The 106,098-nt window shown below is 40.0% G+C and carries 107 protein-coding genes and 1 tRNA gene (1 of these 108 cut by a window edge); 39 read left to right on the top strand and 69 right to left on the bottom strand.

What is annotated here, in order from left to right; translation table 11 throughout:
• The 11 genes from A9Y75_RS26880 to rplC form a co-directional block, all read right to left on the bottom strand.
• The coding region (locus A9Y75_RS26880; RefSeq protein ID WP_177176263.1) for an uL14 family ribosomal protein at positions 1 to 109 on the bottom strand (109 nt) is incomplete at its 3' end.
• 41 nt (positions 110 to 150) lie between these two features.
• A complete protein-coding gene (gene rpsQ, locus A9Y75_RS21630) occupies positions 151 to 402 on the bottom strand; it encodes a 30S ribosomal protein S17 (RefSeq protein ID WP_071191593.1) in 252 nt (83 codons plus the stop codon).
• Between the two features lie 6 nt (positions 403 to 408).
• On the bottom strand, positions 409 to 636 hold the full coding sequence (gene rpmC, locus A9Y75_RS21625) for a 50S ribosomal protein L29 (RefSeq protein ID WP_016952999.1): 228 nt from the start codon (positions 634 to 636) through the stop codon (positions 409 to 411).
• Positions 637 to 639: 3 nt separating this feature from the next.
• Positions 640 to 1,065: a 50S ribosomal protein L16 gene (rplP, locus tag A9Y75_RS21620; RefSeq protein ID WP_071191592.1), complete on the bottom strand. Its 426-nt coding sequence runs from the start codon at positions 1,063 to 1,065 to the stop codon at positions 640 to 642.
• Between the two features lie 96 nt (positions 1,066 to 1,161).
• On the bottom strand, positions 1,162 to 1,929 hold the full coding sequence (gene rpsC / locus A9Y75_RS21615) for a 30S ribosomal protein S3 (RefSeq protein WP_071191591.1): 768 nt from the start codon (positions 1,927 to 1,929) through the stop codon (positions 1,162 to 1,164).
• A gap of 51 nt (positions 1,930 to 1,980) precedes the next feature.
• A complete protein-coding gene (gene rplV, locus A9Y75_RS21610; protein WP_016952996.1) occupies positions 1,981 to 2,340 on the bottom strand; it encodes a 50S ribosomal protein L22 in 360 nt (119 codons plus the stop codon).
• Between the two features lie 95 nt (positions 2,341 to 2,435).
• Complete coding sequence (gene rpsS, locus A9Y75_RS21605; RefSeq protein ID WP_016952995.1) at positions 2,436 to 2,714, bottom strand: 30S ribosomal protein S19; 279 nt, start codon at positions 2,712 to 2,714, stop codon at positions 2,436 to 2,438.
• Between the two features lie 142 nt (positions 2,715 to 2,856).
• The gene (gene rplB, locus A9Y75_RS21600) at positions 2,857 to 3,720 is read right to left on the bottom strand and encodes a 50S ribosomal protein L2 (RefSeq protein ID WP_071191590.1); all 864 of its coding nucleotides are present in this window, start codon (positions 3,718 to 3,720) and stop codon (positions 2,857 to 2,859) included.
• A 135-nt stretch (positions 3,721 to 3,855) separates the two neighbouring features.
• Positions 3,856 to 4,170 (bottom strand): 50S ribosomal protein L23, encoded by a 315-nt coding sequence (locus A9Y75_RS21595; RefSeq protein ID WP_071191589.1) that lies wholly within the window; start codon positions 4,168 to 4,170, stop codon positions 3,856 to 3,858.
• A complete protein-coding gene (gene rplD, locus A9Y75_RS21590; RefSeq protein ID WP_071191588.1) occupies positions 4,163 to 4,795 on the bottom strand; it encodes a 50S ribosomal protein L4 in 633 nt (210 codons plus the stop codon). Before rplD ends, A9Y75_RS21595 begins: the two co-directional genes overlap by 8 nt.
• Positions 4,796 to 4,858: 63 nt before the next feature.
• The gene (gene rplC / locus A9Y75_RS21585) at positions 4,859 to 5,497 is read right to left on the bottom strand and encodes a 50S ribosomal protein L3 (protein WP_071191587.1); all 639 of its coding nucleotides are present in this window, start codon (positions 5,495 to 5,497) and stop codon (positions 4,859 to 4,861) included.
• A gap of 868 nt (positions 5,498 to 6,365) precedes the next feature.
• Here rplC and A9Y75_RS21580 point away from each other — a divergent pair.
• Entirely contained in the window at positions 6,366 to 6,842 is a 477-nt protein-coding gene (locus A9Y75_RS21580) for an NAD(P)H-quinone oxidoreductase subunit N (protein ID WP_071191586.1), read from the top strand.
• Between the two features lie 52 nt (positions 6,843 to 6,894).
• Here A9Y75_RS21580 and A9Y75_RS21575 read toward each other — a convergent pair whose 3' ends face one another.
• Positions 6,895 to 7,353: a hypothetical protein gene (locus tag A9Y75_RS21575; RefSeq protein WP_071191585.1), complete on the bottom strand. Its 459-nt coding sequence runs from the start codon at positions 7,351 to 7,353 to the stop codon at positions 6,895 to 6,897.
• A 153-nt stretch (positions 7,354 to 7,506) separates the two neighbouring features.
• Between A9Y75_RS21575 and A9Y75_RS21570 the strand changes: the two genes are divergently transcribed.
• Positions 7,507 to 8,046 carry a DUF3172 domain-containing protein gene (locus tag A9Y75_RS21570; RefSeq protein ID WP_071191584.1) on the top strand — a complete coding sequence of 180 codons (540 nt, stop codon included), beginning with the start codon at positions 7,507 to 7,509 and terminating at the stop codon, positions 8,044 to 8,046.
• Between the two features lie 43 nt (positions 8,047 to 8,089).
• Here A9Y75_RS21570 and A9Y75_RS21565 read toward each other — a convergent pair whose 3' ends face one another.
• The 3 genes from A9Y75_RS21565 to A9Y75_RS21555 all read right to left on the bottom strand — a co-directional run bounded on the left by A9Y75_RS21565 (position 8,090) and on the right by A9Y75_RS21555 (position 11,650).
• The gene (locus tag A9Y75_RS21565) at positions 8,090 to 8,779 is read right to left on the bottom strand and encodes an AMIN domain-containing protein (RefSeq protein WP_236721491.1); all 690 of its coding nucleotides are present in this window, start codon (positions 8,777 to 8,779) and stop codon (positions 8,090 to 8,092) included.
• A gap of 90 nt (positions 8,780 to 8,869) precedes the next feature.
• On the bottom strand, positions 8,870 to 9,379 hold the full coding sequence (locus A9Y75_RS21560; protein ID WP_071191657.1) for a hypothetical protein: 510 nt from the start codon (positions 9,377 to 9,379) through the stop codon (positions 8,870 to 8,872).
• Positions 9,380 to 9,433: 54 nt separating this feature from the next.
• The gene (locus A9Y75_RS21555; protein WP_071191582.1) at positions 9,434 to 11,650 is read right to left on the bottom strand and encodes a cation:proton antiporter; all 2,217 of its coding nucleotides are present in this window, start codon (positions 11,648 to 11,650) and stop codon (positions 9,434 to 9,436) included.
• 730 nt (positions 11,651 to 12,380) lie between these two features.
• On the opposite strand from A9Y75_RS21555, the gene A9Y75_RS21550 reads away from it, so the two are divergent.
• Entirely contained in the window at positions 12,381 to 14,075 is a 1,695-nt protein-coding gene (locus A9Y75_RS21550; RefSeq protein WP_071191581.1) for an ABC-F family ATP-binding cassette domain-containing protein, read from the top strand.
• A gap of 205 nt (positions 14,076 to 14,280) precedes the next feature.
• On the opposite strand, the gene A9Y75_RS21545 is transcribed toward A9Y75_RS21550, so the two are convergent.
• Together A9Y75_RS21545 and A9Y75_RS21540 are read right to left on the bottom strand one after the other, a co-directional pair.
• Positions 14,281 to 14,598 carry a DNA-binding transcriptional regulator gene (locus tag A9Y75_RS21545; protein ID WP_071191580.1) on the bottom strand — a complete coding sequence of 106 codons (318 nt, stop codon included), beginning with the start codon at positions 14,596 to 14,598 and terminating at the stop codon, positions 14,281 to 14,283.
• Positions 14,570 to 14,965 carry a type II toxin-antitoxin system RelE/ParE family toxin gene (locus tag A9Y75_RS21540; RefSeq protein WP_071191579.1) on the bottom strand — a complete coding sequence of 132 codons (396 nt, stop codon included), beginning with the start codon at positions 14,963 to 14,965 and terminating at the stop codon, positions 14,570 to 14,572. The genes A9Y75_RS21545 and A9Y75_RS21540 overlap by 29 nt, the downstream gene beginning before the upstream one ends.
• 149 nt (positions 14,966 to 15,114) lie before the next feature.
• Between A9Y75_RS21540 and A9Y75_RS21535 the strand changes: the two genes are divergently transcribed.
• The 5 genes from A9Y75_RS21535 (at position 15,115) to A9Y75_RS21515 (ending at position 19,997) form a co-directional block, all read left to right on the top strand.
• On the top strand, positions 15,115 to 16,245 hold the full coding sequence (locus A9Y75_RS21535) for an ATP-binding protein (protein ID WP_071191578.1): 1,131 nt from the start codon (positions 15,115 to 15,117) through the stop codon (positions 16,243 to 16,245).
• Positions 16,242 to 16,979, top strand: a complete 738-nt coding sequence (locus A9Y75_RS21530; protein ID WP_071191577.1) for a hypothetical protein — start codon at positions 16,242 to 16,244, stop codon at positions 16,977 to 16,979. The genes A9Y75_RS21535 and A9Y75_RS21530 overlap by 4 nt, the downstream gene beginning before the upstream one ends.
• 109 nt (positions 16,980 to 17,088) lie before the next feature.
• Positions 17,089 to 18,687, top strand: a complete 1,599-nt coding sequence (gene gpmI / locus A9Y75_RS21525; RefSeq protein WP_071191656.1) for a 2,3-bisphosphoglycerate-independent phosphoglycerate mutase — start codon at positions 17,089 to 17,091, stop codon at positions 18,685 to 18,687.
• A 275-nt stretch (positions 18,688 to 18,962) separates the two neighbouring features.
• The gene (secG, locus tag A9Y75_RS21520; RefSeq protein ID WP_016952978.1) at positions 18,963 to 19,196 is read left to right on the top strand and encodes a preprotein translocase subunit SecG; all 234 of its coding nucleotides are present in this window, start codon (positions 18,963 to 18,965) and stop codon (positions 19,194 to 19,196) included.
• Between the two features lie 6 nt (positions 19,197 to 19,202).
• Entirely contained in the window at positions 19,203 to 19,997 is a 795-nt protein-coding gene (locus A9Y75_RS21515) for a peptidase (protein WP_071191576.1), read from the top strand.
• A 449-nt stretch (positions 19,998 to 20,446) separates the two neighbouring features.
• On the opposite strand, the gene A9Y75_RS28775 is transcribed toward A9Y75_RS21515, so the two are convergent.
• From A9Y75_RS28775 to A9Y75_RS21485, 7 genes are all read right to left on the bottom strand, one after another.
• Positions 20,447 to 20,596 (bottom strand): hypothetical protein, encoded by a 150-nt coding sequence (locus tag A9Y75_RS28775; RefSeq protein ID WP_177176262.1) that lies wholly within the window; start codon positions 20,594 to 20,596, stop codon positions 20,447 to 20,449.
• Between the two features lie 187 nt (positions 20,597 to 20,783).
• Positions 20,784 to 21,752, bottom strand: coding sequence for an orange carotenoid protein N-terminal domain-containing protein (locus A9Y75_RS21510; protein WP_071191575.1), 969 nt, complete (start codon positions 21,750 to 21,752; stop codon positions 20,784 to 20,786).
• 597 nt (positions 21,753 to 22,349) lie between these two features.
• Positions 22,350 to 23,504 (bottom strand): glycosyltransferase family 4 protein, encoded by a 1,155-nt coding sequence (locus tag A9Y75_RS21505; RefSeq protein WP_071191655.1) that lies wholly within the window; start codon positions 23,502 to 23,504, stop codon positions 22,350 to 22,352.
• A gap of 462 nt (positions 23,505 to 23,966) precedes the next feature.
• Complete coding sequence (locus tag A9Y75_RS21500) at positions 23,967 to 25,637, bottom strand: MFS transporter (RefSeq protein WP_071191574.1); 1,671 nt, start codon at positions 25,635 to 25,637, stop codon at positions 23,967 to 23,969.
• A complete protein-coding gene (gene recO, locus A9Y75_RS21495) occupies positions 25,621 to 26,526 on the bottom strand; it encodes a DNA repair protein RecO (RefSeq protein ID WP_071191573.1) in 906 nt (301 codons plus the stop codon). The genes A9Y75_RS21500 and recO overlap by 17 nt, the downstream gene beginning before the upstream one ends.
• Before the next feature lie 84 nt (positions 26,527 to 26,610).
• Complete coding sequence (deoC, locus tag A9Y75_RS21490) at positions 26,611 to 27,297, bottom strand: deoxyribose-phosphate aldolase (protein ID WP_071191572.1); 687 nt, start codon at positions 27,295 to 27,297, stop codon at positions 26,611 to 26,613.
• 268 nt (positions 27,298 to 27,565) lie between these two features.
• The gene (locus A9Y75_RS21485) at positions 27,566 to 28,696 is read right to left on the bottom strand and encodes a DNA cytosine methyltransferase (protein ID WP_071191571.1); all 1,131 of its coding nucleotides are present in this window, start codon (positions 28,694 to 28,696) and stop codon (positions 27,566 to 27,568) included.
• A 45-nt stretch (positions 28,697 to 28,741) separates the two neighbouring features.
• On the opposite strand from A9Y75_RS21485, the gene A9Y75_RS21480 reads away from it, so the two are divergent.
• The 4 genes from A9Y75_RS21480 to A9Y75_RS21465 all read left to right on the top strand — a co-directional run bounded on the left by A9Y75_RS21480 (position 28,742) and on the right by A9Y75_RS21465 (position 30,555).
• Positions 28,742 to 29,272, top strand: coding sequence for a hypothetical protein (locus A9Y75_RS21480; protein WP_071191570.1), 531 nt, complete (start codon positions 28,742 to 28,744; stop codon positions 29,270 to 29,272).
• A gap of 56 nt (positions 29,273 to 29,328) precedes the next feature.
• A complete protein-coding gene (locus tag A9Y75_RS29855) occupies positions 29,329 to 29,580 on the top strand; it encodes a hypothetical protein (protein WP_071191569.1) in 252 nt (83 codons plus the stop codon).
• A gap of 161 nt (positions 29,581 to 29,741) precedes the next feature.
• Complete coding sequence (locus tag A9Y75_RS21470) at positions 29,742 to 30,065, top strand: hypothetical protein (RefSeq protein WP_071191568.1); 324 nt, start codon at positions 29,742 to 29,744, stop codon at positions 30,063 to 30,065.
• A 133-nt stretch (positions 30,066 to 30,198) separates the two neighbouring features.
• Complete coding sequence (locus A9Y75_RS21465; protein WP_071191654.1) at positions 30,199 to 30,555, top strand: hypothetical protein; 357 nt, start codon at positions 30,199 to 30,201, stop codon at positions 30,553 to 30,555.
• A 28-nt stretch (positions 30,556 to 30,583) separates the two neighbouring features.
• On the opposite strand, the gene A9Y75_RS28770 is transcribed toward A9Y75_RS21465, so the two are convergent.
• A complete protein-coding gene (locus A9Y75_RS28770; protein WP_177176257.1) occupies positions 30,584 to 30,754 on the bottom strand; it encodes a hypothetical protein in 171 nt (56 codons plus the stop codon).
• A 24-nt stretch (positions 30,755 to 30,778) separates the two neighbouring features.
• Here A9Y75_RS28770 and A9Y75_RS21460 point away from each other — a divergent pair, with 24 nt between their 5' ends.
• Positions 30,779 to 31,285 carry a hypothetical protein gene (locus A9Y75_RS21460; RefSeq protein ID WP_071191567.1) on the top strand — a complete coding sequence of 169 codons (507 nt, stop codon included), beginning with the start codon at positions 30,779 to 30,781 and terminating at the stop codon, positions 31,283 to 31,285.
• Positions 31,286 to 31,501: 216 nt separating this feature from the next.
• Here the strand turns inward: A9Y75_RS21460 and A9Y75_RS21455 are convergent, their stop codons facing one another.
• Both A9Y75_RS21455 and A9Y75_RS21450 read right to left on the bottom strand, forming a co-directional pair.
• Positions 31,502 to 31,708, bottom strand: coding sequence for a hypothetical protein (locus tag A9Y75_RS21455; protein ID WP_071191566.1), 207 nt, complete (start codon positions 31,706 to 31,708; stop codon positions 31,502 to 31,504).
• Between the two features lie 179 nt (positions 31,709 to 31,887).
• A complete protein-coding gene (locus A9Y75_RS21450) occupies positions 31,888 to 33,249 on the bottom strand; it encodes a DUF697 domain-containing protein (protein ID WP_236721493.1) in 1,362 nt (453 codons plus the stop codon).
• A gap of 209 nt (positions 33,250 to 33,458) precedes the next feature.
• Here A9Y75_RS21450 and A9Y75_RS21445 point away from each other — a divergent pair, with 209 nt between their 5' ends.
• The gene (locus A9Y75_RS21445) at positions 33,459 to 33,971 is read left to right on the top strand and encodes a DUF29 family protein (protein WP_071191565.1); all 513 of its coding nucleotides are present in this window, start codon (positions 33,459 to 33,461) and stop codon (positions 33,969 to 33,971) included.
• Positions 33,972 to 34,162: 191 nt separating this feature from the next.
• Here A9Y75_RS21445 and A9Y75_RS21440 read toward each other — a convergent pair.
• From A9Y75_RS21440 to A9Y75_RS21410, 7 genes are all read right to left on the bottom strand, one after another.
• A tRNA-Met gene (locus tag A9Y75_RS21440) sits at positions 34,163 to 34,239 on the bottom strand.
• A 53-nt stretch (positions 34,240 to 34,292) separates the two neighbouring features.
• The gene (locus A9Y75_RS21435) at positions 34,293 to 35,246 is read right to left on the bottom strand and encodes an asparaginase (RefSeq protein WP_071191564.1); all 954 of its coding nucleotides are present in this window, start codon (positions 35,244 to 35,246) and stop codon (positions 34,293 to 34,295) included.
• A gap of 124 nt (positions 35,247 to 35,370) precedes the next feature.
• A complete protein-coding gene (locus tag A9Y75_RS21430) occupies positions 35,371 to 35,871 on the bottom strand; it encodes a CGLD27 family protein (protein ID WP_071191563.1) in 501 nt (166 codons plus the stop codon).
• On the bottom strand, positions 35,868 to 36,329 hold the full coding sequence (gene rsfS, locus A9Y75_RS21425; protein WP_071191562.1) for a ribosome silencing factor: 462 nt from the start codon (positions 36,327 to 36,329) through the stop codon (positions 35,868 to 35,870). Before rsfS ends, A9Y75_RS21430 begins: the two co-directional genes overlap by 4 nt.
• A 376-nt stretch (positions 36,330 to 36,705) precedes the next feature.
• Positions 36,706 to 37,977: a glycosyltransferase family 4 protein gene (locus tag A9Y75_RS21420; RefSeq protein WP_071191561.1), complete on the bottom strand. Its 1,272-nt coding sequence runs from the start codon at positions 37,975 to 37,977 to the stop codon at positions 36,706 to 36,708.
• A 467-nt stretch (positions 37,978 to 38,444) separates the two neighbouring features.
• Positions 38,445 to 38,951, bottom strand: a complete 507-nt coding sequence (locus A9Y75_RS21415; protein ID WP_177176261.1) for a molecular chaperone DnaK — start codon at positions 38,949 to 38,951, stop codon at positions 38,445 to 38,447.
• Positions 38,952 to 39,226: 275 nt separating this feature from the next.
• A complete protein-coding gene (locus tag A9Y75_RS21410; protein ID WP_071191559.1) occupies positions 39,227 to 40,276 on the bottom strand; it encodes an anti-sigma factor antagonist in 1,050 nt (349 codons plus the stop codon).
• 199 nt (positions 40,277 to 40,475) lie between these two features.
• Here A9Y75_RS21410 and A9Y75_RS21405 point away from each other — a divergent pair, with 199 nt between their 5' ends.
• Positions 40,476 to 41,273, top strand: coding sequence for a 7-carboxy-7-deazaguanine synthase QueE (locus A9Y75_RS21405; RefSeq protein ID WP_071191652.1), 798 nt, complete (start codon positions 40,476 to 40,478; stop codon positions 41,271 to 41,273).
• 276 nt (positions 41,274 to 41,549) lie between these two features.
• On the opposite strand, the gene A9Y75_RS21400 is transcribed toward A9Y75_RS21405, so the two are convergent.
• From A9Y75_RS21400 to A9Y75_RS21380, 5 genes are all read right to left on the bottom strand, one after another.
• The gene (locus A9Y75_RS21400) at positions 41,550 to 42,014 is read right to left on the bottom strand and encodes a hypothetical protein (RefSeq protein WP_201788432.1); all 465 of its coding nucleotides are present in this window, start codon (positions 42,012 to 42,014) and stop codon (positions 41,550 to 41,552) included.
• A 21-nt stretch (positions 42,015 to 42,035) separates the two neighbouring features.
• On the bottom strand, positions 42,036 to 42,680 hold the full coding sequence (locus tag A9Y75_RS21395) for a DUF3318 domain-containing protein (protein WP_071191558.1): 645 nt from the start codon (positions 42,678 to 42,680) through the stop codon (positions 42,036 to 42,038).
• Between the two features lie 77 nt (positions 42,681 to 42,757).
• Positions 42,758 to 43,315 (bottom strand): hypothetical protein, encoded by a 558-nt coding sequence (locus tag A9Y75_RS21390; RefSeq protein ID WP_071191557.1) that lies wholly within the window; start codon positions 43,313 to 43,315, stop codon positions 42,758 to 42,760.
• Positions 43,316 to 43,880: 565 nt separating this feature from the next.
• Positions 43,881 to 44,312: an HNH endonuclease signature motif containing protein gene (locus A9Y75_RS21385; protein WP_071191556.1), complete on the bottom strand. Its 432-nt coding sequence runs from the start codon at positions 44,310 to 44,312 to the stop codon at positions 43,881 to 43,883.
• 5 nt (positions 44,313 to 44,317) lie between these two features.
• A complete protein-coding gene (locus A9Y75_RS21380) occupies positions 44,318 to 44,680 on the bottom strand; it encodes a hypothetical protein (RefSeq protein ID WP_071191555.1) in 363 nt (120 codons plus the stop codon).
• A gap of 116 nt (positions 44,681 to 44,796) precedes the next feature.
• Here A9Y75_RS21380 and A9Y75_RS21375 point away from each other — a divergent pair, with 116 nt between their 5' ends.
• A complete protein-coding gene (locus tag A9Y75_RS21375) occupies positions 44,797 to 45,213 on the top strand; it encodes a XisH family protein (RefSeq protein WP_071191554.1) in 417 nt (138 codons plus the stop codon).
• Positions 45,201 to 45,533 (top strand): XisI protein, encoded by a 333-nt coding sequence (locus A9Y75_RS21370; protein WP_071191553.1) that lies wholly within the window; start codon positions 45,201 to 45,203, stop codon positions 45,531 to 45,533. Before A9Y75_RS21375 ends, A9Y75_RS21370 begins: the two co-directional genes overlap by 13 nt.
• Here A9Y75_RS21370 and A9Y75_RS21365 read toward each other — a convergent pair.
• From A9Y75_RS21365 to A9Y75_RS21355, 3 genes are read right to left on the bottom strand one after another with little or no spacing between them, the layout of a single operon-like run.
• Entirely contained in the window at positions 45,526 to 45,999 is a 474-nt protein-coding gene (locus tag A9Y75_RS21365; protein ID WP_071191552.1) for a DUF29 domain-containing protein, read from the bottom strand. The two genes, A9Y75_RS21370 and A9Y75_RS21365, sit on opposite strands and share 8 nt — an antisense overlap.
• 20 nt (positions 46,000 to 46,019) lie before the next feature.
• Complete coding sequence (locus A9Y75_RS21360) at positions 46,020 to 46,268, bottom strand: hypothetical protein (RefSeq protein ID WP_027400717.1); 249 nt, start codon at positions 46,266 to 46,268, stop codon at positions 46,020 to 46,022.
• Positions 46,237 to 46,569, bottom strand: a complete 333-nt coding sequence (locus A9Y75_RS21355) for a hypothetical protein (RefSeq protein WP_071191551.1) — start codon at positions 46,567 to 46,569, stop codon at positions 46,237 to 46,239. Before A9Y75_RS21355 ends, A9Y75_RS21360 begins: the two co-directional genes overlap by 32 nt.
• Positions 46,570 to 46,815: 246 nt before the next feature.
• Between A9Y75_RS21355 and A9Y75_RS21350 the strand changes: the two genes are divergently transcribed.
• Entirely contained in the window at positions 46,816 to 47,424 is a 609-nt protein-coding gene (locus A9Y75_RS21350) for a COP23 domain-containing protein (protein ID WP_071191550.1), read from the top strand.
• 66 nt (positions 47,425 to 47,490) lie between these two features.
• On the opposite strand, the gene A9Y75_RS21345 is transcribed toward A9Y75_RS21350, so the two are convergent.
• The 6 genes from A9Y75_RS21345 to A9Y75_RS21315 form a co-directional block, all read right to left on the bottom strand.
• Entirely contained in the window at positions 47,491 to 49,383 is a 1,893-nt protein-coding gene (locus tag A9Y75_RS21345) for a tetratricopeptide repeat protein (protein WP_071191549.1), read from the bottom strand.
• Positions 49,384 to 49,731: 348 nt separating this feature from the next.
• The gene (locus tag A9Y75_RS21340; protein ID WP_071191548.1) at positions 49,732 to 51,135 is read right to left on the bottom strand and encodes a ferredoxin:protochlorophyllide reductase (ATP-dependent) subunit N; all 1,404 of its coding nucleotides are present in this window, start codon (positions 51,133 to 51,135) and stop codon (positions 49,732 to 49,734) included.
• A 109-nt stretch (positions 51,136 to 51,244) separates the two neighbouring features.
• Positions 51,245 to 52,039 (bottom strand): DUF5331 domain-containing protein, encoded by a 795-nt coding sequence (locus tag A9Y75_RS21335; RefSeq protein WP_071191547.1) that lies wholly within the window; start codon positions 52,037 to 52,039, stop codon positions 51,245 to 51,247.
• Positions 52,040 to 52,069: 30 nt separating this feature from the next.
• Positions 52,070 to 52,936 carry a ferredoxin:protochlorophyllide reductase (ATP-dependent) iron-sulfur ATP-binding protein gene (gene bchL, locus A9Y75_RS21330; protein WP_071191546.1) on the bottom strand — a complete coding sequence of 289 codons (867 nt, stop codon included), beginning with the start codon at positions 52,934 to 52,936 and terminating at the stop codon, positions 52,070 to 52,072.
• Between the two features lie 602 nt (positions 52,937 to 53,538).
• Positions 53,539 to 53,787 (bottom strand): TIGR02450 family Trp-rich protein, encoded by a 249-nt coding sequence (locus tag A9Y75_RS21320; RefSeq protein ID WP_071191651.1) that lies wholly within the window; start codon positions 53,785 to 53,787, stop codon positions 53,539 to 53,541.
• Positions 53,788 to 54,447: 660 nt separating this feature from the next.
• Positions 54,448 to 54,822: a hypothetical protein gene (locus A9Y75_RS21315; protein ID WP_071191544.1), complete on the bottom strand. Its 375-nt coding sequence runs from the start codon at positions 54,820 to 54,822 to the stop codon at positions 54,448 to 54,450.
• Between the two features lie 557 nt (positions 54,823 to 55,379).
• On the opposite strand from A9Y75_RS21315, the gene clpB reads away from it, so the two are divergent.
• The 3 genes from clpB to A9Y75_RS29850 all read left to right on the top strand — a co-directional run bounded on the left by clpB (position 55,380) and on the right by A9Y75_RS29850 (position 64,170).
• Positions 55,380 to 57,998: an ATP-dependent chaperone ClpB gene (gene clpB, locus A9Y75_RS21310; RefSeq protein ID WP_071191543.1), complete on the top strand. Its 2,619-nt coding sequence runs from the start codon at positions 55,380 to 55,382 to the stop codon at positions 57,996 to 57,998.
• A 290-nt stretch (positions 57,999 to 58,288) separates the two neighbouring features.
• The gene (locus tag A9Y75_RS21305; protein WP_071191542.1) at positions 58,289 to 58,525 is read left to right on the top strand and encodes a Nif11-like leader peptide family natural product precursor; all 237 of its coding nucleotides are present in this window, start codon (positions 58,289 to 58,291) and stop codon (positions 58,523 to 58,525) included.
• Positions 58,526 to 58,938: 413 nt separating this feature from the next.
• Positions 58,939 to 64,170, top strand: a complete 5,232-nt coding sequence (locus A9Y75_RS29850) for a choice-of-anchor I family protein (RefSeq protein WP_143046471.1) — start codon at positions 58,939 to 58,941, stop codon at positions 64,168 to 64,170.
• 53 nt (positions 64,171 to 64,223) lie between these two features.
• On the opposite strand, the gene A9Y75_RS21295 is transcribed toward A9Y75_RS29850, so the two are convergent.
• On the bottom strand, positions 64,224 to 64,799 hold the full coding sequence (locus A9Y75_RS21295) for a DUF924 family protein (protein WP_071191541.1): 576 nt from the start codon (positions 64,797 to 64,799) through the stop codon (positions 64,224 to 64,226).
• Positions 64,800 to 64,804: 5 nt separating this feature from the next.
• A complete protein-coding gene (locus tag A9Y75_RS21290; protein ID WP_071191540.1) occupies positions 64,805 to 65,362 on the bottom strand; it encodes an SRPBCC family protein in 558 nt (185 codons plus the stop codon).
• A gap of 591 nt (positions 65,363 to 65,953) precedes the next feature.
• Between A9Y75_RS21290 and A9Y75_RS21285 the strand changes: the two genes are divergently transcribed.
• The 3 genes from A9Y75_RS21285 (at position 65,954) to lpxD (ending at position 68,629) form a co-directional block, all read left to right on the top strand.
• A complete protein-coding gene (locus A9Y75_RS21285; RefSeq protein ID WP_071191539.1) occupies positions 65,954 to 66,148 on the top strand; it encodes a hypothetical protein in 195 nt (64 codons plus the stop codon).
• A 96-nt stretch (positions 66,149 to 66,244) separates the two neighbouring features.
• Positions 66,245 to 67,477 (top strand): NAD(P)/FAD-dependent oxidoreductase, encoded by a 1,233-nt coding sequence (locus tag A9Y75_RS21280; RefSeq protein ID WP_071191649.1) that lies wholly within the window; start codon positions 66,245 to 66,247, stop codon positions 67,475 to 67,477.
• Positions 67,478 to 67,582: 105 nt separating this feature from the next.
• Positions 67,583 to 68,629, top strand: coding sequence for a UDP-3-O-(3-hydroxymyristoyl)glucosamine N-acyltransferase (gene lpxD, locus A9Y75_RS21275; protein ID WP_071191538.1), 1,047 nt, complete (start codon positions 67,583 to 67,585; stop codon positions 68,627 to 68,629).
• Between the two features lie 58 nt (positions 68,630 to 68,687).
• Here lpxD and A9Y75_RS21270 read toward each other — a convergent pair whose 3' ends face one another.
• Positions 68,688 to 71,996 carry an N-6 DNA methylase gene (locus tag A9Y75_RS21270; RefSeq protein WP_236721490.1) on the bottom strand — a complete coding sequence of 1,103 codons (3,309 nt, stop codon included), beginning with the start codon at positions 71,994 to 71,996 and terminating at the stop codon, positions 68,688 to 68,690.
• A 58-nt stretch (positions 71,997 to 72,054) separates the two neighbouring features.
• Positions 72,055 to 72,960: a CoB--CoM heterodisulfide reductase iron-sulfur subunit B family protein gene (locus tag A9Y75_RS21265; protein WP_071191537.1), complete on the bottom strand. Its 906-nt coding sequence runs from the start codon at positions 72,958 to 72,960 to the stop codon at positions 72,055 to 72,057.
• A gap of 512 nt (positions 72,961 to 73,472) precedes the next feature.
• On the opposite strand from A9Y75_RS21265, the gene acpP reads away from it, so the two are divergent.
• The 3 genes from acpP to tkt all read left to right on the top strand — a co-directional run bounded on the left by acpP (position 73,473) and on the right by tkt (position 77,596).
• Positions 73,473 to 73,724, top strand: a complete 252-nt coding sequence (gene acpP, locus A9Y75_RS21260) for an acyl carrier protein (RefSeq protein WP_071191536.1) — start codon at positions 73,473 to 73,475, stop codon at positions 73,722 to 73,724.
• Between the two features lie 263 nt (positions 73,725 to 73,987).
• Entirely contained in the window at positions 73,988 to 75,238 is a 1,251-nt protein-coding gene (fabF, locus tag A9Y75_RS21255; protein ID WP_071191535.1) for a beta-ketoacyl-ACP synthase II, read from the top strand.
• A 345-nt stretch (positions 75,239 to 75,583) separates the two neighbouring features.
• Entirely contained in the window at positions 75,584 to 77,596 is a 2,013-nt protein-coding gene (gene tkt / locus A9Y75_RS21250; RefSeq protein ID WP_071191534.1) for a transketolase, read from the top strand.
• 281 nt (positions 77,597 to 77,877) lie between these two features.
• Here tkt and A9Y75_RS21245 read toward each other — a convergent pair whose 3' ends face one another.
• Positions 77,878 to 78,678, bottom strand: a complete 801-nt coding sequence (locus A9Y75_RS21245; RefSeq protein ID WP_071191533.1) for an ion transporter — start codon at positions 78,676 to 78,678, stop codon at positions 77,878 to 77,880.
• Positions 78,679 to 78,770: 92 nt separating this feature from the next.
• Between A9Y75_RS21245 and A9Y75_RS21240 the strand changes: the two genes are divergently transcribed.
• Positions 78,771 to 79,196, top strand: coding sequence for a nucleoside deaminase (locus A9Y75_RS21240; RefSeq protein WP_071191532.1), 426 nt, complete (start codon positions 78,771 to 78,773; stop codon positions 79,194 to 79,196).
• Positions 79,197 to 79,301: 105 nt separating this feature from the next.
• On the opposite strand, the gene A9Y75_RS21235 is transcribed toward A9Y75_RS21240, so the two are convergent.
• The 6 genes from A9Y75_RS21235 to A9Y75_RS21210 form a co-directional block, all read right to left on the bottom strand.
• Positions 79,302 to 79,856 carry a protoglobin domain-containing protein gene (locus A9Y75_RS21235; RefSeq protein ID WP_071191531.1) on the bottom strand — a complete coding sequence of 185 codons (555 nt, stop codon included), beginning with the start codon at positions 79,854 to 79,856 and terminating at the stop codon, positions 79,302 to 79,304.
• A gap of 288 nt (positions 79,857 to 80,144) precedes the next feature.
• On the bottom strand, positions 80,145 to 81,053 hold the full coding sequence (locus tag A9Y75_RS21230; RefSeq protein WP_071191530.1) for a DUF4388 domain-containing protein: 909 nt from the start codon (positions 81,051 to 81,053) through the stop codon (positions 80,145 to 80,147).
• A gap of 130 nt (positions 81,054 to 81,183) precedes the next feature.
• Positions 81,184 to 81,723, bottom strand: a complete 540-nt coding sequence (locus tag A9Y75_RS21225; protein WP_071191529.1) for an ATP/GTP-binding protein — start codon at positions 81,721 to 81,723, stop codon at positions 81,184 to 81,186.
• 229 nt (positions 81,724 to 81,952) lie between these two features.
• Positions 81,953 to 82,324, bottom strand: a complete 372-nt coding sequence (locus A9Y75_RS21220) for a roadblock/LC7 domain-containing protein (RefSeq protein WP_071191528.1) — start codon at positions 82,322 to 82,324, stop codon at positions 81,953 to 81,955.
• 577 nt (positions 82,325 to 82,901) lie between these two features.
• The gene (locus tag A9Y75_RS21215; RefSeq protein WP_071191527.1) at positions 82,902 to 83,564 is read right to left on the bottom strand and encodes a response regulator transcription factor; all 663 of its coding nucleotides are present in this window, start codon (positions 83,562 to 83,564) and stop codon (positions 82,902 to 82,904) included.
• A gap of 5 nt (positions 83,565 to 83,569) precedes the next feature.
• On the bottom strand, positions 83,570 to 84,769 hold the full coding sequence (locus A9Y75_RS21210; protein ID WP_071191647.1) for a sensor histidine kinase: 1,200 nt from the start codon (positions 84,767 to 84,769) through the stop codon (positions 83,570 to 83,572).
• A gap of 283 nt (positions 84,770 to 85,052) precedes the next feature.
• Between A9Y75_RS21210 and A9Y75_RS21205 the strand changes: the two genes are divergently transcribed.
• Positions 85,053 to 85,532, top strand: a complete 480-nt coding sequence (locus tag A9Y75_RS21205; RefSeq protein WP_071191526.1) for a P pilus assembly/Cpx signaling pathway, periplasmic inhibitor/zinc-resistance associated protein — start codon at positions 85,053 to 85,055, stop codon at positions 85,530 to 85,532.
• A 77-nt stretch (positions 85,533 to 85,609) separates the two neighbouring features.
• On the opposite strand, the gene A9Y75_RS21200 is transcribed toward A9Y75_RS21205, so the two are convergent.
• Entirely contained in the window at positions 85,610 to 88,429 is a 2,820-nt protein-coding gene (locus A9Y75_RS21200) for an ATP-binding protein (protein ID WP_071191525.1), read from the bottom strand.
• Between the two features lie 54 nt (positions 88,430 to 88,483).
• Between A9Y75_RS21200 and tmk the strand changes: the two genes are divergently transcribed.
• Together tmk and holB are read left to right on the top strand one after the other, a co-directional pair.
• The gene (tmk, locus tag A9Y75_RS21195) at positions 88,484 to 89,110 is read left to right on the top strand and encodes a dTMP kinase (RefSeq protein WP_071191524.1); all 627 of its coding nucleotides are present in this window, start codon (positions 88,484 to 88,486) and stop codon (positions 89,108 to 89,110) included.
• A 3-nt stretch (positions 89,111 to 89,113) separates the two neighbouring features.
• A complete protein-coding gene (gene holB / locus A9Y75_RS21190; protein ID WP_071191523.1) occupies positions 89,114 to 90,082 on the top strand; it encodes a DNA polymerase III subunit delta' in 969 nt (322 codons plus the stop codon).
• A gap of 325 nt (positions 90,083 to 90,407) precedes the next feature.
• Here holB and A9Y75_RS21185 read toward each other — a convergent pair whose 3' ends face one another.
• From A9Y75_RS21185 to A9Y75_RS21175, 3 genes are all read right to left on the bottom strand, one after another.
• The gene (locus tag A9Y75_RS21185) at positions 90,408 to 91,388 is read right to left on the bottom strand and encodes an ATP-binding cassette domain-containing protein (RefSeq protein ID WP_071191522.1); all 981 of its coding nucleotides are present in this window, start codon (positions 91,386 to 91,388) and stop codon (positions 90,408 to 90,410) included.
• A 6-nt stretch (positions 91,389 to 91,394) separates the two neighbouring features.
• Complete coding sequence (locus tag A9Y75_RS21180) at positions 91,395 to 93,038, bottom strand: AarF/ABC1/UbiB kinase family protein (protein WP_071191521.1); 1,644 nt, start codon at positions 93,036 to 93,038, stop codon at positions 91,395 to 91,397.
• A 281-nt stretch (positions 93,039 to 93,319) separates the two neighbouring features.
• Positions 93,320 to 94,384 carry a mannose-1-phosphate guanylyltransferase gene (locus A9Y75_RS21175; protein ID WP_071191520.1) on the bottom strand — a complete coding sequence of 355 codons (1,065 nt, stop codon included), beginning with the start codon at positions 94,382 to 94,384 and terminating at the stop codon, positions 93,320 to 93,322.
• A 224-nt stretch (positions 94,385 to 94,608) separates the two neighbouring features.
• On the opposite strand from A9Y75_RS21175, the gene A9Y75_RS21170 reads away from it, so the two are divergent.
• From A9Y75_RS21170 to murJ, 4 genes are all read left to right on the top strand, one after another.
• On the top strand, positions 94,609 to 96,102 hold the full coding sequence (locus A9Y75_RS21170; RefSeq protein WP_071191519.1) for an LCP family protein: 1,494 nt from the start codon (positions 94,609 to 94,611) through the stop codon (positions 96,100 to 96,102).
• 24 nt (positions 96,103 to 96,126) lie between these two features.
• Complete coding sequence (locus A9Y75_RS21165; protein WP_236721489.1) at positions 96,127 to 96,477, top strand: hypothetical protein; 351 nt, start codon at positions 96,127 to 96,129, stop codon at positions 96,475 to 96,477.
• Positions 96,478 to 96,484: 7 nt separating this feature from the next.
• Positions 96,485 to 96,991, top strand: a complete 507-nt coding sequence (locus tag A9Y75_RS21160; protein ID WP_071191646.1) for a pentapeptide repeat-containing protein — start codon at positions 96,485 to 96,487, stop codon at positions 96,989 to 96,991.
• Between the two features lie 123 nt (positions 96,992 to 97,114).
• A complete protein-coding gene (murJ, locus tag A9Y75_RS21155; RefSeq protein ID WP_071191517.1) occupies positions 97,115 to 98,719 on the top strand; it encodes a murein biosynthesis integral membrane protein MurJ in 1,605 nt (534 codons plus the stop codon).
• Between the two features lie 49 nt (positions 98,720 to 98,768).
• Here the strand turns inward: murJ and A9Y75_RS21150 are convergent, their stop codons facing one another.
• The 4 genes from A9Y75_RS21150 to A9Y75_RS21135 all read right to left on the bottom strand — a co-directional run bounded on the left by A9Y75_RS21150 (position 98,769) and on the right by A9Y75_RS21135 (position 100,688).
• On the bottom strand, positions 98,769 to 99,497 hold the full coding sequence (locus A9Y75_RS21150; protein ID WP_071191516.1) for a TIGR02391 family protein: 729 nt from the start codon (positions 99,495 to 99,497) through the stop codon (positions 98,769 to 98,771).
• A 71-nt stretch (positions 99,498 to 99,568) separates the two neighbouring features.
• Positions 99,569 to 100,135, bottom strand: coding sequence for a hypothetical protein (locus A9Y75_RS21145; RefSeq protein WP_143046470.1), 567 nt, complete (start codon positions 100,133 to 100,135; stop codon positions 99,569 to 99,571).
• Positions 100,081 to 100,431, bottom strand: a complete 351-nt coding sequence (locus A9Y75_RS21140) for a hypothetical protein (RefSeq protein WP_071191514.1) — start codon at positions 100,429 to 100,431, stop codon at positions 100,081 to 100,083. Before A9Y75_RS21140 ends, A9Y75_RS21145 begins: the two co-directional genes overlap by 55 nt.
• A gap of 44 nt (positions 100,432 to 100,475) precedes the next feature.
• A complete protein-coding gene (locus tag A9Y75_RS21135; RefSeq protein ID WP_071191513.1) occupies positions 100,476 to 100,688 on the bottom strand; it encodes an antitoxin in 213 nt (70 codons plus the stop codon).
• 158 nt (positions 100,689 to 100,846) lie between these two features.
• On the opposite strand from A9Y75_RS21135, the gene A9Y75_RS21130 reads away from it, so the two are divergent.
• The 3 genes from A9Y75_RS21130 (at position 100,847) to A9Y75_RS21120 (ending at position 104,556) form a co-directional block, all read left to right on the top strand.
• On the top strand, positions 100,847 to 101,431 hold the full coding sequence (locus A9Y75_RS21130; protein WP_071191512.1) for a Uma2 family endonuclease: 585 nt from the start codon (positions 100,847 to 100,849) through the stop codon (positions 101,429 to 101,431).
• 294 nt (positions 101,432 to 101,725) lie between these two features.
• Positions 101,726 to 102,955 (top strand): damage-control phosphatase ARMT1 family protein, encoded by a 1,230-nt coding sequence (locus A9Y75_RS21125; RefSeq protein ID WP_071191511.1) that lies wholly within the window; start codon positions 101,726 to 101,728, stop codon positions 102,953 to 102,955.
• A gap of 32 nt (positions 102,956 to 102,987) precedes the next feature.
• Complete coding sequence (locus A9Y75_RS21120; protein WP_071191510.1) at positions 102,988 to 104,556, top strand: metallophosphoesterase; 1,569 nt, start codon at positions 102,988 to 102,990, stop codon at positions 104,554 to 104,556.
• A 337-nt stretch (positions 104,557 to 104,893) separates the two neighbouring features.
• Here A9Y75_RS21120 and A9Y75_RS21115 read toward each other — a convergent pair whose 3' ends face one another.
• Together A9Y75_RS21115 and A9Y75_RS21110 are read right to left on the bottom strand one after the other, a co-directional pair.
• Positions 104,894 to 105,175 carry a hypothetical protein gene (locus A9Y75_RS21115; protein ID WP_071191509.1) on the bottom strand — a complete coding sequence of 94 codons (282 nt, stop codon included), beginning with the start codon at positions 105,173 to 105,175 and terminating at the stop codon, positions 104,894 to 104,896.
• Between the two features lie 8 nt (positions 105,176 to 105,183).
• Positions 105,184 to 105,630 carry a VOC family protein gene (locus A9Y75_RS21110; RefSeq protein WP_071191508.1) on the bottom strand — a complete coding sequence of 149 codons (447 nt, stop codon included), beginning with the start codon at positions 105,628 to 105,630 and terminating at the stop codon, positions 105,184 to 105,186.
• Positions 105,631 to 105,701: 71 nt separating this feature from the next.
• On the opposite strand from A9Y75_RS21110, the gene A9Y75_RS21105 reads away from it, so the two are divergent.
• On the top strand, positions 105,702 to 106,098 hold the 5' portion of the coding sequence (locus tag A9Y75_RS21105) for a DUF4385 domain-containing protein (protein WP_071191507.1). The gene runs 74 nt beyond the window's last position; 397 of the gene's 471 nt are visible here — the first part of the coding sequence; its start codon is at positions 105,702 to 105,704; its stop codon lies off the right edge, out of view.

Below are 106,098 nucleotides of genomic sequence, written 5' to 3'. Positions count from 1 at the left end.
CCCCCACGCCACCGTAACGGCGGTTACCTGCACCTAATACGCGGATGCACATTAGCTTTTTGGCACCGCTATTATCTGCGACATTCAGGTAGGTTTGGGGTTGAATCACAATCGGTCTCCCTTAGGAAGTTTGTGGCTTTGGAACAACTATTAAGTTGTAGATTTAGTGTTGAGGATTTCTGTGATTTGCCAGCGTTTGGTTTTACTCAGAGGTCTAGTTTCCCGAATGCGGACGCGATCGCCCACTTTGCAGTTATTTTCCTCATCGTGGACTTTATATCTCTGAGTTTTAACTACAATCTTGCCGTACTTGGGATGAGGAGCGCGGTTTTCTACAGCCACTACTACCGTTTTTTGCATTTTGTCGCTCACTACCAAGCCAACTCGTTCTTTGACTGCCATAATCTCCTACTTTTCTTCTTTAGTCGGCTGACTTGCTGCCCGTTGGCGTTCTCCCTCTACTGTTAGTAATTGGGACAAGCGATGGCGAGCGTGTCTGAACTGGTGAGGTTTCTCTAGCTGTCTAGTAGCTTTTTGCAAGCGCAACTGAAACAGTTGTCTTTTAACAGCGATAATTTCCTCAGCCAGCTTTTCGTCACTCAATTCTCTAGCTTCTGAAACTTTGGGAAGAGGCATAACCTACTCCTGCTCCTGTGGTTGAGAGCGAACAATAAACTTAGTTTTAATTGGTAGCTTAGTATCAGCTAATCGCATAGCTTCACGAGCTATTTCTTCGGTAACACCAGCGATTTCAAATAAAATCCGTCCTGGCTTGACTACGGCTACCCAAAACTCTGGGTTACCCTTACCAGAACCCATCCGGGTTTCAGCGGGACGCATGGTTACAGGTTTATCCGGGAAAATCCGAATCCATATCTTTCCACCCCGACGGATATAACGGGTCATGGCTCGACGAGAAGCTTCGATTTGCCGGGAGGTAATCCAAGCTGGTTCTTGAGCTTGGAGGGCAAAATCACCAAAGTTGAGGGTGCTGCCACGGCTGGCTAGACCCTCCATTCTTCCGCGTTGTTGTTTGCGGAATTTAGTTCTTCTAGGGCTTAACATGATTTGTCAGTTGTCGGTTGTCGGTTGTCGGTTGTCAGTTGTCAGTCGTCAGTCGTCAGCTTTTTTTACCACTGACTATTGACTACTGACCATTGACTATCCTTCATTTGAGCGGTCTTCAAATTGCTGGCGACGACGTTGTTGTTGACGGCGACGAGGATCGCGATCACGGTCTCGGTCGCGTGTTGCTGGTGGGGGTGGAATTTCTTCCTGTCCAGGAATAATTTCTCCCTTAAACACCCAAACTTTGATGCCCAAAATGCCGTAAACCGTTTGCGCTGTGCAGTAAGAGTAGTCAATATCAGCCCGTAAGGTATGTAAAGGTACTCTACCTTCCCGTGTCCACTCTGTCCGGGCAATTTCCGCACCGTTAAGCCGACCACTGACTTGAATTTTAATCCCTAGTACACCAGCCCTTTGAGCGCGCTGAATAGATTGACGTACTACCCGACGGAAGGAAACGCGGCGTTCCAATTGTTGAGCAATGTATTCAGCAATCAAGTAGGCATCAGCATCAACTCGTTGAACTTCAACTACGTTAATGCGAATTTGGCGGTTGCTACCCAACAGTTCTTGGAGTCCGGTACGCAATGATTCTATACCTTGTCCACCGCGACCTACAACTACACCTGGTCTAGCTGTACGCACTTCTAGGTCGATTTGGTCAGCTTTGCGCTCAATCCGTACTTCGGAAATTCCGGCGTTGTTTTGAGCGTATCTACCCAGTTTTTGTTCTATGTACTTACGGAGTTTGTGGTCTTCTTGTAATAGTTCTGGATAACGGTCAGGAACGGCAAACCAACGGGATTGATGTTCTTGAGTAATACCCAGACGAAAACCGACTGGATGAATTTTCTGTCCCACAAATGCTTCCTCTAAAATTTCTTACTGTACGCAATTGCTTGTGTCTATTGCTTATTTAGCAGCGGTGCCTGCGCCCACAGCTACAGTAATATGACAGGTTGGTTTGCGAATTTGGTAAGCTCGACCCTGCGCTCTGGGTTGAAACCGTTTCAGCACTGGGCCTTGGTCGGCATATGCCTGAGTAATCACTAGTTCGGCTCTATCTAGCCCTTCATTATGTTCAGCATTAGCGGCAGCACTTCTGAGTACCTTCAATACTGGATCACAAGCTCGATAGGGCATGAATTCTAGGATAATTAGGGCTTCTCGATATGACCGCCCCCGGATTTGGTCGAGTACTCGACGGACTTTGTAGGCAGAAATGCGGATATAACGAGCGATCGCTTTAACTTCTGTAGTATCAGTTGCCATAATTTTCTCCATCTTTATCAATTAAAAATTTAAATTTAAAAATTAAAAATGAACAACTTCAATTTTTTAATTTTTAATTCTGAATTTTTAATTGATTATCTGCCTGATTTTTTGTCACTTTTACCATGACCTCTGTAGGTACGTGTTGGGGCAAATTCTCCCAACTTATGACCCACCATCTGTTCATTTACAAACACTGGAACGTGTTGTCTGCCGTTGTGAACAGCTATTGTATGGCCTACCATCATAGGTAAAATTGTCGAGGCTCTTGACCAAGTTTTGATCACTTGCTTTTCATTTTTTGCGTTCAGCTTTTCCAGCTTACTGAGCAAATGATCGGCAACGAAAGGACCTTTTTTTAGAGAACGACCCATAGTTAGATTTTGGATTTTGGATTTTGGATTTTGAATTTCTAATTTTGGATTTTGGATAATTAAGGTGTCTGATCAGGCTTCAAAAACTTTGAATGCTTAAAAACAGACCCCATCTAAAATCCAAAATTTAAAACCTAAAATTCTAGGACTGACGACCGCCACGTCCACGTTTAGAAGATTTACGACGACGACGTACAATTAGTTTTGTACTCGCTTTCTTGCGATTACGTGTCTTTGCACCCAAAGTAGGTTTACCCCAAGGTGTCACAGGACCCGATCTACCGATGGGCGCTCTACCTTCACCACCACCATGTGGGTGGTCTACCGGGTTCATGACGCTACCTCTGACCTTGGGACGACGACCTTTCCAGCGATTTCGTCCGGCTTTACCAGCACTGAGGTTTCTCGCGTCGGTATTACCTACTTGTCCAATGGTGGCGTAGCATTCACGGCGAATCAGGCGCACTTCACCGGAAGGTAACTTAAGAGTGACATAATTGCCCTCTTTTGCCGCAACTTCGGCTTTTGCACCAGCAGCACGCACGATTTGACCACCTTTACCTGGAGTCATTTCGACGTTGTGAACTGTAGTACCTAAAGGAATCCTAGACAGAGGTAAGGCATTACCATCTTCAAACGGAGCGTCAGCGCCAGCAATAATTGTTGCGCCAACTTTCAATCCATTAGGATGTAAAATATACCGTTTTTCGCCATCTGCGTACAACACCAGAGCGATGCGCGCATTGCGATTTGGATCGTATTCAATTGCTGTAACTGTAGCAGCAATATCCCGTTTATCTCTCTTAAAGTCGATAATCCGGTAAAGTTGTTTGTGGCCGCCACCCCGACGACGGCTGGTTATCCGCCCTTGATTGTTCCGTCCTTTGGGACGGTGTACTGACTCAGTTAGTGATTTTTCTGGCTCAGTTTTGGTAATCTCCGCGAAGTCGGAGACTATAACTTGGCGAGTACTGGGGGTATAAGGGCGATAAGAACGAGTACCCATAAGTGATTTTTGATTTCGGATTTTCGATTTTGGATTCAGAATTTTTTGAATTTCGATTTCCGATTTTTAATTGTTTCGTGGCAATTATTTATTAACTAGCCCAATCTAAAATCTAAAATCTAAAATCTAAAATTCTTATACTTCTGGGAATAGAACTTGTCTAATCTTTTCTTCATCCCCAGGTGCGACGGTGACAATAGCTTTCTTGTATTGAGGCTTGTAACCGATAAATTTACCAACACGACGCTGTTTGCGTGGTGGTAATGCGGTATTGACTTTTACAACTTTGACTTGAAATAAGTCTTCAATTGCCGCTTTAATTTCTGGCTTGCTTGATTTTGGAGTTACTTCAAAAGTGTATTTATTTTGCTCCATCAGGATGGTCGCTTTTTCGGTAAGAATAGGGCGACGCACTAAGTCAGCAAGGTTACGGGGGTCAAAGTTAGGCACTGTAGACCTCCTGAATTTTTTCTAAAGCTGATGGTGTAACTACAACTTTGTCAGCGTGCAGTAAATCGTAAACATTTAATTGATCAGCGGCAATTAGCTTTAAATTTTCTATATTGCGGGCTGATAAAAGCACGTTTTCTGCTATTTCCGACAAAATCAATAATGATTTTTGTTCGGGTGCTGCTCCCCAACGAGCTAGTGCTGTCACCAATTCTTTGGTTTTCGGACGTTGTAGCTCGTTGCTAAATTCTTCTACAACTATTAAATCTTCGGCACGGCTGACGAAGGCTGTCCGCAGTGCTAAACGCCGTTCTTTGCGGTTCAATTTCAGGTTAAAATCTCTGGGTTTTGGTCCAAAGATCACACCACCACCACGCCACAGTGGTGAACGAATAGAACCTGCACGAGCGCGACCTGTGCCTTTCTGCCGCCAGGGTTTGCGACCACCACCTCTAACTTCGGAACGAGTTTTGGTACTGGCATTTCCTTGGCGAGAATTAGTCATTTGTCTGACTAATGCGCGGTGTACTATGTGAGCCGCTGTTTCTTCTTTGGCAACTCGCAAGTCGAAAGTTGTTTGGCCAACTTCCTCTCCTTGCCAATTTTTAACTACACTCTCAACCATCTTTATGTCCTTTGTCAGTTGTCAGTTGTCAGTTGTATTTAGCTAATGACTTATGACTAATGACTATTTACTACCAACTATCTTTGCGGGGACAACATTCACTAAGGCACCTGGCTTACCAGGAATAGCTCCCTTAATGAGAATTAAGTTGCGTTCTGCATCTACTCGCACTACGGTCAGTTTGCGAATTGTGACACGAGTACCTCCTAAACGCCCTGCCATCCGTTTACCGGGATAAACGCGACCAGGAGTTGTACCAGCACCGATGGAACCAGGCGCTCTGTGGTTTTTGGAACCATGGGACATGGGACCGCGACCGAAGTTGTTCCGTTTCTGGTTGCCCGCAAAACCGCGACCAATACTTGTACCGACTACATCTACAATTTGACCAGCACTAAAAATATCTGCTTTGATTTCTTGACCTAAAGCATAATCACCAGAGTTATCAATGCGATACTCGTTCAAGTGACGCAATGCTGGAGCAGATGATTTAGCCAAATGACCTAACAGTGGTCTATTCAATGCCTTTGGTTTGACTTCGCCATAACCAACTTGAACAGCGAAGTAACCGTCGGTCTGTTTTGTTTTAACTTGTGTAACAGTGCATGGCCCAGCTTGGATTACGGTGACAGGAATAGCTCTTCCTGCATCGTCAAATATTTGGGTCATGCCCAGCTTGGTGCCGAGAATACCTACAGACACAGTAACTGGTTCTCCTTTCTAGTTGCTGACCTTGGAATCGGATTTGCTTTAGACACAGTTCATCAGCGTCATTGGTGGACTAGCCTACCAAATTTACACTGTTGTTAAGCAGTGAAAATTCTTGATGACGCACAAAATATTGTCTCTACTGCTTGGTGAATCCTTTTGTTTTCACTCTCTTGGTCACCAGAACAGCCATAATTACCTTCTGATTAGGAAGGGATTACCTCTGGAATCAATGCAAGACGTTATTGCTTTGCGCTATGTGCAGCAATGCTTTCGTCCAAGCAATTGCTCTGGCACTCTACCGTTGTAGTAGGACTTAAGCGGTTGATTTCCACCCAGTATCCGTTCCCTGAGACTTTCTATAATGCCATAAAACAAACATTACGGATCAGGTTCTACTTCTATAACTACCTTAAACTATTGTTTGAGGTTTTGCCTGTTTTTTAAGGGGCTACGGGAGTGAACTTGGGAGGGAGCTTTGATTTGGCTTTGGGTTTAAAGCCATGACCTTCTTCAGTTTGACCTAAAAGCTTTTCTAGTTTAGCAGTCTCTTACGCATTTCAACCAGATTATCCTTTAGGAAATTAATTCATCAAATTTTGATGATTATGTTGGTTGGCAAGACTCAAGAAGATGCTATCTACTTTTACTGTTTGGTCACAATCTAAAATAATAAATCATTAATTTGTTTTTGTCTAGTAATTTTTAGGTGCTTGGGGTTAAATTTTGGGAAGATGGGGAAAATTAAAAAATTCCCGCTGCTCTATGCCCATTTTTGCTTAAATTCTGCAACTTAATCTAACTTAATCTACCACTAGAGAGTAAATAATAGAGATATCTGAGTGGGATAAAACGAAAATCTATGGCACTACTTACCACTGGCAACGGTTTAATCCGCGATTTGGAAAAATTCGGCGCTTTGGGTGTATATGTTCCTTTGGAAGGGGGATATGAAGGTCGGTATCGCCGTCGATTGCGGGCGGCGGGCTATATCAACCTCCACATGAGTGCGAGGGGACTGGGGGACGTTGCAGCCTATCTAACGAGAGTTCATGGAGTCAGACCTCCTCATTTGGGTAAAAAAAGCACTGGTAGCGGTGCAGCAGTGGGTGAAGTATATTATCTACCACCGATAATTAGCTATCAGTTAGAACAGCTTCCACCTAAATCTAAAGGTCTATTGCTGTGGATTATTGAGGGACATATTCTTTCTGACCAGGAAGTGGAGTATTTGGCTAATTTGCCCAAGTTAGAACCAAGAGTTAAGGTGGTGATTGAACGGGGTGGCGATCGCTATTTCCGTTGGACACCGTTAGAAAAAACTCTGTTAGCTAGTTAGTTAGTAAGGCGGGGAAACCCCGCCCATACAGCATGAGCATTTTCTTACTGCTTCAAAAACTGATAGTGTAGATTAAATCAAATTCTCGATAGATAACCAGACGGCAGGATTGAGCAGGGTTTTCTAGGAGTTCGTAATCTAAACCACCTGTAATTTGCGTTACTGGTCGCCTCAACGGTTTTTCAAACTGATACCACTCACGGTTACTCCACTCAAAGATTGTCGCGTCTACGGAATTTTGTAATTCTGATGCCAAAAGTAAGAGTTCTAATTTATCTTTGGCGCTACCAGTAATAAAGCATTTCAGACAAACTGACTGAGTAATTAGAGGTCTGGGTTCGTTGGCGGCGATGGTGTTGCATTTTCTGAATTCAATATCATAAGGCTCCAAGTGCAGATTTTCTAGTTGCTGCCAGGATTGTTCTATCTCATTGAGGCGATTGTCTAGATACGGTAGCAGTCCTAGCTTGGCATCAGTCAACAGTTGGCGAATATTAGAAGGCTGGGTCATTACTGAGTTTTTTCTCCACTATCCAGTCAGATTATCGTTATGTTGACTAGGTGAGGGATAAACTTTGGAAAACTTTGTTTAGGGATGTCAAACTGAAGTAGGGAGAGAATCAACCACTCCCTGCCGAATTGGCGTGAAGGTGATCAAGCAAAAATGAGACGTAAATCTACTGGTAGATCAGCTACTACTCCTAAACCCTCTATTTTCCAATCCCCGACATTTAACTTCGCCACCATTGCCATTTTGGGAGGTGTGCTGATTTTGGGAATTGGGATTGGGATTGCGTTTAGTTCTACAAGCACGTTGAGTCCATCAAATGTGGCTTCCCGTGAATTTATTGATACTAAAGCTCCAAATCCTGATCTTTGTGTACAGTTTGGAGCCAGTGCGATGGTAATGGATGCCCGACTGTTTGTAACTCTCAACCCTTTTAATGTCTATGTTGCTCAACCGAATATGCGTCCTGGCTGTGTTCTGAGACAAAATAACTGGGCAATTTTAGAAAATAAAAAACTTGTTACTTCAGATCAGGTAAGAGAATGTAAAAATCGCCTGAATACCTTTGGCTTTACAGGGGACTTAAACAGTGATAAGCCTGATATCCGGTGTATATATCAAAATGAAAATGCTCAAAACTTCTTCTTATCTCAACCAGGAGCCGTTGCACCATCTCAGGATACGGAAAGATTCTAAAAAGTAGAAGATAAGTCTTGGTGTACATAGTTCATCAAGACTATTAATTAGAAGGTAGCGGTTGACCAAACTCAATTACAGGAATATTGAGAATTTGATCGGAATAGTTTTCTGAATTAGGAATATTGAGTACAGAATTAGGAACTGTAATGCTATGAGAATTTTCTAAATAATCAGCAGCATTAGCTGGAAGAATAATCAAATTGGATAGTTGAGAAGGGTCTTGAGAATTGAGAGGGGGTACAGTCACAAAGGGTTGTTGGAAGTTATTGGTTGTCAGGGGTAGGTTAGTAGATGGTGGTGGTAGGGTAATTAAAGGGGCTGGGGATAGCTGATTACCAGGTGAAGGTGAGGAAATTGGTTGTGTTATGGTGCTATTATGGGAAATAACGGGGCGTAATACCCAGCGAGTGGGTTTTTTTGGGGAAATGGGCTGAAGTTGTACTTGATTGGCATCGACAAAACTTCCTGGTTCTAAATCGATGACGATGCGGGTAATGTTAGGGCTAAATTGGGAAACTCGAATTCGCTGAATTGTTCCAGGATAGTTTTTTTGGGTGTCAACCTTGCCTAACTGGGTATTAGGCAAATCTACAACTAAACGTGGTGGTTGGGGAAGGTAGAAATACTCAGGTTTTGTAGCTGCGGAAAGGGTAATTTCTAGTTGCTGTGTTTTGGGGTTAAAAAGCCATTTATTGAGTTTGGCAAATGTTGCGGCGATACTGATACCCATTTCCAGGGTAATGGTCGCAAATAGGCTCGCTCCTATTATCTGCTGGTATGAGGGAAAAAAGTTCCTAGTTGTGAGTTTAATTTTCATGTTTTAATGGCTATTTGATTTGGGAGTTTCTTTTTGGTCTGTTTGGGCTAAAGCTGTAAATTCTAAAGTTGTGGGAATGTTGTTGATTTTTAGTTGACCGGGAATATGATCGTTTTTGAGTTTTGACATTTGGATTGTGATAGCTTGATCTGGACTGTTTTGAGAAGAAGGAAGTTGACAAAAATTTGAGGTGTCAATTTTTCCCGATAAATGCAATTTTTGATTTTGTAATTTGCCTGAGAGCGGAAACTGTTTTTTGGTATCTGCGTTGGCGTTAGGTGGTAGTAAAGAGGCATTGAGATAAATACCAGATTGTTGAATATTTAAGATCAAAGAGTTGCCCTTTTCGCAGTTTGGTAGGTTTTTGGCTAGGGTGAGACGATAACGGCTGTTAATGAGACTCGTAGCGCTGAGATTATTTTCACCATAAGCGGTGACAGTTTTGAATAATACAAGAACTGAAGCGATCGCTATTCCAGAAATCGCTAAAGATTTAAAGTTGAAGTTGTTCATCATTGATAATTGGTGATTGGAGAGAATTAATTACCTACTGCCTACTGCTTTCAATTACGAATTATGAATTATTTCTTGGGTGTTAACTTCCGGGAGTAGGGAAGTGAGATGAGAGGTAACTTGACTGTAGCGACGGGTGATGAGTAGTGAAGAACGGCATTTTATTGCGAGTTCATCTGTGTATCGTCCTAGAGTTTGTCTTTCAATACCCCAAGCGCGACTGGTACCAGCAATGGTTAAATCAACATTTTCAGAGGCTGATACTACGGCTGGCATGGGTTCTGGGGCGGTGACGGTTTTGATTTCAATGCGATCGCTTACACTAGTTGGTAATTGCCTAATCATCGCCTGTAGTTCATAACTTAATTCATCTTGGGCGTAATTTCCTGATAAAACTTGTAAAATCTGCAACATACAAGTATCACGATGAATAAGCAGCCGCAGAGCGAGTATGAGGGCTAAATCATCATGGATATTTGCGGAGTAGGGAACTAGTAAACTTTCTAAGCGTTCACTTCCTCTGTCTACAAATACGGCGACATCTACTGGTGCGGTGGTAAGAATTTGTCCAACTCTTCCACCTAAACGATTATTACTAAAAGCTGGACGATGCCATCCTACCAGAATTAAATCTGCTTGTTCGATTTGAGCAATCTGGGCTGTTTCTCTAGCGACATTGCTGGATATGCGAACGATGGGATGTATATAGGAGCGTATTGTTAGCGGTTCTAAGGTATTGATCAATTCTTCTAGCTGGTGGTGACGCTCGGCAATTAATCGGTTAGCCTCAGTGGGGGTACTCTCAAAACCGTAGTCTTCTTCTAATTCAATCAGACTGAGAGGATTGATAATAGCGGGCTGTCGATGGTTGAGAGTGATATCTAGGTTAGGCTGCGCCAACGCTACTGCTAACTGTAGTAAACCTTTTTGTGTATTAGGGTTAGCTACTGGTACTAAGATTCGGTAGGGTTTAACGTAAGATTCGCTACTATCTATAATATCTATTTCTGTTTCTTCTTCTATTTCTGGCTCTACTACATCTAATTTGATTAAGCGTTTTGGATATGTCCATTCCAGTAATGGTGAAGTCATAAATGTTGTCACCAAAGCCATAACTACCAGCATGGTAAACAGCAATGGTGTAATTACGCCCAACTCTAAACCTATGTTTAATACGATTAATTCTGTTAAACCACGAGTATTCATTAACCAACCGAGGGCTGACGCTTCCCGTTTGTTAATGCCACTGAGGCGAGCAGCTATATAAGTACCAATATACTTGCCTGCGATCGCTACTCCTAAAACTAATGCACACAGCAGCCATAACTCAGGACGGTTGAGTAAACCAATTTGCGTCCGTAAACCACTGTAGGCGAAAAATATCGGTAGCAGAAAAATTAAGACGAAATCTTCAGTTTTTACGGCTAATTCTCTCACTAATTCGGCATTTTTGGGCATGACTGCGCCTAATAGAAATGCGCCAAAAATGAGGTGAATGCCAATAAATTCGGTAATGAGGGCAGAAGCCACTACTCCCATATAAATTACAGCCAGAACAAATTGGCTCAAACGTCCAGCGCGTTGATAATGAGTAACTAGACGTTTGAGAAACCAACGCCCAACTGTGAACATAAAACCTATGTAGAGTAGGCTTTCAATAATAGTGAGAACAGCTTTTTGATCGATGCTACCATTGCGAGCGACTGCGATCGCTACTGCCAAAATACACCATGCTGTCACATCATCGACTGCGGCACAAGTTAAAGCTAATGTCCCTAAACGTGTTCCCTGTAAATTGTTCTCAGTGATAATTCGCGCTAATACAGGAAAAGCTGTAATTGACATCGCCGCCCCTAAAAATAATGTAAAGGCGGTGAAGGAAACAGTCCCACTGGAAACTAGAGGATAAAGCAGCAAAGATAAAATCGTTGCCAGAGAAAAAGGAACGATAATGCTGATATTGGAAATCAGAACAGCTGCTTGTAAGTTACCGCTGAGATATTTGGGATTTAGCTCCAAACCAATCAAAAACATGAAAAATATCAGTCCTACCTGAGATAAAACATTCAGGAAAGGAATCGTTGCGGGTGGAAAAACACTAGTTGCTACATCAGGAGCAATCAAACCGAATAAAGATGGACCGAGCATAATCCCGGCAACAATCTCACCAATTACCAATGGTTGCTTAATTGATCGAAATGCCAAGCCTACTAGCCGTGACATTCCAATGACAATTAACACCTCAACCAGGACTAGAATAACTGTATGCATAGTTTCCTCTCAACAGACTATCCGGGTTCCCTAAGATAATTCTTTAAACCGTGACAAAATGTCAACCTTGATCAACATCCTTTGGGTGTATTTCCAGACATTTTTTATGTTAATTATTGTTAATAATCCCGGTAAAAGAGTAAAAAATTCTACTAATTTATTGCATATATAAACGAAAAATGACTTATACCTAAGCTATGCCAAGATAAACTAGTGTATGAGTCTTAAATTGCAATTTTTGTCTTAATAATCCTTAAATTTTACTCAAAAAAGTAAACTTTTAAATTTGAACAATTTTATACCAAATTAAGATGAAGCTGCATAGAAGATTATCTTAATAAGAATTAACCGCAGATAGGCGCAGTTCAAAATTAAAAAGTAGAAATTAAAAACAGTAGATATCAGCAGCGTTAGATTTGAGAGCAGAACAAGTCAGACAAGTGGCATAGAATTGCTGCTAAATAGCTATTCAGCAATACTTACAGTAGATTGCAGGAAGTACAAAAGTTAAACCAAAAATTCAGGAGTCAGTATGGGTAAGCCACGCAAGCTATGGGCTGACGCTCACTCCGAAGCCTGAATTCTTCTGTATATCTAAATTACAGCCAAATTTTCTCCCTGATGCTCTAAAATTTCTGCTGTAAATTTGTAGTTAAATTTTGTTAAGATTATAGACGGCGTTAGCTCTTCCTCCCAATTACCTATCCCCTAGCTGAGAGACACTTACTTCATGCTGCGATTAGAACATATAAGTAAAATTTATCCTACAGGCGAAGTTCTTAAAGATATCAACTGGGAAGTCAAACCAGGCGATCGCATTGGCTTAGTCGGTGTTAACGGTGCGGGAAAATCCACACAACTGAAAATCATCTCTGGGGAAATGGAACCCACCGCTGGTGAAATCATTCGTCCTAACAGCTTACATATAGCTTATCTCAACCAAGAGTTTGAGGTAGACCCCACCCGTACTGTCAGAGAAGAATTTTGGACGGTGTTCAAAGAAGCCAACGAAGTACAAATGGCTTTAACACACATCCCGCAAGAAATGGAAACAGCGAATCCAGAGGAATTGGATGAACTAATCCACAAATTAGATCGCTTACAGCGGCAATTTGAAGCGTTAGATGGCTACAACTTAGATGCTCGCATTGGCAAGATTTTACCAGAAATGGGATTTCAGGTAGAGGATAGCGATCGCTTAGTAAGTGCTTTTTCCGGTGGTTGGCAAATGCGGATGAGTTTGGGTAAAATCCTTTTACAAAAACCAGACTTATTACTACTGGATGAACCGACAAACCATCTGGACTTAGAAACCATTGAGTGGTTAGAAAATTACCTCAGAGGACTAATTACCCCAATGGTGATAGTGTCCCATGACCGGGAGTTTCTTGACCGCCTCTGTAACCAAATTGTCGAAACTGAACGCGGTGTTTCTAGTACATACCTCGGTAATTACTCCTCATACCTGCAACAAAAAGCTGAAAATCAATCAGCACAACTAAGTGCCTTTGAACGTCAGCAGAAAGAAATAGAAAAACAGCAAACCTTTGTAGACCGATTCCGCGCTAGTGCAACCCGCAGTACCCAAGCAAAAAGCCGGGAAAAACAACTAGATAAAATTGAACGCATCGAAGCACCGATAGCTGGTGTGAGAACTCTACATTTCCGTTTTCCTCCTGCACCTCGCAGCGGTCGGGAAGTGGTAGAAATTAAAGATTTAACCCATATTTATGGGGATAAAATTTTATTTTTGGCGGCAAATCTCTTAATTGAAAGAGGAGATAGAATTGCCTTTCTCGGTCCTAACGGTGCTGGTAAATCCACCCTGTTGAAAATTATTATGGGTGCAGAACCACCCACAGAAGGAATAGTAAAATTAGGCGATCACAACGTTATTCCTGGTTACTTTGAACAAAACCAAGCCGAAGCCTTAGACTTGAATAAAACCGTCATGGAAACTATCCATGATGAAGTTCCCGACTGGACAAATGAAGAAGTCCGCACGTTGCTGGGAAAATTTTTATTTACTGGTGATACCGTATTTAAGAAAGTTGCAGCTTTAAGTGGGGGAGAAAAAGCTCGGTTAGCATTGGCAAAAATGCTTTTATGTCCAGCAAATTTACTCATTCTGGATGAGCCGACAAACCACTTAGATATTCCAGCTAAGGAAATGTTGGAAGAATCTTTGCAAAACTATGATGGGACAGCGATTGTAGTTTCCCATGACCGTTATTTTATCTCTCAGGTAGCTAACAAAATTGTGGAAATTCGTGATGGTGAATTCCGGGTTTATTTGGGAGATTACCATTACTATCTCAACAAAATTGCTGAGGAGAAAGAACAAGCTAAGTTAGCAGCCATAGAAGCAGAAAAAGCTGCTAAAAAAGCCGCTAAAGCAGCTAAGGCTGGTGCAAAGCAGAAGTAGGTAATATCGGCAAATGGGTATGGGTGACTGATTGTGATTCTGGCTTTCTGTCACCTATTTTTTAACTAGCAACTTAACTTACACTAGATAATCAAAAAATAGTTTCTAAAACTTTTCCTGAATTAGATTTAACAGTAAAGCAAATATTGAATTTGTAAGGTTAAAAGTTGGATCAATTTCTTACTTATTTGGCAATCAGGTTAGATTAATAAATTAAACTTTCCAAACCTTTTTCACGAACTAAATGCAGTAATTTAAGAGCCGCACCTGTAGGTCGTTTTTGCCCAATTTCCCATTTTTGAACAGTTGATGAACTGATGTTTAAAATAGCAGCAAACACAGATTGGCTTACATTGAATGATTCACGAAGTTGCTTAATTTGTTGAGGTTCTAGCGGTTCAATTCGAGGTAAACACAAGCTATCAAATTCGCGTAACGTAACTTGACTCATTACACCAGCCTTGTATAGTCCTATAGCAGTTTCGTGAACAGCCTCAAGAATTGTTGACTTCTTCTTCCTCATTACAGATTACCTCTATTAATTCATCTTTCAATTTGGCTGTTTCAATAGCCTCTGCTGTTAAAGACAGCAGTTCTGATGACAGTTTTTTCAAGGCTTCTTTTTCATCCAGATCAATATTGCTACGCTCGTTTTTTGGAAACCCAAACACAAAAAACCAGCTATCTTCTTTGTTAGTAGCAACCAATGTACGGAAACCACCCCTCTTTCCTTTTCCAGAACGGGCAATGCGTTTTTTAAATAGTCCACCTCCTAGATCCGCTTCGTAAAGACCTGCTGTCATTTCTGCAACAGCATTACAGAGACTAGAATCATTTAACTTCTGATCTTTTGCCCAACGGTTAAACCATCGGGTTTTGTAGATTGCCATATTAGTTCTCTTTAACTAAAGTATAGCACTTAGTGCTATGATAGGCAATTATTAAAAATGTGTCTGAAAGTGCCTATAATATATATGATGTTATAATCAATCCTCAGTCACCATAAAAACAACCCAAGAGCTAATTTACTTGCAAACAGATGTTATCTAAACTAAGAGTTCAACACTACAAAAGCCTTTTTGATACAGAAGTGGATTTAGAACCATTGACTGTATTCATTGGTCCTAATGGTTCTGGTAAATCGAATATTTGTGAAGCTCTAGCTGTATTATCGGATTTTATGCAAAGGCTGGTAGTTAATACAGATCATAAGAGAATTATCCGTCGTTTTTCAGAGTCTTTAGAAATTGTACTTAGGAATGAGCAGAGTATTGAATCTAAATTCTGGCATGGAAAACCAGACTTTTTTAGATTTCAGATCAGTACCCTTACGTCAGCAGAAAATTCTTTTAAAAAATCTGAAATTATTGTTGAATTAGGAGTTTATTTTGATTATTCCGAGCAAGCTGTTGAATTAAAAAATATTGAAAATACTAATACTATAGTAGATAAATATACAAGCCCATTAAGAGAATTTTTAGTTTCTAATAAATTTCTAGATTCTCCTCTATATAATGCCCTGAGAAAAGTTAACATTTACGATTTTGCTCCAATTGCTATCTCTATTACAAGTCCATTAAATGGCAATATGGATAAGACTGGTCAAGGAATTGCCTATGCTTTACTTGATATTTTGCTGGCGAACCGTGAAGGTTTTGATGAATTACAGGAGCGTTTAACAAAGCTTGTTCCTAATATAAAAAAAATTGTATTACCTCGCGGGGAAAATCAAACTTTTTCACTGGAATTAGTTGATAGATATTCAGAACATCATATCCCTGCATCTGATATATCAGACGGTACATTGAGAATTTTGGCTTTTCTAACTGCACTGTATCAAGAAAACACTCCTAGTATTATTTGCTTTGAAGAAATAGAAAATGGAGTTCATCCTTGGCTACTGCACAAAATGATGGAGTTACTAAAAATTGTTTCCACTGAAGGAATAGCTGGTAAGCCTGTTCAGGTTTTAATTACAACCCATTCCCCTGTGTTGTTAAATTATGTTGAACCCCATCAAGTCCGTGCCGTTGAATTAGATAAAGAAGGTAAAACTCAAGTTCACAAATTACCTATAGATTCTGTTCGGTTTCAAAAAGCTTTAGAAGCTTATGATGGGGCATTAGGTGAACTGTGGTTTACGAATGTGTTTGGAGGAAATCCAGCATGAATCGTCGGATTCGTATTGGACTAATTGCTGAAGGGGAGGCAGAACTGGGGGCAAGTATTCCTTATATTAAACCAGAAGATGGTGGCAAAATAATCGCAAGAGAAAATGAAGGCGCACTGCATACTTTAATTAGACGAGAATTAGAAAATCCTGGATTTCCTGATTGTGATTTCATCCAAAGGCATCCATCATTTAAAGAAAAACAAAAATTTACTTTACGAACTGGACACTCTATTTTAGATCCACAATATCTAGCCCAAATTGTTATTTTATGGAAGCCAGAAGAGGTAGATATGATCCTCATTGTGGTTGATGCAGATGATAAACTAGATCAAAGAAAAATTGACTTAGAACAGGCTGTAAATAAAATTCGTGATAATCATTTAGATATTAACGAAAAACCAATTAGTGATCGCTCTGCCGGAGGTTTAGCAATTAGAAATCTCGAAACGTGGTTACTTGCTGATACCCAAACTGTTGCGACTATTTTAGGTGTAGAATTGCCGCCTCTGGAAAATTTAGAAGATTTAGACAATACAAAAGATATTTTGGAGAATGCAATTGCCAAATCAACGTATTTGTCTGAAGATACTAGCAATCAGCGATCGCTAGAAATTCGCTGGAACTTAGGTAAACAGATTGATTTAGCAATAATCAAAACTGTCTGTCCAAATGGATATGCTGCTTTTACACAATCTTTACTGGTAGCGACAAAAGCAGTTATGATTCGATGAAACATGATAACCAGCGCAATATCAGAAATTAATCAGCAGAATTTAACCTCCAGAGGTGGTTAGCAATGGTATCATTCGGATATTACAAAAAGTAAAGGGCAATTTTACTATGACCAAAGCACCTGTTGCTCCTGTGGTGCTAGTCATTTTAGACGGATGGGGCTACTGTGAGGAAAAGCGAGGAAACGCAATAGCTGCTGCTAAAACTCCAATCATGGACAGTTTATGGGCAGTTTATCCCCACACAACCATCCGCACATCAGGAAAAGCTGTAGGGTTGCCAGAAGGTCAAATGGGCAACTCGGAAGTTGGTCATTTGAATATTGGCGCTGGGCGAGTCGTGCCTCAAGAACTGGTACGCATCTCTGATGCAGTAGAAGATGGTTCCATAGCATTAAACCCAGCAATTGTCAAGATTTGCCAGGAAGTTCGCTCATCTAATGGCAAGTTGCATTTAGTAGGGCTTTGTTCTGATGGAGGGGTACATTCTCATCTAACCCATCTATTTGGACTAGTTGACTTAGCCAAAGAACAGCAACTTTCACAAGTTTGTATCCACGCCATTACCGATGGACGTGACACCCCTCCCAAGGAGGGCATCAAAGCAATTACACAGCTGCAAGACTACATAGATCAGGCTGGAATTGGGCAAATAGTAACTGTTAGTGGTCGCTATTATGCAATGGATCGTGACCACCGTTGGGATCGAGTTGAACGCGCCTACCATGTGATGACACAAGATAGCGCTGGTAATGGACTCACGGCGGTAGAAGTATTACAAGCATCTTACGCCGAAGGCATAACCGACGAGTTTGTGCTTCCAGTTAGGATTGCCCCTGGCGCAGTAGAACCGGGAGATGGGGTCATATTTTTCAACTTCCGCCCTGATCGCGCTAGACAACTGACACAAGCCTTTGTCAGTTCCAAATTTAGTGGGTTTGAAAGACAGCAAATTAAGCCGCTGTCCTTTGTGACTTTTACCCAGTACGATCCTGAATTACCAGTATCTGTGGCTTTTGCTCCCCAGAATCTGAGTAATATTTTAGGGGAAGTCATTGCTAATCATGGCTTAAAACAGTTTCGGACTGCGGAAACTGAAAAATATGCTCACGTCACCTATTTCTTTAATGGGGGATTAGAGGAACCTTGTGATGGAGAAGACCGGGAATTAGTCAGTAGTCCGATGGTGGCAACTTATGACTCAGAACCGGCAATGTCAGCGCAAGCAGTGACAGATGTAGCGATCGCAGCGGTAAAAAAGGGCATCTACTCCCTAATGGTAATGAACTATGCCAATCCAGACATGGTAGGGCATACTGGACAAATACCAGCTACAGTTACAGCTATTGAAACAGTTGATCGCTGTTTAGGTCGTCTCCTGGACACCATTGGTAAATTTGGCGGCACAGCAATCATTACTGCTGACCACGGCAATGCTGAGTATATGCTAGATGATGAGGGTAATCCTTGGACGGCTCACACCACTAACCCAGTTCCCTTAATCTTGGTAGAAGGCGAAAAAGTCAAAATACCTGGATATGGTACAAATGTGGAATTGAGAAATGATGGCAAGTTAGCCGACATTGCCCCCACTATTCTGGATATTTTACAGCTTCCCCAACCAACAGAAATGACCGGGCGATCGCTTCTTAAAGCAGCAGAATACGACTTGAAACCTACTCGCACTCCTGCACAAATAGGGTTGTAAAATATCCAGGAATTCAGAAGTAGGTCTTTAAGTAGGGGTTTAGCAATGCGCTTTACCCCTACACCCTTATCTCGTTCCTGGTCTCCGACTCTTAATGCTATCATAGAGGCTCTGACTCTACTGTCACACCGAGGCAGAGCCTTCTAGAATGCATTCTCATACAGAGTATGGAAACGAGAACAGTCTTTAAGGTTTAGCAATGCGCTTTACTCCTACAGGATTGATAAATCAAGAACTCATCCATTTTCAAACTTGTTATAAACGACATTTCTAATATGGCAATTACTAACATCGTGCAAGGTATTTGGGCATTTTCCGCTTTAGGATTAATAATCCTCGTGTTGCTGCATAGCCCTAAAGGTGATGGTATTGGTGCAATTGGTGGACAAGCTCAATTGTTCAGCAGTACCAAAAGTGCAGAAAATACATTAAATCGTATTACTTGGGCATTAGTAGTAATTTTTCTGGGTTTAACAGTGGTTTTAAGTGCCAATTGGCTGCCTAAATAAGTAAAAATGGGGAAAATAACCCAAAACCTCATATCTAAAACCCGAACAAACTTAGTTTTGCAACGGTCACTAGCAGTCCTGAGTTTAGCGATAATTACAGGACTGCTAATTATTTGTACTAACTTTCAAACTAGCGCTGTTGTGAACTCTAAATTTAGAAACGTTGCCTACAACATTTCTACAAGTTACAGTTTAGGGGAAAAGTTTATACAAAAAGTCCATCCTTTACCGTCAACCCTCGCAAGTTGGGAAAACAAGACGAACAGTGGGGATTATTTTGACAAAATTACACCTACAGAAGTTGGTTATTTAATTTGGTCAAGTTTTCCAGTAAGGGTGAAGATAGAAATACCAACAGGAATTAATGAACAACAGGCGCAACTATGGGTTAATAATGTTCTGCAATCTGTTCAAGAGTGGAGTGTTTATTTACCTTTGGAGGTAGTTGAGAAAGCAGAAATTGCTGATATTAAAATTTTCAGAAAAGCGCCACCTTTACAACTTGAACCTAATAGTAAAATTCCCCGTGCGCGTTCTGCTTTAACTAGCTACGAGACATACACTAATAATAATATTTTATTACACCGTTTTACTATCTTGTTGAGTCCTAGTCAAACTGGCGAATATGCGAAAGCTGCTGCACGTCATGAAATCGGCCATGCTTTGGGAATTTGGGGTCATAGTCCCCTGCAAACCGATGTTTTGTATTTTTCCCAAGTTCGCAAACCGCCTTCTATTTCGGCGCGAGATGTGAATACTTTAAAGCGTATTTATGAACAGCCTACAAGTTTGGGATGGTGAGTAATATCATGTCCGGTTGTTCGCGTAGCGTCTCGTCAGAGATATACTTATCATTTAGACTGACGCGGAGACAGAGAGACACGGGGACGCGGAGAATTTTTTTGATAAGTGATTAGGCGGACATGATATAAACAATTCAAATTTCAATACAGTTGTGGCGGGTGAATTTCGTCTGTTGTTAACTATATCTTCCTTAGTGCAGGCTGAAATCACTGTCTATTTTAATTGTATTAAACAGCTTGTGTAATCTGCTTTTTTAATGTTTAGGTTTTCTGTTTTAGGTTTTAAGTCTGCCCGGTTGTACTAGTACACTGCGGCGAAAATCTAGCTACTATTTTAAATAAGTGAAAAGCTGATGAAACAAACTTTTTTAATGTTTAAGTTTTAATTTTTAATTCCGACCTGCGGTACTACTACACTGCGCCTCTGCTTTCTATAGTAATTTTAATTTATGTAGTTTGTATATACTTATCTAGTTTCTCTAAAATTTCTACCAAATCTTCTAAAGTCAGAATTTCCTGGGATTCTTCACTGGCATGATTTGTATCGATAGAAGATTGTGTTGATTTTTTGTGGAAATATGAGCTAATGGAGAACATTTTTTTCTGTTTGGCTGGTTGATACTCTTAAATTTAAATGTAAATTGTGGAAAACTTGTGGAGATATTGACTTTTTTTTGAAACTCCCCGCTTTCTCATAGACGGGGATTATTCTTGAATTTCGTCGTTATTCGGCTATCTATCCCCTTCTTGCTGACGCTGAGGAAGGGGAATTATGGCGAATCTATTAAACCCGACGCAGATTTAATAGTTCTTGAGGAGAAGCCAACATATCGATCGCTACAAAGAAAATTTTACCTTGGGGATTGATTAAAAACCGCCAAGCAATATTCATGCCTACAGTCACACCGAACCAAGGAGTTTGGACTACACCAGTGATTTTCAGTTGCTTGGAACCATCTGGTTGAACTTCACAAATACCTTGTTGGGGCATCATATTCAGTCCTTGAGCTTCTTCTCGCATATATTTGGAGATCGCTTCTGGACCTACAATCGGCTTTTGGAATGGAGGTTGTAGCGCACCGTCAGTAGTGAATAGGGCAACAGCCGCATCAAAGTTATCTGCATTCATGGCTTCTATGTAGCCCAATACAGCAGGTTCTGTAATCCCCTCAATCTTGACAGAGGAAATCACTGGAGTTGTACGTTGGAATGCTGGTTCTGCTACGTCTTTGGGGTAACTGCTAGGGCCTAGTTCAGAAGTATCGAATCCCATGTTGACTACGGTATTCCGCAGTACAGTGATTTGTTGACCCTGATCAAGTTTCTGAGTAGCTTCTAGCACTACTTTCACACCAGGAGACATCTGATAACCCGCTGGGATAGGAGTGACAAGACCGCTTTTCATCAATTCTCCTAACTCATACCAGAAAGCGAGTTTGGTATTGACACTGAAGAACCCATAGGAACGGCTGATTGGAGTATCAGCACGACTGGCAAGATCCCGCATCACTTTTGTTTGATCTTCAGAAGACATCAGCTTAATTTGGGTTAGCAGACTTTCTGCTAGTTGCAAGCGTGCTGCTCCAGGTGCTGCGGGAGTAATGGTTTTACCCATTTCAGTGTATGCATACCACAAATAGGCTAGTTGATCATCAACGTTGAGTTGATCGAATAGTGCGATAGTTGCTGGAATCTGACTAGGAACTTGAGTGTTAGAAAAAATACTTTGAGCGGACTGAAGAGTCAAAGCCATGAGAGAAATCTCCAATTATTATTTGTTAATTAGCTGCTTTGAAATTTGCTAAGAAGGAGCTTTAAGTTGACATTTTTTTGGTAAAAAACCTCATCAACTCTCCTTATTGCAAGACTTCTATTACTACAAATGAGGTGAGACTAACCCAAAGTTCTGGCGGCAACTAAGTCAGTAGACATAGAGACCGCAGTTAGTATGGGGACTGTCTTACAGGTAAATCTTTAGTTGAATAACAAAGGTATTAGTTTACCTTTGGTGATCAATAACAAAACTGTATTGGTGCAGTTTTTTTCTTAGAGGTTTATCTTCTATGTAAAGAACTGTAACTTTATTCTTAAATATTGTAAATATCTTGATATTACGAATTGACATAAATACTCACATATGGAATGGAGATTTGGTGTACTGTCTTCAGCAAATCTCCAACGATAAATATTCCTGTCTACTGAACGGACTTAGCTCGATTTTGAATTTTGAATTGTTATAGCAACCGCCAAGGTGGTTAGGACGTGAACTAATGATAAAACCTAGATACAAACAGACTTTTAACTCTGTCACCTGTCACCTGTTAACTGTCACCTGCTATGAGACTTTTTCCTAAGCACCCCGACTGAGGGAGACAGGTCGCTGTGCTAACATTTCTGCATAAAGTTCTTCTAGGTGAGTGATATTATTATTGAGGGTATAGCGTTCTAATACTCGCCTTGCAGCTTTTTGCCCCAACAGTGTTGTTAACTCTGGGTGGTCTTGGAACAGTGGCAAAATGGTTCTGAGTTGCGATCGCACTGTTTTCGTACTAATAACTACACCAGCACCTTTTTCTAATACTTCCCCATCTGCACCCACATCTGTAGCTATACAAGCCAAACCACAAGCCATTGCTTCTAACAAAGATAAAGACAAACCCTCTACCAAAGAAGGCAAAATAAATACATCTGCTCCTCGTAAAATTTCTATGCGGCGTTCTTCATTGGCGATAAATCCTAACCAGATGATACCGTATTCCGCGCCATAAAACGGTTCTAAAGATGCTCTCAATGGACCATCACCCACCATCAGTAACTTGCTATGAACTCCCATCTTGGATTGCCTCCAAGCCCGCAGGAGGGATTCTACATTTTTTTCTGGGGCAATGCGTCCTTGATAAACAAACAAACGCTCGGCACCAAATTCTGCTTTAACTTGAGAAACACCAGGACAATACTTAGTGGTATCAACACCATTGGGAATTACCGCTATTTTGTGTTCTCCCACACCCATACTTGATAATAATTCACGCTGAATTTGGGAAAAAACAATTACCCGATCATAATTATCTAAAAACGGTGCGTAGAGTTGATAAGCCAAAAATTGTGTCCCAGATATTAGTTTTGCACCCTTACCTGCAAATGGTGTGTGAAAAGTAGCAACTAAGGGCAAATTTAATTCTTGACAAATTTCTGGCAAAACGAAGTCCAGAGTTGATAGAGTTAATGAAGCATGAACTATATCTGGTTTTATTTCCCGCAGAGAGTCTTTCAATACTTTAGTTGCATTGAAAGCGGGAATTGTATAAACTTGGGATTTATAAATAAACGGTAAAGAAACTTCTTTTAAATTCGGCCATTTATCTAGTTCTGATTCTTCTTGAGCAAAGTGAAGAAAACTTACTTTGTGTCCCCGGTCTAGTGAAATTAATGCATTTGTAATTTCTCGACTGTAGGTGACATTGCCACAAAAGGGCGTTTTTTTTCCAATCCAGGCTATGTGCATTCTTTGGTTAGGTGTAAAGTCAAGCGGTTTTAGGTTTGGGTTTAAGTTTGGGTTTAAGTTTAATGTATGTGGTTTCTTATAATTAGCTGTTTTTATCACGTTATACTTGCTGAATTTTCAGCCATGATGAGCATATCATATACTAGTTAAATAGAGCCTATATTTAAGTCAATTAAACTAGTACATAACGGCGTAAATTAACCAACCATTAAAAATTCTCAAAAAGCTTGTGTCGTCTGCTTTTTTAATTTTTAATTATTAATTTTTAATTCCGAGAAAGCGGTACTAGTGTAGTTGTGGCTTTGTATATGCTGATTCTAAGTTACTAATTAACTTACTTGATCACAACTTAATCAACATCATGTCTATTTCACAGCAAGTATTTCATTGATTTTAGCTGGCTTAAGTTTAGCACGAAACCCAATTGTTTTATTAAGTTGTTGATGATCTCAAACCTGATAGCTAATCACGGGAATTATACCAGGTTAATATACCTCCAAAGAAGACGATTGTAGCTAATCCCAAAAAGACCGCCTTTAAGCCAATAAAGGTTTCGGCTACACCAGCTAACGCCAACGGTAGGGTGAGGGCAATATTAATCACATTATTCTGCAAACCAAAGACTTTACCGCGCATTTCTGGGGGTGTTTCTGTCTGGATAGCGGTTTGCATGGGAATACCTACCAATGAGCCAAAGACACCAACAAGGGCAATTAACAGTATTGCTGCCCATAGCTGGCTTGTGAAGACTGAAAGACCAACCAAAGATGCGGCCACGCCTAGACAACCCCAGAGACTGAGTTGCCTATAGGAGAAACGTTGACCAAATTGACCGAGAATCGTCGCCCCGGCTGCGATTCCCACCCCAGCAGATGCCAGTAAAAAGCCGAATTGGGCGGCTTTCATGTTGGGAATAATTTCTGCCATGCGAACGGCCAGGACAGTGAGGGCTGCAAAGACAGAGAATAAGATGATCAGTTGTAATAAAGCATTACGAACCCGATGATTTTCTTTGAGGTAAAGTAAACCGTCGCGCAAGTCAGAGAAAACATGAGGGAATTCGGTTTCTGGGGGGTGGGGTTGTTCATTGGTCTTGAGTAGGAATAAAATAATTCCTGCGATCGCATAACTGCCACCAACAACAATTTCTTTACCCAGTCCACCACTACCCCCAACTTGTAACCACAATCCATCAGCTATTGCTAACAGCGGTTCCCCGACAGCAAAACCCACGATTACCGATGCCATCATCGTAGTTGTGTACAGCGAATTAGCCGACAGCAAATTCTGCTCTTCCACCACCAAGGGAATTGCAGCTTGTTCTGCTGGTGCAAAAAACTGGGTTAGGGTAGAAACTAAAAAAGTAACCGCCAAAATGATCAAAAAACCCACCGGCAAAACTCCTACAGGTTGCCAATCTTGAGTTAACCATAGTAGGAACGGAATTGATAAAACCAGGATACCGCGCCAAATATTCGTTGCTACCAACACAACTTTTTTTGACCAGCGGTCTACAAACACCCCAGCCACAGAACCAAACAGCACCGCTGGAATGGTAAAAACCATCATTAACGCCGACACCCAACCACTAATGCTTTGATCACTCTGTTGAAACTGAGTGTTAATCAAAGCAATCATTAGTACTAGATATACTTTATCAGCCAGTTGACAGAAAACCTGACCACCCCAAAGAGCCAGGAAATTTGGGTTTTTTAATACAGGTAAAAACCCTTTTTTTTCTACATTTTCTGATGGTGATTTTCCATCTGAACCAGACCCGTTTAATTGTGATGTTTCTGGTTCGCTCGCTACTTGTAAATTTTCCTGATTAGCATTACCTTTACCATTAGTTTCAGGAGTAGTTACTGATACTTCCGAACTTGTTTCTGATTGTTTAGGAATATCAGTTAAGGGCATTTCTGATCTGCAATTTTGATGCTGAGAAACATCTTTGGGGGACATTTCTTGGCTATTAACTTGGCTATTAACTTGGCTATTAGTGTGACTAACCTGAAGTTGGGAAACAGAATTGAGGTCATTGGGTGTTGTACTGTCTGATACCCTATTCTTGTTTTTAGCTTGGCTGGGTGACAGAGGCAGGATTTTTCTATCCAAATCAGACGATTGCATCATGGTTGGTGGCAAAATAGGAATCGATCAAGGTGGCAGAGCGAATAGGGCGACCAAAGTGATATTGGGCATACTGGCGCAAAATTTGCTCAACAGATAACCAGCCAGCATCTGTGGCTGCATCTATTTGTATTATCTCTGGTTGCGACAGATGTTGGAGCATGAACAGTTCTTTCGCATTCAGACGACCAGAAATCACTGGTAGGTCTTGGTGATGCACAACCGTTTCATAGTCAGGATTGGGGAGATTGGTTACTGCTGATTGGGGACTGGCTAAATTTCTTCTTTCTTTTTCCCTTTCTTTTCGTAAACCTTCCCAAGCCTGTAAACAAACCGTTCCCCCCGCAGGAACACTAAATCCTACTTTCCAATTAGGGTTTGTCAAGTCGGGGATGAGGGGAAGCTGGGTTAAGCAACAAACTTGGACTTGCGGCGTTAATCCTGCTAAAGATAAAAGATGAAATATTCCTTGAGATAGATGTGCAATTACATCTAATCCTTCTGTTTTAGGTAAACTTTCCAACCGCTGAAGATGTTCATTGAATAATTCATAAAGTTCTTCTTGCGGTTGTTCGCTTAAAGCCTGACACAAGACTATTTCAGCTAAATATTGACTAGCAGCTAATTTTCCTAAGTTTTTAGTTAGACCTGGATAGGTTTTTATAGTTTGCGCTTGAGTAATTGTATCTAAATTTCGCCCTTGGGAAATCAGTAATTCATTGACAATAAACATCCCACTTCTACCACCCAAGCTGGAGTTATGTTTCCGCGCCCCAGGAGCAACCGCCCGAATCAAACCGAATTCTTGGGTCAAAATTGTGACTATTTTATCCGACTCGCCGAGCGCCTGAGTTTTGAGATTAATGCCAGTTGCTTTATAAGTTCTACTCATTACTCATTATTTACTTAGTCATTAGTCATTAGTTAGCGGCAAAATAAATGACAACTTACAAAAACAACTTACAAAAACAAATGACTACTCACTCTTTTCTTTTTCCACGTGATTGCGCTGACGGAGCAAATCAATACCACGAGATGTGCCTAATCTTGTCGCACCAGCCATGATTAAATCTAGGGCTTCGTTGTGGGTGCGAATACCCCCTGATGCTTTAATTCCCACCCGTTCCCGTGCTATTTCTTTCAACATCTGCACATCCGCCACCGTTGCTCCGCCATTCCAACCTGTACTAGTTTTTAAGAAAGCCGCACCGGCTTCCATAGCTATTTCCGCAGCTATTCTTTTCTCCGGGTCTGTGAGTAGGCTAGTTTCTAAAATTACCTTGACACATTGCCCGGCTACTTCACAAATTGTAGCAATTTCCCGGTGAACTTCCTCAGTTTTTCCAGCTTTTAACCAGCCTAAATTAATCATCAAATCTAACTCCTCAGCGCCATTTTCCAACGCTTCTTGAGCTTCGTAAAATTTGACGGCTGAAGTTGTTGAACCAGTAGGAAAGCCAATCACCGTACAGACTTTGGGGTTTTTGTTGTGGAGAAGTTCAACTGCTTGCTTGACATAACAAGGTTGTATGCAAACCGTCGCAAAGTTAAATCTGTATGCTTCATCACACCACTGCGCCACTTGTTCCGGGGTAGCAGTTGGTAACAGGAGGGAGTGATCGATAAATGGCGCAATATCAATGTTTGGATAGTCTGCTGCCATCGTTTGTTCTGCCTGTGATAGATTATTAAAGTTTATGTTTATGAAAAACTAAAACATTTCTTATATATTAAACCACATATATTACGAGTTTATCCTGAAAACAGGCAGTTATACCGTTTCATTTTAAGGTTGATACAAATGGACAGACGCGGGGACGGGGAGACGGGGAGATTCATTTGTAGCTTTAATTAAGTGAATTGATATTAACTTAGTTTGGTATGTAGGATTTTCAAGTGTTTATGAATTTATGAAGGTATTAACTTTGACTTCAAATTATTTGAGTACCAGTTGCTAAAAAGTCAAGAATATTTTGAGCTAATGCTTGTGCTGCTAAGTATGGCACACCATTACCAACTGTTTTAAACATATTCGTAAGTGACATATTTTCTGGAAGTGAAAAATTAGCGGGTAAAGATTGAATAGCTAAAGCTTCCGCAACAGAAATACGTCTAATTTTGTAAGGATGCAAATGTACTTCATTATTCCCATAACAAGCTGTGGGAGAATAACGCCATCGGTGGAGACGTTTAAATGACTTTTTAGAATCATCTCCCTCATCAATAGTAGCAAATTTAATTATACCTGCTCTTGGTTGAAAATAATGTTTTGCGTTGGGATGGTTTAAGACATCATTTTTTATAAACCAATATTCAACGGTTAATTCTTGAGGAATATTTTCAGGACAAGGAATTATAGAATCTTCTTGAAATGCTTGGCTTTTATTCCAAGGATATGCAAATACTTTATTTTGAGGATATAAAATATATTTTTCCCAAGGAAATGTAAAATCAGATTTTATTTCCATATCCTTGAGAAAATTATTTCTAAATCCAATTAAAATAATTCTATCTCTATCTTGAGGTACACCATATTCAATAGAATTAATCAACCGTTCTGTTAATATATAACCTGATTGTTGTAATTTTATTTTCAAAGATTCATAAAATAAACGGTGTTTTGTTGTTCTCCACAAACCTTTAACATTTTCAAATAAAAAGAAATCAGGTAAGTTTTGACAAATCAATTCAATATAAGCAGATGAGAGTTTACCATTATCGCCTAAATGTCCTTTGTTTTTTCCACCAATAGAAAAATCAGGACAAGGTGGACCACCGATAAAACCAATTATATTATTCGATTTGCGGGAATCTTTGATTAATTCATTTAATTGTTGTGCTGGTTTTCCTTCTATTAATTTGCTTACGTCTGCGGCTTCACCTTGATGATATCCATATTCAGGTTGTGGGAGGTTGAGAATTTCCCGTGAATAGCGATATGCGGACATGAATGGGGGGAATATTTCGTTGACGTATGTGATTTTGTAGCCTGTAGTTTCAAAGCCTAAATCGAGGAATCCTGAACCGGAGAAAAAGGAGAAGATGGAAATAGTGTCATTCATTGATAAAATGCAATGATACAGTTTTTGCTGAATTAATTAAATATTATGTCTTCATCTGATTGGGAAAAGTTCTTATCTGAAGGAAAAAAAGCAGTTGAAATAGTTCGTAAAGGGTTGATAAATCGCGGTATCAATGCTGGTGAATCAAGAATAACAGAATTTGGTACTGATGAAGATATTCCAGTATATAGTAGTGATAATCAGCGTCAACTATTTTGGATATCAGTCAAAAGTGTTTCCGGGTTAGTGGAAAATCCGCGTATCTTACCTATTGGTTATAAAGGCTGGATGTGTGGAGAAGTAGAAAGCAAGCAATGGGTTAATCCACCATCTGTCATTATTTGGTATTGTCTAGCTAATGGAATGGCCTGGGGTGCTATTCCCTCAAGACGACTAAGTACCCGTTGGTTTATTTTTCCTGACCGTTGGGGAAGGATAGTAGACAAGCGCAAAACAAGTCAGTTAGGTTATACAGTATACCTTTATCCAAGCTGGCTGGTACTACCCGATGAAATACTAAGCAAAGAAGAAATTATTACTTATATTCAGAGGTTAACTCAACAAGGAGTTGGATAGAATTATAATAGTATTTATACAACTGCCTTGAAAAATCGGATTAGAGGAATATAACCATGTACGAAGAATTTATAGATTTTGAGGGGATTTTCAATCTTGCATTTAAGCACACTGAAGAATTGATTGATCTGGGATTTGATATTAGTGATCCTGCTGGTGTGACAGAACTAGAATGGATAGCAAATAAATATCCAGAACTCACAGAACGCTGCAATAAAGCTTTGCTAGAACTCATTGAGAAGCAAGCTAAGGCCACTCATGTATTTGTTGGTGTTGGATATTCTGAGAGTAATTTACATAGTTTTTGATTAAATTCATAGAGTGAAGCTTAGTGTGCTGCTTGGTTAATATACTAACTTGTACGGTTATTCAGATCATTAATTTAGTGTTTTCCTTACTTGCTTTATCTAAGTAATAATCCTTACTATAAATAAAGTTGCCACAGACTGTTTAACAACGGATAATTTCCATGGATATTAAAAAAACATCAGTACATTTTCTGTTAACTAATGATTCTGAAAACTGGTTATCTAACAATGAAGATGATCTAGATACAGCCAACCTTCCAATACTTTCTTTAGACCATCCCTGTCAGATACCAAACATAGGAGATTCTCTAACAATTTTTGATCAAGTAAATGAACAAGTTATTGAAGCTATAGTTACGAGTATAGAGCATAGTTATATAATAGATAAATTTAGTGAACAAGGTAGTTCCAGTATCGGGGTAATTCATCGTATTTTTGTATGTATTAAACAACTTGAAGAGGAAAAAGAAATCAATACCAAATAGTGATATAGCAATCCTAAATAAGTTGTAATAAAATTCACTTTCCGGCTAATGCCTTCCCCCTGAAGGCATCGGGGGGACTAAAAAGGGATAGAAACAATTTCAAAATTTCATGAATATAACAGGATCAAACATCATGTGGGAAGTTTTTGGAGTATCTGTATTTGGAAGAGTAATTGATTACATTGCTGATGATATACTTTATGAAGCTGAAAAAGCTATTAATATTTCAAAATTTGCACAGAAAGCTATAGAAATTTTAGATACTGTGCCTAGTATATCTCCGTGTCACGATAGAGATTTTAAATGGGCTAGACCTATATTTGTTCTTAAAGACGGTACGGTAGTTAAAACTTGTAAAAACATAATTGGACTTAACCATATTTTTTTAGCTGATAATTATGGACATTTAATTTATGGTGGTTTTGTAAATTGGAATCATTCAGGTGATCTAAAAAATGCAATAAATCAAATTAAAAGGGAACTAAGATAAGTTACACAGTCTGCCAGCGAATAAATTCCTAATCAATTATTTCATCATATTGATTATAATCATCTTCCGGTAATTCTTTAATATCCACAAACATATCTGCCAAAGTTTTTTCATCTAGCCATTGATGACGTTCTTTTGTATAGTCTCCTTTGCCAGGAATGAAATATTGAATAAATCGAAATTTAATAATCTGAATCATAACTATAAAATGTTCAAAAAATAAATGTTCAACTTACAACGAATATTCACCGGATTTGTATTAACACTGTTCCAGATAATATATCGGATAACTCATTTATTTGTCGAGATTAAATATTCTTTCCGCAAACGTGCAGCATTGACAAAATATCAAGAAATTCTCGATTGGGTTAAAACTCAAAATATACCCTTAGACACCAGCGAAGCCTTAAAACTACCTGATCATTTTTTAGGTATTACTCATGATGACTTAGTTCAAGTCCTCCATACATCAGAGGATAGATACTATGTAGCAATCATGATTAATTATAGCTCAGGTATAACAGGTACGACACATAGAGTTAAAGGTATATTTGCTTGTGATGTACCTTTAAAACCCAGATATTTGACTAAAATTCCTAATGTTTGTCACCGTATCAATATTTTAGGAGAATATCAAAAACCATACAAAGCCGCCTGGGCTTTTACAAACCTTGAAGTTGACAAGCAATATAATGATTGTCTATTTGCAGTTCATCGTCAATTAAACTAATTATTTTATAACTTTATAATAGCTTTTATTAGCCTACAGAGGTACAAAATTATCTGCGTTTATCTGCGTTTATTCTCTTATATCTGCGGTTAATTCTTTATTCCTGTACCTCACTGAGATGAGAATCAGAATAATAGATATTTGCGCGAATTCATCCAAAAATATATTATTACTTGATAGGTATCTCTAAAGACAACCTATCGAGTATTGTCTTCATTAATTGCCTTTTTCAGCAAGTGCTTCTAAATGAAAAGCAAGATTATTAAGTGCGAACTGAATTTCTGTACTGTGAGGAATACTTCTCCATCTTGGAGTTGTAGCATGATCCAGCGCGGTTGTATCTAAGTATCGCGCAAAAACGATCAGTTTTTCTGAATCTGTTACAGCTGTAGCCAAATTTTCCAAAAATTCTTGAGGTGTCATAGCTTCGCAAATAGTGTAAACATCTGAGAAAATCACAGATGTTATGAGAATAACTGCTACACGACCATCAATCTGTTCAAAATTGCCTTAAATTTGTCCAATTTGAAAAATAAAACCCGCTTTTTATTTAGGAATAACTCCACTGAAAGCGGGTTTCAAATTTATGATTTGGTGCGAAATTATCCGACAACTTCAACTGGCTTCGCTTCCGGTAACAACCGCTTCACCCCTTGCTTCACAAAAGCTTCCAAAACAGCCATTTTTTGATTCTGCTGGAATACTGTTTGTAAAACTTGGCGCAATTTTTCCAGGTTTAAACCATTTCCTGTTTCTAATGCTATTTCTTGCTGTTCAAAATACTCAACTAAACTTAACCCAGCAACTCTAGTTAAATAAGCAGCACTCACTCCTTCAACTAGTCCCCCAGCAACGAAGGTGATAGCATTAGTTTTGAGAATACCAGTAACAGCCCTTGTAGAAAGTTCCACTAAACCTAACTTCAACATTAAACTTCCCATAGTTCCCGCTACTTGTTGCGCTTGTTCTAAGGAAATTTTTTGTTGATAAATATTACCCAAATCCATTACCATTTGGGCGTTAATCGCCGCAGTTGCTAATATATCTAAAGCGGGAATTGGGTTAGCAAAAGCAGCAGCAGCGGCAATCCACTGATTTTGTTCTATGATGGGTGTAGAGCGATCGCGCCGTACCCCATTTAAACAATCTTTCGCCTCAGCTTTCAATAACAGCACTTTCCGTAGAGTAGTCGTACAAACTAGCTGCTTTCCTTGCTGTCCTAAAATTTCCCCTAACTGCTGCGTTAACTGTTGAATGTCTGGTGCTGGTTGTTCCATCCATTCTTGCACAGAACCATCAGCTTCATGTTTCCGCACTTTCACAGAAACGGGAGAAGCCGCAGTTGCGACTACATTACCTGACATTCGCTGTTTTAAAGATTGCAAAACTGTAGCACGTTCATCTACTTGATACTGGTCTTGTTTATTAAAAACCAGCAATGTTGGCTGTTTTGCAGCTTTTAGTTGTTGTAAAACTTGAAATTCTGAGTCTGTCAAATCACCATTTGTCAGGAACAAAACAAAATCTGATTTTTGCAGTTCTGACAAAATAGCTACATTTGAATTTTCACCCAGTTCTGCAAACAAAGGTGCTGTTTCCGAAAAATGTAGAGACGTTGTATCTAACGTCTTGAGAATTTGAATAACTGTACTTTTACCTACAGACTTACCACCAGTGACAGCAACTTGAATTTCTCGTCTGTCTAACTCTAAGGGTAATTTAGCAAGTTGTTCGCGTAGGCTTTCTAAAGCTGGATGGTTGACTGCTTCTTGTGCAAGTTGGTTGATAACAGCCTCTGTTTGAGAAATTGCACTTTCTACAGATGCCCTATCTACAACCATATCATTTAGCTGTTCACCGGGGCGATTTTTCTGCAATAACCACAAACCCCCACCGACAGCTAAAGCACTCAGGAGTCCGAATTCTCCCACCTGTACTATTGAATCATGCCAAGTGTCTAACATCCACAGGGAGAAGGACAATCCTAGTCCTCCCACCAATATTGGTTTATGTAACTTCACAATTCTGATTCTCCGCGCTTGGATAGCTTTATCTTCAGAATAGATCAAAACCTGCTTTTGGGAGTGCCACAAGTAAACAGATTTAACTATAAAATACAATTATGCACTAGTTGAATAAATATTCACTTATTTATAGCTTGAGGTTAATACAGATGACACAGGAATTAATCGACCTCAGAAATAGCATTACAGAAGGACGTTACACAGATGCTTTAGCAATTGTGGATGAATTAGAGGGAATGAGTAAACAAGCAATTATCCGTAATATTCAGGCTTTTTTGAAGATTCTGCTGATGCATTTAATTAAAAATCAAATTGAGCAAAGATTAACAAATTCTTGGATTGCTTCTATTCGTAATTCATTGATAGAAATCAAAAAACTCAATCTGAAAGATAATAAAAAATCTCATTATATCAATCAAGATGAATGGCAAATTTACCTAGAAGATGAAGTTACACTAGCAATAGCAGATGCTAGTTTAGAGGTTTTGAATGGTACTTTAAAAAGACAGCAACTTTCGCAAATGTTAAATAAACCCCAATTAATATTAAATGCAACTGAGTTATTAGCAATGACATATAATTATCCAAATAGAGAATTACCAGACATTATAGATAATTATCTTGTTCAATTACCAGGGGGAGAAGATTGGAACAATGGCTAGAATTATTAAAAAATGCCAATTTAGTAAAATTAAAGGTAAATAAATATGAATACAAAATTGGTTGTAAAGCATGAAGAATAGCTGCTTGTTCTGCTATGTCTCCTCTCAGCTTTGTGTCCATTTGCAAAATAAAATCAGCATAAAACAAAACCCCGCAATCAATTAAGATTACAGGGTTTTGTGTTCCAAGTTGGTGGCGGGAAGTGGATTTGAACCACTGACCTTCGGGTTATGAGCCCGACGAGCTACCAGGCTGCTCTATCCCGCTTTGCTTTTGTCTCTCGACTTATTTAATATAACTCGAAGTCAAAAGTTTGTCAACTATAAAAACGATAATTCTCCAATTACTTCCAAACGCTTGTATTTTCCCAGGTTCATAAACTTCTCAGATAGGCTCTGGGCAACGCTGGGAGTAATCCAGCCCAGTTGTTGCAGCAGGTGAATGGCTACGGCATATTTTGCCCGTTTGGCTCCATCCATGACTTTTATTGCCAATCCCATGCCTTCACCAAGTCGGCCGATGCACTGTACACCTTCTGCTCCAGCTTTGCTGACAAGTTCGCTGGGAGCTAGGCGCATCAGTTCGGTATCGAATTCTCCTTCTCCAGCTACCATGTTGGGATGATGATTCATGGCGCGGACAATGCGTTCCATATCCAAACTACTGCTGGAGGCAAGCACAGCATATAAAGATGCCATTTGACTGAGTTGCATCAAATATGTGGGTGCGCCACAGTCATCATGGGCGGTGAGAAATTCTTCTGCTGGCATTCTTAGCAATTCTGCCACTTTGGTGATAATTAACTGCTGGACTGGGTGCTTACGATCCAAGTAGCTAGTTAAAGGCCAATGACGTTGCTGACAAACAGCTAACATTCCCGCGTGTTTACCAGAGCAGTTATATTCTAAAGGACTGTTTTTACCTTGAGGAATTGGACATTGGAGCGTAGTGGGGTCAAGGTCAGCCCGCCACATAATGTTAAATACCTGCCGTACCTGTTCTATGCTGCCTTTGTGGGAACTGGTGATAATTGCTAAGTCGCGATCGCTGAGTTCATAGCGTTCCAGTGTGCCTGTGGTGGTGACAGCCAGCGCCTGAAATGGTTTGAGGGCAGAACGGACAAAGGCGGCCGTTTCAGCATTGCCAGCGACAGAAAGAGTCCGTCCCCGTTCATCGCTGACAACAGCCTGGACTATATGCCGAGATTCGATAATACCTTCCCGCAGCAACCGGACTTCCAGTGCTGTGGATTGAGTTCGTTTTCCCATTGTCATGGGTTTATATTTATAATTTGTGAATTATTCAGTGGTCAGTTGTTAGTTGTTAATCGTCAGTCGTCAGTCGTCAGTCGTCAGTCGTCAGTTGTGTAACACTAATGACCAATGACTAATGACTAATTTACGAAAAATGCCAAACCATAGTACCAATAAGATACATGAGAGCCAAGCCAGCAAAAGTAATTTGTAGGCGTTGGAGGATGGGTTTAATCTCGTAGGAGACAATCAAGCGATCGCGGGAGATGACTTCTTGGGGTTTTGTCCAGGTTTGTCCGTCATACCAGCCTGATTCTTCATAGAAGACTGTAGGACTGTAAAGGCGATCGCGTACATAGTACCAGCCTAAATACAACCGCACCAATACCAACACTACCCCTAAACTGGCGGCGGCGGCTCCACAGAGGAGAAAATGAACAATATACTTATGTGGAGGAAAGCTGGCCGCAGCTACTGGCCCTGCTACTAGCCACGACCAACCCCAAATCCAAAAAATTTTTGTCAGATACCCGCCCCTGCTTAAGATGCTATCTCGAAATAGCCAGGAGTTTTTTAGCTCTTCGTATTCATTGAGCGGTTGTTGCTCTGTAGGAACGGGGCAATTAGAAACCGAGGATCTCATCATCTTGGCTTACCCTCACCGTCATCGGAGTTTGGTAGCGAAATCCGTTCTGCATGAATCCAGAACGCTTCTAAATTATAAAACTCTCGTTCTTTGGGCATCATGATGTGAACGATCACATCACCATAATCTTGTAGAACCCAACTTCCCTCAGCTTTTCCTTCTGTCCTTAAGGGACGGCGTTGTAGGTCGCTTTCGACTTTGGCCTCAATTGCTTGAGCGATCGCTCTTACTTGTACTCTAGAATAGCCAGTCATCATCACAAAATAATCTGACAGGTAAGAGACTTCTACTACTTTGAGCAATAAAATCTCTCCTGCTTTGCGTTCCGAGCCTGCTTCGGCGATGGTTCTGGCTAGTTTTCCACTCACCTCTTCTGTTTCAGCTATTGAACTGCTTACCGTATTCTTTGTCAGAGGGACAGATTGTAATGGGAAATTTCCTTGGAAATAATCAGTCATTCAACCTCAGGTGCTTTTTCCTTTTATAAGAACTTGTTTGATTTGCTTATTGTTGATCAGCAAACTAACTGCTAATTTATGATTACGTTTTTTTGAATACTAACAAAAAAATAGGTGTTTATGGGGGATGTTTGACAATTAGCCCCTCTGAGCGTCATATTTTACGTCGGTGGGGAAACTTACGCATCAATGCACCAGTAACGCTTATTTGCACTAGGCTATATCAATAAAGAGACGCTCCAGATGGGGAGATGGGGAGATGGGGAGACGCGGGGACGCAAGGAAAATTAAGAATTCCCTGTTCCCTGTTCCCTGTTCCCTGTTCCCTGTTCCCTGCCCCCTGCCCCCTGCCCCCTGTTTACGAATTACGAATTAGTTAAACCTCTTGTTTTCTCACGGCTTTGGGGCCAATTGCTTTACCGTCTGCGGTTAAAGAGTAACACAACGACTCATACTGATTTAAGGCTTGCTCAAAGGAATAATTTTCCACAGCATATTTACGACTGTTATCGCCTAGTTTTTTCAACTTTTCTTGGTTTTGGTAGAGGTCTAAAATTGCCATCGCTAAGGCTTGGGGATCTTCTGGAGGAACGATAACTCCACCACCACTTTGTTTTATCGCTCTAGCAGCTGTACCATTTTCAGGTACAGATCCCACTAACGCGCTGCCGCTGGCAAGTAAGACTTGAATTTTGGAGGGCATATTGAAAGATATGACATTTTTCTTCTGCACCACCAAACCTACGTCTGCTGCTGCCAACATTTGAGGTAAATCTTTGCGGGTTTGAAAGGGTAATAATAAAACGTTATCAGCACCCCAGTCTAGACACTGCTGTTGTAAACGTTGTAACCCTTTAGCTTCGCCCACAATCACAAAGGCAATTTCTGTGATATCACGTAGTTTTACCGCCGCTTTAATCACTGTTTCTAAGCCTTGTGTCAGGGCGATATTCCCTGAATATAAGACCACAAATTTACCATTTAGGTTATGTGTAGCACGGAAGGGGTTATCCTTTTTTGGTAATGGGCTGATAAAATTCACGTCCACCCAGTTGGGAATTTGGATGATTTTATCGGCTGCTACACCCTTGGAGAGCAAGTTTTCTACAAACCCATCAGCAATAACGCTAATTTTCGTGGCGGAGGCGTAGGCAAATTTTTCTAATTCTGTAAATATTTTGATCAGTAATTTATTTTTTAGCAGGCCGACGTGGATGGCTGCTTCTGGTAATATATCTTGTAGATTTAAGATCACTGGACAAGCGCGTAACCATCCTAGAAGTGCAGCTGGTACGCACACTGGCAGAGATGGCGATGTGGAAAGAATGACATCTGGCCGCCAGCCGATGATTGCCGGAAAAAAACTGGTGATTACAAAACTACCATCTAGCATCACCCGATCTAACAGGTTGGGTTGTGGACGAATCCACACATAACTACGTTGGATTTGAACACCATTTTTATGTTCGGTTACATAAAATTTGCCTCGATATTCTTGGTAAATTTGACGTTCAGGGTAGTTAGGCATAGCTGTGACTACGCGTACTTGATGGCCACGCTTCACGAGTCCCTCTGCTAATTCAGTCATTAGTGGGGCAATACCAATAGGCTCTGGGTGGTAGTTGTAGGAGTAAATTAAAATCCGCATAACAAATTAGTCGGAGTTCCCTGCTTTTTTGTTGAATGACTATATTTGTCTTCAAAGTCACTTTGGATCATAATATCTCATTATCTCTTTATACTTCTTGGTTGTCAGTAACTTTTCGTTGAAGATTATGTAAATTTTGATATCAGCTTTTTAAAGAAGATGCAGTTTTTTTAGTAACCATACCATAATGAATGACTATTTCAGACTTTGTTTTTTTGAGCTTTTACTCTTAAGTCTAAGCATAAAAAGTTTTTATTTATACTAAAATTTTGTAACAAAGGATGTATGATAATTAATCGGATCAGCAACTGCTATAAAAGCAAAATTTACCCAGAGCCATAAAATAGACTTGGGTAAATTCAGAAGTTATAGCAGGTGACAGGGAACAGGTGACAGGTGACAGTCTGAAAAGTCTTTTGGTGTCTAGGTTTTATAATCAGTTGGTGTCCTAACCGCCCTGTCCGTTGCTATACATTTGGTAGTTTTAGCTTAAAGAGCGAACAGTGAAAAGTTCTGATCTCCCCATCTCCCCATCTCCCCATCTCCCCATCTCCCCATCTCCCCATCTCCCCATCTCCCCATCTCCCCATCTCCCCATCTCCCCATCTCCCCATCTCCCCATCTCCCCATCTCCCCATCTCCCCATCTCCCCATCTCCCCATCTCCCCATCTCCCCATCTCCCCATCTCCCCATCTCCCCATCTCCCCATCTCCCCATCTCCCCATCTCCCCATCTCCCCATCTCCCCATCTCCCCATCTCCCCATCTCCCCATCTCCCCATCTCCCCATCTCCCCATCTCCCCATCTCCCCATCTCCCCATCTCCCCATCTCCCCATCTCCCCATCTCCCCATCTCCCCATCTCCCCATCTCCCCATCTCCCCATCTCCCCATCTCCCCATCTCCCCATCTCCCCATCTCCCCATCTCCCCATCTCCCCATCTCCCCATCTCCCCATCTCCCCATCTCCCCATCTCCCCATCTCCCCATCTCTTCTACAGTCCACCTTCGTCCATGCTTTTAGATTTGGTTTTGGCTTTGTTGGCGCTGCGTTTAAGGGCATGGTGTCCTAACCGCCCTGTCCGTTGCTATACATTTGGTAGTTTTAGCTTAAAGAGCGAACAGTGAAAAGTTCTGAGGGCAGAAAGGTGGGGTATTTAGACAAGCCACCAAAGCCAGAAAACTAATTTGTGGAGGACTTTAGAGAGTGTAATGAAACTGATAACTGATAAGTAATAACTGATAACTGTTAAACTGCTCCACTGTTTTTGTTAAACAATATGGTTATGGTTTTGAGAATCAGCCTTAAATCGTAAACTAAAGTCCAATTTTTTTGATACTGTAAATCTAGGCGAATTACATCCTCAAAACTGCGTACTGTGGAGCGACCGTTTACTTGCCATTCGCCTGTCATGCCAGGTTTAACATCTAAACGTTGCCACTCTGGTACTTCATAGCGTTCCACTTCATCAGGGGTAGGTGGCCGAGTACCAACTAAACTCATTTCCCCTTTGAGGACGTTCCAGAATTGAGGTAATTCATCGAGACTTGTACGTCGTAGAAAACGACCTACCCTTGTAATTCTGGGATCATTCTCATTTTTAAAGAAAGCACCTTCGACTTGGTTTTTGACTTGAGATTTTTTAGCTTCCGCATCCACGCACATAGAGCGAAATTTCCAAATAGCAAAATGTTTACCCATCCAACCGCACCGGATTTGACGGAAGAAAATGGGACCCGGATCGTTGAGTTGAATGGCGATCGCAATCGGAATCAATAAAAACCCTGTAATTACTAAACCTATCAATGATCCCGCTATATCAATCAGCCTTTTCATCCACGAGGCCACAGAAGGATGAGTTTGGGGTAACGGATCTATTTTCCTCGCAACGTTCTTCCGACTATCTCCAGGGCGAATAGATTCTATTGGTTCGACGCTGTTTAGAGACTCAATAGAAAATACCTGATCTAATCCAGTCAGGTTTAGCACTGCCATTACTTGAGGAGTAACATTACGAAGTGCGAATGCGGTTCCTTTTTCCTGAGCATATTTGAAATTACTCACCAAAGCCCCTAATCCACTACTATCCATAAAGGTAGTATTTTGGAAGTCAATGACAACCTGCTGAGGTTTTGAATCAGCTTGGATTAAGTTTTGGCAGGTTTGCTTAAAGCCGACAGCTTCAAGCACGGTTAAACGCTTACACACCTGCACTGTTGCTGTGTCGTTCAGGTAGGTAACGGGGAAATCTGCCTCTGTGGATTGGCTACTCATGAAGCTTTGCACTTTAGTTGCCATCTAAATCTAATCTGCCAAACATTGTTTTGTCCTAGAAAATTACTTAACCTAATTTTGAAACAGTAGGATTAAGGACAAGTGGCTAGTTTTTCGCTCAGAGAGGGGATATCTTCAGCTAGGGTTCACAATGGAACAAGAAGTTAAAAACATACTTGTTGTTGTGCAGAATCAGTGCGATCGCGCTGCTATCTATCATCTCATGATTGCTAAAACTAGAGTTAAACCCACCGCACGCCTGGTTGAAGTTTTTTCTGCTATTCAAGGGGAAGGACTGAATGTCGGGACACGTCAGATTTTTATTCGCTTTGGTCTTTGTGACTTACGTTGCCACTTTTGCGACAGTCCCCATACATGGAATGCACCCTCTATGTGTAAGATAGAGCGTTCACCTGGATTACGAGACTTTGAAATTCACTCTAATCCGGTTCCATTACCCATTTTAATCGAATGGGTGGAAAGACAAAATCTACCTTATCTACACGATAGCATCAGCTTAACGGGAGGAGAACCACTTCTTCATGCCCCATTTTTGGCACAATTTCTACCCATCGTGCGATCGCTCACCCATCTACCCATATACTTGGAAACAGGCGGACATCGCCCACAAGAACTTGGTCTGATTCTTCCTTACCTGGATTCTGTAGGTATGGATCTAAAACTTCCTAGTGTCAGCGGCGAAACTTATTGGACAGAACATAATAAATTTCTCCAAATTTGTTTTGATGCAAATTTAGAAATTTTTGTCAAAATTATCGTCTCTCAAAAGACAGAGCCAGCGGAATTGGAACGCGCGGCTTTGTTGGTAGCTGCGGTCAGTCAGGATATCCCCATCTTTTTACAACCTGTTACGCCTTTGGCAGATCCGGAAAAATTCAGTCAAGTACCTGTAACTGCACCAACTCCGGATCAAGTTTTAGTGTGGCAAGCTTTGATGAAGAAGTTTGTGAAGTCAGTACGAGTGATTCCCCAAACTCATAAAATGCTCAATCAGATGTAAGTTGAGGCAGGGGGCATGGGGCAGGGGGCAGGATACCATAATGAATGACTATTTCAGACTTTGTTTTTTTGAGCTTTTACTCTTAAGTCTAAGCATAAAAAGTTTTTATTTATACTAAAATTTTGTAACAAAGGATGTATGATAATTAATCGGATCAGCAACTGCTATAAAAGCAAAATTTACCCAGAGCCATAAAATAGACTTGGGTAAATTCAGAAGTTATAGCAGGTGACAGGGAACAGGTGACAGGTGACAGTCTGAAAAGTCTTTTGGTGTCTAGGTTTTATAATCAGTTGGTGTCCTAACCGCCCTGTCCGTTGCTATTCTCCCCATCTCCCCATCTCCCCATCTCCCCATCTCCCCATCTCCCCATCTCCCCATCTCCCCATCTCCCCATCTCCCCATCTCCCCATCTCCCCATCTCCCCATCTCCCCATCTCCCCATCTCCCCATCTCCCCATCTCCCCATCTCCCCATCTCCCCATCTCCCCATCTCCCCATCTCCCCATCTCCCCATCTCCCCATCTCCCCATCTCCCCATCTCCCCATCTCCCCATCTCCCCATCTCCCCATCTCCCCATCTCCCCATCTCCCCATCTCCCCATCTCCCCATCTCCCCATCTCCCCATCTCCCCATCTCCCCATCTCCCCATCTCCCCATCTCCCCATCTCCCCATCTCCCCATCTCCCCATCTCCCCATCTCCCCATCTCCCCATCTCCCCATCTCCCCATCTCCCCATCTCCCCATCTCCCCATCTCTTCTACAGTCCACCTTCGTCCATGCTTTTAGATTTGGTTTTGGCTTTGTTGGCGCTGCGTTTAAGGGCAGATAATCTGGCTTCATATCGAGAACGCTGACGCTTGCTAGGGGTGTTTTCAACTAAGGTTTTCAAAGCACTACCTAAACTCTTGTAGGCGTTGGGGAGACTGTAACCAAAACGAGTGGCTAGAGCGATCGCTTTTTCGTCTGCATCGAGTATTTCTTTGAGTTGCTTGTCCCCGTTATTTTTTTGATAGAGTCGCCAACCGGAAACGCCACACAGCGCCAAAGCTAACACCAGCAGCAATCCATCTTGTACCCATAATTCACCCACAGCACCACCTAATCCAATGGCCAGTGCTGCCATTTCCCAACCATCTTTGGGAATCGTGTCATTTTGAACGCGAGCTACTTCGTGCCAGAACAGGAGATTACGCTGATCCATTGCTAGAGCATCCCATTTCACCAAGTCGATTTGAATTTCTACTTGGTCTTTACCAATTTCTTCGCAGCGGACCAGGGGTGGATTAACCTCAGTTGTGCCTTCAACCGTGACCCAACTTTGTAATTCTGGTGGTAGTAAGCTTTTCAACCGACGGAGTTCACTCATTTCCGCTTTGGCTGAGGAGGTTGCATAGGATGTCATAAAATCCAGCCCTAAAAAACTTTAGTATATAGTGAGGGTATCACTTTGGAGTATAGCTATTTCAGTGATAATCCGCCTCACTCATTCGGAAAACTTCCCCGTTTTTTCCGAGCTTCCATTGCCTTTTCTAGCAAATCCAGTAGTCCTGGGGCTTCTTCCTGAATACTGAGTAACAGTCTTTCACCGAGTTCTATATTACCTGGGTCGTGACCTGTTACCATCACTTGTTGTAAGCGGGGTAAAGCTATGCTGTCAACAATCTGAATTAATCCACTCAGACAACGGTGAAATTGTCTTTCTGTGAGAATTGAGTCTTCTAGGGGAAACTCAATAATGGCACGAATTTCACCATCGGATGGATCATACTCCCATTGCAGCATTTTAGTTTCCCAAGAAATGGCCAGCATTGTTTGGAGGATAGATGCTTTGTGAGGATGCTCTTTAACTCCTGCCAGAACTTGAGGTGCAAAAACTCGGAAAAATTTTCCCTGTTCATCCAACTGGACAACTATCAGAAAATCTTCTAGGTTTTCAGCTTCTACACCTGTAATAATCCTGTCTTCATCATCATCAAAACGGTATTCCCAGCCAAGGTTGTCTAAGTAATTGGCTATCTGTTTCAGATTAGCTCCCATAAAAGCCTCATAAGGAACGGTGGAGCGGCTGTCACCAGACCTAGTTTAACCTGCTATGGGCATTGATTTAGATTGGTGCAGCTTCTTCTTGAAGAAGTGGAGAATTTATCTAGATTCGACCACTTAAGCCAGAAATACCCTAATTTTACTGGTTAAGGTGAGCATGAGTACCGAAAATTCTCTCAACTCATGTTTGAGCGCAGTTAATCAAGAATTTTGCTCTCACCAATTCCAGTGGTACTGGACAAAATATATCACTTTATTTGCTCATTATCTTGATGTAGGGAACTAATTTGCTGTTGTTATTTGCTTTTGTTGACAAATGCCCTGATGTGATAGCGGAAAATCATGGAACTATAAAAGGGATCATCCCCATAAAAATGAAAAGCCAATACAGTTTGGAAAATTTTTATAAAATGAGACTTTTACCTTTTATTGTAATTCTAAAATGTTAATATATTAAGTAACCTAGTTAAACCTAAAGGGTTTTTAATATTTAATAAATTTTCGATTTGTTCAAAAACTTCTGGGTTCACTGGAGTTTTTTCATGTTCATTTATTTTTCCTAATTTTCTGGAGGATGCCAACCAGCAAGTACCCAATAACTGCGAACTTCTAATGCATCTGCATCATCACTTAAATGTAAAGCTTTAACAGTAGCTCTACCAGTTGGTGTTTTCCCAACAATTTGTAAACCATCTTCTGTCCAGAAAAAATGTTCAAACCAAACTTGAGTACGGGGGTTAAATAATTTAACTATTTCGCCTGTTTCTGCATCAATACCTGTCGTTTTATCACTTTTATATCTATTACAAATAGGACAAGCTAACCATAAATTTGATTCATCATTACTACCACCTTTGGCTATAGGAATAATATGTTCAATTTCCAAACGTGCCATTACTAAATGTTGAGGACTCAAACAATAACCACAACGATTTTGAGCATTTTTCCGAACACGACGTTCTATTTCAACAGGAATGTAAAATCGAGCCATGACTGTTAATTAATCGCAGGTATTAAACCGCGTTCAACAGCCACTTTTAAAGCTTTAGCTTTACGTACCAAACCACATCGGTAAACTTGCATTAGTTCGTCTAGTTGGCTATTTTCTATATCATTTAGCTGTCCTTCTTGCTGACGTGCTAAGAGGTCACTAAAAATTTCTTGTTGTTGACTTTCCATTTGCAAATTGCACAATATTAAAACCTGCTCATCTGGTAATGATTCTACAGGTAATTCATTACTAGCGCGGTCAATCCATTCTAATAATACATCTTCAATTCGACGGTGGGTAAAAGCAGCGATTTCTTTAGCTTTTTGCACCAGGGTTTCTGGTAGTTGGAGGGTGATAGTTTCAGACATTTTGATAAAATGAAACTTTTACCTCTTATTGTAACTCTAAAATGTTAATATACAAGTAACCTAGTTCAATCTAAGTTAAAAATAATGATCAGTATTAATATTTTGGAATTAAATCTGTGCCAGCAAAAGATGCTTTTCATAACATTGTTAAAACAGCACTACAAAAAGAGGAATGGTTTATTAGTCATGATCCTTATCCACTGCAAGCAGGAACACTTGAATTATATGTTGATTTAGGCGCAGAAAAAGTTATTGCTGCCGAAAAACAAGGACAAAAAATAGCTGTAGAAATTAAAAGTTTTCTCAATCCTTCAAAAATTACAGAACTTTATGCTGCATTAGGACAATTTATAATTTACCGAATGGCTTTACAACAACAAGAACCAGAACGTATTTTATATTTAGCAGTTCCTATTTCTGTTTACAATGAATTTTTTATACTTCCATTTATTCAATCTGTAATTAAACAAAATCAACTTTGTTTGGTAGTTTATAATATTGAACAGGAGGTAATATCAGAATGGCAAAACTAGAGGAATATCGGCAATATATTAAAAATTTACTTCAACAACACGCTAGTATTGTTTGGGACAAACGCATTCAAGCGCAGACGATTTTTGATACAGAAAAAGACCATTATCAATTAATTTATGTGGGTTGGCGTGATCAAAATCGTATTTATGGGCCTGTTCTGCATTTAGATATTATTGATGGTAAAATCTGGATTCAGCAGGATGGTACAGAAGTAGGAATTGCTAATGAATTGGTTGAATTAGGTGTACCAAAAGAAGATATTGTTTTAGGTTTTCAATTGCCATCTGTGCGGAAGTATACAGATTTTGCTGTTAGTTAATATCTCCATAAAAATCATCATCTATTAACTGCTCTAAAGTAAAAGGCATATCAAGAGGATATTCCGATTCATCAGGTTTTCTCACTCCCAACTTAGCATTTTTACTTTCTTTAATTGCCAGTTTTCTAGCATCAGCATAAGCTATAAAAATTACTTCATGCAGATAATTTTTAAAAGAAGGATTTTCTTGTAAATCTTTTTTAATTCTAAAACGATGTTCAGTAATAGAACTGTACCAACTTCCTTTCATCATTTCAGGAGCATCAGCTTGAACAGTTAATTTGAGTAAGTGAGCAATTAAAATTGTTAAATTACTCAAAAAAGACCGTTTTTCCGATTTACCCATATCATCCAGTTCTAATAGCAAATGTTCCCAATCAATATCATGAAAATGTTTTTCTTTGATTTGTGTAATGAGAGTTTCTCGCCACAGATTAAAATCTTGTTCATAGAGTTGATGGTTCATATAGCATCCTGCCAAATAAATTAAGCTACCTGTTCCGCTAAAACTCGACCTTCCACCCGCTCATATTCATCCTCAAGCAGCCAAAGTTTTGCTTCTTCATAGCTGGAACAAGCAAAAATAATCTTGTAATTTTCTGTAGGATCTAAAATGCAAAAATTATTTTTATCGTCACCAAGCAACATCAAAATATAGGGTGGTACAGAGGTAGGGTCAACCCATATTTCTGTAAACTGCCAGTTATTGGCTAGGTCGGGTGCGGGGAATGACATGATATCTATCTCCAGTGACTTTTATTTCACCATAATGCAGAGGAATTTGACTGCCATTAATATCTATTCTATAGCCAATTGTGCTGGCAAAGTAGAGTCCATATCGTTCATGATTACGAATGATACCTGTGAACTCCCCATTTTCTATTATGGCTTGTGCTACCCTGAGCATTGTTGCTTCATCGTTAAAAACATGAGCAAATCCTTCTCGCTGCAATAATCTTTGCATTTGTGGTGTGTCTGGGAGATGCTTGGCAATATGTCTAGTGTCTAGAGTTATTTCCCTCTCTATTCCACTCATTTAATTAGTTACGGTTTTTAATCCTTAATTCTATAACTAAATTGCGATTCCTGTGGAGAGATTAACTATCGCTATTTCTATTTCCTTTACAGAAAGGTAAGTTGAGTAAAGCTACAGAAACCCCACGAGAGTATTTAAAAAGTTATTCAAAATTTTATATTTCTCAATAATAAAATTTCAGTAATACATCTAGTATCTGCTGTATTTTGATGATGACAGTATTATTTGTGGATGCGGGTTGTCTTTATGTCGGGGAATAAATCTATTTTTGATGAAGTGCATTTAGTAGTTGGGGTTATTGGTGCTGTTGTTGGTATTGCTGGTTTAGTTTTGACATACTCTCTTGCGATTGGTTGGACTCCAACAGTACCAGGTTTTGGTGCAAAAGACCGTTTTTCTTGTTCTCAACAACCAGATACACAAAGCGGGGGTCAGGTGTGGGCGGTGATGTATCGTAATGAACAGGGAATTAGACCTTGGTTAAAGATGGTGCATAACTTGGGTGAAGATTGGGATACACTAAGACGCTGTGCTGAGATTGCCGACCGTTTGGAGAAGTTTCGCCAAGATGGTTTAATAGGTTTGAGTTATCGTAATGATGCTAATACACCAGGACAAGCTGTTATTTGTGCTACTACAAGGCTAGACCCAAAAAGCTGTAATCTTTTGGTGACGCTTAGACCAAAAGCTGATGGATATAGTTCTTTGCGAAATATGACGGAAGCACTAAGGACTGGGGGGAGTGTAGAGCAAGGTTCTGGAGGTGGAAGTCAAGCTACTGAAAATTCCCAAGAGGTGAATTTAGAAAATTTTCTCGCAGAGGATGACCGTAAGGTGGTAATTGGTGGTAAATAATTGGCTGTGATTTTGGTAATCAAAATATGTTGGGTTGAACATTTCAAACCCAACATGATTATCAACTTAATTTGAGCGTCCTAGCTTTTTCAGTAAATTCTTGCGATTGTTAATTGCTGTTTGATAGTCAGGGCTAATAAGAATTGCTTTTTCGTATGATTTTAGCGCCTCTTCATATCGTTTCATCTGTTGTAGTGACCAGCCTCGATTATTCCAAGTATAAGCATTGTCAGGTTTAATGGCAATAGCTTTTTCGTAGGAAGAGATCGCCTTTTCGTACCTTTGGAATTCAGAGAGAGCCAAACCTCTGCTAGACCAAGCAAGAGCATCGTCAGGTTTAATGGCAACAGCTTTGTCGCAAGATGTTATCATCTCCTCATAGCGTTGCAAGTGATACAAGGACAAACATCGGTTAGACCAAGCAACAGCATAGTCAGGTTTAATAGCAATTGCTTCATCAAATAATGCGATCGCATCGGAGTAGCGGTTTAATTTGTTTAGTACTAAACCTTTATCTAACCTAAATTGGTAATTATCAGGTTTGAGCGTAATCGCTTGATCGTATGCTGTGAGAGCCTCTTCATAGCGTCCCAACGAATACAAAGAAGAAGCTTGACCTTGAAAAGCATTAGCAGGACTACTATCTCCCCAATCACTATTAATTTGAATTGCTTTTTCGTATGACGCGATAGCATCTTTATAGCGATTTAATTGCTGCAAAGCGGCACCTTTGCTTTGCCAATTCGCAGAACTCGGTTTGATCGCAATTGCTTTTTCGTATGCTGCAAGTGCCTCTGTATAGCGTTTTAACCAATATAAAGCATTGCCCCTACTGCTCCAAGTAGGATCAAAATTATATTTGAGATCAATTGCCTTATCGAATGATGCGAGTGCCTCTGTGTAGCGTTTTAAACGGTTCAAAGGAATACCTCTATTAGACCAACCTAGAGCATGGTCAGGTTTGAGTTCAACTGCTTTGTCGTGTGATACAAACGAATCTTTGTAACGTTTCAGGTAATACAGAGCAATCCCTCGACTATCCCAAGCTATATAAGAATCTGGCTGAAGATCAATTGCTTTATCAAATGTTGCAAGTGCCTCTTCATAACGTTTGGAAGCCAAGGAATCACGCCCTAAAGCTAACCACTGTTCTGCTGTTTTGGGTGTCCATTTTGTTCCTGTATTGCTACTATTATCAGCCAAAGTTTCTTCTGTGGAAATTTGAGCAACATTGGTGATATACGTATTAATTGGGACACCCCATCTAAAAGTACCAACCGCGTCACCAATCTGTGAATTCAAACCAGTTGTAGATTGCTGTTGTGGTTTTGGCTGTTCACCTTTAATTGCAGCTAGTTGTGCTAGTTCTACTTCGGTACGTCCATGTACTGCTATCACTTCACCATTAGTATTAAGTACAGGACTACCACTCATCCCTCCTGCCGTTATCGCAGTGTAGGAGATACCATAACCTTCCGTTCTGCTGCCAATTAAAGATACCTTACCCTCAACAAACTGTCTTCCTAAACCATTCCCAGGAAACCCAGTAATGTAAATGTTGTCTCCTATAGCTACTTTGTCAGAGTTACCCAATGAAAGAGCTTTATATGGACAATTTCTACCTTCTGGTTTAAATGTTACTAAAGCTAAATCCTGTTTTGGAAAGCGTTTAAGGCTTTTAATCTGGGTATTTTTCCAAAGGTACTGGTCGCTGGTTTGTAGCTGTAACTTAGCATTAGGTGGGATTACATGACGCGCTGTAAGTACAGTGCAAGCACTTTTATCTTCTCCGCTGATAAAAAATCCTGTCCCTTGTCCTGGTTTGTCTTCATAACTGACTAAAACCACACTTTCCCCCGCTAGGTTGCCAATTTCTCCCGGTGTTTTTGGTTTATTATTACAACTGGTGAGAGATAAAGCGAGAAAACCCAAGGTAGCACCCCAGTACCAAGATTTCATATAGGATTTAGGCTATGTGATAATTAAGATGAGTATACTTTTATATTGAATAAATCGTCAAATTTAACCAAATTCAGCCCTGCAATGAAAAATTACCTTTGTTATTGATGATATCCCCGGCTTTTAACAAACTACTCTAAAAATTCATTAAAAGCATTGTGAACATCACACTGAGATATAGCTTTTGCTCTTTTAACAAACTTTTCATCAAATGTATAACATTGAGAACAATGTTGACTATTAGTCATAGCATATTCTCTTCCTTTGCGCCTTTGCTCCTTTGCGTCTTTGCGCGAAACAAAAAAAAGGACGAACTAAAAAGTCCGCCCTTAAAATTGCCGAAAAAACTTAAATCTTCGCTTCTTCTCTCACCAACTTATCCCAACCCAAATCCTTCAAATTATTATTCCTTCTTAAAGGACGAGTTACCAATTCCAAAATGTCCCGCGTATTACCAAAACCGTGAATTTGAGCAAAAGTAAACTCCACAGACCACTTAGTATTAATACCCCGTGCTTCTAGTGGGTTAGCATGAGCCATACCAGTAATTACCAAATCAGGTTTCAACTCATAAATACGTTGAAGTTGATTGTAATTATCAGGCTTCTCAACAATAGTTGGTAAAGGTGAATTCATTTCCTGACAAGTCTTTTCTAACAAAGCCAACTCAGCAGCTTGATAGCGTTTATCCATGTAAGGAATACCGATTTCCTGAACAGTCATTCCGCAGCGAATCAAAAACCGCGCCATAGAAATTTCCAACAGGTTATCACCCATCAAAAACACCGATTTACCGCGAATTAATTTCACATAATCTTCCACACCAGCCCAAATTTGCGCTTCCCGTTCATCTAAACCCTGGGGAGTAATTCCAAACACAGAGCAGATTTTTTCAATCCAAGCGCGAGTACCGTCGGGACCAATGGGGAATGGTGCGCCAATTAGCTTACACTTGCGGCGACGCATTAAAGTTGTAGCAGTGCGGCTAAGGAAAGGATTCACACCAGCGACATAATACCCTTCTTCAATCACAGGTAATTCTGTAAATCGTTTTGCAGGTAGCCAACCAGAAACTTTGATACCTTGCTTTTTCAGTTCCAAAGTTAATTGTGTAACTACAGGGTCAGGTAAAGAACCAAACAGCACCAAAGGAGGATGATCTACATACTCAGATTCATCTTGGGCGATGTCTTCTTTTTTCTTACCGAAATTCATCAGCTTCTGAATGGCATTACGCTCGCCTTTTTCAGTTTCTGATACAGGAGACTTTTCAGGACAACGATGAGCCATCGCGGCTAACACAGTGTCCTCTCCTTGGGTAAATGCATAGTCGAGGCCGTTTGCACGAGCGACAACAATGGGAATACCTAAATCAGCTTCTAACTTAGGTGCTAAACCTTCCAAATCGGTTTTAATAATTTCTGTGGTGCAAGTACCAATCCAGACAATTACACTAGGATTGCGATCGCGTTTAATTTGCTCACACAACCGTTTTAATTCTTCATAATCATTCAACTGTGCGGAAATATCCCCTTCTTCCAACTCTGCCATTGCATAGCGGGGTTCTGCAAAAATCATCACTCCCATAGCATTTTGCAGGAAGTAACCACAGGTTTTTGTGCCAATTACCAAAAAGAAGCTATCTTCGATTTTTTGATATAACCACGCAACGCAGCTAATAGGGCAAAAAGTGTGATAATTTCCGGTTTCACATTCAAAATTTAAAGCTTCTGGCTGTTGTGCGACAGTCATATTAATATTCTCCCCTTAATTTTTAAAGCTTGTCAGCCAGTGAACAGTTATCAGTTATTAACCTGTTTCCTGATAACTGTTGGCTGTTTACTAATAACTGTTCACTGATTTAAGAATTGGGGAACAGACGCGCCATTTCTGATTCATCAAAAACCTCAGATGGCAGTTCTTCCCCCAACAGGTCGTTATTTTCCTCACCTTCTTGTTGGGATGTTTCATCACCCCAGACATCGGATAACACGTCTCTAAAGGCACTCTCATCAGGTGGATTGAGATCATCGCTGTCTTCGATGAGAGTCATGGAATCAAGAGTCATGGAATCAAAGGAAATATCACCAAATGCATCCTCTGCTTCTAAACTCGATGTTGGTTCGGACTCCTCTGAGAGATTGTTGCTAGATGAGTACATATCATCTAAGCCTTCTTCATTTTCCAGTGACTCACCTTCTCCCCAGGGTTGTTCAGTCTCATCTATGATTGTGAACTCTTGAGCAACCACCACCTCCCCAAAACCATTGAGATTATCCTCTTCTAACTCTTCTAATGGTTCATCCTCGGCGGTATCATCAGTAACCACAGCTGACCCATTTGAGTAAAACGGTGGTTCTACTATGGGACTGAAGCGATTACCAAGCAAGATATCTGGGTCAAAATTCAACTCCAGTACTTCAATCAGAGTGTCAGCGTCTGGATTTAGCTTGGCAAAAGGAAGCATTAACTGAGCTAGTTTGGGTTCTAGCGCATTTACTACTCCCAGGATGAGGTAAGAAGATGGTCGCTTTCCTCCATCAGGGGTGTAAACCGATTCCACCGCCATTTGCAGGGTAATCCAATCACGATTAACTTGAAAGAATTGCAACCACTTTTGTTTGAGCGTGTCCGTAAAATTATCAAAGAAAGCCATATACTCCTCCATCCTGAGAGGTAAAATGTTTTATACAATCATCAAGTCTAATTCCTCTTCTGCATTAGTGGCTTGTGGTTTACTCGGATTTAGATAAAAATCTGACAACAAAGAGAAAAGTTCTCTGTCGGGTGCATCGTTAGGAACGACACCTTCGGGACGTGCCAAGATTTGGTCAGCGATGCTCAGGTAATAGTCGCAAACATACTCCAGTGAAGGATCTGACTCTGCCATTTCAAACAGGGTTTTACCTTTGACGCGGGAAACACGGATATCTTCAATTAGAGGTAATACTTCCAAAACTGGCATTGGTACTGCTTCGATGTATTTTTCAATCAAGTCGCGCTTGACAGTACGATTACCGATTAACCCAGCTAAACGCAGTGGGTGAGTCCGTGCTTTCTCGCGGACTGAAGCGGCAATGCGGTTGGCAGCAAATAAAGCATCAAAGCCATTATCAGTAACAATCAGGCAGTAGTCTGCGTAGTTTAGAGGTGCTGCAAACCCGCCACACACAACGTCACCGAGAACGTCAAATAAAATTACATCATACTCATCAAAGGCATTTAATTCTTTGAGTAGTTTTACAGTTTCGCCAACTACATATCCACCACAGCCTGCCCCAGCTGGTGGTCCACCTGCCTCTACGCAATCAACCCCACCATAGCCTTTGTAAATTACATCTTCAGGCCAGACATCTTCGTAGTGATAGTCTTTTTCTTGCAGGGTGTCGATAATGGTGGGAATCAAAAACCCGGTCAGTGTGAAGGTGCTGTCGTGTTTTGGGTCACAGCCAATTTGCAGTACTTTTTTACCGCGTTTGGCTAATGCCACTGAGATGTTGCAGCTAGTTGTCGATTTGCCGATTCCACCTTTTCCGTAAACTGCTAGTTTCACTTTTGTTTGCCTCTTATAGTTTCTTTTCAAACTTGTGGCTCAAACATTGGCGCTTCACCTAGCTTGGTTCGGCGATGTGTGAGGTCTGTGAATGTCATTATTCTGCAAATTAACTAGAAAGGAAAGGGTCTGATAATCTGTAATTTGGCTTAAATCAGATTTAAAAAGATTATATTTAAGTAAATTGATTATTTTATCTATATAAAACCCAAAAATGCCTATTTTAATTTTTATAAGCAATTTTATAATACTTTTTATATAAAAATAGTTACAAAAGACAAAACAAAAATATCGCTGTTTAATAATGGCTTGCATAGGATTTGCTTATGCTTTTTCTACCAAATTAGCCAGCAGATATGCGGTCTGTAAATCAGAAGAGAAGTCTTCTCAGTCCTATGGTGGGAATAGCCATCTTAACTTTGGCTAGAAGATATTTGGGGAATTTTGGGTAAAATCTTCAAGACAATCTGATAGAGTTGGATGAGCGATGTTTACGGCTGACTACTATCTGAGAATTTTTACTTGTAAATAATTATTAAAGTTGAAAATATCTGTTCTTAAATCAAGAGAATTATGACATTAATAAATTTATTGTATAAATATTAATTTTCATTAATAGCTTTGATTTCTTGCAATGTTTGCCAGCCAGCGTGCCACTGAGAATTATCTTGTAATAATTTAGCATTGAGCCAAAAGCGAACTTGAGGGTCACAAGCAGCAACCATTTCCGCATATACCCATTTACCCTGATTTTTCCGATTAACAACTTGAAAATGTCGCCAACCATCAACTTTTTGCTGTGCTGTCCATTTGGAACCAAGTAAATAAGGAAATTTCTGTTTTTTAGGCATTTTTTCAGTTAATTCAGTGAACAAGAACAAAAGTATCTCATACCCATAAGCTATACTGCAAACGGTTCATTGTTTAACCAAATATGGAACCCCTCTCCAAACCTCTCCCCGCACCCCTCCCTAACCCTCCCCTACAAGGGAGGGAAGAGGAGAAACTTTTAATACGGGAGAGGCTTAAGACTTAGTTTTTGTATTATGAAAAAGTAAGGTTCCTAGCATCAGAAAGACACAGAGATGCAATTTGAATGATTATTAGCTTACCTAGAGACTTGCAGATAAAAAATATCCCAATCCCTACGGGACGTTACGCGAACGTTTTTAATTTTTAAGTTAAGTATTCAGGATAGAGAATACAGAAGACGCTACGCAGACCTGCGGTTCAGGAGAATAAAGGCTTTTTTAGTCAACTTTGATGATTTTGATAAAATCTCACTTCTCTCTATTCTTCATTTCATAAGCATTCTGACTCCTGACTCCTGACTCCTGACTCCTGACTCCTGACTCCTGACTCCTGACTCCTGACTCCTGACTCCTGACTCCTGACTCCTGACTCCTGACTCCTGACTCCTGACTCCTGACTCCTGACTCCTGACTCCTGACTCCTGACTCCTGACTCCTGACTCCTGACTCCTGAATTCTTACATTTTTAATATTTAATTTTTAATTTGATATCAAGTCAGCATTACGGTTAAATGTCTGACAATTTAATTTTTCATCTTCCTGAATACATAGAGAAAAGTATCGAATCTGCCGCCAACAGCCGTCAATATTGTTGATAATTTTGCGCTTTTTTTTGGAAAGGCGTTGACGGACGATTTCATTAGGACAAAGTATTTCTAAAGTACCTGTACCATCTTCATCATTGACAACACGAAACAAGCAGTCTTGTAACATAGCACGGGTACTGCTGTCAAAAAAGCGCTTAAATCGCTGAAGCTTTTCACCTTCAGTCATTTTGCTAACGGGATTCATGGTCAAAAAATCCTCATTTTCTATGTCGAAGTCATCATCCTCAAAGTCGTAGGGGTTAATCATCTTCAGTATCCACTAAGTACCTTGGCATAATTAAATTATAAAACTTCGTTTCTTTTCCTTTCCGCTACCAGGGGACAGGCTTTGACCGAAGAAGACGCGGTGAGGGGGAAGAAGAGGACGCGGTGACGCGGAGAGGGGAAGACGCGGAGAGATTTTCCCCGTGTCTCTTTACTCTTGACTTATCCCCGTGTCCCCGCGTCCCTCTTTCTCCGTGTCCCTCTTTCTCCGGACGCGGTGAGGGGGAAGAAGAGGACGCGGTGACGCGGAGAGGGGAAGACGCGGAGAGATTTTCCCCGTGTCTCTTTACTCTTGACTTATCCCCGTGTCCCCGCGTCCCTCTTTCTCCGTGTCCCCGCGTCCCCGTGTCCCCGTGTCCCTCTTTCTCCGTGTCTTCTTCAATCTCTGTTAGCTACTGGGGTAAAATTTCCCTCTATAAAACTCAGTTTGTTGATAACACTACTTTATCAGGATGTGAAGACCGATCCTGGTAAGGGCTTTGGTGTTTTTACAATGACGATATTAGAGACTGCCGCTGAAGTAGTTTATCAAAAAAGCCTATGCAACCTACTAATCCTAACCAATTTACAGAAAAAGCCTGGGAAGCGATCGCTCATACCCCTGATGTCGTCAAGCAATACCAGCAACAGCAGCTAGAAAGTGAACACCTGATGAAAGCGCTGCTAGAACAAGACGGACTAACTACCCCGATTTTAAGTAAAGCAGGTGTCAACCTCCAAAAACTGAGCGATCGCACCGACCAATTTATTTTACGTCAGCCCAAAGTATCAGGTAGCAGCACTTCTGTATACTTAGGGAAAAGCTTAGATACACTGTTAGACAGGGCTGATGCATATCGTAAAGAATTTAAAGACGAGTATATTTCTGTTGAACACTTATTGCTAAGTTACGCCAAAGATGACCGCTTTGGCAAAAGTCTATTCCAAGAATTTGGTGTAGATGAAAGCAAATTAAAGAATATCATTAAACAAATTCGGGGGAGCCAAAAAGTGACAGATCAAAGTCCAGAAGGAAAATATCAATCACTGGAAAAATACGGGCGTGACTTGACAGAAGCTGCACGCAAAGGTCAATTAGATCCAGTCATTGGCCGTGATGATGAAATTCGCCGTACCATTCAAATTCTCTCCCGTCGGACTAAAAATAATCCAGTTTTAATTGGTGAACCAGGTGTTGGTAAAACAGCCATTGCCGAAGGTTTAGCACAGCGGATAGTAGCTGGTGATGTTCCTCAGTCTCTTAAAGATAGGACATTAATTAGTTTAGATATGGGGGCTTTAATTGCCGGAGCAAAATTCCGAGGTGAATTTGAAGAACGCCTCAAAGCAGTATTAAAAGAAGTTACCGATTCGGGTGGAAATATAGTTTTATTTATCGACGAAATTCATACCGTTGTCGGTGCAGGTGCAACCCAAGGCGCTATGGATGCGGGAAACTTGTTAAAACCAATGTTAGCGCGGGGAGAATTGCGTTGTATTGGGGCGACAACTTTGGATGAATATCGTAAACACATCGAAAAAGATGCGGCTTTAGAAAGACGCTTCCAACAAGTTTATGTAGATCAACCAAGTGTAGAAGATACAGTTTCGATTCTGCGGGGTTTGAGAGAACGCTATGAAAACCACCACGGGGTAAAGATTTCTGATAGTGCGTTGGTTGCCGCTGCCACATTATCGAGTCGTTATATTAGCGATCGCTTTTTACCAGACAAAGCCATCGACTTAGTAGACGAAGCCGCAGCTAGGCTGAAAATGGAAATTACCTCCAAACCCGAAGAACTTGACGAAATCGACCGGAAGATTCTACAACTGGAAATGGAAAAACTTTCCTTGCAAAAAGAAAGTGATGCTGCTTCCAGAGAACGCCTAGAAAGACTAGAAAAAGAAATTGCTGACCTCAAAGAAGAACAAAGAACTTTGAGTACACAATGGCAATCGGAAAAAAGCATTATCGACAAAATTCAATCTGTGAAAAAAGAGATTGAAAAAGTTAATCTAGAAATCCAGCAAGCAAAAAGAGAGTATGACCTTAACCGCGCGGCTAAGTTGGAATACGGCGATTTAACAGATTTGCATCGCAAATTAGAAGATGCAGAAACCGAACTAGCAAACACCCAAGGAACTGGTAAATCTTTGCTGCGAGAAGAAGTTACCGAATCGGATATCGCCGAAATTATTTCTAAGTGGACAGGAATTCCCATCAGCAAATTGGTAGAATCAGAAAAAGAAAAACTGCTGCAATTAGAAGATGAACTCCACCACCGCGTTATTGGCCAAACTGAAGCAGTAACAGCCGTAGCAGATGCAATTCAACGTTCTCGCGCTGGACTTTCTGATCCTAATCGTCCCATTGCTAGTTTTATTTTCCTCGGTCCCACCGGTGTAGGTAAAACTGAATTAGCCAAAGCCCTAGCTGCATATATGTTTGACACTGAAGAAGCTTTGGTGCGGATAGATATGTCAGAATATATGGAGAAACACACCGTTTCCCGGCTGATTGGTGCGCCTCCCGGATATGTGGGTTATGAAGAAGGGGGACAATTAACAGAAGCAATTCGCCGTCGTCCTTACGCTGTTATTCTTTTCGATGAAATCGAGAAAGCCCACCCCGATGTATTTAATGTCTTTCTGCAAATTCTGGATGATGGTCGCGTCACCGATGCCCAAGGGCGGACAGTAGACTTTAAGAATAGCATTATTATCATGACTAGTAACATCGGTTCGCAGTACATTCTTGATGTGTCTGGTGATGATTCCCGCTATGATGAAATGCGTCATCGGGTAATGGAAGCAATGCGAGGTAGCTTCCGTCCTGAGTTTCTCAACCGAGTTGATGAATTTATTATCTTTCACAGTTTGCAAAAATCGGAATTACGGCAAATTGTCCAACTGCAAGTAGAAAGACTCAGAGAAAGATTAATCGACAGAAAAATGTCCCTGCGACTCTCAGGCGCGGCACTTGACTTTTTAGCAGAAGTAGGGTATGATCCGGTTTTCGGAGCTAGACCGCTGAAACGCGCAATTCAGCGAGAGTTAGAAACGCAAATTGCCAAAGCTATTTTACGCGGTGAATTCCACGACGGTGATACAATTTTTGTTGATGTTCAAAATGAACGTCTTGCTTTTAGTCGCTTACCCGTTGAGGTTTTTACCAGCTAAATAAATCGAATTTATTTTTGAACAACCCGGTTGCTTTAAGCCATCGGGTTTGTTAAAATTTTCGACAAATTAAATTTATAGCAGGAGTCAGGAGTCAGGAGTCAGGAGTCAGGAGTCAGGAGTCAGGAGTAAAACCCTCTTGTAGTGGGAATTTCATTATCAATTGATGTCCTAACCACCCTGTCCACGGCTATAAATTTAAAATTTTTTAAGTCTTTCCAGAGATTAACAAAAAATTACTATAAATCAATCTACTGTTGACTATTAATAAAATTGCAAATATCTGAAATATGTCTTTAGAACAAGTTGAAAGCTTTTATGAGATGTTGAGTTCACAGCCAGAAATTTATAAACAATACTATAATAATTGCTGTCAGCAAGGATTTTTGAGCAGTTGTCATTGGGATACCCAGAAAATTGTCAATTTTGCCGCAACTCTTGGCTACAACTTTACGGAAGGTGAATTAGAAGACTTATTTTTTGCAAGTGAACCGATGAAACTAATTCGGAATATCAACTTACGCTAATTAATTATTTGTAGTGAGGCTTTTAGACTTTAAAGTAGGGCTTTAGCCCTAACTACAAGCTAATTTTGAAATTTGTTATAAAAAAGGGAATAGGTAATAGATAAGAAACTAAAGTTTTAGAGTTTAAAACTCAGTCAAGAAAAAGATGTTTTTTAAATGAGAGTGGTACGAAAAAAACAGTGTCATTATTTCAATCTCATATTCCCCGTTAAGAGTTCCCTCTGAACTTATATATTTGTTATATATTTGTAATTTAAGAACTAGATAAAAATTTAATTAAACTAGTCTTAACCTATTAACTAGTTGTTTCTTAAAACAATAGCTATAAATTCATAGAAGCCTTTATCAATAAATAGATAAACAGCAGATTTTACCTCTTGCTGTTTTAAACAGCTTCTTAGGAGAATTTATTTATGGCACTCGCAGCAGGAAACATCGCATTTGTTGGTTTTAATGCGGATGGAAATGACGATTTTGCTTTTGTGGCAATCGTTGATATTAATGCAGGGGAAAGCATTACCTTTGAGGATAATGAATGGGACGGTTCTGCCTTGAATACAGGTGAAGGTAGATTTACTTGGACAGCTACTTCTCTAGTGACAGCAGGTACTATTGTTAGTATTAGTAGCACGAGTTTAAATTCTAAATCTGCAAGTACAGGCACACTCTCTACAGGCACAATTGTCCTTGGTAATAATGACGAATCGATTTACGCGTATCAAGGACCTGCGGCTACGCCAACATTTATCACGGCGATTTCTAGCAATGCTTTTAGTAATGCTACAACTGGTACGCTAACAAACACGGGGCTAACGGCTGGGGCAAATGCCCTGGCATTATCTGGTAGTATTGATGTTGCTGAATACAATGGTTCCCGTAGTGGACAAGCAAACTTTGTTTCCTATCTCTCGCTGATTAATAATCCTGCTAACTGGCAAACACAGGACGGTTCCGGCAACCAAAGTAATGATGGTACTGCCCCTGATGTACCTTTTAGTTCAGCAGCATTTGCTATCGGCGCAGGAGGGACAACACCCACAGTTAACTTATCTGTAAGTTCTAATATTGGTACAGAAGTAGGTACAACAGTAATCACAGTCACCGCCACAGCCTCTAGTGCCGTTTCTGGCAACCAGACTGTTAACTTGGGAGTATCGGGAACTGGTATTACTGCCAGCGATTACTACCTCAGCAATACCACAATTACTATTCCCAACGGACAAACCGCTGGTTCTGTCTCCTTCATTGTTGCTGATGATGCCGTAGTTGAAGCCACAGAAACCGCAATATTAACTTTCTCTAGTCCCTCCGCAGGTATTAGTTTAGGTGGCACTACTTCCCAAAACATTACCATTACCAATAACGACTCCAGCTTTTTAACGAAAGTTGGTGGCATCACCAGTACCAATGGTGCCGAAATACCCGCCTTTGATCCAGGGAGTGATCGTCTATTTGTCGTTGCTGGCAACAATGTTGAATTTTATACCGTTAGCAATACAGGTTCTCTGGCTGCGGCTGGTAGTTTGACTTCCGGAATCACTCCTGCTGCTGGTACTGCATTAATTCCCAACAGCGTAGCAGTGAAAAATGGTGTTGTTGCTGTTGCCTATGCCATCAAAAACACCACAACCAACGCCCAAGAAACTGGTAAAGTCGCCTTTTTCAATGCCGCAGATGGCAGCTTTATCAGTGCAGTTGATGTGGGTGCATTGCCTGATATGCTCACCTTTACACCCGATGGCACGAAGGTATTGGTAGCCAACGAAGGCGAACCCAACAGCTACGGACAGGCCAATTCTGTTGATCCAGAAGGTTCTGTTAGCATTATTGATATTTCGGGTGGTGTTGCCAGTGCAACAGTGCAAACTGCCACTTTTACCAGTTTTAACAGTCAGATTGCATCCCTCAAAGCCGCTGGTGTGAGAATTATCGGGCCTGGTGCTACAGTTGCCCAGGATGTGGAACCAGAATACATTGCAGTAGATCCAGATGGTTTAACCGCACGGATTATCCTGCAAGAAAACAATGCGATCGCAATTCTGAATATTACCACTGCCACAATCACCCAAATTCTGCCCCTTGGGAGGAAAGATCACAGTCTTCCTGGTAATGGCATAGATGCAAGTGATCAGGATGGTGGCATCAATATTCAGAACTGGCCTGTGTTTGGATTGTATCAACCAGATGCGATCGCTAACTTCACCGTCAACGGACAAACCTACTACATCACCGCTAACGAAGGTGATTCCCGCGACTATACAGGATTTAGTGAGGAAATCCGTGTTAGTAATGCCAGCTATGTCTTAGATCCAAATGTTTTCTCCAATGCGGCAATCCTGAAGCAAAATGCCAACTTGGGAAGATTGCAACTAACCAACGCCACAGGGGATACCAACGGAGACGGATATATTGATCGTATTGAAGCATTTGGAGCGCGTTCCTTCTCCATCTGGAATGCAAGCGGTACTCAGGTCTTTGATAGTGGCGACCAACTCGAACAAATCACAGCGGCAAGAGTCCCAACCCTGTTTAACTCCGATGGTCAAGCTGCCAACTTTGACAGCCGTAGCGACAACAAAGGGCCAGAACCGGAAGGCGTTGTAGTTGGAGTCATCAACAACCGCACCTATGCCTTTATCGGTCTAGAACGTACAGGAGATGTCATAGTTTATGATGTTACCAATCCTAACCAACCACAATTTGTACAGTACATCAACACACCAGAAGATGTCGCTCCTGAAGGGCTGACCTTTATCTCCGCAGCAGACAGTCCCACAGGCAAACCCCTTTTAGTCATCGCCAACGAAGTTAGCAAAACCGTTGCGGTATTTGAAGTTAACCCACCAGTCAGCATCCGTGATATTCAAGGCGCTGGACATACTTCCCCACTAGTAGGGCAAAATGTTAACGGTGTCGCAGGTATTGTCACTACGTTGGCTAATAACGGGTTCTATTTCCAAGACCCCAATCCAGACAATGACGACCGAACCAGCGAAGCTATTTTCGTCTTCACCTCATCAGCACCAACTGTACAAGTAGGCGACTCAATCACAGTCAGTGGAACAGTAACAGAATTCCGTCCGGGTGGCGCTGGCGGTACTAACAACTTAACTATCACAGAGATTACTAGCCCTTCAATTACCGTACTTTCCAATGGCAATTCCTTACCAGCTGCCATAGTTTTAGGTAATGGAGGTCGGGCAATTCCTACCACAGTCATTGATAACGATAGTAATGGTCAGGTAGGAAACGGTACATTTGACCCAGACCAAGACGGGATAGACTTCTATGAAAGTCTGGAAGGAATGCGGGTACAGATTAATAATCCTGTGACAGTTAGCCCAACCAATCAATTTGGGGAAATTTGGGTATTGGCTGATGATGGGGTAAATGCCACTGGTAGGACAGCCCGTGGTGGTGTGGGGATTAGTCAAGGTGACTTTAATCCAGAACGTATCCAAATTGACGATACTCTCACTGGTGGCACTTCTCCCAATGTCAGTGTAGGAGCGGAGTTAGGGACTATCGTCGGGGTAGTAAACTATAGCTTTGGCAACTATGAAATATTGCCCAGCACAGCACCTAATGTAGTTACACCAAGCACTTTGACTAAAGAGGTCACAAACCTCACTCCTACAGCTAACCAACTGACAATTGCCACCTTTAACGTCGAAAATCTTGATCCTGGTGATGGTGCAACTCAGTTTAATAATTTAGCTAATCGCATTGTCAATAATCTGAAATCACCAGACATTATCACTCTAGAAGAAATTCAGGATAATAACGGTCCTACCAACGACAGCGTAGTTGATGCCAGCACAACATACCAGACTTTAATTAATGCCATTGCTGCGGCTGGTGGCCCCACATATCAATATCGACAAATTAACCCAGTCGATGACACAAACGGCGGCCAACCAGGTGGTAATATCCGGGTAGGTTTCCTGTTTAATCCTCAACGTGTTTCATTTGTAGACATTGCTGGTGGTACATCAACCTCCAACACCACCGTTACTAACGCTAATGGTGTGCCGACACTCTCCGCTAGTCCTGGTCTGATTGACCCCACTAACGCTGCCTTTAATGCCAGTCGTAAACCCTTAGTAGGTGAATTCACCTTTAACGGTCAGACTGTCTATGTGATAGCTAATCATTTCAACTCCAAAGGTGGAGATCAACCCCTATTTGGTGTTAATCAACCCCCCGTTCTGACCAGCGAAACCCAACGTAATCAACAAGCGACGATTGTTAAAAACTTTGTCCAAAGCATTTTGGCAGTTAATCCTAATGCCAATATCGTAGTTGCCGGGGACTTAAATGACTTTGAGTTCTCCAATCCTCTAACTACTTTAGAAGGCGCTGGATTAAATACCTTAATTGAAACTCTTCCCCAAAATGAGCGTTATACCTACAACTTTGAAGGAAATGCTCAAAGTCTTGACCACATCTTAGTTAGTAACAACTTGCTGAGTAAGCTAGATGGATTTGATGTAGTTCATATCAATTCGGAGTTTTTCGACCAAGATAGTGACCACGACCCCAGCGTAGCTAGGTTTACGTTGAATAACCTCAATATCATTCAAGGTACACCAGGAAGAGACACACTCAATGGAACACCTGCTGATGATCTGATTCAAGGCTTTAATGGTAACGACCGTCTGTTCGGTAGAGCAGGTGATGATACCCTAGAGGGGGGAGAGGGTAACGATATCCTCAATGGTGAGACTGGTGCAGATACCTTAATTGGTGGTCTAGGTAATGACATTTACTACGTCGATAACATAGGCGATGTTGTGACTGAAAATGCAGATGAAGGCATAGATACAGTCTATTCCTCTGTAACTTTTACCCTTGTTAACACTGAACGTCTCTACCTGACAGGGACTGAAAATATTGACGGTATAGGCAATAGCAGCGATAACCAGATTGTTGGCAATAGTGGAAATAACAGTCTTATTGGTGGCAATGGTAACGACCGTCTGTTTGGTAGAGCAGGTGATGATAACCTAGAGGGGGGAGAGGGTAACGATATCCTCAATGGTGAGACTGGTGCAGATACCTTAATTGGTGGTCTAGGTAATGACATTTACTACGTCGATAACATAGGCGATGTTGTGACTGAAAATGCAGATGAAGGCATAGATACAGTCTATTCCTCTGTAACTTTTACCTTAGTTAATACTGAACGTCTCTACCTGACAGGGACTGAAAATATTGACGGTATAGGCAATAGCAGCGATAACCAGATTGTGGGCAATAGTGGAAATAATAGTCTTGTTGGTGGCGATGGTAACGATAACCTCTATGGTGGTGCTGGTGAAGATACCCTGACTGGTGGTCTAGGTAATGACAACTTATACTTAGGTGTGGATAATGCGGTTGATGTTGTCAATTATGTCTTTGGTGATGGTGTCGATAAGGTTTATCAATTTGTCCGTGGTGCGTCAGGGGATAGGCTTAATTTCAGCGATATCGCTGCTATTGATGTTGTTACATTAGGCGCTAATACACAACTTAGAGTCAGTGATGGAATTGAGAGTGATTTTGGTAAGGGTCAGTTATTAGTCACTTTATTGGGTACATCTGGTTTTAACAATGCTGATGTAGATGTAAACTTGTTCGGAGCTAATTTCCTATTCAGTTAATGTGAAAAGTTAGGTAAAAAAGGGGGAAAAGAAAAAACCTTTTCCCTTTTTCCCTAAAATAAATTGCCCCCCTGCTGTAAAAACTCTTCTTCCTCTGTGGTAGAAATACGTCCTAAAATTTGGTTACGGTGAGGAAAGCGTCCAAAACGGGAAATTATTTTCATATGCTCAAAAGCATACTCAATCGCACTCAGACTTTCGGGATCATGACTGAGTTGCTGAAATAACTTCACAGATTGACGCTGATGAGCTAAGTTTTCACTATGTTCAAAGGGTAAGTAAATAAACCAGCGTTGTACAGGCAATAATTCGCGATCGTAACCTTGTGCAACAGCGTGTTGTGCTGCTGAGAGTGCTTCCCAGTCAGTTGCAAAAGCGTCTGGAGTATCACGAAAAATATTTCGGGGAAATTGATCTAGCAGTAAAATCAAAGCCAGACAGGTTTCGGCTGTATTAATCCAATCATCTAAATACCCTGTCGCTGCTTTTTGGTAATCTTCGATAAACCGGGTGCGGATTTCCTCGTCAACATCTGGTTGTTTGCTAAACCAAAATTGCTGAGGTTTACCATAATCTAGTTCGTCAGGATGACCAAACCAAAATTCCAAAATAGTTTTTGCCTTTGACATTGCGATTATTGACTATTACAAAGCACTTGTCGCATTTTACGCATATTTGTAGGTAATTCCAAACTCATTGCTTGTTGAATGAAAATTGAAGGAATGGGAATATGTGGTGTGGCTTGGACTGAATAAGCGAGTAAAGTACCATTACCCAAATCTTTCAGGTCTAAATTGGCATGAAAGTCCTGAAAACTTCCCTTTTCCATCTTAAATTGAACTTGTTGTCCCAGCACTTCGACGACGTTCAGGTAAATTTCAACTTGGGCTGTAAAAAACAAAAAAGCTTTTTGTGCAGTTTGATACAGAAATTTGACATCACCTTTAGATGTCATTTCGCTTTTGGTAATATCAGGAAAATACTGTACCCAACGAGGGTAATCAGTGATTTGCTGCCATACAGTTGATCGCATCAAGGGTACATACATACTCGCCGTGACAGCACCACCCCAGGTAGTATGCGATCGCGTTTGCAGCAAAATTTCACCCTGGATTAGCGACTTTTGCTTATCTTGACTCCAAAGCATATCAGAACCTTTAATAGTTAAGTCTGAAATATCAAACGCAGACATATTGACTAGAGTTACTCCTCAACAAACCGTGAACAGTTGTCTTGTTTAGCTTCCTTATCGGTCAAATTATCCCATATCTGAAGGTGGCAGGTTTCAGACATCCTCTAAATCCCCATGACGAACTGAGGTTACTTGTTACTAATTGCCAGCATCTACCGAACCGGGAGGGGAAACTGCAAATCTTGAAGTTTGATCGATTTCACCACACTCAATTCTAATTACAGTTCAATTTTGATATTTTCTGGACATGATCTAAATTTCAGTGGATTCTGAATAAATTTGGTAAAAACAGGCTAGTACAGCTTGCTGGGAATGATTAATGATTAATGAAAAAAGCAGACGAAACAAGCTTTTCAGTAATTTTTAAACCTCCAAGTAGGGCCGTAGACCTGACTACGAGCGAATTTTGAAATTTGTTATTTTACTTAACATGGTTTGATTTCTTTTGGCCTACTGACTTAACAGCTTAGAATGACTATCAAGTGGTAATCATTAGGGAATCGAGCGGTGACGCAGAGAGTTTTTTTGATCAACAATTAGCCAGAATCCACATCATATCTCATTTTTAGTTTGATTTAAGAGGGAAATAGGATGAATCAATCTTCCATAAATCGCAAATTAACCCAAATATTTGGCATCCTTTTAGGTATGGGAATAGCTATTTTGATCCTGAGAGGCTTTGGTATTCTCACATTTCTTCCCGGTGGTGTGATTTGGCTATTGTTGTTGGCTGCGATCGCAGTAGGGATTTTCAGTTATCTTCAAAAGATATGGTGGCGTTTTTAATATCTGTCAGCAGATATAAGCCAGATGTGTTGAGCGTGGAAGATTGAAAATAACAGCTAACCTAGTTAAGTAGGTGCTATTGAGATATTTTTGAAGTTGTTACCGTTACAAATTGTAGTTATTGGTGGTGGGGCGGCAGGATTTTTTGGTGCAATCGCTTGTGCTGAAGCTAATCCTCAAGCCCAAGTGACGTTAATCGAAGCCAGTCGTCAACCTTTGGCGAAAGTGCTAATTTCTGGTGGAGGACGCTGTAACGTCACTCACGCTTGTTTTGATCCTCAAGAGTTAGCCCTCAATTACCCCAGAGGTGGAAAAGCTTTGCGGGGGGCTTTTACTCGTTTTCAACCCTTAGACACGGTAGACTGGTTTGCCGCTCATGGGGTAAATTTGAAAACTGAAGCAGATGGGCGGATGTTCCCAATTACAGATCGTTCGGAAACCATTGCTGAATGTTTGATTAAAGCTGCCTTTACAGCTAAGTTAGAACTTAGTATTGGTACACCTGTGGTTTCTGTAACTCGACAAAACCAGGGTTTTGAAATTCTTCTCAAATCAGGAGAAACGAAATATTGCGATTGCTTGCTTTTAGCCACAGGTAGCAGCATCATCGGTCATAAAATCGCTAGAGAATTAGGTCATCACATCGAAACACCTGTTCCTTCCCTATTCACATTTAACATTGCTGACCCTAAATTACAGGCATTAGCGGGAATCAGCATCACTCCTGTAAATCTGCGTTTATCCCTTCCCGGAAAACATCAACTACAACAAACTGGCCCTTTGTTAATCACCCACTGGGGTGTCAGCGGACCAGCAGTGCTGAAACTTTCGGCTTGGGGTGCAAGAATACTCCATGAAAATCGCTATCAAGCCAAATTATTGATCAATTGGCTGCCAAACTTGTCACAAGAGGAAGTCAAAGAAAAGATTTTATCAATAAAACAGGAATGGGGTAAAAAACCAGTAGCCCTTCATCGCGGAGTAGACTTACCCCATCGTCTCTGGCAATATATTATTGCTCGTATCGGTATAACCACTGAAGACCGTTGGGCAGAAATACCCAACAAAACCTTAAATCAGCTAGTCCAAGAAATTTCTCAAGGAGAATACTTAATTAGCGGTAAAGGTGCTTTTAAAGAAGAATTCGTCACCTGTGGTGGGGTTAGCCTCAAAGAAGTTAACTTTAAAACTATGGAAAGTAAGTTAGTACCTGGTTTGTATTTTGCCGGTGAAGTATTAGATATTGATGGAATTACGGGCGGATTTAACTTCCAGAGTGCTTGGACAACCGCTTATTTAGCTGGACAGGCAATAGCAAACCCTAATTAATTGACACATCTGATTCTATACTCTTTTGCTTCTAAAACTGTAACCAAAAAAGATCGGATTAAGGCATGATTATTTGGATAGTTATCAGATTCTGAACATTAAATTATGCAATTTAGTGAAATTATCAGTAAATTAAACGACACGATTACAGGCCACAGCCTGATTACTAACCGAGAACAAAATCCAGAAATTACCGGAGTCGCAGCCATAGATGAAGCTACATCTGCTACTCTCAGCTATGTAGAAGGTGCAAAATTTGCCTCTTTAATCAATTCTACGGCTGCTAGTGCTTTAATTTTGCCCCAGAATGAACAATTGCAGATGCAAGCTACAGAAAGAGGTATTGCTTGGTTATCAACCCCAGAACCAAGATTATTGTTTGCAAAAGCGATCGCTCTTTTTTATCAACCATATCGTCCCAATCCCGAAATTCACCTTACCGCAGTCATTCATCCCACAGCTAAAATCGGTAATGATGTTTATATTGGTTCCCATGTTGTAATTTCCCAAGGTGTGGAAATTGGCAATCATGCCATTATTCATCCTAACGTCGTCATTTATCCAGATGGGAAAATAGGCGATCGCACAACTCTACACGCTAATTGTACTATCCACGAACGTACCATCATCGGTGCAGACTGCGTAATTCATAGCGGTGCTGTCATCGGTGCAGAAGGCTTTGGCTTTGTTCCCACCCGCACGGGTTGGTTGAAAATGGAACAATCTGGTTACACTGTCTTAGAAGATGGTGTAGAAGTGGGTTGTAACTCTGCTATTGATCGTCCCGCAGTGGGAGAAACCAGAGTCGGACGCAATACCAAAATTGACAACTTAGTGCAGATAGGACATGGGTGTCAAATTGGTGCTGGTTGTGCGATCGCTGGTCAAGCAGGTATGGCTGGAGGCGTGAAGGTGGGAAATCGGGTAATTTTAGCCGGACAAGTAGGAATAGCTAATCAGGTGAAAATTGGAGATGGTGCGATCGCATCTGCTCAAGCTGGCATTCATAATGATATCGCACCGGGGGAGATTGTTTCTGGTAGTCCAGCAATGCCACACAAACTCTATCTCAAAGTATCTGCTGTTTATAGTCGCTTGCCAGATATATATCAATCTTTGAAACAATTGCAACGTCAATTAGGGAAAAAGTAAGTTCAATCTTGTCCATGATGATTTTGTTGTGGAACAGGCAAGATGCCTGTTCTAAATATTATGTAAATCTATCTTCTGTATAAGCTTTAATTGATCTAGGTCGAACGGTTTGCCAAGGATAACGAGGTTGAAGCTTATTCAACGGAAAACTAGCAAGACGATTTTCAATATGAGCTTTTTCCTCATCTGTAAGTCCAAACATTTCATAAACTGCTGCGTCAATCTCAGCTAATACATTAAAGAAATCAGCTTCCACTTGCTGAAAATCAGCAATTCTTTGCCGATATTCTTGCATGAGTTCAGGGTAGTTTTGAGGAATGACTAATTTTTGAATTAACCTACCAGATATAGAAGTATCATCATCAGAATTTATCGTGATGAGTTTATAAACCAATTCGGCTAAATCGGTATTTAACAAATCAATAAAAAATAAGCCTGTTTTCAGGAAGCTACCATCTAAACTTAATTCCTCAGCTTGCACATCTTCAGGACTCCAGTTGATAAAGTTGATATTTAAAATGCGATCAATTAACTTATATCGTTTAACTGCAATCTGATTTTCTATCTGAGATAACAACCATTCATCGGGATTATTTTTAGCAATATTTGCGAATTGAGATAGTTGATTATAACTATCTATTAATCGTTGTTCAATCTTAGGATCTAAGTTTTTAACCCAGGGTAAAGATTCTAGAATTCTTGGATGAAATTGACTATAATATCCTTGTACTACAGTAGAACGAAGTCTCACTGAAACAACAAAACGAATCAGTTTGCTATTTAAGTAACCGGCAATAGCTTCTAGTTTTACTCCGTCATGTTTTTCTAAAGCAACAAGTACACTATCTAATACAGCTATATTTATTTCTTCAGATGAGCAATCAACTATCGTAGCAGTTGGTAACTTAACAATTTTGGCAACTGCAATAAACTTATTCGGTATTACATCACTACCCCATAAACTCAACTTACCATTAGGTCTATTTTTAACCGCTTCCAAATCAACCCACCCAGCAGATTCTCCAGGCCAACCTACAGCTAAACTACGTCCAGCAATCACTTGAATAGGTTTATCTCCTGTCGCTTCTGGAGTGACTTCTACCCCTCCTCGTTGAATCCCATAAGTCCAAGAAAACGGGCGATTACTACGACTAATTTGTTGTGCAACAGCTTCCTTCAATTCAACAATATTACCACCATTACCATTAGGATATAACTTCCGTAAAATGGGTATATCTTCAGCATGAAGCAATGGTAAAAGATAATCTCCCCATCTGCCTTCTAATGGATTACTTGGATCAATATCCGTCACTCTAGGGCTAACTTTAGCATCAAAAAAATCACCATATTTGATTTTAACAGGCGGTTCATCACTTGGCCATTTAGAAGGAACATATAACTCAATTTCATCATCTTCTTTAGCCGGGGTTCGCTCAATCACCAAAATTAGAGGTACTCGTGCCACATCCCAAACAGGTTTATCTATAAACTCCAACCAAACCACTTTGCGTAATACAGCTTCTTGTCGCGGATAAAGTAATTTCCAAACCTTAGCCGCAGCTTCAGAATTAGCATAACCACCACTTACAACCATGCCTAAAAAACCACCAGATTGAAGCGATTCAGTTAAAGCACGATAGAGAAAAACTAAACCAGTATCAGCATTCTGTCCCCAAATTTGTTGCCATAATCCTCTCATTTCCTCGCTGTATTTTACCCGTTCGGCTCGGATATAAGGTGGATTACCAATAATATACTTCCACTGCTCACTATCCCTTTCCTGAGAACCAGGGGAAAGATAACCTTCTCCCAGAAAAGGTACTAAATCGGCATCTTTTAGCAAGCTATTCAAATTGTAAACATGAATATTTGGAGGAGTAGAAGAAGGTTTTACCCGTAATATTGCCCACATTAATTGAAAGTGACTGATAAAGGTAGCAAAAGGGTTTAAATCAAATCCCCAAACATTTGTTTGTAGTTCCTGCAAAACGTCATCTTGAGCAATTCCTCTCACTTTGATATCTTCTAGACGACGATGAACATAACGTACTAAAAATGAACCACTTCCACAAGATGGATCAAGTATTTTACCTTCATCATGACTAAAAATAGTTTGGTCTAGCAACCAATCAACTATTGAAGTAGGTGTATAAAACTCTCCTAATCGTTTCCGTTTAGCTGTAGGTAAAAAGGCTTGATAAATATCTCCCAAGATTTCCTCAGATAATCCTGAAAAATCGTAGGCATTAAACCGCATTATTAGCCGTTGCAACGCCTGATCTAAGATGCCATTAGTTTGATAAAGCCAATCAAAAACATTACGTTCAAAGGGTTCTTTATATAAACGTCCTACATCTTCAGCGATTAGCCTCACTAAAGCACGGGCATCTCCTGTAAGATGATCTACAAAGTCAGCCCAATCTTTTGGACCACCATTCGTAAGTCGTCTTTTTTTAGTAAGTTGTAAATCTTCTACTAATCTGAGAAACAAAACACGAGCAATGAGTACCGCTACAGAATCAGCAACAAAAGCCTCACGAATTCGCGCTTTAGCTTGCTCACCTTTGGCATTAACTTCACGCCCATACTGTTCTTCAAATTGAGGTAAAATGTCTTCAAATAAACGTCTTTCAAATTCAAATTGATTATTTACCCGCATTAATGCTCGACGTTGAGCTTCTCCAGCACCAGCTAAATTCTGCTCAATCTCTTGTTTGCGACGCTTATAGTCTTCGTACTGCCCGAATAATCGAGCAATAGCTTCCTCTCCGGCTATACTCAACTCAGCAAAGCTGGTTTGTAAGTCTTGTCGCAGTTGATTTAGTGTGGCTTCCGTATCCAGCTTTAAATAAATATAGGGCAACTTTCCACCAATAAAAGTCGCCCATTGATTGCCGTGTTCTGCTTGTTCAGCAGAGATAAATTTAAGCTGTTCTTTTAATTGCTCAAAAGTAGTTGCAGATAAATCAATTGGAACTTCAAAACCTTCGACTGGTTCACCTGTAGGTAAAACAATCCAAAGATATTTGGCTGTGAGAAATAAAACGTATCGGGTTAAACCCTCAACATATTTACTTTTTTGGTTCCATAGTTTTTTCCGTCCACTTTCTTTAGTCAGTTCAGCATCATCTTTTTTTAAATCTCCAACCACCCAAGCAATTTTTTCAGGAGTGAGCAGTTTAATGTCTGGATAGCCACCTCCGCCACCTTTATCCTCTGTCACCACTCGCTCTTTTGGATAGTCCAGCAACCCAGCTAAAAAATCCCGCACATCTGGATTATAGGAACGTTCCGGTCTGTCCCAGTTTAATGTCAACCATTTAATTAGGGGATCTTGTTGCTTTTTTGATTTACGATTGCTGGACACAAGTTTACCTCTTTGCAAAATTGCGGCTATGACTCGATTTGTAATGGTAAATATAAAACTAAAATCCCAATTTTTCCAAAACTGGTTTTGTAGAAACAATATGTCTTTCCAAACCCAATTCTTTCGGACTAACTCCTAAAGCCAAAGCAATTAATTGCGGTAAATGTAAAATCGGTAAACCTAATTTTTTCTCAATTACTTTTTCTACTTCTGGTTGACGAGAATCTAAATTCAGATGACACAAAGGACAAGGGGTAACAATACAATCAGCACCATTTTCTAAAGCGTCTTGAATATGCATTCCCGCCATTTTAAAAGAGTCAGTGGTGGCGTAGCTTGATAAAGGCCAACCACAACATTGAGTGCGACCACGATAATATACAGGTGTTGCGCCTACTGCCCGAAACATATTTTCCATCGCTTCTGGTTGGAAAGGGTCATCATAGGGCATGGATTTTTGAGCGCGGAGGAGATAACAGCCATAAAAAGCTGCACATTTTAACCCACTTAATTTGCGGGTGACACGGTTGGTGATTTCTTCTAAACCGTAATCTGTGACTAAAGCGTAAAGTAGATGTTTAACTTCTGTACTACCGCGATAAGGTGAACAGCCTTCTTTTTGTAACAATCCATTAACTTGATTGAGATAGGTTGGGTTATTGGACTGACATTCTTTCAAACGTTCATCAACATGACCAATTACACCTTGGCAAGTGCTGCAATGAGTCAAAAGAGGTAAATTTAATTCTTCTGCGAGAGCGATATTTCTGGCATTAACCGTATCTTCCAACAATTGGGAATCTTCTTTAAACGTACCCGAACCGCAGCAGGAAGCTTTTTTTAATTCAATTAGTTCAATACCCAGTTTTTGGGTGAGTGCCTGGGTTGATAAATATAATTCCCGACAAGCACCTTGAGCAACACAACCGGGATAGTAAGCGTATTTTAGCGTTTGAGATAGCATAAAATTATGTTTGGGTTAGAGCGATCGCTCTAGATAATTACAAAAATCATTACTGAAAGCCCTACGGCTGTAACCCCCCTCATCATATCCTTGATTGAGAATGGATACTTTATTTACGCCGTATTGTACTAGCAAGGCGCGAAGTTGTGGAAACAGCGAAGAACAATTGGAACCATAACTGAGAAAACAGAAGCTTGAGGGCGCTAGATATAGTAAAAAAAAGGCAAGCAGCCAACAAAACCTTAAAAATTCCTGAAAAGCTTATTTTCCGGGTTTTTAATTTTTAAATTTTAATTTTTAATTTTTAATTCCGCGCAGCGGTACTAGTTGTTTCGGTTGAGCCGGGGATTGCAAGTACCCAAAACTGTTGAGGAACAGCGGCTAAGATTTTTTTTGATGAAAAACCCTCAGCGGTATACGGAAGATCACGCTTTCCGATAAGATGTATATGCTCAAAAAAAACATTTCCCATAAAGAGCAAATCATAGCAACTGGTTAAGGACTTTATATCTATGAGCCAAGCACATATTTTTGATCAGGTAAAGAAAATCGTCGTAGAACAGCTAGATGTTCAACCGGAGCAAGTCGTACCTAACGCTAGTTTCGTCAACGATTTAGGAGCAGATTCCCTAGATATCGTGGAATTAGTGATGGCTTTGGAAGAAGAATTTGATATCGAAATTCCTGACGAAGCCGCTGAAAAGATTTTAACGGTAAAAGAGGTAGTGGATTACATTAACAGTAACGTTGCTGCCTCAGCCTAAAACAGTACTGAGTCTTGAGGAGCCAGTATATTGAGTTTTGACAGCACCGTGGGTGCGTTTCCTGACTTGAGGTAACTTTCGTCGGCGCTGCTAACTTATAGTAACTGGCATTGCTAAGTGCTGAGTATATAAACTCTAGACTTTTCTTGAGAAAAGAATCGAGTAAAAATGATCAAACCAATAGTAAACTCTTGACTCAGGATTTATAACTCAGCACTCTTGATTGTTCTGCCTGCTGCTTTTTCGCCACCTTTAACTGAATCATGACAGACTATAAACGTAAACGCGTTGTTGTAACTGGTGTTGGCGCGATTACACCTATTGGTAACACACCATCTGAATATTGGAAAGGATTGTTAAGTGGACGCAATGGCATTGACTACATCACTGCTTTTGATGCGTCTAATCATGATTGCCGCATTGCGGGTGAAGTGAAAAACTTCGATCCACATGACTACATGGAGCGCAAAGAAGCCAAGCGGACGGATCGGTTTGCCCAATTTGCGATCGCGGCGGCTATTCAGGCTGTAGGAGACGCGCAATTAGTTATCAATGACCTGAACGCAGAACATATAGGTGTCATGATTGGCTCAGGCATTGGTGGGATTAAAGTGTTGGAAGATCAACAAACTATCTACCTAAATCGTGGGCCTGATCGCTGTAGTCCGTTTATGATCCCGATGATGATCGCCAACATGGCAGCCGGGTTAACGGCAATTCATACTGGTGCTAAAGGTCCAAATTCTTGTTCTGTAACAGCCTGTGCTGCTGGTTCCAACGCCATTGGGGATGCTTTTCGCCTGATTCAAGGGGGATATGCCCAAGCAATGATTTGCGGGGGATGTGAGGCAGCAATTACACCCTTGTCTGTGGCTGGGTTTGCCGCAGCCAGAGCGCTTTCGACTCGGAACGATGATCCGGCCCATGCTAGTCGTCCTTTTGATCGCGATCGTGACGGCTTTGTCATGGGTGAAGGTTCAGGAATTTTAATTCTCGAAGAACTAGAACAGGCGTTGAGTCGGGGCGCTCGTATTTATGCAGAAATGGTAGGCTATGGTATGACCTGTGACGCTTACCATATGACCGCCCCAGTACCTGGAGGCTTAGGTGCTGCTAGAGCGATGGAACTGGCACTCAAGGACGCAGAACTCACACCAGAAATGATAAGCTACATCAATGCTCATGGGACTAGCACCTCAGCTAATGATGTCACGGAAACAGCAGCAATTAAAAAGGCTTTGGGCGATTATGCCTATCAGGTACCAATCAGTTCCACCAAGTCAATGACAGGTCATCTGTTAGGTGGTTCAGGCGGAATTGAAGCAGTGGCTACAGTCCTAGCGATCGCTAATGACCAAATTCCCCCCACCATCAATCTGGAAAATCCTGACGAAGGGTGTGACTTAGATTATGTACCTCACGTTAGCCGCGCTCAAACAGTAGCGGTAGCACTATCCAATTCTTTTGGATTTGGTGGTCATAATGTCACCCTGGCTTTTAAGAAATACCTCTAATTTGGATTTTGGATTTTGGATTTGCAATTAACAGTCTTCACTCATAGCCTGTTTTTAGAATCTCCAAAAATACTATTTATTCCAACTTGGTTACTTAAGTAATTTTGCGCTTGGTCGGCTCTCCTGAAATAAACGAGCGGAAAGTATCTCAAATATCATTCCCATCGCCACTAAGGGTTTGGCCTGACCAAATTATTAGCTTTATTCATCACTAGAAACTCAGAAGATCCCGCTTGTCCATCGACAAGGGAGAATGGGATGATGAGGATAGTGGGATCACTTGAAAATGACCCCAGCAAGAGAAAGCTACAAACAATGTTAACCCATCGTTAAAAACAAGAGATTATGGCTGTTGCAACCCAATCCCTCCAAGAACTTTGTATTAACTCAATTCGCTTTTTGGCTGTTGATGCCATAGAAAAATCTAAATCGGGACACCCTGGACTGCCAATGGGCGCGGCTCCAATGGCTTTTGTCCTTTGGGACTCCTTTATGCGGTATAACCCCAAAAACCCCAAATGGTTCAACCGCGATCGCTTTGTCTTGTCTGCCGGTCACGGCTCTATGTTGCAGTATGCTTTACTGTACCTGACAGGTTACGATAGCGTCACCATAGACGACATCAAGCAATTTCGTCAATGGGGGGCTAAGACCCCAGGCCACCCTGAAAATTTCGTCACAGCTGGTGTAGAAGTCACAACAGGCCCATTGGGTCAGGGAATTGCCAATGCAGTTGGTTTAGCCGTAGCAGAAGCACATCTGGCTGCTAAGTTCAACAAACCCGATGCCACAATTGTTGACCACTACACTTATGTAATTCTTGGTGATGGTTGCAACATGGAAGGAATTTCTGGTGAAGCTGCTTCCATAGCAGGACACTGGGGATTAGGTAAACTCATCGCTCTCTATGACGACAATCACATCTCCATTGATGGTTCTACAGATGTAGCATTTACCGAAGATGTTTCCAAGCGTTTTGAAGCTTACGGCTGGCACGTTCTGCACGTTAAAGATGGTAACACCGATTTAGAAGGAATTGCCAAAGCGATCGCAGCAGCAAAAGCCGTCACCGACAAACCCACCATGATTAAGGTGACAACCACCATCGGTTATGGTTCTCCCAACAAAGCTAATACCGCTGGTATTCACGGTGCTGCATTGGGTGCTGATGAAACAACAGCTACCCGCAAAAATTTAGGTTGGGAATACGATGCTTTTGTAGTTCCTGAAGATGCCCTCAATCATACCCGCAAGGCTGTTGAACGTGGTGCCGGTTACGAATCTGAGTGGAAAAAGACTTATGCTGACTACCAAGCTAAATACCCCCAAGAAGCGGCTGAATTTGAACGTTTCGTAAGTGGCGAATTACCTGATGGTTGGGATCAAGTATTACCTACCTACACAGCCGAAGACAAAGCATTACCTACCCGCAAACATTCAGAAACCTGCCTCAACAAACTAGGGGCTGTTTTACCGGAATTAATTGGTGGTTCTGCTGACTTAACCCACTCCAACCTCACTGAACTTAAAGGTGCCGGTGACTTCCAAAAAGGACAATTCCAAAACCGTAACATCCACTTTGGTGTGCGGGAACACGCAATGGGTGCGATCTGTAACGGTATAGCCCTACATGGTTCGGGCTTAATACCCTACGGTGCCACATTCCTAATCTTCACAGATTATATGCGTGCTGCTATTCGCTTGGCTGCTCTATCTGAAGCTGGCTCAATTTGGGTAATGACTCACGACTCCATTGGCCAAGGTGAAGATGGTCCTACACACCAACCGATTGAAACCCTCGCTTCTCTACGAGCGATTCCTGACTTAACTGTAATTCGCCCCGCAGACGGAAACGAAACCTCTGGTGGTTACAAAGTAGCAATTGAGAAGTCTAAAGCACAAGCTTCTACTTTATTGGCGTTCACTCGTCAAAACGTCCCCAACTTGGCAGGTACATCGATTGCAGGTGTCGCTAAGGGTGGATACACAATTGTTGATTCTCAAGGTACACCCGATATCATCCTCATTGGTACAGGTTCAGAATTAAGCCTCTGTGTCAGTGCAGCGGAAAAATTGACTGCTGAAGGTAAGAAAGTTCGTGTTGTTTCTATGCCTTCTTCTACCTTGTTTGATACACAAGATGCAGCTTATAGAGAATCTATTCTGCCAAAAGCTGTTACCAAGCGTCTATCTGTAGAAGCTGCTAGTAGCTTCGGTTGGCATAAATATATCGGTAGCGAAGGCGACACTGTAAGTATTGATACTTTTGGTGCTTCCGCTCCTGGTAATACTTGTTTGGAGAAGTTTGGCTTCACTGTTGATAATGTGTTAGCTAAAGCCAAAGCATTGTTAGGTTAATAGCAACAGTTTGTTTTTCTTAATTTGTGGGGTGGGCTAAATGGCTCACCTTTTTTTTACAAAAAAAGGGAAGAGGGAACAGGGAACAGGGAACAGATAAGAAACTTTAGTTCTGAGTTTAAAGCTCAGTCAAGTCGCTTCTCTACGAGACGCTGCGCGAACGCTCTAATTAAAAATTAAAAAAAGGTCATTATTTCAATCTCATGTTTAAAAACATGAGTTTTTTCTATTCCCTGCTGCCCGTTAAGAGTTCCCTCTGAATTTTTCTAGATTCTGAGTCTTTACATAACATTATTTTGGTCATCTTTTGGTAATTGAGTTCCGCACCTTTTACAAAATACTGCATCTGCATCATGAAAAGCTAAACTGCAACCTGAACAAATTGTTTCTACCTGATTCGCAGTCTTTACTAATCGCTTAATTAAATCTCCCACTTGCCAAGGAATCAGCGCTACTCCTGTTAGAATCATCAAAACTGTGAGTAAGCGACCTAATTCAGAAACTGGTATGACATCACCAAAGCCGACAGTTGTCATCGTCACAACTGAAAAATAAAAGGCATCTAAAAAAGTGCCAAAATTTTGTGGGTTAACTGGATGCTCAACTTGATAAATTAAGCCAGAATAAATAAAAACAATTGCAAATAAAGTAAATAATATCCGCGCAAAAATTACCCCATCTTCGCTACTGATACTCCCAAACAAAAATTTTGTATCTATAAATCTGATTAATCGCAAAATCCTGAACCAGCGCAATAGGCGGATAAAGCTAACATCTACTAAACCAACAAAAGATGGTAAAATTGCCATTAAGTCAATAATTGAATAAAAACTAACAAGATACTTGATTTTGTTTTCTGCACTCCATAAACGCAGTAAATATTCAACAGCGAAAATTATTAATATGCAAGTGTCTAATGTTTTTAGCTCTAAGTGAGCATCATCAGAGATATTATAAGTTTCTGCCACAAAAATTACTGATGATAATAAAACTAGAGTCGCAATTGTTAAATTAATTGCTTTACCAATTGGTGTTTCTAGGTCTGTTAAGTAAAATTCGATTTTTTCTCGATTTGGTAACATATATATAAACAAAATAAATGAACTACTTCACAGCACTAACAGCAAAAATGCCGCTATTATAGAAGATTATGCTATTAAACTCTCTTGCGAAGATGAACCAAGAATATTTTATGCGTCTAGCGCTAGAAGCAGCAAAAAAAGGAGATGCCCTTTATGGTGCGGTGATAGTTAAAGATAATGAAGTAGTTGCAGCAGCGTATAATACCGTAACTAGAGACAGTGATCCATCTGCCCATGCGGAAGTCAATGTCATTCGGAATTTAACAACTAAACTAAAAAACCCTTCTTTAGAAGGTTATTCTATATATACCACTGGTGAACCTTGCCCCATGTGTGCTACTGCTTGTGTATGGTTTGGAATATCAGAAATTATTTATGGTGCTTCCATTCAAGATTTAATTTCGATTAATCAAGCCCAGATTAATATATCTTGTGAAGAAGTTATCGCTAAATCATTTAGAAACATAAAAGTAACAAAAGGCATTTTAAAAAATGAATGTCTAGAATTATTTGCATAAAATAAAGCCCTGAAAATATATTCAGGGCTTGTGTATATCTTGCTAAATGCCACAATTCTTCAGGAAAATAAGCAGAAAGACGTGATGAATCTTGAATGCTTTGGCTTACATACTAGATGCACCAGTGGCAATGAGACGTTTGAATAAAGCTTCTGACCAACCAGTTTCTCTTAGTACAGCAGATGAGGAAACTTCTACATAAGCCTGCTCAATAAAAGCTAAATCAATCATACAAATTCTACCTAATGCATATTGCAATTCCTCTGGCTTGCCATCAAGTTTGAGCTGTTTACCAACTTCATGGACGACAATGGCCATAGCTGGAACTACGTGCTGAGGGGCAATTCCAATCTTCACATGAACAAGCCCAATATGCCAACGACAATCAGCATAGCCTTTACCCCAATCATCCATGCCTGTAAACATTTGATGAAACCATTGAATAAACGTTTCATGTAGGCGGTGAATTCGGCCCTCAGTTTTATTTAAAATGGCATTCATTTCTTCATCACGTCCTAGATAAGCATAGAAGTGATCAGCCATTGTTGAAGCATTTGCTAGTCCCCAGTCAGCGTGGGATTTAAGAATAGTTTTATCTTCGGGAGTTAAACCAATTCTTCTTTCCATTGTTGCCATAAAAGCGGTAGGTTCAATAGCCATAATTAACCCTTAAAAAAATAGATGTGGTTGAATAAACTATCAGTTATTACTGTTTAGTTTTTGTTGAATTAAGTCTTTGATATGGTCTGTAAAAGAGTATAATTTAAGATTACGCGCTTTTAACAGAGTTGCAAAAATATGCACCTTTTATTATTAATTGATGCCTAATATAAGTCACCAAAATTGCCTTTTGAATTACAGCAGATTGCAGATTAATGAGGTACAGAATCTAGATTGAAACCTATACACATTCGCCAGTTTTACTTCTGACTCCTGACTCCTGCTGTATCATGTTTTATTGCGTAAAAACCCAACTAAATTTTTGAGGAATGATTGACTGACAGATGGCTTTTCTACTGACTTTTCTAGAGGTTTAGTTGCAGCTACAAGTTCCTTCACTGGTTCTGGAAAAGTGACTGCGGGAGTAGAAATAGGCTCTTCTACAGTGAATGTGGGTGTAGCAGCAACCATAAAATACTCTTCTGCTAAACCAACTATGATCAGTCGGAAAGCAATTTGCTGCACAGTCGCAATGGGTATTGTCAGTTGATTGGCGATGTATTGTAGCGAAACCTGTCCGTTGACAAATTCCCACACGTGCCATTCTTGAGCATTTAACTGCATTTTGGGCTGTTTTACCATAAACCCTGACAAACCGGAAGTTGGATCTGGGAGCTTTTCTTCTAAAGCAGTCCAATCTCGCAGCGCACGGAGTCCAATTAATATTACCTCAGTAGCAGACATACTTAGACCAGTCATTTCCCCCAAAGGTAATGAAGATGTCGCTTCAAATCGAAACAGAGCATCCTTGACTTGGAATAAAGAACATACTGGACGCAAAACTTGGCTATTAAATAGCAATTTTAGTTGTTCTGGTTGTAGTAGTCCTTGAGATTTGAGACACAAACCCAGTGGTGAGTTGATGAAACAAGAGGAAATTTGAGTGACTCTAGAGATGACGCGCTCACTTATCCATGCCCTTTGGGCAATCATTAATGTTAAGCCTTGTTGGTCTAACCGATCTGCTGCGCTGACTACACGACCTTGATGCAGCCACATATAATAAACTTGTTTTTTCCTATTTTCATCTCCTTCAGGTAAAAATTCAATATAAAGTAGTCCTGTTTTTTTACCCTGGTCTAAAAACTGAAGTAGTTCTGGCAAAGAGAAATCTGCAAAGTTACCAGTAATAGTCATAATTTACCTCCTTCGTAAAAGGATCTAAATATTGAACAAATCAGAATAAAAATATTCCAAAATTTCATCTCTAAAAATTCTGATTTAATTGCAGAAATATTTCTAAAATCATCAGAATTGATGAGATATATTACACTGCACAACTTTCCATTAAGTACTGTACTAAGGCAATGACTGCCTCTGCTACAGACTCTCCTTCGTTAGGATTGACTCTAATCATAGGAGGTCTTTCGGCTTCATTAACGTATCCAATGGCAAGATATACATCTTCTTCAGACCAAGCTCCCGGACAATCGGTATGTGTTAGACCAATAATCATGGGAATCTGGGCGCGTTCTTGCATAAATTTGAGAATTTTACGCGCATGACGAAATTCTTTAGGTCGATGTGCTGCTATCAATAAAATATAAGCGTGAGCTTTGCGAATCAAAATATCCCACATGAAATCAAACCGAGATTGACCAGGTGTTCCATAAAGGTGCAAAGCCATATCAGGGCCAAATTGCAGCCGACCAAAGTCAAAGGCCACGGTGGTTCTTTGTTTCAGCAATGCTGTTTCATCAGTTGCACGGGTATCTGTATCTACAACCTCAATTTCACTGACAGAACGGATAAAAGTAGATTTACCTGCTCCTACTGTTCCCGTGACAATTAAGCACATAATCTCCATGTTTATTTACTCCATAAATAAACAAATTAATGATTGATGACTCACTAGCTTAAACAAACTCCTAAAGGGTTTTGAAAGTTGTTTAGTAATGGGTAAAAATTTATCTAGTACCGTTGTGAATTCAAAATTCAAAGTCAATACTAAGTGAATTTTTAAGGAATTGGAAATCGATAGTTTATTCAGTATTTTGCCTACCAAGGAACTGGTGTTCAGTTGCTGAGGGGAGTATTTAGATCAAAACTAGTTTTAATTCTGCAAGAACACGCTTGATTTCTAGCATTAGTAATCCTTGTTTTGCAGTTTCACTAGCCAATACAAGCAATACTGCATCTTCACCACAACCTGTCAAAATACCAAAGCCTTTGTTACCTTCTACAAAGATGCGGTCTACAGTTCCTCTGGCTAACTCTATCCCAATCCGTTCACCTAGGGATAGCATAGATGCTGACATTGCTGATACACGTTCTTCATCCATCCCACCTGGTAGACTTGCGCTCAAAGGTAGACCATCGGGAGTCACAAGTGCTGCTCCTTGAACGTCAGTAGTAGCAGTTACAAAGTGTTGTAAAATCATGCTCAGTTTTTCTGTATTAATAGCCATATGATTGTTCTCCGTTGTGTTGAATTTGAGAGTGAGCAGGGAATTTTTATCAATTCCTAATTCAATAAATTATTGATCTGTATCTCTAATTAAGTTTTTAAACGGGTAAGAAAAAAATTAACTTGGCTTTGTTTATACCTCCACCTTTTATTTTCGCTAGAGCTTGACTGTGTAAAAGGATGCGCCTTGCTCAGTTCTCTATTGACTCCATTATGCTGAAAGAAAGGTTAGGATCATACCGAGAATATACTGAATTTAGTTGTTGTTATGACAGGTATAAGTTAAGCAAATATAACAGATGAGTATTTTTAGCTCAGGCTTTGAGACTCATACAGGGTAGAGAATGTGAGATTTAAGCTGAAAGCCTAGTGATTGCAGATTCTAGTCTGCCCTTGAGCATTATGTATTAATTTTTGTCAATAAAAATGCTGGATACTTGAAAAGCTGGTATAGATATGAACTGAAATAATAAATAGTAGTAATTCTGAAGAATACCTGGCAGGAGTGCTGAGTGCAATTGTTTTTTTAACTCAACACTCGTTACTTAGCACTTAGCAATGTTTTGGTAATACCTAAATCAAGTATCTTGTTCCAAATAAGATGAGAATGTATTGGCAAGAATAGCGGCTTGAGTGCGATCGCGCAAATTTAACCGGTTTAAAATATTGGTGACATGATTTTTGACTGTTCCCTCAGATATGTAGAGTTCATGGGCGATTTCTCGATTACTAGCACCTGTAGCAATTAACCGCAAAACCTCTTTCTCTCTGGGTGTCAGTTCAGCTAAACTCGGTGGTACAGATGTTGTCGGCTTAGATAAACTGGCAGGAAATTGAGTCAACAGTTTTTTAACTATTTCTGGATCTAGTTGAGAATAGCCTTTATCAACAGCGCGAATGGCAACAGCTAACTCTTCTGAAGGTGTATCTTTGAGTAAATAACCCATTGCCCCATTCTGTAAAACTGCTTTTACATATTCATCATCATCAAAAGTTGTCAATACTAAAACTTTGGTATTGGGAAAGCGTTTTTGAATTTCTTTTGTAGCTGCAACTCCATCAATGATCGGCATTCTGATATCCATTAAAACTACATCTGGCTGTAATTGTTCAACCAAATTAATGGCATTTTCACCATTTTCTGCTTCTCCAACTATTTCTAAATCTGCTTCTAATTCTAATAATGCTCTTAAACCTTGACGAATTAAACTTTGGTCATCTACAAGTAAGACTTTAATCATTATTTTCACCGAGATAAGGGAATATCAACTATTATTTGACAACCTGAACCATGAGCGCTGTTAATTGTAAATTCTCCTCCGAGTGATAAAGTGCGATCGCGCATACTTTGTAAACCAAAGCCAGTAGTATTTTGTTGTACATCAAAACCTCTACCATTATCTTCAACTATTAGTTTTAAAGCTGCTGTTGTTGTAATTAATTCTAATTTAACTACCGATGCATTTGCATATTTAGTAATATTTGTCAATGATTCTTGGATGATGCGATAAATGGGAGTAATTATTTCACTGGGCAAGGGAGATTTTAGAGATATTTTGCAGTTTAGTAAAACATTATTTGAGCGATGAAAATCTTCTGCCAGAATACCAATTGCCTGTTCTAAAGATTGCTCTTGCAAAGAATGTGAACGCATTTTAGAAACCGAGTGACGTACATCTTGCAATGCTTTTGAACCTAATTCTTTAGCTGTTGCTAAGAAAGTCAAAGCTCTAGGTATATCAGATTTTGCCAGCTTTAAAGCAGTTTCTAATTGTAGGTTTAACGCAGTTAGAGAATGTCCCAAAGAATCATGAATTTCCCTAGCGATGCGATTACGTTCTTCTAGGGTAGCTTGATTTTCAATTCTCAGAGCATATTGACGCAGTTTTTCATTAGCAATAGCTAGTTTTTCTCGACTTTGGCGTTCAGATAAGACTGCATTCATTAACAGCAAGACAAATACTAAACTTAACCCGAATAAAATTGTTAAACTAAAACTGAAAAACCGAAACCGTTCTTGAGCTAATGGAGATAATCGAAAAGGCGTTGAGCGATTATTAAGTGTGATCAAAAATAAGATAAATGATGAAAAAGTTACAGTCAAACGTCCAGGTAACGGAAAAATCAAACAACTGCGAGTTACTAAAATAAGATAAAGGAAGGGAAAAAGCCTAGTAGTTTTACCACCGAAAAAGCCAATTATTAAAATGAGGACAACTTCACTAGCTGTATATATTACTTTAGACAGATTATTATTCGTCGGTAATCTTAAGCCCATCAAACCAAAAATAGCCAAGCTACAAATAGTTAATTCTGGGAACTGCACAGAAAATCGAGGCGATGGGGATGGAATCATGACCATTAATACCGAAAGCCCCAGTAATGCCCACTCTAAATAAAGCAAAAAGCGAAAGGGATGATTATTAACCTGAATTGGGGGAGACATATCATTCAAAAGTTTACATTTGGGATTTTTAATTTTTAATTCCGCCGTACTGTAACTAGTACAGCACGGCGTAAATAAACCAACCATTCTAAATCTCCAACAATCTTATGCTGTCTTCGTTTTGACTTTTGACTTTTGACTTCCGCCCTGCGGTACTAGTCACCTTTGTCAGGACTGAACCATTACTTTAGTCATGGATGTAGACGTGACTTTATCCTCATGTAGTTGCTGAGGATAAGTTCTTATGATAGTGACATCAAACAAAAAAAACACAAGCTTATTTATGAAACTCAAAACATTATCATTTATGGCTGCTGCGCTTGCGCTAACTGTAACTGCAATTCCCTTCGCAGCGCAAGCACAACAAACTCCCCCTTCAGTCCAACCAGGTAAACAATTTGCCAAAAAGGGTGCTTGGCAAAAGCTGGGACTAACTGATGCCCAAAAAACCGAAATTCAGAAAATTCGCCGCGATACACGCGCTGAAATGGACAAAGTTCTGACAACAGAACAAAAACAACAGCTAAAAGCAGCGATGGAGGCACGTCGAAGTCAGTCTTCACAGCAAAGAGGTGAGTGGAAAGGTAAAAAAGAGCCTTTTGCTTCTCTAAATCTGACTGAAACGCAGAAAACCCGAATCAGTGAAATCAAGAAGTCTTCAAAACAAAAAATGCAAGCAGTCCTAACTCCAGCACAACGGGAACAACTCAAGCAAAGTTGGGAGAATAGAAAATCACGCCGTCAACAATCTAACCCCCAATAATGAGGAAAGCAGAGAGTAGGAATCAGAGGAAGTTAGGAAAATACTTTCTATCCCACTTTCTGCACTTCATTGATTATTCAATCAGCAATTGTTTTTTGTTTTAAGGGAATAATAATTACAAATTCTGTGCCAATACCAGGTGCAGAAAGACATTTTAAATTGCCTCCATGTTTTTCGGTAATAATTTTATAACTAATAGATAGGCCTAATCCTGTACCTTTACCCACTGGTTTTGTAGTGAAAAATGGTTCAAATAAATGTTTCTGTACATTTTCATTAATGCCAGAACCATTATCTTTGACGCAAATTACTACTTCTTGGTCACTAGTAATTTCGGTATAAATCTCTATTTTGGGATTGTCAATTGTTTTGCCATTGACTATTAACCATTGACCAGATACAGATGACTCATCTATGGCATCAATCCCATTAGCAAGAATATTCATAAATACTTGATTGAGTTGCCCAGCGTAGCATTCTACAAGCGGTAGATTAGCGTATTCCTTAATAACTTCAATTTCTGGACGGTCAGATGTCGCCTTGAAACGACTTTGTAAAATCATCAGCGTGCTATCAATACCTTCATGGATATTCACAGCTTTCATTTCTGCTTCATCCAAGCGAGAAAAATTTCGCAGAGATACGACGATTTCTGTAATTCTTTGTGCGCCAACATTCATTGAATTGAGTAATTTAGGCAAGTCTGCCATGATAAAATCGAGATCGATAGTTTCAATTTCATTTTGTATTTCTGCATTCGGCTGGGGATAGTGTTGCTGATAAAGTTGTATGAGTTTAATTAAATCTTGAATGTATATATTAGCTGGGGTAAGGTTGCCATAAATAAAGCTAACAGGATTGTTGATTTCATGGGCTACACCTGCTACCAATTGTCCTAAACTTGACATTTTTTCACTCTGCACTAATTGAGCAGCTAATTGTTGTGCCTCTTCGCGTAATTGAGCTTCTGAATGTAGCAATATTTCTTCAGCTTGCTTGCGTTGGGTAATGTCATGGACAATAACGACGTATTCTTGAAAATCTTGATGTAGTCGATCTGAGATGGAAACTTCCAAAGTTCTGATTTTCTGATAATCGCATAGAGTATGTTCTCCTCGTTTGTCCCATTGTTCTGGATATGCGGTTAATTCGGGTAGGAATTTTTGTAGGTGATGCCCCAATAATTGCGATGGATTACAACCAAAAAAGTCTTCTGTTGCCGGGTTTGCTTGGCGGATAATACCCTGTTCATCTACTACTAAAATTCCATCTTGGGCAACAGTAAATAAGTGTTCTGCGGCTTCTCGTGCTTCTGCTAGAGCAACTACTTGGGGTAAACTTGTCCAACAAGCGATCGCAACTCCGACAAATGCTACTGTTATCAACAAAATAACGACCAGATTTTTCACAGTAGTGATCGGGGCTACATTCAATAACCAAACAAATAAGCAACCCACCAAAACAGCACCGCAGAGGAGAAACATTAATATCCCCACTTGTATAGCTAGGGGGTCTTTAATTGAGGTTCGCTGATGTGATTTATACAGCTTTATCCACCAATGGGAACGGAAAACAGGAATGGGAAGATAACGCACTAAGGCATCAATCATTAATACAACAAAGGGCGCTAATAATCCTGCCAAAAAATCTTGCCAACCCCAAGCATAGGCAGTCACTAATAAAATTACAGCTTCTATGATAAAAAAGACTAAAGATAGTTTTGGCCACAATATATCTGGTTGATTTCGTTTTTTCCATAACCCTAAATGCATGAGCATGAACGCTACAAACCAGGCAACATTTCCCACTATGACAATTTGAGATATGTCTCCCCAAAGAAAATAGATCATGCTGATGCATAAACTCAAAACCAGTGATGAACCAAATACCCCACGAGATGAAACTAAAGAAAAAACTGGTGCTAAGTGTTTATCTACAGCTAACTGATAGATAATTCGGGGTGAATTAGAAATTGCGGTTGCTGAACCGAGTAAACAACAACTAGTCAGTAAAAAAGTGACGGTTATCGGTCCAAAGTCTCCCCAAAATGATACAGATGCTACGGCAAAATTAAGATAAGGATTATCTTCTAGACCTTCAATTGTGCATAATCGGATAATTACCCAAGAACCACCGATAAAAATGGGCAGCATTAACCAAGCTGCAATATCGAGAAAATTTAAAGTTTGTTTGGGGTGACGACTATCAGCGACAAATGATGAAACAGTTTCACAACTGTAGGTGGTATAGCTGAGAAAAAAGAACCATTTAGCCCAATTTATAAAATTTAACGATGTCCAATGCTGAGGAAAAAAGCTGGGACTATGGGGAGAGAAAACTAAAAAACCCAATCCTTGCAAACAGAATAATAAAAGCAAAAGTAAGGCAGGAAGTGAAAATAATAGATGTAAAATACTTAAAGCACGACTGCCACTAAAAGCAACAACAAAGGGTAATAAGGTAAAGCCGAGTTTAAAAATTAGCTCTGGACAGGGAATACCCAGTACTTCTAGATTAGAAGTAATCATATTTGTGAGTACCACCGAGTTGAGTGGTACAACTGAAAGCCACGATATGAAATATCCAATGGCGGCATAGCGGGCAATAATGGGGTAGCCTTGCCACAAACGAGTGATGTAGTTAGGAGTTCCCCCAGCTACATTTAAAAAATTTCTACCTAGATGTTTGACTTGATAGTTGATTAGCATTCCGACTATGACAGCGGGAACCCAAACGAAAATAGCTGCTGTTCCCAAGTCCGCATGAACAGTTGGGACTAATGTTATCCAACTGAGATGATTTGTAACACCAAAAGTCCAGGTTTCCAAAGTACTCATACTTCTTGGTAAGCTTTGGAATGCAAACTGATGATCAACTGGACTATGGGAACGTGACATAAATCTCTATGCTGTCTTAGGGTAAAAAAATCGGTAGGAGAAAAATTTCAAAACATGAGTGGTAAATTAATTGTATTTGAAGGAGTCGAAGGCTGTGGTAAAACTACTCAGATGCAAATGTGTAGTTTATGGCTAGAAAGTCAAGGCGTATCTGTGATTCTAACTCGTGAACCAGGGGGAACAGAGTTAGGGTTGCATTTGCGCCGACTACTGCTGGAAAAATCAGAGGATAAGCCTGTTGGGGAAGTGACAGAATTACTGTTGTATGCTGCTGATAGGGCGCAACACATTGAACAGGAACTCAAGCCGAATTTAGCAGTAGGGAAATATATTTTGTGCGATCGCTATACTGACTCTACCATTGCTTATCAAGGTTATGGCAGGGGTTTAAGTATGAGTATAATTAATCAGCTTAATAACATTGCTACTGATGGTTTAGAAAGTGACTTGACTATTTGGCTAGATGTTGATGTTGAGGTGGGACTATCTCGCAAACGTGGTCAAGCTACACTAGACCGTATTGAACAGGAAACAATTGCTTTTCATCGTCGTGTACAACAAGGATATACAGAATTAGCTGCAACTTACCCATCAAGAATTTTCCGAGTAGATGGAAGTTTGAGTCAAGAAGTTGTCCAAAAAATGATCCAGGAAATTTTAAATGCGCGCTTGTTTAATTAAATTATGTTTTCACCATTAATAGGGCAACCACAAGCAATAGAATTATTAACCCAAGCTGTCAAGCAAAACCGAATTGCACCAGCTTATATGTTTGTTGGTTCTGAAGGTGTGGGCAGAAGTTTAGCAGCAAGATGTTTTATTGAATTGCTGTTTTCTAGTTCTATAGAACCACATCAAATTCCCACTTTGCAAAATCGTATTCGTCAAGGAAATCACCCTTCCTTATTTTGGGTAGAACCAACTTATCAATATCAAGGACAACGACTTACAGCAGCAGAAGCAGCAGAGAAAGGAGTTAAACGAAAAGCACCTCCTGTAATTCGCCTAGAACAAATTCGAGAAATTACTCAATTTCTTTCCCGTCCACCTTTGGAAGCTTCTAGAAATGTGGTTGTATTAGAACAGGCGGAAACGATGGCGGAATCGGCTGCAAATGCTTTGTTGAAAACTTTAGAAGAACCTGGACAGGCGACATTAATTTTGATTGCACCTTCACCTGAATCTGTGTTACCAACTTTAGTATCACGCTGTCAAAAGATTCCTTTTTATCGTTTGGATAGGTCTGGAGTTGCTCAGGTATTGACACAAACAGGAAATGAAGAGATTTTACAGCATCCAGAAGTCTTGAGTTTAGCGGCTGGTAGTCCAGGAAGTGCGATCGTATCTTATCAGCAATTACAAACAATTCCCAATGATTTACTCCAACAGGTAACAAAAACACCTACATCTTATCGCAGTGCCTTGGAATTAGCCAAAAAAATTGATAAAGAATTAGATACAGAAGCCCAATTATGGTTAATTGATTATCTACAACAATCTTACTGGCAGCAAATACATCAACCAACTATTATTGAACAATTAGAAAAAACTCGGAAAAATCTACTTTGTTATGCTCAACCCCGCTTAGTTTGGGAATGCACATTTTTGTCAATATTTCAAATGTCGCGTAGTTACACCAATCCTCTATCATAGCTTGCGTGGCGTAGCCATAGATGCGCCTAATTATTTTGGAACATAGGGAATTATCTTGATAAAATCTCTGCGTACCTTTGCGCTAACCTCTGCGTACCTTTGCGTTTAAAAAAGATCCGATTTGGCGCAACTTCACAAAGAAATGGTATTACACCAGCCCTTAGTATGTTTGTTTTTCTGTTAAGAGTTCCCTCTCTCCAAGAATGAATTTAATTTTGTCCAACTAACTTGAAAATAAGACCCCACCCCTAACCCCTCCCCGCAAGCGATGAGGGGAATAAGAAGTTTTTCATGTGTCCTGGTGTACGCAATTCATGATGGCTACTTATACAAACCCAGTTTTAAAAACTCGTCCAATTACTTCTTCTACAGGTGGTTCAGTTACTGTTAAATCAATAACTTCCAAATCAGCTAAAATTTGTGATACGGTGCTAGTAAGTGCTTCTCGCTGGACTATAAACCGCACGGCTCGACCTTCTAAAAGTTGGATATCACCATAAGACATAAGTTTTTCTGCTGGTAGTGCTTGAGCTAATTCAACATAGATTTCTCGGTAAGGGGCGAAGTTTTCTAATAATCCATCTAAGCTACCATCATACATTAACTCTCCTTGGTGAATTACCAGCACTCTTTGACATAAAGCTGTGATATCCGCCATGTAATGACTTGTTAATAATACAGTTGCTTGATAAAGTTGATTGTAATCTTTTAAAAAGTCGCGGACTCCAACTTGAGCATTTACATCTAATCCTAAAGTTGGCTCATCTAAAAATAAAACTTGGGGACGGTGTAAAAGTGCTGCTAACAGTTCAGCTTTCATCCGTTCACCCAATGAAAGTTTTCTGACTGGTTGGTTAAGCTTACCTTCTAAAGAAAGCATTTCTGTTAATTCACCGATTCGACGATGAAATTCTTTATCAGAAATGTTGTAAACGGCGGCGTTAATTTTTAGAGAATCTAATGCTGGTAAATCCCAAATTAACTGCTGTTTTTGTCCCATCACCAAGGTGATTTTTTGCAAAAATGCTTCTTGACGACGAAAGGGAATTTGTCCAGCGACTCTGACTGTACCGCTAGAAGGATGAATTAGCCCGGTGAGCATTTTTAAAGTAGTAGTCTTACCTGCACCATTTGGCCCCAAAAAACCAACTACTTCACCAGGAGCAATTTCAAATGATACATCCTTAACGGCGTTAATCTGCCGATAGGTACGGCGAAAAAAGTGGCTGATGGTTCCACGAATACCCGGCTCTTTAATGGCTACTGGATAAGATTTACTCAGGTTTTCAGCGATGATAATTGACATAGTAGTTCACCTTAAACGTCCTGAGCGCAAAATACTAATAATTAACCACAAGCCTAACAAACTAGCCGCAGCAAATAGAACACTACTTACAAATGATAACTGAGATGTTTGGGCTTGACTAGAAATAATAGCTGCACCCATAATCAGGGAACCTACTAATATACTAAAAGAAAGCCGATTAGCGACATCATCCATTGTGCGGCGTATACCGTCTAAACCCTGAAGTGATAAGTTCCACTGAAAGGTTTCTGATGTTACACGGTCTAAGAATAGTTCAATTTGGCGAGGAGATTGTAAAGAGAGACTTTTGATATCTAAAGCGGTGCGTAAGAGCGATCGCACTGGATTATCTCCCAATAACTGCTGACGAAACAAATCTGTGATTAATGGCTTAATTTCATCAAATAAATTCACTTCTGGGTTAAAGGTACGCGCTACCCCTTCTAAATTTGCTAAGGTTTTAGCATACAAGCCCATATTGCTAGGTAAGCGAATTTTATTATTGCGGGCTATTTGCAAAATTTCATAAATTATCTGACTGAAATTTATATCAGTCAAGCTGGCATTGTAATATTTTCGCAGCATTCGGTCATAATCATTTTCTAACCGCGACAAAATCACTGGTTGAGCAGAATCTGAAAGTTGCAAAGTTAACTGAGCGCACCTCTGAGCATCTAAATCTACAATTGCTAACAACATTTCTGTTAAGATTTGCTGGGTACGGGGATCAAGTCTACCCACCATACCACAGTCTAACAACGCCACACGTCCAGATGTGAGATAAAACAAGTTACCTGGATGAGGATCAGCGTGAAAAAAGCCATCAATATATAGTTGCTGAAAAAATACTCTAAATAATAAAGTAGTGATCTCTGTTCGTTTGGCGACAGCATCTTGAGGATTTTCGTTACTTAAATCAGCTAACAGCAGGGGAACACCATCTAGCCACTCCATCACCAGTAATTTTTCTGTTGTCAAATCCCAGTTAATTTCTGCAACTACTATTTGTGTGGGATCATACCAACGACTTTGGGATAAGTTACGCCGGAGTTGGTCTGTAAAACCGGCTTCTCGTTTAAAATCTAATTCAGCTTCTAGGGCTTTAGTAAATTCTTCAGCAGTGGATTTGATGTCGTAATTTTGTCCAAAATCAGTCCGTGCTACTAAATCCGCGATCCCTTGAATTAAAGCAATATCTTGAGCAATCGTCACATCGATTCCCGGACGTTGGACTTTAAGAGCAACTTCCCTTCCATCTGCTAAAGTAGCACGATGGGTTTGAGCAATTGATCCCGCTGCTACTGGGACATGATTAATTGTGTTGAATGTTTCTTCTAGTGGGCGTTTTAGCTGTTTACGGATAACTAATTCTACTTCAGACCAAGGAACTGGCGGTACTTCGTCTTGGAGAGTTGACAGTTCTTCAATGTAACCAGCGCTCAGTAAATCTGGACGGGTAGAAAGTAGCTGTCCGAGTTTGACATAGACAGGCCCCAAATCTACCAAGATGTTTTTTAAGACCGCAGGTGTAGGTAGTTGAGGTTGATCAGCTTTACCACCAGTAAGCAACCTTCGCATATAGTCCCAGCCGTTGCGGAGGACTACTTCAATAATTTCTCGTTGTCGGGGAACAGTTTGGGTTAAGAACATTTTTTGGGGACTGAAGACAAAAAAATGTAAAAATCAAAATTTAAAAATCAAAATTTTAAATTTTAAATTTAAAAATTTAAAAAAAACTCTTGCCTACTGCGGCTTTACCTATTATCTTTGATTAAGAAATATGTTTTTGTTAAACAAAAAGTAAATTTAATAGTGATCCCCTTGACTCAAGGCTCAAAGTTGTTGCTTAAGCTAAATGTCACAGAATACTATAGACAATCTAGTTATAATTGGGAACAAGACTTTTGAGCCTCTACCAAGAGTTTTAACTTTTACAATAAGTCAGTAAACCGGGGATCATTTTCCAGGATTTTGAGAATCTGCTTAATTTCTTGGGTACGTTCTTTTTTTACTACCAGGGTAACATTGCGATCGCGCACAATTACGACATCATCTAGCCCAATAGTAACAACTACATCATCAGGATTGGAGGCATAAACAATCGCCCCTTGGGTATCTAGCCCTACATGGGTAGCTAATTCAACATTCTTGTTATTTTCTTGTTTGAGTAAGCGTTCGATCGCATTCCAGTCGCCTAGATCATCCCAACCAAATTCCACTGGTAAAACATATGCTAGAGTTGTTTTTTCCATGAGTGCATAATCTATACTTTGTTTAGGCAACAGGGGGTAAATATCAGGGCCTTGTTGTTCTAAAGGTTCGATAATTTCTGGAGCATGGGTATGTAGTTCTTCTAGAATCACACTTGCCCGAAAGACGAACATACCACTATTCCAGCTAAAACGTCCCGTTGATAAAAAAGTTTCTGCTGTTTCCCGGTTGGGCTTTTCAGTAAAGCGGTTGACATGATAAGCTGGCAACTCATTAAAGCTACCCATCTTTTGACCTTGTTCAATGTAGCCGTAACCAGTTGATGGGAAAGTCGGCTTGATCCCCAAAGTGACAATCGCTGCTGTGCTAGTCGCAAGTTCGGTAGCTGCACTCAAGGTATGTGCAAACACATCTTGATCAGCAATCCAGTGGTCAGCGGGGAAAAAGCCAATCACAGCCTCTGCTCCGTAACGCTTTTTAATTTCCAAACTTGCCCAAGTAACTGCGGCTGCTGTATCTCTTCCCTCTAATTCGACCAGCAAATTTTGATTTGGCAGATCAGGTAATTGTTCTCTTACTCCTTGAGCTATTTGACTAGAAGTTATCACCCATAGGTGATCCCAACCGCCCGCGAGTGTTAGCAGTCGATCAGCAGTTGATTGGAGTAAGCTTCTAGAACTACCATCGAGACTTAAAAATTGCTTAGGTCGGTCTCGGCGACTAAGAGGCCAAAAACGCTCACCTTTGCCGCCCGCAAGAATTACAGGGATAAATGAACTATTCATGTTGTCATATACACTTGCTTCAAAACCATACTAGTGTACATTCATTCAATTTTGGATTTGGAATTTGGGATTTAGGATTGTCTTCAAAAATGTTAAATTTATGAATTTCTTCTCAGTAGCTAATGGCAATACCCCCAAAAAAATCTAAAAAAATCTCAAAATCTGGCAAGATTTGCAGCTTGCATTAACATACCTTTAGGGAGTGGTTGAGTGGGGAGAGAATCGTGATAAAACAAGTTCAATGGTCAGAAAATCAAGTTATACCTCAGCAAGTACCCGCCTTAGATCAAGGGGTGCGATCGCCACGGACGGAAAATCAGGTCATACCTCAACAAGCCCCAGAATCAGAGGCAGAGGCAATACCACAGCCGCCAATTGATTCTCGAAATGTCGTCGAGTCAGTGGGTGCGCTCCCTAATGAGATATATGAGCGGTTGGGTTTGACGATGCCGCGCTGGCTACTGTGGATATTAACCTTTGTTTTAGGGATAATTTTATCCGGGTTGCTAGTATCAAGTTTAGCACTTTGGACTCCTCTGTGGAGTAATTTAGATCAGGCCCAAGATGATGATTTTGGCTCGAATACTAAAGATCAGCTAAAAGTACCTGGGTATTTAAAGAGTAAACTCTCCCAGTACCAACTTTCAAAACCCATGAATATTTTAGTTATGGGTATCGAACCAGTTAAGGGTACTGTTGATGGCTCCCCAGAAAGTTTTGCGGGTAGCAGCGATACGATGTTATTAGTACGGCTAAATCCCAGCGATAAATCTATTCGGGTGCTTTCAATTCCCAGAGGAACGATGATCTCGATTCCTGAACAGGGGCTAACTCAGGTATCGGAAGCTAATGCTAAAGGTGGGCCAGTATTAGCCGCAAGGGTAGTGAGCCGCACCTTAAATAATGCACCCATTGATCGCTATATTCGCATCTCTACTAGTGGACTGAGACAATTAGTTGATCAGTTGGGTGGGGTAGATGTATTTGTACCCCAAGAGATGAATTATAAAGATCAAGCTGGTGGTTTATCGGTAAATTTAGTCAGCGGTTGGCAGACTCTTAACGGTGAACAAGCAGAATTATTTGCCAGGTTTCGGGAGACAGGTTTAGGGGATCTACCACGAGTGCAGCGACAACAAGCACTGATAACCTCTTTGCTGCAACAAATGAATAGTCCCACAGTTTTACCCAGGTTGCCTCAATTAACTCGCATTATGCGAAAGTATTTTGATACCAATCTGAAAATGGAAGAAATGATGGCGTTGGCTAATTTTTCCGCGAATGTAGAGCGGGATAATTTTCAATTAACCATGTTACCAGGTACATTCAGCAAATTCAGCAAAGACCCCAATAGCTATTGGCTGAATATGAATGGACAACAAAGCTTATTGAATGATTATGTTGGGGTGAATGTACCCGGTCTGAAGCCAGATTTAAGACCTGTGTATCGCCTCAAAATTGCTATTCAAAATGCTTCCAATCAACCTCAGTTAACGGAACAAGTTATTACCTATCTCAAACAAAAAGGTTTTACAAATATTTACACCGTTCCTGAATGGCCTGATACCCAACGTCAAACTCAAATAGTTGTTCAGAAAGGAACTCATCAAACAGGAGTTGACTTACAACAAGTCTTAGGCTTGGGTCAAATCGATGTGTCAGCAACTGGAGATTTGGAATCTGACTTGACAATTCGGATTGGTAAAGATTGGAAATAGTTATTAGTCATTGGTCATTGGTCATTGGTCATTGGTCATTGGTCATTGGTCATTGGTCATTGGTCATTGGTCATTGGTCATTGGTCATTGGTCATTGGTCATTGGTCATTGGTCATTGGTCATTGGTCATTGGTCATTGGTCATTGGTCATTGGTCATTGGTCATTGGTCATTGGTCATTGGTCATTGGTCATTGGTCATTGGTCATTGGTCATTGGTCATTGGTCATTGGTCATTGGTCATTGGTCATTGGTCATTGGTCATTGGTCATTGGTCATTGGTCATTGGTCATTGGTCATTGGTCATTGGTCATTGGCAAAAAATAAGTAACAGTAAGGGTTTAGCATTGCGCTTTACCCCTACAAATGAAAATTAATAAACTTATGAAAAAGATTTTGTTGAGATTTTTAACTTTAATATTGATTTTGATGTTGGCTTTGTTCTGGGTAATTATCAATCCCAAACCTGCTTTTGCTCAAGTCAACACCATCAACTACAACAACGCCTCTTTAGAAAAAAGAGATTTTTCTCATGCTGATTTAGTCGGTGGGACTTTTGTGGCTGCGGAAATGCGAGGGGCAAATTTTCAAGGTGCGAATTTAACTAATGCGATTTTAACTAAAGGTGTTTTGTTAAAAGCAAATTTAGCAGATGCAAATTTAACAGGTGCTTTAGTTGATAGAGTGACCTTAGATGGTGCTAATCTGAAAAATGCCATTTTCACAGAAGCAACTTTAACCCGGAGTCGTTTTTATGATGCTGATGTTACTGGTGCTGATTTTACAGATGCTTTGATTGACCGTTATCAAGTATCCTTATTGTGTGAACGGGCAGATGGTGTTAATCCTGTAACTGGGGTTGCTACACGTGATAGTTTGGGATGTAAATAGGTGACAGGTGACAGGTGACAGGTGACAGTGAAGAAAAGCAGGGGAGCAGGGGGGTTAATTAACAAATGCCCAATGCCTAATGCCCAATGCCCAATGACTAATGACAATTGACTATTATTATTCGTGACACAATCAGAACAAAAACCCTCTCGTTCTTTCGCTGGCATTGCTGGTATTGTTGCCGCAGCGACGTTAATTAGTAAAGTCTTTGGCTTAATTAGACAACAAGCCATAGCGGCTGCTTTTGGTGTTGGTGCTGCTGCTACTGCGTACAGTTACGCCTATATTATCCCCGGTTTTCTATTAATTCTGCTAGGTGGTGTCAATGGACCTTTACATAGTGCCATTGTTAGCGTTTTAGCCAAGCGCAAACGAGAAGAAGCTGCACCTTTAGTAGAAACGGTAACAACCATAGTCGGTGGGTTGCTGTTGGTGGTGACAATTGCTCAGATTTTCTTGGCAGAACCAATCATTGATATAGTTGGGTATGGGTTAGAGCCTACCACGAGAGCGATCGCAATTCTTCAATTGCAAATAATGGCTCCTATGGCCTTATTCGCCGGTTTAATTGGCATTGGTTTTGGTACTCTCAACGCCGCAAATCAATATTGGTTACTATCAATTAGCCCTTTATTGTCTAGTATTACCGTAATTGCAGGTATTGGTATTTTAACTTTGCAATATGGCAAAGATATCATCAAGCCAGAATATGCTTTAATCGGTGGCATGATATTAGCTTGGGGAACCTTAGCAGGTGCGATTCTCCAATGGATAGTACAATTAATTGTGCAGTGGCGGTTAGGTTTAGGAACATTAAAGCTGAGATTTGATTTTAAATCTCCCGCTGTTCAAGAAGTAATTAAAATCATGACTCCCGCAACAATTTCTTCGGGAATGATGCCGATTAATGTCGCTACTGATTTATATTTTGCCAGTCCAATTAAAGGTGCAGCCGCAGGTTTTAACTATGCCAATTTATTAGTACAAACTCCCTTGGGGATTATTTCTAATATTATTTTACTGCCTTTATTACCCATATTTGCAAAATTAGCTGAACCGGAAAATTGGCCTGATTTAAAATTACGCATTCGTCAAGGACTTTTATTAACTGCTGTCACCATGCTACCTTTGGGTGCGTTAATGATAGCTTTATCTGAGCCAATTGTGCAGGTAGTTTATCAACGAGGAGCATTTAAACAAGAAGCTACACAGTTAGTATCTTCTCTGTTAGTTGCTTATGGAATTGGGATGTTTGTCTATTTGGCGCGTGATGTTTTAGTAAGAGTATTTTATGCTTTAGGTGATGGACAAACACCTTTTAGAATTAGCATTTTTAATATTTTACTGAATGCTGGTTTAGATTTTGTTTTGGTTAAACCTTTTGGTGCGCCTGGTTTGGTGTTAGCTACAGTTGGGGTAAATTGTAGTTCAATTTTAATGTTGTTGTGGTTGTTAAATCGTAAATTGAACGGTTTACCTTTGCGGGAATGGAGTTTACCAATTCTGGGTTTAACTGCGGGTAGCTTTGTCGCTGGGGTTGCAAGTTATGGGACTTTGGTTGCTTGTCAGCAGGTGTTGGGAAATAAGGGTTTAGTTATTTTGTTGTTGGAGTTGTCTATTTCTGGTTTGGTGGGAATTGGGGTATTTGCGGTTGTTGCAGCTTGGTTGAGAATACCGGAGGTTAATAGTTTTGTGGTGAAGATGCGGCAGAAGTTTTTGAAGAGGTAAATGTACTTAAGTTTCATAAACTCATCAGATAATTTATCTTGCTTTTACTTTATCTAAGAGCCTCAAGCTTTACCAATAAAAGGTTTACAAAAACTATGAAAGCACCTCCTTCCTCTGGAGAAGGATCAATCAAACGATGAGCAGATGGATTTCGGAAAGCGCCTACAACACCAGAATATAGTTCTCGATAACCATCTCTCTCTGAAGAGACAGTAAATTTTAACGCTAAAGTTCCATTATTTCCAAATACATCATTGACAAGGTTACGACCTGTTCTATTAGGGTCAGATATAGAACCCACATCACGTAACCTTTCTTCTAAAATTACTCCTGCTGTTCTTACAGCAGAATCCCACAACATAGGATCTGCTCCTCCAGCACTTAAAATAGGTAAACATCTTTGTTTCAACTCTTTATCAAACCCACTGATATCAGTCAAGGGACTTAGGTACTTTAGAAATGATGTATCTGGAGCATTAAAGTCTTCATCTACAGCTTCATAAATTTTTCCTTTTAGAGTACATTTCCATCTTTGAGAGATATTTTGATCAATGTATAGTAAATCATTGGCATTTAGAGCATTTAAAGCACCCTGAGTCAAATCTACTTCTTTAAGTTCATCCTCAGTTCCCCTCCAGTCGAAAAATGCTGCTTGAGGAGATGATGTTTCAAATGTTTCGATCCAGTATATTGTAAATTCTTCCTCTAGTTTCCTATCTCTAACACTTTTGACTAGCCATTGTGCTATTATTTTTTGTGTCTCCGTTAAGTTATACATTTAATTTTTACTTTGTCATAAATATGGGTGTTTATTTCAAATAATTGTGGGTTGATGCAATCATATAGATATCAACCGTTGGATCTTTTCTTTTCAGATAATTTTTTCTCAGACAATTTTAATAACTGTTTATGTACAAGTAATAATCCGTCTAACAAATCTTGCGGTAATTCTGATATTAATGGAATTTTCTCAGGGTGATTATTATGTAATATATACTTGTTTTTGATTGATGATAAACATAATACCAATCCTGACAGTTCATAAAAAGCTTCTGGAGTAGCCCACCTGTATACGCTAAAAATCCTATCAGTTAAGCACATAAAATCGAAAAAACTAACCTGATAATCCGAATCAAGACTAACTAAATAAATTTGATTAAAATTGCCCATACCAGTGCGCCAGTATTTCAGGTTTTTAAGAAACTGCATCTCATCAGTCAAATCTGCTACCCATGAATCTTCAAAAGATTCATTCTCATTTTCAATGAACCATCTTGACTGAAATTTATGTAAATTCATTTTTGAAACACCGTATTTCAAGGGTACAGTTTTTTGCACATTATAACATGAATATTTAATAATTATACCAATTCCAATAGGGTTATCAGTAAAATAGTCTGTAATTTTTGTATCCAATCTTCAACTCCTTTATGGCAAAATTCCCAATCAGCTAAATCAATCTCCCATGTTTTATTTACAGAACTTTCTATTTGTTGCATAAAGGCTTCATCTTCAAATATTTTCTGACAAAACTTAGAATAATCTAGCTGATATTTTTCTTGATATTTAACATCTCGTTGACGAAGTTCAGCAATTTTTACTGCAATCTTATCAAGAGTATACTGTTTAAGCGCCAAATCCATTGATTCTTGTAAATCTCCTAGTGCAGATAAAACTTCAATGTATTCATCTTTAATTGATACTGTTACCATATTTTTTACCTCATCATTAAGCTATTTGGTAAATTGCAGGTTAGTTAATCAAGATGCGGTTGTTCTCTGGTAATCATAAAGTCATCAGAGAAGTTATCTAAACTATCAATTAGAGATTGCCACGGGTTATCTTTAGCAATGAGAACAATAGCATTACCAATCTTTTTTATATAAACTTCAGTGCCTGTAAGTTGAAAGTCATCTGGCAAAATTACGACTTGGTGAATGCCGTCAGTGCTGAGTTTGGCAGTGTTCATAGTTTTGATATCCTTGCTTTTAATTTCTAAATTACTTGCTTTCTAAATCACTTATTATTGTGCCATAAATCAAAAACAGAAGTGAATTTACATAATCATAACATTTAAATATGATAAAATATTACTAATATCACAATAATTAACTCCCTGTTGATATTATGCAAACACAAACCCGGTACTACACCCCAGAAGAATATCTAGAACTAGAAGAGAAAGCAGAATATAAAAGCGAATACCGCGACGGAGACATTGTACCCATGACTGGAGGAACAACAAATCATAATAAAATTGCAGGTAACTTTTATGCTTATCTGAAATTTGCTTTAAAAAAGAAAAATTATGATGTTTATATTGGTGATGTGCGCTTGTGGATACCGCGTTATCGTCAATATACATACCCTGATGTGATGGTAATTCAAGGAGAACCTATTTACACGGGAGCAAATACAACTACCGTGATGAATCCTTTATTAATTGCTGAAGTTTCATCTAAATCAACTAGCAATTATGACCAAAGTGATAAGTTTCTTTATTATCGGTCAATACCTGAATTTAAAGAATATATTTTAATTAATCAATATCAATATCATGTTATGCAGTATGTAAAAACAGATGATAGTAAATGGATATTCACAGAATATGAATCTGAATCGGATATTTTTAAACTGCAAACAGTTGATTTTCAGATTGCGTTTAATGACTTATATGAACAAGTTAATTTTACACAAAGCAATGAAGAATAATTAACTAATAAAAGGTTAATCAATGTCCCTATGTTATTAACTGTTTGCAAATTAACACTTTTTTTATTTTCAGGATGATAACTGTTTATACCCTAAAAGACTGAGATTTGAACTTTTACAAGATCACGAAAAAACCTAAACGTGTCCTAGGGGTTTAGCATTGCTAAACCCCTACCTGATGGAATCAAAGGATTTAGCATTTTTGACAAAGTTAATTTTTGAACAGCTTTGAGTAGAACAATTAATAAAATCAGGTTAGAATAATTAAAAATCAATGGGAGATAGTAGTTTTTAGTGAATAAACCTCAAATCCCCAATTTACCACTACCAGCACCGCTTGTAGGTTCAGATGCTGGCTCTTTTACTGAGTATACAGTTACTCAACGAATGCCAGATATTGCTCGTCGTGTGATTATAGAAAATAAATTCCCCACAGAAATCAATCAAAGCTTGGAAAAACTAGCAGCAGAACTACCAAGCGGATATTTACAACCTTTAGTAAATGACACGGGTGCAGATTTTTCCGACTGGGAGAAATATCTAGAACCATATAAAAATCAACGTTGGGTAGATATTCCTTGGTTTTTTGCAGAAACTTATTTTTATCGTTTGATTCTGAATATTACTAATTACTTTAAACCTGGAGAATGGCAAAATGTTGATCCATTTGAGTTACAAAAAACTCAAGGTTTAGAAACATCAATTGACTCAATTATTTCTTTGTGTACTCAATTGCAGCAATGGTTAAATGAGTCGCAACAAGAAAATCAACCTAGCAAATCTTCGTTAATTGCTTTATTGTATTTTGCATTGTGGGGAAATCGGGTTGACTTAAGTTTATGGTCGGCTTTTGAAGATGACAGGAGTCGTTTTAATATTCAGACTCAATTAAATAATATATTAGTAGATGATACCTTTGCGGTTACTAAGTTATTAACAAAATCACCGAATAACTGTATTGATTTGGTTATTGATAATGCAGGGTTTGAGTTGATTTGTGATTTATGTTTAGTGGATTTTCTCTTAGGTAGTGGATTTGCAAATCAGGTTTATCTTCACTTAAAGCCTCATCCAACTTTTGTATCTGATGCAATGATCAAAGATGTGCATTATACGAAAGATTTTTTATGGCAAAGTAGCAATATTCAAGTTCAATCATTGGGACAGAGATTAACCGCAAATCTAGCTTCAGGTAAATTAGTTTTAACTGAAGATTATTTTTGGACTTCACCATTACCATTTTGGGAAATACCAAAAACCCTAAAAAATGAATTAGCAAAGTCGAATTTAATACTTGTCAAAGGTGATGCTAATTATCGGCGCTTGTTGGGCGATCGCTATTGGGATTTTACCACTAATTTTGCAGATATAGTTTCTTATTTACCTGCACCAATGGTAGCTTTACGTACTTTAAAATCGGAAGTTGCCGCAGGTCTTAAATCAGAAGTTATAGTGGAATTAGCAACAATTGACCCTCATTGGTTGACTAATGGACAATGGGGTGTAATTCAGTTAGTAGACTAAGCTATTTAGATAAGCGTTAGCTAATTTCAGTTATGAGATTAATTTCTGAACCATCGGTTCCTGTAAAAATCCAAAAAATGAAGCAACGGGTGCGATGGATGCATCCTAGCATTAAAGAACGGGAAATTGACCAAACCTGCATGATTTTAGATGATGGCAGGGAGGAAAGTCTAGATTTTTCGTTTATGGTCATGGGCGATACTGGTACTAAATCCCATTACGGACAACATCCTCAACGTCAAGTTGCGGAAATGATGCTAAATCATAGCGATGATTGCCGTTTTGTGCTTCATACTGGTGATGTAATTTATACGATTGGTTCCCGTGAATATTATCCGACCAATTTTATTGAACCTTATCGGGAATTTTTGGTAGGTGGTGAAAACCCCAAAAATATTGCTTATGACCAAATGGTGTTTAAGTTACCAATTTTGCCAGTTTTGGGTAATCATGATTACTATGATGTGCCTTTGCTGTATCGCTTAATAACAGGTTCAACCTTGTCTGTACGCCGGATGTTACGCTATAGAGATATTGAAATTGGTTGGCATGGTTCCAATCAAGGTGATGCTTATACAAGGGCATTTATTGATTATTTAGCGGCGCTTTCCCCAACAGATTTAGAATCTCATTTAGACGCACATTACACGGCTAAAAGTGATACAGGACGATGTTTGCATTACCAACCGGGAAAATTTACTCGCTTACCTAATCGGTATTATACTTTTCGTTATGGTGGAATTGACTTTTTTGCCCTTGATGCCAATACTTTTAATACACCAGAACCTTTACCAGAAAACCAAGCCGGAGATCTTTACCGTCGGGAATTGCAAGAACGTTGTCAGAAAATAGACCAAGAAGAGTTACAAATTTTGGCAGAGTTAGACAAACTCAACCCCGAAAACCCCGCCGAAGCTGAACAATTGGCTGATTTAAGTGGTAAATTAGACCAAATCAACGAAGTAAAAATTGATATGGAAAAGCAATTAGAATCTCATACAATTGCTGATGTCGATTTTGAACAACTTGAATGGTTGCGAAGTCGGTTGATTGAATCTTGGCATAATTCAGAAGTGCGGGGACGGGTAATATTTTTGCATCATCCTCCTTATGTTACAGAAGCAACTAAGTGGGATCAAGGACAAACTTTAGCAGTACGTCATCGTTTGCGGGGAGTATTTGAGCAAGTAGCGGCAACTTTGGGTAATATAACTCAAGAACGTCCGATTGTAGATGTAATTTTTAGTGGACACGCCCATTGTTTGGAATATCTGCGGACGGTGAATACAGGATACGCTGATTCTCATATTAATTATATTGTTTCTGGTGGCAGTGGTCGTCGTCCCCGTCGTCAACGGGAAGAAGGGACGGAACTGATGGAAACTTTTACTAATGAAGCCAGTAATTCTACTCGCAAAGTGGCAGATTCTTTGCTTTATGTGGGACGCAGTGGTTACGGTTCTCAAAGGAAAAAACCTTATTCCTGCGTGCGGGTAGATGTAAAAGCGGGGTTTCCTGCTAAGTTTATGGTTACACCACTAGTTACAGAATTAGTTGAGGGGAAATGGTGCGATCGCTCTTTAGAACCATTTATAATTTAATACTCATCATTTTTCTGAGTTGGGGAATATTACTTACTTTCTTTAACGTTCCCACAGCAGCATCTCCCGTTTACGAACTACGACGAAATCACAGTTCTGATTTTTATCTCACGCAGAGTCGCAGAGAAGAACGCAAGAGTTTGGTATTCTATTTGTGAAAACTTCTCTTTCTTACCTTCGTGTCCTATCCCTATAGCTCCTACGTCGCTACGCAAGCTATCGGGACGCTCCGCGAACGCGGTTCGTTAAAAAAGATTTATGTGCTATCGCGCAGACTAAACTAACATTATCAAGACCTTGTTGGGTAGCGCTGTCGCTTAACCCAACCTACTATAATTTATAACATTTGCGGAATTAAACTGACTTTTTTCGCAACACCATCCCAAACTATCCAATTAAACTTATTATCTAAATCATCACCAGTATTTGAAACTTTAAAATAGAACTTTTCTCCGCTTTTAAACTGCACTGCAAAATCAGCATTTTGGGCATAAACAACTATAAAACCTCTATCTCGTAAGCAATACATAGCCCAATTTTTTAATGATTGCTTATAAGGTTCGTGGGGAATTGGCGGGTTAGTAATTACGTCTTCAATGACTTTTAATATTTTTTCCATTGTCGCATTTAACTAGGATCACAACGTATTTCAATCATAAACCCATCGGGGTCATAAAAGTACACACCTCTACCTGTAGGACGGGTAACTGGGCCATGTGCAATTACTAAATTATTTTCCCTGATAACAGCTACAGCTTGATCAAATAATTCTGGATTTATATCAAACGCTAAATGATATGCTCTAGTAAAAGACTTACTGGGGTCAGGGTTTGGTGGTGATAATTCCGGTTCTGCAAATAAATCAATAATCGTCCCGTCGGGAGTGACAAAATTAGCGACTTTTCCCGTAGCTACGAGTTCTATTAATGTTGCAGGTACTTCTTCTCCTGTGAGTTCGTGTAAACCTAAAATATGACCGTAAAAATGGCGGGAAGCTTGCATATCGTGGACATTTAAAGCGATATGATGGACTTTGCGTAGGTAGCCGGGTGCAAGGACATTGCTAGATAACATAACCAACAAATTTATTTACTAAGATAGAGGTTAAAAGAAGTTTGAACTTTTATCTTTAGTATAAACCCATCATGCCTTTTGATTATTCTTTAGATTTTAAGTCCATAGACTTTCGCCAAAATCCAGAAATCTATCAGGTAGGTAGAGGCGAACAGGGAGTATTGTTGGTAGAACCTTATAAATCAGAAATTCTGCCTTATTGGCGCTTTAAAACTCCTGATATTGCCAGAGAATCTAGTGAAAAAATTTATAGTATGTTTCTAGATTATCTGGAACAAGACGATTTTGTGGGAGCAGATATGGCCAGGAAATTCTTGCAAATGGGATATATCCGTTCCCGTCGCTATGCTAATCATAAAAGCGGCAGAAAATATAATCCTAATAGCACATCATCAGATAATAAAAAAGAGATATTGCCTTATGATACAGACCCAATTAAGGCTGAATCTGCAGCAATATTTAAAGCTA

Origin of the sequence: Trichormus sp. NMC-1, assembly GCF_001858025.1 — a bacterium.
GTDB lineage: Bacteria > Cyanobacteriota > Cyanobacteriia > Cyanobacteriales > Nostocaceae > Anabaena.
Note: the sequence above shows the minus strand (reverse complement) of the source record. Positions and strands in the feature narration are given on the sequence as shown.

What these genes read in the sequence shown, in the direction of transcription:
- rpsQ (WP_071191593.1), bottom strand. Translation starts at nt 402, where the DNA reads ATGGCAGTCAAAGAACGAGTTGGCTTGGTAGTGAGCGACAAAATGCAA.
- rpmC (WP_016952999.1), bottom strand. Translation starts at nt 636, where the DNA reads ATGCCTCTTCCCAAAGTTTCAGAAGCTAGAGAATTGAGTGACGAAAAG.
- rplP (WP_071191592.1), bottom strand. Translation starts at nt 1,065, where the DNA reads ATGTTAAGCCCTAGAAGAACTAAATTCCGCAAACAACAACGCGGAAGA.
- rplV (WP_016952996.1), bottom strand. Translation starts at nt 2,340, where the DNA reads ATGGCAACTGATACTACAGAAGTTAAAGCGATCGCTCGTTATATCCGC.
- rpsS (WP_016952995.1), bottom strand. Translation starts at nt 2,714, where the DNA reads ATGGGTCGTTCTCTAAAAAAAGGTCCTTTCGTTGCCGATCATTTGCTC.
- rplB (WP_071191590.1), bottom strand. Translation starts at nt 3,720, where the DNA reads ATGGGTACTCGTTCTTATCGCCCTTATACCCCCAGTACTCGCCAAGTT.
- rplD (WP_071191588.1), bottom strand. Translation starts at nt 4,795, where the DNA reads ATGGTTGAGAGTGTAGTTAAAAATTGGCAAGGAGAGGAAGTTGGCCAA.
- A9Y75_RS21580 (WP_071191586.1), top strand. Translation starts at nt 6,366, where the DNA reads ATGGCACTACTTACCACTGGCAACGGTTTAATCCGCGATTTGGAAAAA.
- A9Y75_RS21575 (WP_071191585.1), bottom strand. Translation starts at nt 7,353, where the DNA reads ATGACCCAGCCTTCTAATATTCGCCAACTGTTGACTGATGCCAAGCTA.
- A9Y75_RS21570 (WP_071191584.1), top strand. Translation starts at nt 7,507, where the DNA reads ATGAGACGTAAATCTACTGGTAGATCAGCTACTACTCCTAAACCCTCT.
- A9Y75_RS21565 (WP_236721491.1), bottom strand. Translation starts at nt 8,779, where the DNA reads ATGGGTATCAGTATCGCCGCAACATTTGCCAAACTCAATAAATGGCTT.
- A9Y75_RS21560 (WP_071191657.1), bottom strand. Translation starts at nt 9,379, where the DNA reads ATGAACAACTTCAACTTTAAATCTTTAGCGATTTCTGGAATAGCGATC.
- A9Y75_RS21555 (WP_071191582.1), bottom strand. Translation starts at nt 11,650, where the DNA reads ATGCATACAGTTATTCTAGTCCTGGTTGAGGTGTTAATTGTCATTGGA.
- A9Y75_RS21550 (WP_071191581.1), top strand. Translation starts at nt 12,381, where the DNA reads ATGCTGCGATTAGAACATATAAGTAAAATTTATCCTACAGGCGAAGTT.
- A9Y75_RS21545 (WP_071191580.1), bottom strand. Translation starts at nt 14,598, where the DNA reads ATGAGGAAGAAGAAGTCAACAATTCTTGAGGCTGTTCACGAAACTGCT.
- A9Y75_RS21540 (WP_071191579.1), bottom strand. Translation starts at nt 14,965, where the DNA reads ATGGCAATCTACAAAACCCGATGGTTTAACCGTTGGGCAAAAGATCAG.
- A9Y75_RS21535 (WP_071191578.1), top strand. Translation starts at nt 15,115, where the DNA reads ATGTTATCTAAACTAAGAGTTCAACACTACAAAAGCCTTTTTGATACA.
- A9Y75_RS21530 (WP_071191577.1), top strand. Translation starts at nt 16,242, where the DNA reads ATGAATCGTCGGATTCGTATTGGACTAATTGCTGAAGGGGAGGCAGAA.
- gpmI (WP_071191656.1), top strand. Translation starts at nt 17,089, where the DNA reads ATGACCAAAGCACCTGTTGCTCCTGTGGTGCTAGTCATTTTAGACGGA.
- secG (WP_016952978.1), top strand. Translation starts at nt 18,963, where the DNA reads ATGGCAATTACTAACATCGTGCAAGGTATTTGGGCATTTTCCGCTTTA.
- A9Y75_RS21515 (WP_071191576.1), top strand. Translation starts at nt 19,203, where the DNA reads ATGGGGAAAATAACCCAAAACCTCATATCTAAAACCCGAACAAACTTA.
- A9Y75_RS28775 (WP_177176262.1), bottom strand. Translation starts at nt 20,596, where the DNA reads ATGTTCTCCATTAGCTCATATTTCCACAAAAAATCAACACAATCTTCT.
- A9Y75_RS21510 (WP_071191575.1), bottom strand. Translation starts at nt 21,752, where the DNA reads ATGGCTTTGACTCTTCAGTCCGCTCAAAGTATTTTTTCTAACACTCAA.
- A9Y75_RS21505 (WP_071191655.1), bottom strand. Translation starts at nt 23,504, where the DNA reads ATGCACATAGCCTGGATTGGAAAAAAAACGCCCTTTTGTGGCAATGTC.
- A9Y75_RS21500 (WP_071191574.1), bottom strand. Translation starts at nt 25,637, where the DNA reads ATGATGCAATCGTCTGATTTGGATAGAAAAATCCTGCCTCTGTCACCC.
- recO (WP_071191573.1), bottom strand. Translation starts at nt 26,526, where the DNA reads ATGAGTAGAACTTATAAAGCAACTGGCATTAATCTCAAAACTCAGGCG.
- deoC (WP_071191572.1), bottom strand. Translation starts at nt 27,297, where the DNA reads ATGGCAGCAGACTATCCAAACATTGATATTGCGCCATTTATCGATCAC.
- A9Y75_RS21485 (WP_071191571.1), bottom strand. Translation starts at nt 28,696, where the DNA reads ATGAATGACACTATTTCCATCTTCTCCTTTTTCTCCGGTTCAGGATTC.
- A9Y75_RS21480 (WP_071191570.1), top strand. Translation starts at nt 28,742, where the DNA reads ATGTCTTCATCTGATTGGGAAAAGTTCTTATCTGAAGGAAAAAAAGCA.
- A9Y75_RS29855 (WP_071191569.1), top strand. Translation starts at nt 29,329, where the DNA reads ATGTACGAAGAATTTATAGATTTTGAGGGGATTTTCAATCTTGCATTT.
- A9Y75_RS21470 (WP_071191568.1), top strand. Translation starts at nt 29,742, where the DNA reads ATGGATATTAAAAAAACATCAGTACATTTTCTGTTAACTAATGATTCT.
- A9Y75_RS21465 (WP_071191654.1), top strand. Translation starts at nt 30,199, where the DNA reads ATGTGGGAAGTTTTTGGAGTATCTGTATTTGGAAGAGTAATTGATTAC.
- A9Y75_RS28770 (WP_177176257.1), bottom strand. Translation starts at nt 30,754, where the DNA reads ATGATTCAGATTATTAAATTTCGATTTATTCAATATTTCATTCCTGGC.
- A9Y75_RS21460 (WP_071191567.1), top strand. Translation starts at nt 30,779, where the DNA reads ATGTTCAACTTACAACGAATATTCACCGGATTTGTATTAACACTGTTC.
- A9Y75_RS21455 (WP_071191566.1), bottom strand. Translation starts at nt 31,708, where the DNA reads ATGACACCTCAAGAATTTTTGGAAAATTTGGCTACAGCTGTAACAGAT.
- A9Y75_RS21450 (WP_236721493.1), bottom strand. Translation starts at nt 33,249, where the DNA reads ATGTTAGACACTTGGCATGATTCAATAGTACAGGTGGGAGAATTCGGA.
- A9Y75_RS21445 (WP_071191565.1), top strand. Translation starts at nt 33,459, where the DNA reads ATGACACAGGAATTAATCGACCTCAGAAATAGCATTACAGAAGGACGT.
- A9Y75_RS21435 (WP_071191564.1), bottom strand. Translation starts at nt 35,246, where the DNA reads ATGACAATGGGAAAACGAACTCAATCCACAGCACTGGAAGTCCGGTTG.
- A9Y75_RS21430 (WP_071191563.1), bottom strand. Translation starts at nt 35,871, where the DNA reads ATGATGAGATCCTCGGTTTCTAATTGCCCCGTTCCTACAGAGCAACAA.
- rsfS (WP_071191562.1), bottom strand. Translation starts at nt 36,329, where the DNA reads ATGACTGATTATTTCCAAGGAAATTTCCCATTACAATCTGTCCCTCTG.
- A9Y75_RS21420 (WP_071191561.1), bottom strand. Translation starts at nt 37,977, where the DNA reads ATGCGGATTTTAATTTACTCCTACAACTACCACCCAGAGCCTATTGGT.
- A9Y75_RS21415 (WP_177176261.1), bottom strand. Translation starts at nt 38,951, where the DNA reads ATGGGGAGATGGGGAGATGGGGAGATGGGGAGATGGGGAGATGGGGAG.
- A9Y75_RS21410 (WP_071191559.1), bottom strand. Translation starts at nt 40,276, where the DNA reads ATGGCAACTAAAGTGCAAAGCTTCATGAGTAGCCAATCCACAGAGGCA.
- A9Y75_RS21405 (WP_071191652.1), top strand. Translation starts at nt 40,476, where the DNA reads ATGATTGCTAAAACTAGAGTTAAACCCACCGCACGCCTGGTTGAAGTT.
- A9Y75_RS21400 (WP_201788432.1), bottom strand. Translation starts at nt 42,014, where the DNA reads ATGGGGAGATGGGGAGATGGGGAGATGGGGAGATGGGGAGATGGGGAG.
- A9Y75_RS21395 (WP_071191558.1), bottom strand. Translation starts at nt 42,680, where the DNA reads ATGACATCCTATGCAACCTCCTCAGCCAAAGCGGAAATGAGTGAACTC.
- A9Y75_RS21390 (WP_071191557.1), bottom strand. Translation starts at nt 43,315, where the DNA reads ATGGGAGCTAATCTGAAACAGATAGCCAATTACTTAGACAACCTTGGC.
- A9Y75_RS21385 (WP_071191556.1), bottom strand. Translation starts at nt 44,312, where the DNA reads ATGGCTCGATTTTACATTCCTGTTGAAATAGAACGTCGTGTTCGGAAA.
- A9Y75_RS21380 (WP_071191555.1), bottom strand. Translation starts at nt 44,680, where the DNA reads ATGTCTGAAACTATCACCCTCCAACTACCAGAAACCCTGGTGCAAAAA.
- A9Y75_RS21370 (WP_071191553.1), top strand. Translation starts at nt 45,201, where the DNA reads ATGGCAAAACTAGAGGAATATCGGCAATATATTAAAAATTTACTTCAA.
- A9Y75_RS21365 (WP_071191552.1), bottom strand. Translation starts at nt 45,999, where the DNA reads ATGAACCATCAACTCTATGAACAAGATTTTAATCTGTGGCGAGAAACT.
- A9Y75_RS21360 (WP_027400717.1), bottom strand. Translation starts at nt 46,268, where the DNA reads ATGTCATTCCCCGCACCCGACCTAGCCAATAACTGGCAGTTTACAGAA.
- A9Y75_RS21355 (WP_071191551.1), bottom strand. Translation starts at nt 46,569, where the DNA reads ATGAGTGGAATAGAGAGGGAAATAACTCTAGACACTAGACATATTGCC.
- A9Y75_RS21350 (WP_071191550.1), top strand. Translation starts at nt 46,816, where the DNA reads ATGTCGGGGAATAAATCTATTTTTGATGAAGTGCATTTAGTAGTTGGG.
- A9Y75_RS21345 (WP_071191549.1), bottom strand. Translation starts at nt 49,383, where the DNA reads ATGAAATCTTGGTACTGGGGTGCTACCTTGGGTTTTCTCGCTTTATCT.
- A9Y75_RS21340 (WP_071191548.1), bottom strand. Translation starts at nt 51,135, where the DNA reads ATGACTGTCGCACAACAGCCAGAAGCTTTAAATTTTGAATGTGAAACC.
- A9Y75_RS21335 (WP_071191547.1), bottom strand. Translation starts at nt 52,039, where the DNA reads ATGGCTTTCTTTGATAATTTTACGGACACGCTCAAACAAAAGTGGTTG.
- A9Y75_RS21320 (WP_071191651.1), bottom strand. Translation starts at nt 53,787, where the DNA reads ATGCCTAAAAAACAGAAATTTCCTTATTTACTTGGTTCCAAATGGACA.
- A9Y75_RS21315 (WP_071191544.1), bottom strand. Translation starts at nt 54,822, where the DNA reads ATGATTAACCCCTACGACTTTGAGGATGATGACTTCGACATAGAAAAT.
- clpB (WP_071191543.1), top strand. Translation starts at nt 55,380, where the DNA reads ATGCAACCTACTAATCCTAACCAATTTACAGAAAAAGCCTGGGAAGCG.
- A9Y75_RS21305 (WP_071191542.1), top strand. Translation starts at nt 58,289, where the DNA reads ATGTCTTTAGAACAAGTTGAAAGCTTTTATGAGATGTTGAGTTCACAG.
- A9Y75_RS29850 (WP_143046471.1), top strand. Translation starts at nt 58,939, where the DNA reads ATGGCACTCGCAGCAGGAAACATCGCATTTGTTGGTTTTAATGCGGAT.
- A9Y75_RS21295 (WP_071191541.1), bottom strand. Translation starts at nt 64,799, where the DNA reads ATGTCAAAGGCAAAAACTATTTTGGAATTTTGGTTTGGTCATCCTGAC.
- A9Y75_RS21290 (WP_071191540.1), bottom strand. Translation starts at nt 65,362, where the DNA reads ATGTCTGCGTTTGATATTTCAGACTTAACTATTAAAGGTTCTGATATG.
- A9Y75_RS21285 (WP_071191539.1), top strand. Translation starts at nt 65,954, where the DNA reads ATGAATCAATCTTCCATAAATCGCAAATTAACCCAAATATTTGGCATC.
- lpxD (WP_071191538.1), top strand. Translation starts at nt 67,583, where the DNA reads ATGCAATTTAGTGAAATTATCAGTAAATTAAACGACACGATTACAGGC.
- A9Y75_RS21265 (WP_071191537.1), bottom strand. Translation starts at nt 72,960, where the DNA reads ATGCTATCTCAAACGCTAAAATACGCTTACTATCCCGGTTGTGTTGCT.
- acpP (WP_071191536.1), top strand. Translation starts at nt 73,473, where the DNA reads ATGAGCCAAGCACATATTTTTGATCAGGTAAAGAAAATCGTCGTAGAA.
- fabF (WP_071191535.1), top strand. Translation starts at nt 73,988, where the DNA reads ATGACAGACTATAAACGTAAACGCGTTGTTGTAACTGGTGTTGGCGCG.
- tkt (WP_071191534.1), top strand. Translation starts at nt 75,584, where the DNA reads ATGGCTGTTGCAACCCAATCCCTCCAAGAACTTTGTATTAACTCAATT.
- A9Y75_RS21245 (WP_071191533.1), bottom strand. Translation starts at nt 78,678, where the DNA reads ATGTTACCAAATCGAGAAAAAATCGAATTTTACTTAACAGACCTAGAA.
- A9Y75_RS21240 (WP_071191532.1), top strand. Translation starts at nt 78,771, where the DNA reads ATGAACCAAGAATATTTTATGCGTCTAGCGCTAGAAGCAGCAAAAAAA.
- A9Y75_RS21235 (WP_071191531.1), bottom strand. Translation starts at nt 79,856, where the DNA reads ATGGCTATTGAACCTACCGCTTTTATGGCAACAATGGAAAGAAGAATT.
- A9Y75_RS21230 (WP_071191530.1), bottom strand. Translation starts at nt 81,053, where the DNA reads ATGACTATTACTGGTAACTTTGCAGATTTCTCTTTGCCAGAACTACTT.
- A9Y75_RS21225 (WP_071191529.1), bottom strand. Translation starts at nt 81,723, where the DNA reads ATGGAGATTATGTGCTTAATTGTCACGGGAACAGTAGGAGCAGGTAAA.
- A9Y75_RS21220 (WP_071191528.1), bottom strand. Translation starts at nt 82,324, where the DNA reads ATGGCTATTAATACAGAAAAACTGAGCATGATTTTACAACACTTTGTA.
- A9Y75_RS21215 (WP_071191527.1), bottom strand. Translation starts at nt 83,564, where the DNA reads ATGATTAAAGTCTTACTTGTAGATGACCAAAGTTTAATTCGTCAAGGT.
- A9Y75_RS21210 (WP_071191647.1), bottom strand. Translation starts at nt 84,769, where the DNA reads ATGTCTCCCCCAATTCAGGTTAATAATCATCCCTTTCGCTTTTTGCTT.
- A9Y75_RS21205 (WP_071191526.1), top strand. Translation starts at nt 85,053, where the DNA reads ATGAAACTCAAAACATTATCATTTATGGCTGCTGCGCTTGCGCTAACT.
- A9Y75_RS21200 (WP_071191525.1), bottom strand. Translation starts at nt 88,429, where the DNA reads ATGTCACGTTCCCATAGTCCAGTTGATCATCAGTTTGCATTCCAAAGC.
- tmk (WP_071191524.1), top strand. Translation starts at nt 88,484, where the DNA reads ATGAGTGGTAAATTAATTGTATTTGAAGGAGTCGAAGGCTGTGGTAAA.
- holB (WP_071191523.1), top strand. Translation starts at nt 89,114, where the DNA reads ATGTTTTCACCATTAATAGGGCAACCACAAGCAATAGAATTATTAACC.
- A9Y75_RS21185 (WP_071191522.1), bottom strand. Translation starts at nt 91,388, where the DNA reads ATGTCAATTATCATCGCTGAAAACCTGAGTAAATCTTATCCAGTAGCC.
- A9Y75_RS21180 (WP_071191521.1), bottom strand. Translation starts at nt 93,038, where the DNA reads ATGTTCTTAACCCAAACTGTTCCCCGACAACGAGAAATTATTGAAGTA.
- A9Y75_RS21175 (WP_071191520.1), bottom strand. Translation starts at nt 94,384, where the DNA reads ATGAATAGTTCATTTATCCCTGTAATTCTTGCGGGCGGCAAAGGTGAG.
- A9Y75_RS21160 (WP_071191646.1), top strand. Translation starts at nt 96,485, where the DNA reads ATGAAAAAGATTTTGTTGAGATTTTTAACTTTAATATTGATTTTGATG.
- A9Y75_RS21150 (WP_071191516.1), bottom strand. Translation starts at nt 99,497, where the DNA reads ATGTATAACTTAACGGAGACACAAAAAATAATAGCACAATGGCTAGTC.
- A9Y75_RS21140 (WP_071191514.1), bottom strand. Translation starts at nt 100,431, where the DNA reads ATGGTAACAGTATCAATTAAAGATGAATACATTGAAGTTTTATCTGCA.
- A9Y75_RS21135 (WP_071191513.1), bottom strand. Translation starts at nt 100,688, where the DNA reads ATGAACACTGCCAAACTCAGCACTGACGGCATTCACCAAGTCGTAATT.
- A9Y75_RS21130 (WP_071191512.1), top strand. Translation starts at nt 100,847, where the DNA reads ATGCAAACACAAACCCGGTACTACACCCCAGAAGAATATCTAGAACTA.
- A9Y75_RS21120 (WP_071191510.1), top strand. Translation starts at nt 102,988, where the DNA reads ATGAGATTAATTTCTGAACCATCGGTTCCTGTAAAAATCCAAAAAATG.
- A9Y75_RS21115 (WP_071191509.1), bottom strand. Translation starts at nt 105,175, where the DNA reads ATGGAAAAAATATTAAAAGTCATTGAAGACGTAATTACTAACCCGCCA.
- A9Y75_RS21110 (WP_071191508.1), bottom strand. Translation starts at nt 105,630, where the DNA reads ATGTTATCTAGCAATGTCCTTGCACCCGGCTACCTACGCAAAGTCCAT.